We start from the raw sequence: 113,425 nt of genomic DNA, 5'->3' as shown, positions 1-113,425 counted from the left end.
CCAGCAGAGAGGGAGTGCCTCTGGGGCAGTGGTCGGTCGCTGCCGTAGAGCATTACCCTGGTGTTCATATGCCAGCCCCCATCAGCATGAAACCTCCATCCACCCACAGCACCTGGCCGGTGACGTAGTCCGACGCCGACGACGCCAGATATACCACCGCTCCGGCCAGATCCTCAGGCACCCCCGCCCTCCCCAGAGGTATGCGGGACACTATCCTCTGGGCCCGCTCGGGGTCAGAGTAGAGGGCATCCGTAAGTTCCGTGTGGAAAGTACCAGGACCTATGGCGTTCACGCATATACGGTATTTAGCCCACTCCAAAGCGAAAGCCTTGGTCATCTGCAGTATGCCCCCCTTGGTGGTTGCGTACACACTCACATCAGGCCAGGCACCCACGGAGGTCAGGGAAGCTATATTGATGATCTTGCCCCTGGAGGCACCCGCGGGCACATCCTCGCGCGCGATCATGTGCTGGGCTGCCCGCTGGCAGGTAAAGTACACCGAGCGAAGGTTGACGGCCACCAAACTATCCCACTCCTCGGGAGTGACCTCGAGCGCGGGCTTCCGGAGCTGGGTGGCAGCCGAGGTCACCAGCACATCGATCCGCCCGAAGTGATCAACCACCTCGTCCACCACCTGCCTAGCGGCGTCGACGTCAGCCAGATCCGCCGGCAGCACCAATGCCTCTCTGCCCATAGCTTGGATCTCGTCCGCCACGGCGCACAGCCTCTCTCGACTGCGGGCACAGAGCGCTACGTCCGCCCCGGCCTCCGCCAGCGCCACCGCCATGGCCCTGCCCAGCCCCTGGCTGCCGCCAGTTACGAGCGCCACCTTGCCATGCAGCTGTAACTTATCGGTTACCATATATTCCCCCCCTCAAACTACTCTGTACAGTGGCTCCTCGCCCCTCAGGGCTCGAAGACAGTTCTCGACAGTCATCTCCCCCATCCTGAGCATGCCTTCCTTGGTCTGTCCCGCTATATGAGGCGTCAGGACGACGTTAGGCAGCTTCAACAGAGGCCCTCTGGGGGGCTCCTCCTCGAACACATCCAGTCCCGCTCCGGCCAGCTTGCCGCCGTCCAGCGCCTCGTAGAGCGCTCCCTCATCCACTAACTTACCACGAGAGGTGTTGATAAATATAGCCCCAGGCTTCATAAGCCCTATCTCCCTTCTGCCCAGCAGCCTGCCATCGGCATCGGCGGAAGCGTGCAGGGTGACCACATCCGAGGTAGCCAGCAGTTCCTCCAGCCCCACGAACCTAACTCCATGAGCGTGCGCGAACTCCTCGTCCGGATAGAGGTCATAAGCCACCACCCTCATCCCGAACGGCAGCGCGCGCAGGCACACCCCCTTGCCTATCCTCCCCAGGCCTATGATCCCCAGCGTCTTCCCGCGCAGCTCCATGCCCAGGAAGTTGCGCCACTCCCCCGCCACCGTCGAGTTATGGGCGGGCACGATCTGCCTGGCCACGGCGATGATGAGCCCTATGGTTAGGTCGGCCACGGAGTCGTGGATGGCCCCAGGTGTGGCGGTCACCACTACCCCCCTCCGCCTGGCGGCTTCCAGGTCTATGTTATCCAGGCCCACGCCGTGCTTGGCGATCGTCTTCAGGCTCTGCGCCGCCTCTATCACCCGGGCGGTGAGCTCATCCGTACCGGTAATGATCGCGTCCATCCCAGGTAGGATCTCCAGCAGCTCCTCCTCCCTGTAGGCTCGTCCCACGGAGTTCGGCACCACCTCGCAGCCCGCCTCCTCTAGTAGCTTGATGTGCGAAGGATCGGCCTTGCCAAAGGACCTAGAGCCTATCAACACCTTCCACCTGTGCTTAGCCGACATACCCTGCCTCCCCTGCCAAGATTCGGCGAATCGCTTGTACCTCGGCACCCATGTCGGGCACCCTGTAGATGCCCCCTCCTAACGCCAGAGACGACGCCCCAGCCACCACCAGATCGCGCACATGCTCCCTGCGCACCCCACCAGCGACCTGTAGGTCCACGTCCGCCTGATCCAGCATCTCTCGCACCCGCCTCACCCTAGGGATCACCAGCGGGTTGAAGCTAGCCCCCCTGGCCCCCTCACCAGTCACCCTGGCAAGCAGGAGCACGGCATCCAGCATGGGCAGCACAGGCTCTAGAGCGCCGACGGGAGTGCCCATGCCGAGCACCAAGCCCACACGCATGCCAGCCTCCTTTACCGCGAACACCGCCTCGTACACGAGCCTAACGCTCTCCACGTGCACGAGCAGCAGGTCCACCCCCGCCTCCGCCAGCGCAGGCACGAACCGGAGTGGCTCCTCAGCGGCCAGATGGACCTCGAAGGGCAAGTGCGTCAGGGGCCTCAGGTGCTCGATGGTCCTCGGGGGGAAGCCCAGGTCGGGCACGAAGTGCCCATCGAACACGTCCAGGTGCACGAAATCCAGGCCAGCGGCCTCCACCCTCGCTAGCTCCTCTCTCAGCCGGCTGTGGTCGGCGTTGAAGAGCGCAGCACCCAACCTAATCCCAGAACTCATCCTCTGCCTCCGGCTCTATAGCTATAGCCCTCACCGGCGAGGCATCCAGGCCCACCACCGGCAGGGGTAGAGCTATCAGGAACACCCGTTGCCTACGCAGCTCCACCAGGTTAGTCAGGCACTCTATCACCGGTATCCCTGCCTCGTTGAACAAGCGGTGGTTTGGGTAGTGGTCCACGCCACGCACCTCGTAGCCCGAGCTATCAGTTCCCAGGCAGTTGATCCGTCGGTCTTGGACCAGCCACCTAGCTGCCTCCTCCGAGAGGTAAGGCCTGTCGTGCGACTGGGGAGTACGGTACTGACCATGCCTACCAGTCATGATGAGCACCCTATCGCCCTCTCGCACCTCTCCCGCTGCCTTGATCTCCTCCAGCGTGATGGGCTCGTTGACCTGTTTGTGCCTGAAATCAAGCACTATGGCAGGACCCATCAGCCTCTCGATAGGTATGCTGGCGGTATCGCCACCGTCCGACAGGAAGTGCAGCGGGGCTTCCACATGAGTGCCCACGTGAGACCACATGTACACCACGCTCATTATGTCGCCTTCCCTGCCATGACGCTCGCCGCGGCGCGCCACCTCCAGGGTGTACTGCTCCTTGCCCGGCAGCAGTACGTGCGTAAGATCAACTACTCTACCCCTAGGAATCAGCATGCTACAAAGTCTCCTTCTCCAATTCGTCCCAAATATGTGCAGGCTCCGGTCGCGCCCCCTCCACGCCTACCCTGAGTACCATAGGGCGCCCACCGGCCCGCTCCAGCCCCCGCACCACCGCTTCCACGCGCTCCCTGGGAGCTAGAGCTATCATGATGCCACCCCCTCCCGAGCCAGAGAGCTTGGCTCCCCAGGCCCCCGCAGCTATGGCGGCATCCACCAACCGCTCCAGTTCCTGACAAGAAACCCCCAGCTCCCTTAGCAAAAGATGGTTCATATGCATCAGGCGTCCCAAAGTATCTATCTCTCTCCTCTCCAGCGCGGGCACTGCTCGCTCGACGAGCAGGCCTATCTCCTCAAACAGGATCCGCATATAGGGCCGGGCAGCTAGCATCTCCCTAACCCTAGTGTTCACCTCGCCCGTGCTAGCCCGGACCCCTGTATCACCAACCACGATAGGCAGCTCGAGCACACCCCCAAGCGTCCTTGGTGGTGACGACTCGGAGACCAACACGCACCCACCGAGAGCACAGGCACTGCTATCCAGCGCGGAGGCCACGCCTCCGTGCGCCAGCACGTCTCCCTGCCATGCAAGCGTCGCCACCTCCGCAGGGGGCAGCTCCTGCCCAAGAGCCTTCGCCAACGCCACCACCATGGCTGCGTTGGCCGCCGCTCCTGACCCCAAGCCCGAACCCATAGGGATGAACGAACGCCACTCCACCCTGCAGTCGCATTCATGGCCCAAACGCTCTAAAAGAATCGAGAGCACGTACTTGGCAGGCGCAAAGAAGTCTTCACGTACCAAGTCCCTTATGCTGTAGAGGTCGTTGCTCCCCCTGAGGGCATCCACTCGCACGCGAAAAGCTCGGAGCCCTCTGCGGACAAGCGTTCCACTTGACCACAGGACACAAGCTCCACGCATCTTCCTCCCAAGGTAACCAGGGCATAAGACCGCCTATCGACCGCAGCGGACACCGCCGGCTGCCGCCGGTTCACGGCGTGCTCCCCAAACAGGATTATCTTACCCGGAGCGGAAGCCAAAGCCCTCATGCGCTATATCCTATTCCTTCAGTGCCCCACCGGTCAGACCTGCTACCAGGTACCTCTGAAAGGCCAGGAAGACCAAGATTATCGGCAGTATGGACAGCAGTATCCCCGCGTTCAGGTCCGTGATCTGTGAGGAATACTGGCCTTGGAAGTTGAGCAACCCCAAGGGTACAGTTCTCACGCTCTCGGAATTGAGAAGGACCAAGGCTATCAACAGCTCGTTCCAAGTGAGAGCCTTGCCCGAGGCATCCAGCCAAGTCATGAGCCTCAGGTGCACTACCTGGCCAGTGTTGGACCCCCCACTTGTAGACCCAGAGGTTGGAGATGGGCTTGGAAAGGTTGAAGCCTGAGAAGGCGATGGTGAGGGCGAGCTGCCACCAGTAGTGGTGGGCGTCTGCTGAGCCCCACAAGCGGAGACTAACAGCATTATTAAAAGGATGACTATGTGCCTTAGTAGTTTCATATCGCATCTCTCCTCCTTTAGAAGAACTCCTGCACCTAGATCCACCCCAAAAGAGATCGCCACACTACCCCTATAGCATCACCTCCTATCCTTCACTTCTAGCAAACCACACCCAGTCGTGCGGACGGTCTGCTGACCCTGGTTGAGGGGGCAGCCACCCACCGCCGGGGGAGATCTCCGCCTCCACCGTCTTGCCGGTACGAGGATCAAACCACTTGGGATTTCCCCTGGGTTCCACACAAAGCCGGAACTCCCCACCCCTTGGAAGGTACACAGCTATCGTGCCGTGGTCCTGGGATGCTAACGCCAGGGGCTTGCCCCCGTAGCCCAAATCCCCCGCAACGACCAGATACTCAGCCGGCCTAAGCGCGTGGAAAGGTACCAACTCCGTGAAAAACCTTCGCAAATGCAGCAGGTAATCAAGCCCTGGCTGATCTTCCTCTAGCACCATGAAGGGCCCCCAGGAGTTCTCAAACCCATGTATAACCCCAAGCCCACAGAACGCCCCCCTCCAGGCGCCCCGGCGGGTGTGCTCGGGATCACAGAACTCGTGACCGGGTATATTTAAAGGAAGATCAGGGTTGCGCTCATAGCCGTACTCAGCAAAGATCGCCGTGCCGTACCAACCGTCGAAAGAGTAAGCTATCCTATCTTCTATGCCGGCCGCCAGCCAGGAGTCGTCCCGACCGGTAGTACCCCAGAACTGAAACATGATGGTATCTATTGCCTTAGGGTCCGACTTGAACCTGCGCGCGAACGGAGGATCAGATGGACCGTTGTGCAAGGCTATGATGTGCCCATGGGGGGCGTTGGCACGTAGCCACCTAGCTATCCTGATAGCCCACCTGTCTGCAGTGGGCTTGTAGTGCCAGTCACCGTTGGGGTAAAATTCGTACTCGTTCATGGGCGTCCAGAAGTAGACGCAGTTGTAGGCATCGTACCTGGCCACCAGGTACTTCATCCACAGCTCCTCCCACTCCGGCACGAAGATGTGCCGGCTGTTGAACGGGAACTCAAATCCCCAAGCCTCCATTATGACCTCGAGCCCCAAGCCCAGCTCCTCAACCTTGCGAATTACCCTATCGACGGTGGAGAAGTACTCAAGGTTGAACTGATCGAAGGCCGGCGCCTGCTCGCTGCCGCCCCAGGGCCAAGTGCGCCGGGTTTGCCAGTCGCTGTACCCTTTTGGCGGATGAAAAGGGCTGACGGGCACGCGCACCCGTAGAAGGTTGAACCCCTGTGACGCCCTCCTCTCGAGGAAAGCATCCACGTCCGCTCCACAATGCGCCATGCCGAAGAGGTTGTAGACCGTATCCCCCAGGATGAACACCGGCTCTCCCGACTCGTACACGAAGCCCCAAGCCTCTGCGGGAACGGACCTAAGGAACCCTCGGGCATCGCTGGGCAGGACCTCGAACTCGCCTTCCGCTCTAAGCTCATGGTCCTCAGGATAGGACTCTATCCTGTAGGTCCATCTACCTTCCTCGCCTGGATTGAACCTCACCCTCCAGGTGCCATCACCGTCGTAGAAGCCGTGGACCCGCAGCTCGCGCCCAGATGGGGAGATAAAGACACCGGTGACCTCAACATCCACAAAGGGGTTCTCATACTCTTGAGAGCTTTTGACCTCCCATTCCCCCACCGTCCTGCGGGGCAAACTACCTATACTCACAGCCTGATTACCTCCTCCCTCCTTGCTGATTCGTAAGCGGTAAACACCAACCTGACCGTCTTGATGTTATCCTCGGCATCGGTCTCCGCCCTGCGCTCACCCCTCAGGGCGGCTAGTATATCGCGGTTACAGTCCACGATGCTCGAGTGAACAAGCGCGTAGGCAGGATCCACCCAGGGATACACCCTGGGTGGACACCTCCTAGAGTGAGTGCCCTCCTCGGTCGTGGCCCTCACCCAGTAATCAGGACCCAGCTCCAAGGATCCTCCTTCAGCCTCCACCCTGATGTAGGTCTCGGGGAACCTCTCGTGCTCAAGCCTGCTGGCATAGCTCAGCTCACAGATGCACGTGAGGTCCCCACTCCCAAGGAAGATAGTAGCGACATCCTCCCCCTTGATGTCCCCATGCACGCGCTGGGTCCTGCAGTAGATGGAGTCGAACTCACCGAAGAGAAAGCGTGCCACGTCCAATACGTGACTACCAACATCCGTGATGATGAACTTGTCCAACTCCCGAAGGAACGGTTGGTTGTCAAATACCGGGAAGGAACAGTTGAACTCCAGCCTGCCCCTGAAGGGGGCACCCACGACCCCAGAGGAGAGCAGCTCCTTCAACACCCTGATAGGCCTCTGCCAACGCCAGTTCTCGTGCACCATGAATGGCACTCCAGCCGACCTAGCTCTCTCCACCATCCGCTCGGCGGACTCCAGCGACGTCGACATCGGCTTCTGGCACACCACCGGTACGCCACAGGCCACGGCGAGCTCCACCAGCTCCTCGTGAGTATCCGGGCTGGTGATTATGTCGAGCACATCTGGTTGGGCCTCCAGCAGCATCCTCTCGGGATCTTCGTACACCGCCGGTATGCCGAAGCGTGAGGCCAGCAACTCAGCTTTCGCGCGGGTGCGATTATATATGGCGCATATCTCCACACCCTCAAGCTCCAGCCAACCAGATATCTGGTAGGGCGCCCAGAAGCCCGCACCGGCAACGGCGATCCTGATGTTGCTGGAGTTACTCCGCTGCCTCACCGGCCATAGCCTCCCGCATGGTGGATTCAGCCTCGTCCATGTGCCTGTCCATGGCCCTTCTGGCACCCTCACGGTCGCCCCTTAGGACGTTCTCGTATATGTCGCGGTGGTAAGAGAGCGCCCTCGCAGGCGTGCCGGGTACACGCAGGCCCAACAACCTCACCTGCACCATCACGCCGGCGATGGACTCGAGCAGCACAAGGAACAGCTCGTTGTGCGTAGCCTGCGCCAGGGCAGAGTGGAACCTCACGTCGAGCTCCACGAAAGCATCTGGGTCATCCAGATGCTCCTCGGCCTGCGCTAATATCTGCTCGAGATTATGCAGGTCTTCTTCGGTACGGCGCTCGGCGGCGAGACCCGCTATCTCGACCTCCAGAAGCCTCCTCACCTCTACCACCTTTCGGTAATCGAACTTGCCCGATCGCATCGAGAGGTACAGCTCGAGATAGTCCGACAGGAAGCTGGTGGAGGGAGCACGCACTATCGTGCCGCTGCCGGCGCGCACCTCCAGTATCCCCTTGGCCATGAGGGAGCGCACGGCCTCCCTGATCACGGTGCGGCTCACGCCGAAGCGCTCGGCCAGGTCGCGCTCAGATGGCAGGCGATCGCCGGGCTTGAGGCGGTTCTGGACTATGACCTGCTGGATCTGCTGACCAACCCTCTGCGCGAGGGTCGATTCCCGCTCCACCGCCTCAAACAGATCGACTGGCTTCACACTACTCTCAGATTGACTCATGATGATCTCTCACCTCCCTAGAGGCATGTGGCATACCACATACCTGGAGCTATTATAATTCTAGTATACCAGAGAGTCAATAGGCTGAGGGTCTCGAAGGATAGAAGCTGCAGCCTTATGGCTGCCGGCCGCCGTCAACCATGTATAGCACCTGCAGCTCCTCGCAGTCATCGGCGATGTAGTCTTTGCTGTCCCAGATGTAGACGGTGTCATAGCCCGGGCCGCAATATACGTAGTCCTTCGAGGCATCCCTGTGGAGGAAAATGAGATCATTGTTGTCCTGTCCGTATACCCTGTCGGCTCCGGAACCAGGTAGCACGACATCTTGTCCATCCCCAGCGGTGATGATGTCTCCACCGGGACCGCCTATGAGCACATCATAACCGCTGCCCCCCGCCAAGACGTCGGCACCAGGGCCACCGTAAATGTAGTCGGTGCCCCTATCACCATAGGCTAGATCATTGCCATAGCTGCCATATAGGATGTCGGCACCGACCCCACCCTGCAGCACATCTCTTCCCGATCCACCGTTGAGCAGGTTATTCCCAGGACCGCCCACCAGGTAGTCGTTGCCCATTCCACCGTAGATCTTGTCTCTCCCAGCCCCTCCATATAACCTATCATTCCCAGCATAGCCAAACAATTCATCCTGCCTTGTCGTGCCCCGAAGCACGTCTCCCCTCGACCTTGTGGACCTATCCCCTGGGCCAACTACACCCTCATGGGCGCGCACTCCCGAAGCACTGCTGATGAGCAACAACACCACCACAAACAGCAGTCTTTTTGCATTAAATTTATATATACGGTCCATATGTAACACAAATGTGAGAATGTATACTCTAGTATACATATAGAAAGTATTTAAGTACATACATTTTTTAAAATAATTAATGGGGTGAAATCAATAGCTTAATAGAATTTGTTTGTATATATGTGTGTATAGGTCGGAGACTGTAATGCGCCTGGTGATAAGGAAATTTGATATAATCAACCGAGGTGGGCTGTAAAGATCATGGATTACCACGATTGCAAGAGCGATTTGTAGTGCTACCCACAAAGCTGCAGGGAGATGCGTTGCTGCTGGAGCCCCTGGATAGCCATCACGGCCTCGATCTGCTCGAGCACTGCGACCTGGTATCCCTAGCCTACATGCGCAACAAGCCACAGGAACTCACACTGGAGTCAATGGAGCGTTATATATCGCACTTAAGGAACACGCCGGCGATGGTGCCCTTCGCGATCGTTCTGCTCGCGACCGGGCAGGCCGTGGGAGTGACCACCTACATGAACATCAGGCCGGAGGATCGTGGGCTCGAGATAGGATCAACTTGGATATCCCCTCAGTACTGGGGCACACGCATCAATCCCGAGAGCAAGTACCTGCTGCTGCAGCATGCCTTTGAGATCCTAGGGGCCATCAGGGTGGAGCTGCGCACGGACTCCCGCAATATCCGCAGCCAGCGGGCGATCGAGAAGCTGGGAGCTGTCCGCGAGGGCGTGCTGCGGCGGCACATGATCATGCCCGATGGCTACGTGCGCGACACCGTCGTGTACGCCATCACAGACCAGGACTGGCCACAAATCAAAGCCCTACTAAAGGAGAGGCTTCAGATACCATGACCCGGTATTGCCTGTCCTCTCGATGGATGCTACAACTTACTTTAGGGAGGATGCAGGTATATGGCCATGGTGGGGCAGCTAACATCTCCAAGGGCCGACAAGAACCTGGCCCTGCTGCCAGGGGTCAGGATCAAGGCTTCTGTGGCCGATCCATGTGGCGGTGGCGCGCGTGATCCTAAGGTGCTGCTCAACGACAGCGCCCACCGCCTGCACGGTAAGCCCCTCTCAGAGTTCAGTGGTGCCAACACCTTTGATACGTTCGATGGCTGGAACGAATCCCAAGGTCCTGACTGGTACTGCATCACCTTCCCCCACCCGGTGATTTGTAACTGTATAGAGATGACCATGGGCTTTCCTTACCGCGACGGGGGATGGTGGACCTCGCTGAGAGTCGAGGTGCGCACGGATCAAAGGTCACACTGGACCCAAGCGAACAACCTGAATATCACCCCAAACTACGACTTCAGGGACCGGCGGGGCGAGAGGCGCCCCTTCGAGACCTATGCCCTCACCTTCGATCCAGTGCGGGTCCACTCCGTACGCGTTATTGGAAATCCCGGAGGGATCGCCCAGTTCACCTCGCTTGCGAGGCTGGCGGTGTATGAACGCAATCTCTCCAGGTGGAATCCCATGCAGCTATCAGGAACCCCCATCCCCGACATATTCGAGCTCATAGATTCGGCGATGGTGTGGGACATATCGGAGAGCATGAAGAAGCTCTGCGGGCTGGAAGTCTCCCTGCCTCTGATGGAGTACTACCTGGACGAGCCTCGCTTCTCCCAATTCTGGGAGCGCATCAGGCACAACTACGAGGGAGAGCCCGAGCTGTGGTTCCTGGTGGGGAACGTGCTGGGGTGGAGGACCTGGAACAGGAGGACGCCAGCCGTCGCGCCCATCAGCAGCCCGGACCACACCGAGCCTTACATCCACAAGACCTTCCACAACACTCTTGGGCAGGCCAGAGCGCCCGTAGTAGTGGATGGGCACCCGGTGGGTGAGGTGATGACCCAGTACGTGATCCTTGAGGACATCTTCGACCTGGATTGGCACAAGCGATGGGCAGCCAAGCACGACATACCTTGGGAGGAATACCAGGCAGCCATAGATAGGTCCCCCCACAAGACCACATCCCAGATGGAGGGAGCCGCGGCGCTGCTCGGCACGATAGCCAACACCATCGCCAACCTCGCGCGCCACCTCAACAGGGCCAAGGCCTGCAGGGACGACCGCGAGGGCTGGAGGCGGGATCTCGTGCATCGTGCCATCGAGATCATGGAGGACCGCCTGGAGAAGAACGTCACGGTCTCCGGCGTGGCCCAGGAGATAGGTCTCAGTATGCCTTATTTCTGCCACGTGTTCGCCCAGCAGACCGGCATGACCCCCAGCGAATACCTCATAAACCTGCGGATATCCAGGGCGCAGGAGTACCTGCGTTACACCGACCTCACGGTGAGCGAGGTAGCTCACCTATTGGGCTACGACACCAGCTACTTCTCGCGCCTCTTCAAGCGGCGCACTGGACACGCTCCCGGCGACTACGCCCGACTGCATCGCAGGCAGCACTAGCTTATTTCATCATCTGTTAAAAAAAGTCAAACGTTTGTTACACAAAGCCCATTGTCACCTCCGGCGGATGGGGCTAGCTTATTAAGCCAAGACGTGAACACTTGTAGCGTTAAGGTGCGGAGGAGATCATGAACATTACCACCGATAGGCCCGATCGGCTGGAGGCGCTGGGCGTTGGTGCGCCTGCCGAGAGCGGGGCGATGGCTGGCAAGACCACCTGGCAGGCTATTCGCAGGAGCTGGCCCCTGTATACTATGCTCCTACCTGCTTTACTCGCCGTGCTCATATTCAGCTACGGGCCTATGTTCGGCATAGTTGTGGCCTTTCAGGACTACGATCCCTTTCTGGGGTTCCTGCGCAGCCCTTGGGTGGGCTTGGCTAACTTCGAGAGGGTCTTCAGCGACCCGTTCTTCATGGCAGCGCTCCGTAACTCGGTGACCATCAGCTTTCTCAAGCTGTTGTTTGGCTTTCCCTCGGCGGTGATACTTGCTTTGTTGCTCAACGAGCTACATTACCGATGGTTCAAGCGAATCATACAGACCTCCACACTCCTGCCGTACTTCGTGTCCTGGGTGGTGGTAGCAGCTATATTCGCCGAGCTCCTGTCCCCGGACGGACCAGTGAACGGCATCTTGCACAAACTCCTTGACATCAAGCCCTTGCTCTTCCTCACGGACCCGATCCTCTTCCTATGGACGATGATCTTTCAGGATGTGTGGAAGGGCGTAGGGTTTGGGGCACTACTTTACTTAGCGGCCATAGCTGCTATAGATCCCACACTATACGAAGCAGCCGTCGTAGACGGCGCCAACCGTTGGCAGCAGATGTGGTACGTCACCCTGCCCGGAATAGCACAGACAATGGTGGTGCTCTTCGTGCTGGCTTGTGGCAGCCTGATCAACGCCGGCTTCGAGCAGATAATCGTGCAGTACAGCCCCTCGGTGTACTCCACAGCCGACATACTGGAGACTTTGACCTACCGACTAGGCCTTGGGCAGGCGGAGTTCGGCTTAGCCGCCGCGGTTGGGCTATTTCAAGCAGTAGTAGGATTTTCCCTGCTAATAGCTTCCAACCTGTTAGTTAGAAAGCTCTCCAATCGGAGCCTCTTCTAGTCAACCGGAGGTCACATTCATGCTCAAGATTCGAAGAAGAATTGGTCTGGACCAAATCCTGATAGTACTAGTGCTGCTGGTATTGCTAGTAGTGACTGCTTACCCGTTCCTGTACATCCTCTTCATCTCGGTAATGCCCTATGCCAACTACATGAGCCAGCCATTCCACCTGCTTCCATCAGGCTTCACGCTAGATTACTACCGTATCATCCTAGCTACACCAGCACTGCTGCATGGCTTCCAGATATCGGTGCTCAAGACGGTCATAGGCACCCTGCTGAACGTCCTGGTGACCATGATGGCAGCCTGGACACTCTCCAGAGCTCACCTACCTTTTCGCAGGTCCCTGATCATATTCTTTGCGATCCCACTGTTCTTCGGCGGAGGGATCATACCTTTCTTCCTGGTGGTACACGCATTGGGGCTCCTTGATACGTTCTGGGCGCTCATCCTGCCGGGGCTGGTCTCACCCTTCCTGGTGTTTCTCGCCATGGCCTACCTTAGGGAGTACCCTCACGAGGTGGTAGAGGCAGCGCTAGTGGACGGCGCGGGACAGTTCACGGTGTTTTGGAGGATAGTGATGCCCACCTCACAGCCCATCATAGCTACGCTCGCCATGCTGTACGGGTTGGGACACTGGAACGACTACTTCTGGCCAAGCGTCTTGGTGCAGGACAACCTCTACCCCGCTACGGTGATACTGCGCAACGGGATCTCAGGGCAGCTGCAGCTGCAGCAGCTAGGAGTGAACGTATCTCTTGTACCACAATCGGTCTTCTCGGCAATGGCCGTGTTGCTGATAGTACCACCGTTGCTCTTCTACCCGTTCCTTCAGAGATACGTGGTCAGAGGCATTCTAATAGGTTCAATCAAAGGTTAAGGAGGAGGAAGCCATGACAGAAAACAACGGATACAGGATGACCAGGCGACAAGTATTGAAGATGGGCGCGGCGGCGGGGCTTGCCCTGACGCTAGGGGGGACCTACGGCTGCGCCAGGAACGCCAGCAGCAGCGGCGTCACCATCTGGACGCCCCTTACTGTGGTCGGAGACAACGACCCTATCCTGCAGGCCATAGAGAAGGCGACAGGAGTGCAGATCAAGCTCCAGCAGATCGACGGCTCGGTGTACGGCCAGCGGCTCAACGCCAGCATAGCCACTGGCAGGATCCCAGACATCATGGCCCTCCAGCCGGCCGCGCCCGATCTCCTGGAGAAGTGGGCCAACGAGGGCGTGATCGCGGCCTTCGAGGGCAAGGTCGCGGACGCGGCCCCAAACGTCATAAAAGAGTACAACGAGCAGCCCGCGCTGGCGGAGCTGAAGATCAACGGCAAGATCTACCAACAGCCCATATTCTGGGGCAAGGGCACTTACCCCAACTTTGGGTTGATCCACGTGCGCAAGGACCTGTTGGATAAATATGGCATGGCCCCGCCAGACACATTTGACGAGCTCTTCCAGTTCCTCAAGACGGCGATCGATCGCGGCGAGAAGGGAGTGCTATTCAACGGCTCGGGCGGAGTTAACGGCCTGCTGAGCGCCTTTGCCGGCGCTTACGGTATACCCTATACTGGGTGGGTTAAGGTGGACGATCATTGGGAGTACGCAGCCATACAGCCGCAGATGAAGGAGGCGCTGCTGCTCTTCCGCAAGATGGTCGCTATGGGATTGGTGAATCCCGTGTCCTGGTCCACCGGCAGCGGAGCGACCACGGCGCGCGACCTGTACGTATCCGGCCAAGGAGCCGCCCTGATATTCAATGGTGGTGGCCACGTGGGACGCATCCAGAACGACATGGACCTGGGTGGCAAGGGATACAAGGAGTGGCTGTTGCCAGCTCCCACCAACAACGCCGGGCACCGCGGCTACACCAGCGAGCCTCAGTACGCCGGGACCACGATCCTGGGTAACCTGAGGGGCAATAACCCCGTGGGTGCAGCCAAGGTGATAAACTACCTGCTGAGCGAGGAGGGTATAAAGCTCACGGTGCTGGGCATCCCTGGCAGGGACTACAAGGAGGAGAACGGCAAGATAACCTTCCTGCCACAACGTACCAAGGATGGGTTCCCCAAGAACCTAGGGGACACCGGTGCACACCCACTGGCATCCGGTATCGTTACATGGGTGCCACAGGAATGGCAGGACTTCCAGCTGCTCTACGGCAAGAGCGAGGCCTTCAAGCAGTGGTACAGGCAGATGTGGCAGAACCAGGGCAAGTACCAGATACCCAGCTACGGCCAGAGCGTTACGACTCCCAAATGGGGTAAGTTCGTCAACACCGGCAACGACCTACAGACCAGAGCCTTCCTCAAGATAGTGCGAGATAGCTCGGAGAAATCGGCGGCAGCAGCGTTCGACGACTTCGTCAAGAAGTGGAAGGCGGCCGGAGGAGAGGCAGCTTCAGCAGAGATGAGCGACAAACTCTCAAGCATATACAAGTAAGATCCCCAGGAGAGGATATGGCCTCCACAGATACCTTTGAAGCCATCAAAGAACATCCGGATTGGATCCTTCCCAGATCCGACGTCAGGGTGTTCCTCGGGGAGCCCGGCGCGCCCGAGGCCACCAAGACGGTGGTGGAGCCAGGCAACAGCTTCTCGCCCGGCATGTACACCTTTGGGGTCACCTGGTGGCTGAGGGTGCACGGGAGCGAGACCAGATTCTTCGCCCCCGAGACTGCTCCCTTGGAGGTGCTGCGCTGGAGCTGGGAAGAGGGCTACCTGCCCTTACTGCACTGTGACGTGGAGTGCGATGGCGTCCGTGTCCGCCATTCCCTCCTGCAGGAATCCGGGGAGGAATCGCAGGTGGTGCACGGCACCATCCAGATGACCAACGTCGGCGGGGGGGCAGTGCAGCTGGAGCTGTTTGTGGCCCTGCGCTCCCTGGGGCCCGCTGGCAGCCCGCTCACTTGCCTCGCCCTTGACTTGAAACAGGCAGCCTGCTTAGACCAAGAAGGCAGAGCGCTGCTGGTGTTGTCTCCAACACCAGATGCCGCCGGATGCGGCGTCGGGGACCCCTCTCCCCTGGCCATGAGGGGAGAGGTACCGCTCGCCACCGAGGCGACCGACGCGGACGGATGGTGCTACGCGCTTGCTAGGTACAACCTACGTCTCGGACCGGGCGATACCTGGAGGCTTCACCTGCAGTGCCCCCTACACCCTAGGAGCGCTCTGAGGGGGGAGCTGCCGGTCGATACCCAAATACGTTCTAAGGATTGGGAGGATATACGTAGGAGTCACCTGGAGCGGTGGAGAGAACGGCTGGAGGGAATACAGATAGATGTGCCCGATGCCCGCTTCAGGGAGGCCTTCCGTGCCGGACTCGTGCACATGCTCACTGCTATGGTGGGCGACCAGGTACGCATCTCGCCCCTGTTCTATCCGCTGCCGTGGCTCAGAGATGGTGTGTTCATCATGCGCTGCCTGGACCTGGCAGGCATGCACGACCTCGCGCGAAAAGCCACCGAGTTCTGCGCAAGACGCGATTTCTTCGGGGGCTTTGGGGCCGAAGGCGATGCTCCTGGACAGGGCATATGGGCCCTGGTCCAGCACTACAGGACCACGCGCGACCTAGAATGGCTACGCGAGCAGTATCCTGCTATCAAGAGAAAGGTCGACTGGATACTTCGGATGCGCAGGGCCAAGACACCTATCAGGGTGACCACGGATACACCAGTGCTTGCCAAGATGCAGGCGGAGGTGCACCTAGGGGTGGTCTGCCTGCCCAGCGCCTATGGTCTGATCATGGGCAACATGGATCACGCTGTGTCCTACTCCATAGGTTGGGTCAATCACTGGGCTATCTGTGGACTTAGGGAGGCCTCGTTCGCGGCATCAGCACTTGGCTTCAGCAAAGACGCAGAGACGTACCTCCAAGAAGCCCGATCTCTAACGGAGGCCTTGTTGGTCTATGCCGAGTCCCACCCCGAGCTCCTCATGCAGGAGCGCACGGTCAACAGCATGCTCTGGCCCTGCCGGGTGTGGACCAGCCCCAAAGCCAGGGTTATCGCCAGCAGGGCATTGGATGAATGGTGGGAGAGGCACCGCAAGAGCGAGGATGGGAGTTACCTGCCCGAACCCTACTGGCTGTACTTCGAGCTGGCACAGGCCCACAACGCCCTGCTGCTGGGGCAGCGGGAGCGCGCCTGGCAGGTGCTGGACTACAGGCTCAATCACCAGGACCTGCCTGGGCTGTACGGCTGGAGGGAGGGTGGAGGAGGCATTGGGACCGAGAACGCCACGGACGGCGTCACGCTCATCCCACATCTCCGTGGTTGCCATCGAGTGGACAGCATAGCCCCACACGGGTGGTCACAGGCAGAGCTATGGCTGCTGCAGAGGGCAGTGCTCCTGGAGGATACGGAGGATGAGCTCCTGCTGTTCGCGGGCGTGCCTGAGAGCTGGGTTACACCAGGTGCCAGATTGGCTTTCCATGAGCTGCCCTCCTGGCACGGGTGCGTGAGCGCGGAGCTACACGTCCATCCCGACGGCAAGTCGGCAAGCCTCAAGGCATGGGGGGCGGACGCCGGCACCAAGCTGAGGCTATGCCTACCCGGATCTGAGCTAGAGCTAACGAGCGGGAGCCCAAGTAAGGTTCTAGAGTCTATCATCAACATAACTGCACGATCTTGAAGAGAGGTGACCTATGCTGCCAACTAGTGTGATAGCCGAGCGTGTGCGGCAAGCTATAGAAGCACGTGCACTGCAGGGCTTCGTGGTCGATGGATTGATGGAACGGTGGGAGGCGGCCAGATCCAATCCAGAGGAGCTGATGCGACTGCATGAGTACTTGGGAAGCCTCCCCATGCAGGCTGAGTGGCCCTACCAAGAACCCTCGGATCTAGAGGGAATAAGGGCAGCGAGGGAGCCCACACCTCAACCTAGCATGTACTTATCTGAGGAGGAGATCGAGGACAGGATATACGGTGGCTGGCTGGGGCGCGTGGTGGGCTGCATCCTGGGCAAACCCCTAGAGGTGGGGTACGGGCAGGACGAGATCCGGGACTACCTGGAGGGCGCGGACGCCTACCCGCTGGACGACTACGTGCCCTCCACGTCGCGCACCGGTAGGATACTGAGGCGGGACTGTGTGCCCAGCATGCGCGGCTTCGTGCGTTACGCCCAGGAGGACGACGACCTCAACTACATGTGCCTGGCAATCAAGCTCCTTGAGAGGCACGGCCTAAGATTTACTACCCTGGACGTGGGGCTCAACTGGCTGGAGTCCATCCCGTTCATGTGGACCTGGGGGCCCGAGCACTCGGTCTACCTGAACTTGGCCACGGCAGTGGGGGAGCACTACCCGGAGGAGATCGATCTGGAACAGGTCACGAGCTACCTCAATCCCGGAGAAGAGCTGATAGGAGCTCAGATCCGAACAGACGTGTACGGCTACATCTGCCCAGGAAATCCCGAGCTAGCTGCAACCCTGGCATGGAAGGATGCCTATCTCACCCACCGCAAGAACGGCATCTATGGAGCGATGTGGGTAGCCGCGATGATCGCCGGCGCCTTCGCCTGCCAGGATATCGAGCAGGCCATCCGCGTGGGCCTCTCCCAGATCCCCAGGCGCTCCAGGCTTCGCGAGGCTATAGAGCAGACCATCGACTGGGTGAAGTCGGGCACCAGCTGGCAAGACATGGGCAGGCTCATACAAGAGCGCTTCGGCAAGTACGGCTTTGCAGGGGCGATCAACAATGCCTGCATAGTCGCTGCGTCCCTCATGTACGGCTGGGGAAACGGCGCGGACCCTGCCTCAATCATCTTCGAGAGGGCCATCACTATAGCAGTGCAGCTGGGGCAGGACACGGACTCCAACGGCGCGACGGCGGGCTCGGTGATCGGCACGATGCTGGGCGCCCACCAGCTGCCCGAGAAGTGGACGGCCCCTATTCACGACACCCTGCACACCTGCGTGGTGGGCTTCGGCAAAGAGAGCATACGCTCCCTAGCCCATCGCACCTACGAGCTCAGCAGGCTGACCAGGTGGCAGGGCAGTAGCGCCCAGGCATAGGGCGGATATCCCTGGGAGAGGCCGCCCCTATCTCCCCTAACGGGAACCGCCTTGGTAGTCCTCGTCCGAGACGGGGTCCAGCCAGGTGACGCTACCGAAGGTGATCGCCAGGTGGCGCATCCTGTGCTCCTCCTCCGGGTGCGCTCCGTGCCAATGCTCGACCCCCGCGGGGATGCGCACGACGTCTCCCTCAGAGGCATCCACGGGCTCTTCGCCGCGCACCTGCACCCGGCCGCGGCCCTCGAGGAAGTACAGCACCTGCTCGCCGCTGTGCACGTGCCAGAAGGTGCGCGCTCCCCTCTCGAAGGTCACCCTGGCCACGCCTACCGATTCCTGCTGTCCTGAGGCTAGAAATTGGACCCGGGTCTGGCCGGTGAAGCTAGTGGGTTCGCCCGTCCGTCCGGGCAGGTTTTCTATGTTGTCGTGCTGTAGGGTCATGACTTATCTCCTTGGAGAATCCTATTGCTGCCTAATGACCTCTATGATGGCCGCAAAGTCCTTATCGCCCAGGCCTCTCGCGAGAGCCATCCTATACATCTCGCGCGCCACGGCCACTAACGGTAAGGGAGCAACCCGCCCCACGGCCTCATCGAGGGCGTAGGTGAGGTCCTTGTGCATCCAGCGCAGGGCGAACTGCGTGTCGTAGTCGCGGGAGAGCATCTTGGGGCCCTTCATCCTCATCACGCCGCTCCCGACAGCCCCAGCGCTCAATACGTCCAGCACCTGCGAGCTGTCTAGTCCGGCGCTCTCCGCCAGGTGCAGGGCCTCTGCGAGAGCAGCGGCCTGCACGCCCACCAGCAGGTTGTTGACCAGCTTCATCGTCGCCCCGCTGCCTGTCGGCCCCAGATGATGGATGGTCTGCCCCATGGACTTGAGCACCGGCAGGACCCTGTCCAGGACAAGCGCATCTCCGCCCACCAGGAAGGTTAGCTCTCCGGCCTCGGCCTGCGGCTTGCTCCCGGTAACCGGGCATCGAGGAACTGGCAGCCCTTGGCCCGCGCGATCTCCGCCAGCTCCGCCACCCAAGCGGTCGAGAGGGTGCTGCACTCGATCAGCACCGCGCCGGCACCAACGGCAGCCATGGCGCCGTCCTCGCCCAGCCAGACCGCACGGGAGGCCGCATCATCGGCGACCATGCTGATGACGACGTCAGCTCCCTCGGATGCTTCCCGGGGAGTGCTGGCCGCCTTGGCTCCCGCCTCCTCGAGCGGCCTAGCCCTTTCACGAGTGCGGTTGTACACGGTCAGAGGGTAGCCGGCCCTCAGCAGGTTGCGGGCCATACCGCTACCCATCACTCCCAATCCCAATAAAGCTACACGCTGCATACCTTCGACCTCCTTCCTCAGCCTCGACCAGAGTGGACGGCCCTCTAGAAGGGCGCCTGAGAGGCCGCGTAGAACTCGTCCTGCAGGCGCTTGGCCTCGTCGTCGGCCTTGATGGCGCGCACCGCCCTGGCCACCGCCTCGGCACGGGCCTGCAACAGGCGGTCGCCGGCGTCCGCCGTGGCCAAGCGGGCATCGCCCTGGTAGTGCGTGGGGTGGTCGGCGTACCACCACACACCGGTCGTCACGCCAGCCTCGCGCAACGACCGCAGCCTCCCTAGAGCTCTGCCCTCATCATCGCTTGGGATCTGGTCCATGTGCACCAGGTCGGGACGTATGGCCAGGACCATACTAGTTTCCCCGGGCCCTGCATGCCCATCTGCCGAAGGCTCCCACGGCACCTCTACCTTAGGTATAGATGGACCCAGGGTCTGCACGATGTAGATCACGTAGTCCCTTGGGCTGTAAAGGGGCAGCATGTTGAACAGAGCCAGCAAGCCGAAGTTGCCCCCATGGGCGTTCACGAGCACGATCTTCTGCAGGCCGTTACGGGCCACCTCCCGGCAGACGTTGTCCAGCAGCTTGACCATCAGGTCTGGATCTATGCTGATGGTGCCCGCTCGGTGGCGCGCTTCGGGAATCTGCGTGAAGATGTAGTCAGGGAACACGATGGCGGGCTCGATCGCCGCGGCCCGGTTGACTATCTCGCGGCCTATGTACATATCGGTCCCCAACGGTAGGTGGTGCCCATGGCGCTCTATCACCGAGAGGGGTATAAGGCACACGCCCGCGCACTCCTTGACGGCCTCGGGGAAGCGATCCCCAGTCAGTTCCTCCCAGCGCATACTCAAATCCTCCGATAACATGATTAGCTAGTAATATACCACCGGTGCTACACGCACTTGGCAATTACTTCCTCCGCCAGCCTATCCACTATGCCCTCGGGGTAGGGATAGGTCAGCATGAGGACTATATGCGTCACCCCGGCCTCGATCAGCGGACGCACGGCATCTGCGGTGCCTGGTAGATCCTCGTAGTTGACCCTAAGCTGCGCCGAGAGCTCGATCTCGCTTGGGTCCCTCCCCACCGCCCTGCAGTGTTCCCTAAGCACCTGGACCTTGTGACGGAAAGCTTGTACATCGGCACCAGTCCAGTTCCAGATGTCGGCGTAGCGCGCCGCTACCCGCAGCGTGAGCTGCTCGCCGCCACCACCTATCACGAACGGGGGATGGGGCTTTTGGAGGGGCTTGGGCTCGCAGCGCGCCTGCTTGAGCTGGTAGTAGCGGCCGTCGAAGTCCGTCAGGTGCTGGGTGAAAAGTCTTTTGATGATCTCGCAAGCCTCTCCAAGGCGCCTGATGCGCTCGCCCGGCTTGTAGAGCGGGATGCCCATGCTCTCGTGCTCATACTCGTTCCAGCCCGCACCTATGCCAAAATCCAAGCGCCCGCCAGAGATCACGTCCACGGTCGCCGCCATGTGGGCGAGCACCGCGGGGTGGCGGTAGGTGTTGCCCGTGACCATTATCCCCAAGCGCAGGCGCGACGTCTGCGCCGCCAGGGCCGAGAGCAGCGTCCAGCCCTCGTAGCAGGGACCATCGAGATCTCCCTGGATCGGCGCGAAGTGGTCGAACAGCCAGGCGTGCTCGAAAGCAGGGTGCTCATCTGCCTCTCGCCAGACCCTGAGCATGGCCTCGTAGGTGGTATGTTGCGGTGCGGTCTTGATCCCCCATCTCAAAGTTGGCATAGCTGGATCTCCCTCCTATATAGTTGCAAGTAGCCACACCGACTACTAGACCAGTGTGGCTATAGGTTCGCAGATTTTGGCGTTTGTGTGCAAGCCCAGCCACGCACCTAGCCCTGGAAGGCTCCGTACTCCTCATCTGTGACGTGCTCCCCCCAGTCCGCGCTCTTGCCCTCGTCATCCACCTCAACCATCGCTATATGCGCCATGAAGCGGTTGGGGGCAGCACCGTGCCAATGCTCCTCGCCTGGCTCGAAGAAGACACTATCCCCGGGGCGTATGACCTCTATGGGCCCTCCGCGGCGCTGGCATAGCCCAAGGCCCTCGATGACGTATATCGTCTGGCCCTTGGGATGAGTGTGCCAGGCAGTGCGCGCTCCAGGAGCGAAGTGCACGACGCTCGCCGACAAGCGAGATTCCCCAGAAGGGATGGCTATAGAGTCTATGTACACATTGCCGGTGAATGTCTCGCTTGGGCCCAATCTAGTGCTGCTATCGGGAGTGTTCCTACGTACCTGCATCATCGACCCCCTGTATCTTGCTAGCTCTCGGTGCTCGGCACCAGCCTGAGGGTCGTCGCCCTAACCTCAGGAGCCACCATGGCCTCTACGTAGCTGGCGCCATGCCCACGGTATTTGCTGCGGTAGGCTGCGTCGATCTGGACGTTGATCGCTGGGTCAGCCTCTTCCACAAAGGCCACGTCCTGCTCGATCCCACCCGCCAACACGCGGCCTTGATGGGTGGCCTGCACGGCGCGGTACCAAGCAGCCCTGTTGCCCAGATATGACCTGACGTACAGGTCATCCCCGACGCGCACGACCCACACGATCACTGGTCTCCGCAAGCTACCATCCCGCCTCTTGACCACCAGCTGGATCTCGTCCGCAGCTGCTATAGCCTCCAATACATCCTTCGACCATTCGCTCATGCTCACGCTCCCCAAAGTTTAGTTCGATGGCATTATCGGGCCAACCACGGGATGAGGCACGTAGGGCTCCTCCAGGTAAGCTACATCCTCGGGGCTGAGCTTCACCGAGAGGGCTCCGACGGCCTCCTCCAGGTGCTCGGCCTTCGTCGCGCCGATTATGGGCGCCACCACCGGCTTTTTCTGCAACAGCCAGGCCAGCGCTATCTGAGCACGCGACACCCCGTACCTCTGGGCGACCTCGGCAACGCGCTCTATGATCTGTCGATCAGCATTGGCCATCGCATCGTACTTGCCCTTAGCTATCTCGTCGGTCTGCGCCCGCAGGGAGCTATCTGGGGTCCAGTCACGAGTCAGCCTACCGGCCGCAAGCGGGCTGTAGGGTATAACTCCGATCCCCTCCTCCCGGCAGAGGGGCAGCATCTCCCGCTCCTCCTCACGGTATATAAGGTTCATGTGGTTCTGCATGGATACAAAGCGCGTCCAGCCGTGCCTCTCGGCCACGAAGAGGGCCTTCTGGAACTGCCAGGCAAACATAGCCGAAGCACCTATGTAGCGCACCTTGCCCGCCTTCACGAGGTCGTGCAGCGCCTCCATCGTCTCCTCTATGGGCGTGTCGTAGTCCCAGCGGTGGATCTGGTAGAGATCGACGTAGTCGACTCCCAGGCGCCTGAGGCTGTTGTCGATCTCGGTCATGATAGCCTTGCGCGACAGCCCCGCGCCGTTGGGCCCTTGGCGCATCCTGCCGTGGACCTTGGTGGCAATGACGACCTCGTCCCTGTGGGCGAAGTCACGCAGGGCCCTACCCAGGATCTCCTCGCTCACGCCCAACGAGTAGACGTTGGCGGTATCGAAGAAGTTTATGCCCAGATCCAGGGCCTTCTTGATCACCTGGCGGCTATCGTCCTCGCGTAGCACCCATTTGTGCACCCAGCGATCGGGATCCCCGAACCCCATGCAGCCCAAGCAGATCCTAGATACCTCCAATCCCGTGTTTCCTAACCTTGTGTACTCCATTTGATATAACCTCCTAGGATGTGTTTCGTCAGCTAACGCTCGATAACCGGCAACACCAACTTCGAAGGGTGTGCCGAATCATGCCACACACGATTTACTGCTGGCCTGTACTCGTTTGCCGGCTCGTTGGTGATGTCTCCCCCCGTGTTGCTATTACGATTGAACCTTGGGAAATTGCTGCTGGATACCTCTAGCCGTATACGGTGACCGGGGAGAAACACGTTGGCCGTGGCCCACAAGTCTATACGCAGCTCGTAGATCCTATCCGGCTCAAGGAGCTCGGTGACCTCCAAGGAATTGCGGTAACGCGCCCGCAGGATACCCTCGGTCAGGATGATCGCACGGCCGTCGGGGAACACATCCACTAGTTTAGCGGTGAGGTCGGCGACCAGCACGCTCGCGCCCTCACGCGCGAAGGCCAAGGCGGTGGCACGACCGATGCCTCCGCCAGCGCCGGTAACGAACGCCGACTTTCCTTCGAATCGCCTATGTCCAAGGTCCATAAATTTTCCTCCTGTTGATCACTTCCATGCACCAGGGCAAGCCCCTTCACCAGCATATCCCAACGCCTAGTCCTCGATCCTCCTGGGGAACATCTTGGTGTCCACGAGGTCAGGGTCAGGACCTCCGCGCACCCCTGTATCGAGCGCATCTATCGCGTCGAGCTCTTCCGGAGCCAGCTCGAAGTCCCAGATCTCGAAGTTCTCCTGTATGCGTGCGGGCCTCACGGACTTGGGAATGACCGATCGGCCACGCTGCAAGTGCCAGCGGAGGATGACCTGCGCCGGAGTCTTGCCGTACTTACCGGCTAGTTGAACTATAGTGGGATCTTCCAGAGGGTTCCTCGCGTTGGCCATGTATACGTAGACACCCCCCAAAGGGGACCAAGCCTGCGTAAGGATGCCATGAGCCGCATCCGCGTCGCACACCGCCCTCTGAGTAAAGTAGGGATGCAGCTCCACCTGGTTGACAGCCGGTACTACGCCAGAGGCTGCCATCAACCGCTCCAGGTGCCCAGGATTGAAGTTGCACACACCTATAGCGCGCACCAGACCATCAGTAAGCAGCTTCTCCATAGCCCTGTACGCCCCCAACGTGTTCTCGAAGTCCGAGGGCATCGGCCAGTGCAGCAGGTACAGGTCTATGTAATCCAGACCGAGGTTGCGAAGGCTGCGATCAAAGGCCCTCAGGGCGGAGTCGTAGCCGTAGTCGCTGATCCACAGCTTGGTCTGCACGCACAGCTCGGCGCGATCCACGCCACTACGCCTGATCGCCTCGCCAACCTGCCGCTCGTTCCGGTAGGATGCAGCGGTGTCGATCAACCTGTACCCCACCCGGATCGCGGTCTCGACGGCATCGGTGGTTTGATCCGGGGGGATCTGAAACACCCCGAAGCCCAAAGCGGGTATCCGGATCCCGTTGTTCAGCGTGATATACAGTTGCTCTGTGCTCATGATGTCTCTCCAAACTCAACCATGATCGGTAGGGAGTTACGGCCCCAGTCGTCGAGCTCGTTGCCCCGCCGGTACTTCTCAACAAGCAGCCTACGAGCAAGCTGGTCCTCGGGCTCATCTGGCTGGAGGATGCGTGCCACGCCTGGGTGCACCTGACCTCCCAGCTCCACCGTCACGTGAGGGTTAGCCCGGAGGTTGCGCACCCAATCGGACCTATCTCGGCCGCCCGAAAGCATGTACATCCGCCCATCGTGTACAGCAAACCAGATCTCTATGCGATGCGGCTTACCGCTCTTCCGCCCGATGGTGGTCAGGTAGGCATAAGGCCTACCGGCATGTTCCTCCAGCCAGCGCCGTACACCATCCGTATCTGCGGTCATCCTCACATCTCCCGACTTATTTGACATACCATCTTCCCGCATATCTAGAGCAAAGCTAAGGCCTCAGCAGCACCTTAATCGCACGGCGTTCATCCATCGCCCTGTAGCCCTCAGCCACCTCCGAGAGCGGTAGCTCCAGATCGAACACCCTGCCGGGTTTGATCTTGCGCTGCCATATGAGGTCGATCAACTCAGGCAGGAAGCGGCGCACGGGCGCAGGACCCCCGTGCAGGTGCACGTGCGAGAAGAAGTACTCGTTGCCCGGGATCTGCACGTCGTGCAGCACGCCCACAAACCCCACGTGCCCGCCAGGCCTGGTGGAGCGGATGGCCTGCATCATCGACTCCTGAGTGCCGACCGCCTCGATGGTGGAGTGCGCGCCCAGCCCATTGGTCATATCCCTGACCCGAGCCACGGCCTCGTCCCCACGCTCCTCGATGATGTCGGTGGCCCCAAACTCCCTGGCCAGCGCCTGCCGAGCAGGGTTGCGGCTGCCCGTCAATATGATGCGCTCGGCACCAAGTTGCTTGGCGGAGAGCACCGCCAACAGGCCGACAGCCCCATCGCCTACGACGGCCACCGTCTTGCCCGGCCCCACTTCGGCAGCCACTGCAGCGAACCAACCCGTGCCCAGCACGTCAGAGGCTGCCAGAAGGTCGGGGATCATGTCCTCGGGGGGAGTATCCGGCGTGGGCACCAGGGTACCATCGGCCAGGGGCACACGCACGTACTCCGCCTGTGCACCTGTGGGGGCCCCTGGCTGCCTGTTGACGCAAGACGTTTGATAGCCAGAGCGACAGATCTCGCACGTGTTGTCCGAGGCAAAGAATGTCCCCACCACGAACTGGCCCGGCTTGATCTGCTTGACCTCGCTACCCACTTCCTCAACGAAGCCCGCGTACTCGTGCCCCATCGGCACGGGCTGCGTGACGTGATCTATGCCCCTGTAGGGCCAGAGGTCGGAGCCACAGATGCACGTTGCCGGCAGCCTGAGGATGGCGTCCGTCGGCTCCACTATCTTTGGATCAGGAAGCTCCTCAGAGCGCACATCCCTAGGCCCATATAGCACTGTCCCTCGCATAGATTACACCTCCCAACAACTACAGTTTGATTACAGGATCCATAAACTCAATCAGCTCGACCCACCAAATTCATCTTTGACCATAGGCTTAGTGCCTATATCACTCCGAAGGTTCATCAACCAACTCGATCCTCGCTGTGAAGTTACCTTTCTGACTTCTGATAGCCTCCATGTCTCCATCGAAACGCCCTAGCCTGACTGTACCGGTGAAGTACCCAACATCGTCGTAGTAGAAGACCAGAACGCCAGATGGCTCGTAGTATCCTATATCTCCAGGAACGGGATCATCACCCGGAGGCACTAGCTTCCTTGGAAGACTAGCTATCTTTTCCACCCCGTTGAAGTCGCGAAAGGTTAGCGTCAACGGCAGCTGCGCGATCAGATCCCGGGAGGTGGGATTGTCCCACAAACGCCCAGTCAGGACTGTGTCTCCTATGGTCACCATTATTGATATCTCGTTAGTCATAGGCTCTTGCTTAGGCACAACCGTTTCCCTTTAGCCGCGCTACGTCTCTGGGAGAAGGCCACGCCCAGAGCTCCCAGCACCATGAACGCAACAGTCACCAGCACTGCGTTGTTCCAACCTGCGATCACGCCAGCTGCGCCCAGCACTCCCCCGCGGTTGATGAGCATGACGACTATGGTTATGCCCACTGCGGATCCCAGGTAGCGAGCCGCGTTGTTGGCTCCGCTGCCCATAGCCGTACGGCTTGGCGGCACGCTGGCCACAGCTTGACCCCCCAGGGCTGAGTTGAGCAGCCCGTTGGCCAAGCCCACGAACACCAGCCCAGGCAACAAGCGCATGGTAGACACCTCTGAGGATGGTAACAACAGGGTTAGCTCTCCGACCGCACAGCCCAACAGACCAACAACCAGCAGCGCCCGCGAAGAGATCCAGCCTGGTAGCCATCTAGCGGCAAACCCAGCTACCGAGCTAGCACCAGACCAGGCAAACAGGACCAGGGTAGCAGCTAGGGTGCCATGGCCTAGGCCTCGCTCCACCACTACGGGTATCACCGTAGAGAGCGAGAGTATGCCCATCCCAGCTGCGAACGCTGCCAGCGTTGCGCCCACGAAGTCGGCTCGCCTCAACAGCGAGAGATCGAACATCGGATGCTCGATCCGGCTCTCTACCCATACGAATCCAGCAAGCAGCAGCACGCCTAGCGCCAGCAGGGCCAACACCGAGAGCGACAACCCAGCGCGTCCAGCCACCAGCCCTATCATCAACAACGACACTCCCAGGCCCAGCAACACCGCCCCGGCCAGGTCCACAGGGCGCGGCTGCGCAGATCTTGACTCGGGTAGGACGGCAATGCCAGCGGCTGCCAATCCGAGCCCTGCCAGTCCCGTAGCCATGTACGGCAGCCTCCAGCCGCCAACCGCCAAGAGCCCCGTAGCCACGAACGGGCCGATGGATACCCCAGCACCCAGTGCACCGGCCCATACACTTGTAGCCCTAGCCCGTGCTGGCCCCTCTGGGAAGAAGTGCCCGATGATGCCGAGGCCACAAGCCACTATCGCGGCCGCACCCACTCCCTGTATGCCCCGAGCTAGGATCAAGAGCACAGGGTTCGGCGCAAGCGCGCCGAGGAAAGAGAAGACGGCCAAGAGCATGGCACCCGCTATAAATATCCGGCGGCGTCCGTAATCATCGCCCACCGCTCCGCTGACCAGCAGCGCAGTGGCCATTCCCAGGGGCATGGCGCTAAGTATCCACGCCTGCGCACCCACTCCTGCCCGCAGGTCGGCAGCTGTGCTGGTAAGCGTCGTCAGCGGGATGGTGGACACGAGCAGCACGAGCAAAGTGCCCGCTGAGGTCACGGCGAGGATGCTCCCGCGCCGAGGTTGACTCACCGCGACACCCCTAACATATCGAGATCTCTCTTCGAGACTTGCCCGCTCCTGTAGCATAGGTCGCACATCCTATTTCCCTAATGCAGGCTACCAAGCGTAGGCCATTGGCGCCTCGCCACCGGGACCTGGCCAGATCTCGTCCAGCCGCTGCAGCACCTCATCCGAGAGCGAGACGTCCAGAGCGCGCAGGGTGCCATCGAGCTGTTCGACCGTGCGTGGACCTATGATGGGAGCAGTAACTGCTGGGTTGTGGAGCAGCCAGGCCAAAGCAACGTTGGCGGGCTCCTCTCCGATCTCTCGGCACAGCGCCTCGTAGGCTTCAAGCTGCGACCTGTGGCGCTCTATCTGCTGCTGCAGCCGCTCGCTGGCGCGCCGCCCCTCTGTGACCTGCTGGAGAGCCCCTCCTAGCAGGCCACCGCCCAGGGGGCTGTAGGGAATCAACCCCAAACCGTAGTGGCGGCAGGCGGGGATGACCTCGAGCTCGATCATGCGGTTGCTGAGATTGTAGACGCTCTGCTCCGACACCAACCCCATGAAATGGCGCTCCTTGGCGGCGGCTTGGGCGGTAGCTATGTCCCAGCCGGCGAAGTTGCTGCTGCCGACGTAGATCACCTTCCCCTGCTGCACCAGGGTCTCCATCGCCTGCCAGATCTCCTCCCAGGGCGTGCTGCGCTCTATGTGGTGCATCTGGTACAGATCGATGCGATCGGTCTGCAGCCGACGCAGGCTATCCTCGCAGGCGCGTATTATATGGTAGGCCGATAGGCCCCTTTGGTTGGGCCACTCACCCATGGTCGCGTACACCTTGGTGGCGAGCACCACCTTATCTCTGCGGCCCCCACCCTGGGCGAACCAGCGTCCGATGATCTCCTCCGTGACGCCAGCCCCGAGATGGAAACCGTAGACGTTGGCGGTGTCGAAGAAGTTGATCCCGTGCTCCAGAGCCCGGTCCATGATCACAAAGCTATCCGCCTCGCTGGTCTGCGGCCCGAAGTTCATGGTACCCAAGCACAGGCGACTAACCTGCAAACCGGTGCGCCCCAAGTGTGTGTACTGCATATCTCTCCTCCAGCTATTGGTCTCATACAGAGTCAGCTACGTATATGGCTGCTTTGTACCCTGCATCGATTATGCGCCAGGCAGCACACAGAGTGTTATAATGATCCTCGACGATTCTTGTACGATCCTGCAGAGACAGAGCAAGATATGACAACCTACGCCGATACAGCTACCGAGATCAGACCATACAGCCTGGGGAAAGACAGGCTGAGATCGCTGAGGGAGGAGCTGGCAGCAAGGATAGCCAGCGCCCTGCCTCACGACGGTGGGATAGAGCCGTTGGACGGCGTGGTCCTGCGGCGCGAGTCCGCCCCCACTCCCCCCAGCTACGGGACTTCGCACGCTTCCGTGTGCATCGTTGCCCAGGGCAGCAAGGAGCTAATACTTGGCAAACAGGCTTTCCACTACGATCCCGCCCACTACCTAATAACTACGGCCTCCCTGCCCATCATCAGCAGGGTCGTGGAGGCTTCCCCCGAGATCCCCTACCTAGCCATAGTCCTCAGATTGGACCCCGTCATGGTGGGTTCGGTGCTGATGGATGCTGGCTACCTGCCGACCAGGAAGAGCAAGAGCGTGAGGGCCGTCAACGTGAGCAAGCTAGACGAGAATCTACTGGACGCAGCGGTCAGGATGATCAGGCTGCTGGATCGTCCCGAGGACGTCGATTTCCTCCTGCCGCTGATCAAGCGCGAGATCATCTACAGGCTGCTGCAGGGGGAACAAGGCGATCGCCTTCTACAGATATCGGTCATGCGCGGCCACACCCACGAGATCTCCAGAGCCATCGACAAGATCCGCAGCAACTTCCATCGCCCCCTCAAGATAGAGGAGCTGGCGAGGGAGCTGGGGATGAGCGTCTCCGGCTTCCACCACCAGTTCAAAGCCGTCACCGGCATGAGCCCCCTGCAGTTCCAAAAGCAGCTCAGGCTACAGGAGGCAAGACGCCTCATGCTCGTCGAGGGGCTGGACGCCGCGAGCGCAGGCTACAGGGTAGGCTACAATGACCCCTCACACTTCAACCGCGACTATCGGAAGCTCTTCGGCGCTCCACCCATGCGCGACATAGAGCGCTTCCGGGAGGTCAGCACCTACGCCTCAGCCGTCTAGCGCACTTCCCATCACGACATAGAAGCCGGGATTACCTGTGCAGCAGGACGTGCAGCGCCGCTCTGTACCAGGCAAGGCCCGACTCCTCCCCAGCCTGCGCCCTATCCGCATCCTCCACTCCCATACCAAGGACGTAGTGCGGGAAGTCCCAGTCGTACACGGGCACGCCGTCGGGATTCATAGGCATGTACTCCCTGGGCTCAATGCGCGGTCCAGAGGGCACCGAGGGACTGCTCGGTTCCACCCGTCTGGAAACCGATCTACGCCTCCTACTACCCGCCGCACGCGACAGCTGCGTGGTGAGCCTAGCATCCTTCCAAAACTGTTTGAGAAGGGTCAGGGGCGGGGGTTCGGCCGCACCCAGCCGATAGCGGGCATAGATGAGCCAGAGCAGAACAGGGCGCCTAAGAATCACCCCCATAGGGCGTTGTCTGGTTGGCATAGCAGACCTCCTCGCTCGACGGCCCTCAACAAAGGCTAGTGTATATTAACGACCTTTTAGAGATTTATGTCAATCGTTCGAAGGGCGAACGGAGAGATAGGCCGCCGTTCTGCCGGCCGTGCAAGTCGTTGCACAGCTGCAGAGGAGTTAGAGGGAACAGGCAGAAGCATCAGTAAACTGAGCCCCGTCGAGGCTCAGAAGAGCTCCTCGGCCAGCGCCACTATGATGCCCCCGGGACCTCGCACGTAGCAGAGCCGGTACATATCTTCATACTGAGCGACCTCACCTATGAGCTCACCACCGACCTCCCCTAAGCGAGCGATGGCTGCACGGAGATCATCGACCGTGAACATTATGCTCCGAAGCCCCAGGGCGTTCGGTGGAGCAGGTGTTGGGCTGACATCCACCAGCTCTGGGCTACGAAACCGGGTCAGCTCAAGCCTGCCATGACCATCTGGGGTCCGCATCATCACTATGTCCACCTGGACGCCCTCAAGCCCGTTGACGCGGTCCACCCACTCGCCTTGCACGTACGCCTGGCCCTCCAACGTCATCCCCAGAGCTGTGAAAAAAGATATCGCCGCCGCAAGATCGTCAACCACTACACTAACGTGATCCAGCCTCTTGATCGTCATGGACTTAGTATAACAGGTACTGCAGAGCGACAAGCCATAACTTGGGCAGACGGAGCGGGGAGCAAGCCCCGGGTAGCTCAAGCTACCAGCACTTGACAGCCCCTCTGGTTTCTGCAAGAATGCGACCTGTCGTCAACATATATAACATCTAATATACACGAGGGGATGAAGATGGGTGCCCAAGTCAGCAGAAGGGATTTTCTAAGGCTTATGAGTTGGGGGGCTGGGCTCGCCCTGCTCGCGACCACTAGTAAAGCTAGCGCATCCGGCGGCAAAGGCCCAAGAGGTAACGCTTGCCCCGACCCAGCAGGCGTCATGCCCAAGCGGCAGTTCCGAGGCGTGTGGATCGCCACCGTGAACAACCTGGATTGGCCCTCGCGCCCAGGCCTCCCCATAGAGGCACAGGTAGCGGAGCTGCGGGCCTTGCTGGATGCAGCCAAAGATATGGGAATGAACGCCGTCGTGTTCCAGGTCAGGCCAGCAACAGATGCCCTCTACCCATCCAGGTACGCGCCATGGTCACAGTACCTCACCGGTGTACAGGGGCAGGATCCTGGATACGACCCGTTAGCGCTCGCGATCGAGGAGGCCCACGGCCGTAACCTCGAGCTCCACGCATGGTTCAACCCCTACAGGGTGAGCACGCAGAGCGATATCACCAAGCTAGCCCCCAACAACCCAGCCCGCCAGCACCCCGAATGGGTGCGCACCTACGGTGGACAGCTTTGGTTTGACCCAGGGCTACCGCAGGTGCGACAGCTGATCGAGGCATCTATCCTCGAGGTCGTCGAGCAATACGACATCGACGCCGTGCACTTCGACGACTACTTCTATCCCTATCCTTCCGGCAACGAAGAGTTTCCCGACGAAGCCACCTACCAGCAGTACGGTCAAGGCTTCACCACCAAGGCCGACTGGCGCAGGCATAACGTGAACCTGCTGGTGCAGGAGCTACATGGGCTGATAAAGCGGACGAAGCCCTGGGTGAAGTTCGGCATCAGCCCCTTCGGCATATGGCGCAACAGGTCAACCGATCCCTTGGGCTCGAACACCTCCGGCTTCCAGAGCTACGACGGCACCTACGCCGACACCCGGCTGTGGGTCAAGAGCAACTGGCTGGACTACATCGCCCCCCAGATCTACTGGAGCTTCCACTTCGCGCCAGCAGCATACGAGGCGCTTGTGCCCTGGTGGGCCCAGGTAGTGGAAGGGACGAACGTCCACCTGTACATAGGACAGGCAGCTTACAAGATAGGCACCAGCACGCAATCCCCAGAGTGGAGTGATCCCAACGAGATGCCCAATCACCTGTGGTTCAACCTGCAATACCCACAGGTCAAGGGCGACATATACTTCAGGATCTCCAGCCTGCTGGCCAACCCCCTGGGGTTCAGAGATCGCCTGGAGCAGGAGCTGTACCTTCACTCCGCGCTCGTGCCGATCATGCCTTGGCTGGGAGGAAGCGCTCCTCATCCCGTAGCACTCACGCATGCACGACGCTATCCACAAGGGGTCGAGCTGGAATGGCAAGCGATCCCGCACGACAACAACGCCGCCTACTACGCGATCTATCGATTTGATAGCAAGGTGCACTCCCACGACGCCTGCGCCTTCAATGACCCCAGGCAACTCATCGCTACCGTGCGCCGTGTCTTGGGATCAAAATCACAGACCTACCTAGACGCCTCCGCCGATCAAGGGCAGGATTACGCCTACTACGTGACCGCATTGGACCGCCTGCACCACGAGAGCCCGCCGAGCAATCGACGCTCTCCCTGAATCTCAATAAGAGCATTAAGAGGATAGCGAGGACCATCACGCAAAGTTTATCTTCTTTTAAGTCGAGCTTAACCTCTCCGCGCTACAATGTTATTGGAGAAAAGCGACGGAGAGTGTCAAACGAATGTCATGTCAGACCCAGGGCCGCACGGTAGCCATCGCCCACAGGGGAGCACACAATGCCTGGATCCCCGAGAACTCCCTGCGAGCCGTGCAAGAGGCCCTGGCCCTCGGAGCCGACTGGGTGGAGTTCGACGTCTGGAACGACGCCCAGGGCAAGCTGGTGGTGACGCACGATCTCTATCCCAACGGCAAGGAACCACCCAGACCCTACCCACCGGTTGAGCCCTTCCTCGAGCTAGTAGCATCTTCGGACATGGGGCTGAACTTCGACTGGAAGGGCTTTGGAGCCGAAAGGCACGTCGCAAGGCTGCTCCGGAGCTTCGATCTAACCCAACGCACAGTCGTCAGTTCCGGCTCGCCGGAGGTGCTGCTGAGACTCAAGCACCATGACCCCGAGATCATCACAGGGTTATCCATCGCGGCCTTGCCCTCGAGGCTCCGAAGGCTGCTCTCGGAGGCTCGAGGGCTGCGGCGGGTGCCCCTATGGTACCTGTTGGCGGGCACCTCTCCGTTGAGGTCCTGGCTTGTGGACCAGCTGGACCTGCTGCTTGATGTCTCGCAGGCGGATGCCATCATGCTCCACTACCCGCTCGCCTCCGCTACCGTGATGCAGGCCATCCGCGACAGGAGCAAGAGGGTGTACCTATGGACCGCCCGCGACGTGGAGACCTTCCACAGCCTGCTGTCCCTAGAGCCCGACGGCATAGCCATGGACGACATGTGGTCGCTACTAGGCGCTCAGCCAGCACAGGAGATATCTTCCAACCCGCTGGGCCTGGCTATAGAGCCTCACCCCTGATCTCAACTAGCAAGCAAAATCGTATATCTTTTCGCCCAATATTACCTTTTGGCTATTGAATGATGCAGTCTACAGTGCAATAATGTACGCAAACTCACCTGTACAGAAAGGAACCCTTGTATGCAGGCAGATGTTCTCTCCGACTCACGCTACGTGCTAGTAACCGCCATGGGCACCGGCAAATACAGCGAAGTCAGGTACGAGCTAGGCGACAAGGTATCCAGCCCCAATAAGTTCTCGTCGATCGCCCTGGGAGAGATCCTTAGCCCAAATGGGGAACCCCTGCATGTGATAACGCTGTGGACCCCGGGCGCGCGCCACAATTCCCAAAACACGTACTACGCCGACTACGCACACGAGGTGCAGGCACACGGCTGGACCTACGAACCCGTCGATATACCCGAAGGTATGAAAGAGGCCGAGCTGTGGGAGATATTCGAGAAGATAGGACAGGTCCTGCAAGCAAACGATAGTGTGATAGCGGACATCACTCACGGCTTCAGGTCCATTCCGGTGGTAATGGTCACCGCCCTGCAGTACTACAGGCTCAACAAGCCGCTGTCATCTTTAAATGTGTATTACTCTGCCTTTCTGCCTAGCAGGCCTCCTGAGGAGACCACACCCATCATATCGCTCGACATGATCCTGGCGTTGGCCGACTGGACCTACGGCGCCAAGCTGTTCGAGGAGCGCTTGGTAGCTGCCCCCCTCGCAGAGCAGATAGAGCAGACCCAGAAGCGGTCGCACGTCGACCCACAATGGCCGAGGCAGCGGCTCACGCGCATAAAAAAAGTCTCCACGGCCCTCAAGGAGCTGGACAAACTCCTACACAACAACCTCCCCATAGAGGCGGGGATAAAGGCCAGCGAGCTGCTCCAGAGGGCTGAGGAGGCCCGCGGAGAGTTCCCCAGCTTCCCACCTATTCAAGATTTCTGGGAGAAGATCGAGAGGCAAGCCAGGAAAATATACGTGGACATGGATCCCAAGGAGAAGCCCAATTACCCCCTCACTCCCGGGGAGCTAGAGCGCCAGCGCAAGCTCATAGAGAGCTACAAGCACATGGGCAACATCCTGAGCGGTGTCACCCTGATGAGGGAATGGATAGTGTCGGCTTACCTGTACGCCCTGGGGAGGCGAGACTCCTGGCTGGACTACGACAGGACGCGTCGGGACGCCGAAGCCGACCTGAACACCTTCTCCCGCTGTCGCAGGAACCACGTGCCGCTGTACTTTAGAGAGCATCAAGAGCTGATGAACGAGATCATCAGTGCCTGGGATGCCACGGTGAAGATACGTAACGAGCTAGCACATTGTGGCATGAAGCCCGAGGCCGTATCCAGCCCCGACCTCGACACGAGTCGGCTTGATGAGATCTTAGCACTCCTCAGGCAAGTAGACGCAGCGCGGCCGGAGGATGAGGGGAGGTAGGCCGATGAAGGCCGCCACGGAAGTCAAGACCAAGCTAATAACTGGGTTGGGGACAAAAAAAGTACGATCCTTGTAGTTATTATATCGAGGGGTGTCGCGAGCGGAAGTCCAGCGTAACTAGGTTTGCTGCTATAGGGTTAGCCGAGCTGGTAGACCATGAGCAGCCAATGGAAATAGTAGTCCTGGTGACTCAAGCAGTTAAGCAGTCGGGTAACGATAAGCTCTTACAGGATGAAATCAATAGGAGGCTGGAAGGCAACCACTGTAAGCGGTGGCAGCTTCGCTCGCAGGAGATTCCGGAAGGCAAGCACGAGGAGGAGATGTGGCAGATCTTCGAGGTAATCGGCCAGCATATCGAGCAGGGAGACCAAGTAATCATAGATATCACCAACGGCTACAGGTCCCTGCCGATCATCATGATCTCCGCCGCACAGTACTATCTGCACCTGAAGAAGGCAGCTGGTCTGAAGGTATACTACGGAGCATTCGATGCTGGAACACTGGTCAAGGACGAGCAGGGTCGAGAGTTAAATATGGCCCCGATAATCGATATCACACTCATCACATCCATCTCCGACTGGACCTACGGCCTGAGGCTCTTCGACGAGCACCTGATCGCCTCCCCGCTGGCCGAGCAGCTGGAGAGACTAGATAAAAGCAAAGGCTCGCAGCAGATCGTAAAAAACCTGAAGAGTCTGGACTTCTATCTACGACAAGCACTACCCCTAGAGATAGGAATCACCGCGCGACAACTACGATCCAGTATCAATAGGTTCAAAGAACAACAGATACAACCTAAGAGAAGGGCAGTTGAAGAGCAATTCTTCACAAGCCTGCAAGCGCTCCTAGAGGAGATAGATGTTGATTGCTCTAAGAAGGAGGAGGCCACACTCGACCTCAAAGAGCTCCTAAGGCAGGCCAATATCATAGAGAGATATCTCAATAAGAACATATTCGGCAACGGTGTGGTCCTCATGCGTGAGTGGCTTGTGTCCACCTATATCTGGTATTCCCAGGAGGATGTTTCCAAATGGCTAGATAACAGTACACGCAAAAAATATGAGGAGGATCTCAGCAAGATATCCAAAGCAGGTCCCAATCGCACCAACGACAAGTTGCTTAGCAAGCTACGTGAATCGTGGAAGGTAGTAAGAGATAATCGAAATACATTTGCACACGCGGGCATGAACCCCAAGCCGTACCCACCGGATGATATAACTAATATCAAGACGAAACTGAGGGAACTATATTGTCTACTCAGGGAGAAGACTCATGAAAGAGCTAGAGCTTAGAATGATGGTCGTGACCCCCTTGTTCATGGGCGGAGCCGATAACAAGAAGGCCGAGCTGCGCCCCTCATCCATCAAGGGGCTGCTGCGCTTCTGGTGGAGGGCCCTGCATCCTTATACAGACCCCAAGAAGCTGCTCGAAGAGGAGAACAAGATATTCGGAGGCGCTGGCTCTGGGCAAGGCCGATCTAAAGTAATAATAAAAATCACCCCAAGTCCTAACCCCAAAACTGAAGATATTAAATCATACAAAAACAATCCAGGAATCAACTACCTAGGGTACGGTGTCGTGGGCTCAGGACGCAAAGCCATCCCTCCTGGATATGAGTTCGAGCTACAGATCAAGATTGATGGCCTTAGCCCAGAAGAGGAGCAAAAGATAGAAGACGCCCTGTGGTGCATGTTGCATCTCGGAGGGTTGGGCTCCAGATCGCGCCGTGGTTTCGGATCGGTAGTCGATACTAGATACATTTACAGGTCAAAGGATGAGCTGGTGCGGGCCATAAGAAGCAAGCTGGAAAAGATCCAACAAAGTTCCCCGAATCAAGGTGAGCCACCAGACCACACGGCCATAACCAAGCACACAAAGGTATATATACTCCCGCCTGAAAACAGCTGGGAAAAGGCGCTCAACAAGGTGGGCACTCTCCTGTCTCAATACAGGCTAGGGACACGCGATAAACCTGCACAGATACAGAGACCAGAATCCTTCGTTACGGAGACGCAAGAGGTAAAGGCTTTTGCCGGTAGCGGCAAGTGTCCGCAGAACTCGCCGCCGAGAGTGCTGTTCGGTCTGCCGCACAACTACTTTTTCAAAGACACAGGGCAAAAAGTATCAACTGAGGCCAAGCTACACGGCACGGCGATAACCCGCAGGGCAAGCCCTCTGTTTATCCACATCCATCAGCTAGAAAACAACCGGTATGTACCCGTTATTTCTTTTATACCCGCGAAATTCCTCCCCGAGGGAAGTCAACTGGTTCTAAAGGCTGATAGCCGGGAGTGCAAGGTGTCACTACCCCCAAGATATAGTCCAGTATTGGACTTCTTGAGGAACATACCCAACTCCGAGGTGGTGCCATGACCTACACACTGCAGTTCTCTTTCTCGCCCGTGCAGGAGTTCGTGGCGGAGGCTCGCAAGACGGTCGACCTGCGCACAGGCTCCTTCCTGATAAGCTACCTCTCCGTCTGCGCTGCCCGCGCGGTGATCGAGCAGGCCCGTGAAGACGGAGACACCGACGCAGCAATTCGCCTGTTCCCGGATATAACCCAAGACCCCATATATCTTCGGCTAACCGGCCAAAGCCAGGCCAACCCAGATACAGGTTCCTTCCCCAACCAGTTCTCGCTGAGCGTACCCAATGAGCAGACAGGCCAAAAATGGGCAAAAGCTGCCCAAGATGAGCTTCAAGAAGCATGGGAGAAGATAGCATCTCGTGCCTGGCAGCAGCTCGAGAGCTGGTATCACCGGCAGATGGACAACGAGGTGAAGAAGCTCTGGGATCAGCAGATAAAGAGCACCTGGAGCATCTTTTGGGTGGTATCCGAGGGGGGCATATCCGGCCAGATGAACAGCCGCAAACACTTACGTGCCTTCATGGGCACACAAGACAGCGGCGACAACTGCACTGTCTGCGGCCACAGGGGCGAGATAAGCGGCAATCAGAATAGGAAAGCTCGTAACCAATTCTGGCAAACACTGAGAAATGGGCCTCTAGGTAACAGGGGCTTCCTCGATGAGAAAGAGCGATTGTGCGCGGTCTGCATGACAAAGCGCCTGCTTGCCGATAGAACTATATCCAAAGATGCTATTGGTTGGCCTCTCGAGAGGGAGTTCCCATCGACTCCCAGGGTAGCTGCCGAACCTTGGCGACAGCGCGTGCTAGCCGACCAAGGCACAAGGGAAAAGGTTGATGATTACAGCTGTGAGGTGATCGGCAAGAACTTCGACAAGCTCGGCCCCGGCAGCGACTTCGACTACTTCTACGAGAGCTATCTGGAAGAGCTCCCGCGCACCGCCAAGGATCCGGAGAGTGCTCGTCAGAAGCTCCGTAGCCTATACGAGGCTGTGGGCATGCCCGGTAACACCGTGGCGGTGCTCGCGATGGACGGCGATCGCCTTGGAGAGAGGCTGAGCAAGATCGGAGACAACAAAGCACTCCTCGATCAACTCTCAAGAGCTATCCTTGAATTCAGTCAAGAAGTGCGTAATATAATCAACGGCGTGGAGGGTGCCGCCCTGGTGTACGCCGGTGGCGAGGATGTGCTTGTCCTGCTGCCCATCAACAAGGCGCTGGAGACCGTGCAGGAGATACGCAAAGCCTACAAAGACAAGACCAAGGAGATCTCAGAGCTCACCAATTCAGAATTCACCATCTCCGGTGGCCTGCTGTTCGCTCCCATGAACCTCCCACTGCGCACGATGATCCGCACGGCCCACATGCTGGAGGACGTGGCCAAGGATGAGGCCGGCAGGAACGCCCTGGCCATCAGCGTCTGGCGCGGAGGCGGTGAGATCCTAAGGCTGGCGCGCAAGTGGTCGGATGACAAAGGCTCCGCCACAATGGACAAGCTCCTTGGGTTGATGGATATGATCGACGACTACCCCAGCAGGTTCCTCTATCAGGCCTTTGAACTGCTCAACACGATGCAATCCGAGAACTCGTCGCCGGATCGGAAGGTGATCAGGAAGCTGCTGGCCGTAGAGCTGTGGGGCAGCAGGGAGAAGCGATTCAAGATCGACAGCGTGCAGGATGCCGAAAATAAGCTTGCCCCTCTCCTGGAGGCAGCAGTACATAACGGTAAGCTGGATCCCAACGTATTTCGCCTGCTGCGCTTCTTCCAAGAAGAGCTCATAGGGAGTCCTGTACGCGAGGGGGTAAATGTAAATGGCTGATACCTGGCTCAAGCTAACACCCAATGACATATTGTTCTTCAGGGGCACAGAACCCTTCAACGCCGGCGAGACCGGCTACATACGCAGCCAGTTCCCCCCATCACCTAGCGTGATCCAGGGGGCTGTGCGCACAGGTCTGCTCGAGGCCAACGGCGTGGACCTAAGGGATTACACTAGTAACTACTCGGGCATACTGTCCTCCAAGTCGGCGCTCATGGAGCTGGTGGGGCCACCGAAACATGGCTTCGAAGTCGCAGGCGCAATGCAGCTGGACCTCTTGGGCCCGTTCGTCGTGGTTGACCGAGAGGTGTTGCTGCCGGTACCCTTCGACCTGGTCAAGAGGAAGGTACAAGACGGGGATAACTTGCTGTACCTCTCCCCGATGGACAATCCGCTGAAGTGCGACCTCGGGAATCTGAGGACACCCTCCGCCAAGGAGGCCACCGCGGTCGAGACATTAAAAGGCTCTTGGCTGCGGACAAAAGATGACATACTAAGAAGCTACCTCACGGGCAAGCCTCTGAGCATCTCCGAAGCCACAGTCAAGCTCCTGGAGAGCGAGATCGCCGAGCAACACAGCAACGGCTTCTCGAGCACCATTAACAGCAGGGTGCACAGCGAGCACAAGGTGGGCCTGGCCCTACAGGAGAGGACCAAGACCGCCCAAGAGGGCATGCTCTACTACATCAGCCCCCTACGCTTCGGTGAGGATGTTCACCTAGTTGTGGGTCTCCGCAACGACCTACAGAACCTGCGGCTGCCGGACATCCTGCACCTAGGCGGCGAGGGCAGGTTTGTGGTGGTAGAAAAGACCTCACCCATCAACCTTCCCTTCCCTAACGAGGTAGTGGATAAGATCAACAGCAGCACTCCCCATAGGTTCAAGCTCGTGCTGCTGCAGCCCACTATATTCCTCCAGGACGACTCAGAAAAGGAGAGCTCTTGGCTACCAAACGGGTTCTCCAAGAGCACCCACGATGGCTACGACTGCTGGGAGGGCGAGCTAGGAGGCTTAAGATGCAGGCTCATCAGCGCCTGTGTGCCTGGATATCACAAGATAGGTGGCTGGGATATAGCCCGCAATGCGCCGTCGGGTACCTACCGGGCCGTGCCCGCGGGCAGCGTCTACTTCTTCGAGACTGAGGCCAGCGGGGAGGACGTTGTGCGGGCACTACACGACCAGAAGATAGGCAGCTTCTCAAAACTAGGATTCGGACACTGCATCATAGGAGGGTGGTAACAGATGGAGAAGGCGATAGTCACATTCTATTCAGTCACCGCGATGCACGCGGGCTCAGGCTCCACCATAGGTGCCATCGACCTGCCCATCCAGCGGGAGGTACATACCAACTTCCCCGTAGTACCAGGATCTAGCCTCAAAGGCGCTCTAAGACAAGCCGCTACGGATAAGTGGGGCAAGAACGGCAAGCTCATGACTGTGTTCGGCCCCGAAACTGGCAACGCCCAAGATCACGCCGGCTCGATCCTAGTGGGCGAGGCCAAGCTATTGGCGCTGCCGGTGAGGTCCATCCAATCGGTCTTCTTTTGGGTGACCTGCCCGATGATCCTCCAACGCCTGGTGCGCGACCTCAAGCAGATAGATAACAACGTGCAGATGCCCGCCCTTGAGGTTGACGGCAACACAGCACTCCTGCCGGAAGCCCTTGATTCGGAACAAAGTCGTATAGTGCTAGAGGAGCTGGACTTCGAGGTCAAGGTAAAAGGAGATCTCAAGAGTTTCATCCAAAAGCACATCGTCCCATTGATATCCGATGAGGTCGGCAGCCACTTCAAGTCCAAGCTCGAAAAACACCTTGTGGTGGTGAGCGACGAGAACATGGCCTACCTCTCGCTCAACGGCACCCAGGTGGCCTCACGCATCGTGCTGGACGACACCACCAAGACCAGCAATAACCTCTGGCAGGAAGAGACGCTACCCTCAGAGACGATCATGTGGAGCCTGCTCATCGCGCGAACACCTAGAGGCAACGCCCTCAAGGAAGCCAAAGATGTGATGGACGCGATAGGCGATGTGCTGGGCAACGGCGAGCCCATACAGATCGGGGGCAACGAGACTGTGGGCAACGGCTGGTGCTTCACCAAGATCTACAGGGGGAAGTAACATATGAACAGGACACTGTCTCAGCAGAGAGCTAAGTTCGCCCTGGACAAGGTGATGTCTATATATAACAAAAAAGATCCTAAATTAAATGAAGACTACTCCAACCTCTGCCTCCGGCTACCCGGCATGATCCTGAACAACGGTCTTGGTCAGACGCTGGCGTTCCTACTGGCCGATGCACAAGGAGATAGAGATAGGGCCAGCTTCAAGCTCTACGAGCAGCTGTCGGAGTGGGTCATCGCCAATAGGGGGATATACCACCAGAACAGTTACGGCAAAGACGGGCTCATGAGGGCACTCATGGAGGGAGATAGGGGCGCTTATATACGCGCACAAACTGAGGTTTTGGAGTTGCTAGGATGGATGAGACGCTTTTCTGATGCTTACATAGGTAGATCGGAGAGCCAACCATGAGCAGGGGGAGAGACAAAAAGCACAACCAACGTAGGGGCAACGAACAACGGCAAGACACCAGAAAACATCGACCCTCAGCTGAGTCTAACAATGAGCAAAACTATAGGTATAAATTGCCCCTATACAAATCGATCCAAGAAGTGTTCAAGAGAGTCGATCCCATCAAGAAACACAAGGGCAATCCATCTCTCCTGTACGATAAGTTCATTGACGCCTGGAACTGGCAGCAAGACGATCCTCTGAACGGGATCAAAAAAGAGGTCGATGTTAATAAAGACAGCAAAAAAGATTCCGTGATCAAGATCTTCCTACAGGGCTTTATAAGCCTGAGCGAATGGAAGGATCTGCAGCCAGAGCTGGAAGACTACCTGCAGCGGCGCAGGGAGCTGGTGCAGAAGCTAGGGGGAAGGACCATCCGTCTGCGGACCGACTGGCGCTTCATGTCCGGCACGGGCGCTCACCACCCGCTGGAGAGCGGCTTCGTGTGGCACCACACGCTGGGTGTGCCCTACCTGCCGGCCTCCGGCGTCAAGGGGGTGATCCGAGCCTATAAGACGCCACAAATCCTAGGAGAAGATTCTAACCCCGCGGAGATCCAGGCCTACTTTGAGCAGGTCCTAGAGGTAGATGAGCTGTTCGGCTATGAGAGCATCAATAACGAAAACAAGCTGCTGTCTAAGCTAGATACTGAGACGCGCCGGAAGTACGAGCGCAAACCTAAGCAGGGCTCGCTCATAGTGTTTGATGCCATCCCCACCAGAGTGCCCAATCTCGAGCTGGACATCCTCAACGTGCACTACCCAGACTACTACCAGCAAGGCAAGGCTCCTGGAGACTGGCAGTCGCCCAATCCCGTCTACTTCCTCACGGTGGCTCCTGACTCCGAGTTCGAGTTTGCACTGGTCCCCATCGCCCGCGATGGAGATGGGCGCAGAGATAAGGACAAAGGGCAGAGGCTGCTTGAGAAGGGCGCGCAGATCCTGATAGAAGCGTTGAACAGCCTTGGTGCGGGCTCCAAGACCGCCATTGGCTACGGCAGGTTCAGGCCCTCTGGCCAGGGGAACACACAGGGGGACAAGGCCATAGCTAGCTCCGCCACAACCTCCCCACAGGGTACAGGTACGGACACCAACACAGCCGGTACCAAGGAGCGCACACCCCGAGCTAGCACGGTGGACCCCAAAGTGCAAACCCTACAGATGATGATCGATAGTCTAAGGCCCAGAGATATGGGCAGAGGACCGAACATCGTGGACAACATAGCCTCTGCCTCTAGCGATCCCAACGTTCGCAAGGAGTTAGCGAACAGGCTCTATAGGAAGCTCTTCCCGAGTCCTGATGAAGCTAAGAGGTACCAGGAGAGACCTTGGTACAAGAAGCTGCAGAGCCTAATCGAGAAGGGGGAGGTGGAGTAAGCCTCCCCCTTCAGCAACAGCACCTACATATCATCATCGTCGCGCTGGTTGGGATCTGTCATCTCCATGCCCATCATGCCGCTGTCCATGTCGCCCATGGCGGCAAGCGCGTACTCCCGCTGCTGCCTGCGCTCCTCGGGAGAGAGCAGCGCCGCACAGGGAGTGCCGAAGCGGGGCTTCGCGAACGGCAAGTGAGTGTCCCCCCGCGCCAGGATGTGCGAGCCGTTGGTCATCTTGGTGACGGGGTCAACCGCGATGGCAGCGTGGGGGTTATCGGGCTCGGTGTCCGCGCCCCACTGGGTGAAGGACCGCGCGTTGCAGTAGTGACCGACGAAAGCTCGGCGGAACCTGTCGGTCGTGAAGTTGCGCTTGCTGCGGTGCAGGATGTGCCCGCCAAAGAACACCACGTCCCCGGGCTTGGCGGCCACGAGCACCTGAGGGTACTTGTCAGCTATGGGCGTGAGATCGTTCTCCTCGTCGTTGGGGTTGCTCACACCTCCCACCCTCTGGATGTCAGCTATCTGGGTGTCTCCGTAGCCGTAGCCCTTCTTCGGCGGGTACACCGGCTCGTGCTGGCTGCCGATGGCAAACCATAGGGCACCGTTGAGCTCGTCGCACTCATCTATGGCGATCCACGCACCACAGAGGCTATCCGGATGCGTGGGGATGTAGTAGGAATCCTGGTGCCACCCCTGGCCAGGCTTCCCTGGGGGTTTGAGGAACAGCATGGTCTGCAGCGCCAGCACGTCTGGACCAATGAGCACCTCCAACACGTCCAGCACCCTGGGGTGCAGCAAGAAGCGCTCGTGCAGCTCCAGCTTGCGGTGCAGCATGTGGATGCGCAGGAAGTACTGGGCCTTCTCCTGGGGCGACAGGTGCTCGGGGGGCGCAGCCAGGGGCTGGACGCTCACGCCCGAAGAGTCAGAACGGTATCTATCATCCAACTTGGCCGCCCTCTGCTCGGGCAACTTGCCCTGCATCAGGTCCTCGGTGTGCTGCCTCAGCAGCTCTATGTCCTCCTGAGGCACGAGTCCACGCACCACCAAGAAGCCCTGCCTCTTGAAGGTTATGTACTCCTCAACGGATACTCTGTACTTGTCGGTCCTCTCAGTGTAGCTAGATATCTCTAACACTGTAGCCATCTGCTTCCTCCTCGCGATAGATCTGTTGACCAGATTATGATCCCGAGGACATGAGAAGACCATACCGCACAATAACCTAAACATACATGAGATTGACCAGATCAGAGCATCTCAGGGAGGATGGGAGCGAACTGTACCTGCCCTAACTGGGCCTCTCTACGCAGCTGGGAGGGGGATCTGCCATACAGCTCCTTGAACCGCTGCGAGAAGTGGAAGGGGCTGGAGAAGCCGTAGATCCTGGATATCTGGGTAATGGTGTAGTTGGAGCGCAACAACAGCATGGCCGCGCGATCCAGTCGGCATATGCGCACGGTCCCCAGCGGAGACAGTCCCGTGTGGGAGCGAAACAGCCTGCATAGGTACTCTGGGGAGACGCCAGCACTCGCCGCTATATCCTCAAGGGAGATCTCTGCCGAGGGGTCTTCATCCAGCCTACGGGCTATATATCTGCGAGCTAGATCTACTGGCTCTGGGAGGTTAGGGCTGCTGGACCATAGGATGCCCGTCTCCCCTCCCACATAGGCCTCCAGCATCAAGTTTATGGCCAGCTCGGCCTGCTGCTCGTTGCCCTGCTCCATGCACGTCAACACATGCCCGAATAGTGGCACTAATACTCCTGCTGATTGGGCATCGTACACCCATGGCCAAAACTCCACCGGAGGCCAGTAGTGTGGGAGCTGTCTGATGTCGAAATGGAAGTAGGCATGTCTAGTCCTGACTTTGTGATCGAACCGGAACATATCCATCACACCCCGCCGGCATAGGGCCACGGAGCCCTCAGCCAGGTACACAACACCCACGTCCAAGCACTCGTACTCGGCACTACCGTTCATGATCCACACAAACTCATAATCCATCAGCCTCCTGGGGCCAAAAGTGGCTCCAGGAGGATAGCTGGCAACCCCATAGGCTGTGGGCAGCGTCACCTTCAGAGACAACTTGTGACTCCTAGACCGCCACCTCTGCTATGAGTTCCACCTCCACAGGTGCGCCATTGGGCAGCTCAGACACCCCAACGGCCGCGCGAGCATGCCTGCCACTCTCCCCGAACACCTCTTGCATGAGTTCAGAGGCACCGTTGATCACCTTGGGCTGGTCGACGAATCCTGGCGCCGAGGCCACATAGCCGGTGAGCTTGACGATCCTCCGCACGAGGTCCAACGAGCCCAGCTCAGCCCTCAGGGCAGCCAACGCGTTGATAGCGGCCACCCGCGCCGCCTCCTGTCCCTGCTCGAGCGTCACGCCCTCACCCAATTTGCCCTTGGCAACCAGCTCGCCGTCGCGGGTGGGCAGCTGCCCCGACACGAACACCAAGTTACCTGTGCGCACGGTCGGCACGTAGGCCGCAAGCGGCTTAGCGGGCTCGGGGATCTCCATCCCCAGCTCCCTGATTCTGGCTTCGAACGACACCCTCAACCTCCTCATATCGTGTGTAGGATCCTCAAGAACGATCTCATATTAATCCAAAACACACCTTGCCGCTAGGCCTTATACTGAATTGAAGGTGAACATGTCCTCACAGACCTGGAAGCACTACGCACAAGCATCATGCACGCTGGCGATCCTAGGAGGCTTCCTGCCAGGAGCACTCCTCTTCCTGCTGGCTTCCCAAGGAGCAGGGCCTGCGTGGGTGGCAACCGCCCAGGCGCATGGTCATACACAGCTCTTTGGCTGGGTGGGGCTGATGGTGCTGGGTGTAGGGTTTCACTTCCTGCCCCGGCTGCGCAGCGCTCGCCAGCTCGACCCTCCCCTGACCAGCTGGGTGCTGTGGCTGCTGCTAGGGGGGCTCGCGAGCAGGCTGCTGGCGCAACCCGTAGCGGCGGGCGCTCAATCCAGCTGGGTGAGGTTGGCCACGGCCTGGGTAGTTGTTCTCGGCGCATGGCTCGAGCTGGCGGGCTACACGCTCACGCTGGTTATCTACTGGCGCACGCTCAGGGATGGGCCACCGCTTGGTCAGATGAGGGCGATGCTGCAGGTCCTACCATTCTTCCTAGTTGGTTTTTTGTCGCTGTGGGCAGCTTCGGCGATCAACCTTCTAGGCGCGATACAGGAAAGTGTAACCCGGTATGGAATATATCCTGAGGGCTCCCTGGACTTGGTCATCACCTTCATGCTGCAGGGATTCATCGTGCCGGTATCGGTCGGCATGTCGGCACGCAACTTCCCGATCCTCTTCCGTACCAAGATGCCCCAGATGCCCCTGCTCTGGGTAGGTTTGGCTGTTCAGTCGGCAGCGGTGCTCTCGTCGCTGCTGGGTACAGACGGCCGGGGTCTCTACCTGATCGCAGCCGGGCTCTTCATAGCTGGCCTACGGCTGCTTGAGCCGCGCAGGCCACGCCCCCGGGACACAGTGCCCTTATGGAGGGATCCCACCCAGCTGCTGGCGCTTTCGGCCTACCTATGGCTGCTCGTGGGAGTGCTACTAGAGATAGTAGGCAAGCAGGATGCCTATAGGCACGCCCTGGGAGCAGGCTTTGCGACACTCCTCATCTTCGGCGTGGGGTCTCACTTATTGCCAGGGTTCGGAAAGCTCCATGCCAGGAACAACATGTTGAGATGGGGGCTGCTGATCGCTGGCAACCTCACCGTCCTAGCCAGAGCGCTGCCCTCTGCATTCCCATGGCTACCCGGACACGGCCACCTGGAGGCAGTCGCGGGCCTAATGGGTGCCTGCTGCGTAGCAGCCTTCGCATGGCATACCCAGTTGTTCTCAGCTGAACCCAACCCTTAGGAAAGGTCGAGTGCGAGCGCTATCGAGGCCGAGTAGGATCGCCCGACGCTTGCGGGCACGAGCAGCAACTGGTCTCCCCCTTGCCTGTAGATGAGATCTTGGGAGTTCCTAGTGTCCCTGGGGCCCTTGGAAGCATAGGGCTGAGTGGAGTGGACACGATCCGTGATGTCCTCGTCAAAGAACAGCTGGGATGTGAAATCGTACGTCTGGGACCCGCTTCGTGGATAGCGGATCTTGAAGTGAATATGCACTGCCCTGCCGCTGTACCATCCAGGGTAGATGGTCGTGAATCGAGCGACCCCTCTGTCATCGGTTATTTGGTAGCCGCGCAAGAACTTCTTCCCAGTGGTATCGAAGTTGGGGTCAGATACGTCGGAGTATATACCCAGAGCATCGCATTGCCAGATATCCAAGCGCGCGCCCGGCAGGGGTTCGCAGGCCTCGCCCATCCGCATCACACGAAAGGTCAGGGCTAGCGTCACTCCCTCCTTCCTCGTGCCGTCAACTGGGTCCGTGCGCACATCCGACCTATGCAGATCCTCGTCGACGAAGTATGGGCCCTCAGTGAGCTCGGGACGCACCACGCAGGCGGTAGTGCTGGGCGTAGCTGTGGGGGTGGGCAAGTGGCTGTCAACATCATTAGGGAAAGTGCATCCCAACAGGAAGGACATGCTCGCCATACCAAAGAGCTCGAGTACCTCTCTTCTAGTGAGTAACCTACCGATAGGTCCATCATCTTGCAGCAAGGCTAAGTCCTCCTAACTGTAGATCGCCTGGAGACCTCTTGTTGCATGGTAGACACGGTGAGCACGTAGTTGTACCAGCTCTGGACCCTGCTTGGACCCAGCAGCCACAGCACTATAAAGGCTAGCTCAATATAGACCGAGACGATGGGCTTAGGATCTGGTGAGAGCCAAACGTCGAAGCCCTGCAGATGCAAGACCCTATCTAGGAGATATACCGCCAGCAAGGCCCCACATGTCAGCACGCCAAGCACCCAGCCCCAACCCCACTTGTCCTTGGAAACGCCGAACACAGCTACCAGCGCCAACATGGCACCCAAAGAGAATACAGCTGAGGACCAATACAGTCCCTGCTGAAGGTGGGCAGGCACCTCCGAGAGGTGCAGGCCAGCGACTGCGCTCAACATGAGCCCAGCCACTAGCTTTACGCCCCTCGGCACATGCAACTTAGCAATCACCATAGCTTTCATACACCAACCTCACATGGGATCCCAGGGGAAGGATCCCCTGGGATCTATGATAGCTGTTGTGGGCACCTATTGGGAGTTAGAGGTCACCCCAGTGATGTTCTCTGCACCATCATCATCTGGCCAACCTCTGTGGTGCCGTACGAAGTCCCCTTCCCCTATCAGCACAGCCTTTGCCTCGACGACACCCTGGGAGTTCTCTTGGCCCATCACCCGCACGAACTCGCCCACCTTGATGTCGCTCTTGGTGGCTTCTTGACCATCCTTGCGGATCACGGTATCGGCAGAGATCTGCACGGTCTTGCTTTTGCCATCATCGGTCTTCACCGTGACGGTGTTACCGCTGACCTTGGATACCGTGCCCACCACAACTGGGAAGAATGGGCCGTGCATATGGTGGCCGAAGAACGGGAACGGCCTCCCAGTCTCCTGTATGCGGGACTTGATCTCCTGAGCCTGCTCTTTGGTCAACTTGCCGTCCTTCACGGCTTGGTCGATCACGTCCTCGCTGGCCTGAGTCATGGCGGACTGCACTTCCTGGGGCTTCTTACCGAGGATCTGCGCCACCTTGTTGATGAACTGCTGGTAGTAGTTATCGCTGCTTGTGGAGCTAGTCTGTGCGTTGACGGCGTTGGCGCTAAAGAAGACCAACGTCAGCAACACGAGCCCCACAGATGCGATAAACCCCAGCCTTCGTAATTGTCTCAAGTAGTCACACCTCCTTTCCACTAAGGGTCTGCTTTAGCCTATGCCACGGATATGGGGTATCCTAGTCCTTGTAGGTCGTCGTGCCTTGGTTCGCATCCCCCCTTTCTTCTTATAAAGTCAACGCTGGCCAAGCGTTTGATTATGAGTTTAGGATGCGAACTTCAAGGGAAGATATCACGAACGTAAGAGGACGATAAGAAAATCACGATAGGGGGTGGGGACGCCACCCCCTATACAGAACGCAAGGGGACACGAGAGGTTACATCTATACGGATTCTGTGGACACTAGTTGCCCTTCAGCCACCACTCTGCTATACCAGATGCCGCTGTCCTTGAGGGTGCGCTCCTGCGTCTCGTAGTCCACGTAGTATAGCCCGAATCGCTTGCTGTAGCCGAAGGCCCACTCGAAGTTGTCCATGAGGGACCACGCAAAGTACCCACGCAGGGGCACCCCATCGCGGATAGCGCGCTGGGCGGCGTCCAGGTGCGAGGCGTAGTACTCCACGCGCTTAGGATCGTGCACCCGACCCTCGACAGGCGGCTCGTCCGGATAGGCCGCACCGTTCTCGGTGATCACTATGGCCGTGGGTGAGTAGTCCCTGTGCAACCGCGTCAGGAGGTCGTACAGTCCCTGGGGGTACACCAGCCAGCCCATATCGGTGTACTCGCCATCCACGCGCACCTGATCCACGTGCAGCGGCGGGTTACCCTCGGAGTGCCTCACGAACGAAGGGCTGTAGTAGTTCACCCCCAGGAAATCGAGGGGCGCACCTATCACCTCTAGGTCCGACTCGTCAAAGGAGGGTACCCACGACCCGAACACGTCGACCATATCGCGGGGATACCCCTTGGTGAACAGTGGATCGAGGAACCAGCGGTTCATGAAGCCATCCATGCGCCTGGCGGCGGCCTCGTCCTCGGCGCTATCGCCGGCCGGGTAGGCATGTGTCAGGTTGAGCGTGATCCCGACCTGGGAGTCGCGGGAATTATCCCTGATGACCGGCACGGCGAGACCATGGGCCAGCAGCAGGTTGTGTACCACCGGCAGGTATACCTCGGGCTCCTTCCGACCGGGGGCGTGTTCGCCGGTGAAGTAGCCCAGGAAGGCCACCACCCAGGGCTCGTTGAGGGTGATCCAGTGCTTGACCCTATCGCCCAGCCGCCGGGTGACCACATCCGCGTACTCGGCGAAGGCCTTAGCGGTATCGGGGTTGGGCCAACCGCCACGATCCTCCAGGGCCTGCGGCAGGTCCCAGTGGTACAGCGTCACCCAGGGGGTGATACCTGCGGCTAAGAGAGCATCCACCAGGCGGTCGTAGAAGTCCAGCCCCGGCGGATTGACCCTGCCCCACCCTTCGGGCAGGATGCGGGGCCAGGCGATCGAGAACCTGTAAGCGTTGACGTTCAGGCGGCGCATCAGCTCTATATCACCCTGCCAACGGTGGTAGTGGTCGCAGGCCACGTCGCCGGTGTCGCCGTTGTAGGTCTTGCCAGGGGTGTGGCTGAAGCGGTCCCAGATGGACTCCCCCCTACCATCCTCGCGCACCGCCCCCTCTATCTGGTAGGCGGCAGTGGCGGTGCCCCATGTGAAGCCCTCGGGGAATCTTCCGGAAGCAAGCTCATTGCTGGTCTGCGACATGTGCTCACCTCCTTAGGAACCCAGTGATGCTGATATCAGCCTACGCAGGTTCTCCAGGCTGCGCTTGATGTCCTGGTAAACGTCGGAAGGACTATCCTCCTGCTCGACTATGAGCCACTGCGTGCCCGAGGCGTTGGCCGCCGCCAGGAGCTGAGGCCACGGCGTGATGCCATCGCCCACTGTGGTATCGGACCTGTCGGGCTTGTTGGACATCTCCTTGGCATGCAGGGTGGGCACGCGCCCGGAGTGCCGTCGAATAAGCTCGATGGGGTCCCGTCCGGCGTACATCACCCAGTAGATGTCGATCTGCAGGTCGACGAACGCCGGATCGGTGTTGGCCGCCAGCAGGTCGTACATCGTCTCCTCACCCAGAGGTTCGAACTCGAACGCGTGGTTATGGTATCCAAAGCGCAGCCCCTCGGTCGCGCAGCGCTCCCCCCAGCGGTTGAACGTCTCGGCAAGCCTCTTGACGGCCTCCGGGCTGTTGCGCAGCTCCTCTGTGGTGTAGGGCACGACCGCATACTCGCAGCCGAGCGCATGCAGCTCCTCAATGACCTTATCGAACTCCTGCTCGAAGCGCTGGTAGGGCACGTGCGCGCTGATCGCCTTTATCCCCAGATCATCCAGCAAAGCCCTTAGCTCCTGGGGGGTGTGCTGACCGTAGCCCGCAAACTCTACCGCCCTATAACCCGCTTCGGCCACGGCGCTGAGGGCCCCTGGGAAGTCCTCCCGCGCCTGCTCCCTCAGCGTGTACAGCTCGAGTGCCACGTTATCCGGCCCCATAAATACCTCCTATATACGTATCGTAAGGTGAATTGTCCAATCATCAGAAGCTGGTGTCAAGGTCCAGCGCCCTGCCTTGCCTGATGGAATCGCCGATCTTGTTCATGATCTCCAGCACGTGCGTGGCGTGCTCCGCGGTGAGGATCGGCTCCTCCTTGCCTGCCAGGCAACGCACGAAGTGTGCCGGGCCATAACCTATCAGGCCGAAAGTTGGGCCTTCCTCGAGCAAGGGGGGATAGAGGTTGTCGATCCAGCCCTCCAGACCCACCTCGGAGCCATCCTCAAGATACACATCGATCGAGCCGTAACCCTGATACCATCTAGTTATATCAAGGCTAAGGGTACCACCGGTACAGTGGAGCTCTATCGCCGGCGCCTTGCTGTTGGGCACCGCGAAGCTGGCGAGCACCTGCGCGAAACGATTGTGTCCGAAATCTAGCTGGATCAGCACGTGGTCGTTGGCCTCCACCTGGATCTTCTTGCCGGCGTGGGGGCCCGCAAGCACGGTCCTCTCGGGGATGGCTATACCTCCCATCGCCTGCACCCGCCTGGCGGGACCCAAGAGCCCCGTGACCGCGTGCAGCGCGTACACCCCGATGTCCACCACCGGCCCCACGGCCGCCGAGTAGAAGACCGTGGGATCACCGGTGTACTCCCTCCAGCTAGCAGGACCCATGGTCGCCATCTGGGCCACCGCCAAAGTCGGAGTACCTATACGTCCCGAGGCCAGCAGTTGCTTGACCCACTTGAAGCGTGGGGTGGCCATGACCGCCGGCGCCGCAAGCAGCAGCAGCCCCTGCTCCTTGGCGAGCCCTATGAGAGCCTGCGCTTCCTCGACCTTGCCCGCTATCGGCTTCTCGGAGAGCACGTGCTTACCAGCCCTCAGAGCCGCCTCGGTGACCTGAGCATGCAGCGGGGCGGGAGTGAGGTTGATCACGGCCTCAAGCCCAGGATGCGCCAGGAACTCCTCGTACGAGGTGTAGGCCTTGGCTCCCTGGAAGCCGGCCGCCGCCCTCTGCGCCCTCTCAGCCACGGTATCGAAGCAGGCCACCACCTCGGCCTCCTCCAGCTGAGCTAGCACCGGGAAATAAGAGCGAAACGCCACGTCTCCACAACCAATGATCCCTAACTTTATCATGCTTTTCCCCCAGTAGGATTTTGTCCACCAGGTACTACGATACCAGAAAACCTGTGGGGGCACACGACTCCCAGGTAGGATTAGCCTAAATTGGCTATGGATTAAACTTGACGCAATTTTTATGCTATATACGTCGCTTATAGACAACAAAGGGGTCACCCCTATGAGAAGGCTAGCGATCTGCGGCTGCATGCTCGCCCTGCTGGGCATCTACCGGCCCGCGGCCGCCGAGGGACCTGGATCGGGCACCAACCTCACGGAATTCTCCCTGCAAGAAGGTGGCAACACGGTGATGTACTCCATGGCGGATCAACCAGAGGAGCTGCAATGGGGACCCACAGCGCTCACGGTCGCCTCTGATGGCACCTTCTGGATCTCTAACTCCTACGTCGACAAGCTCACGCACGTCTCGGCCGAGGGGAAAGTGCTGGGCACCATAGACCTCAAGCCCTACGGCGCGGTGGGCATAACCGACCTCAAGGCCACGCCGTACGGGTTGGTGGCGCTGGACGGTGGCTCGCCTGCCATCCGCATCCTCAAGCTAGGTTACGACGGCAAGCTCATCCAGAGGTACGCTATACCCTCCTCCCTGGAGAGATCCATCACCGGGCTGATCGTGGGACAGGACGGCGAGCTCTACCTGGAGGCAAGGGGCATCGTCAAGTACAGGCTGCTGTCTCCGGATGGCACCCTCTCCCGAGCCTGGGTGAGAGGAGCTACCATCAACGGCAAGACCATAACCATCACCCCTGCTACAAGGGAGAGGCCGCGCGCCGGCAGCGTTCAGGTGGGCGATGTGGTGCGCAACGTCTGGACCAACAACTATCTGGGGGGGCTGCGGCTGCTGGGGATCAACCCGGCTTCTAAATATTCAGGCGGTAGCTTCTACGTCACCGTAGTGGATCTAGCACCTAACTCCAGCGGCTTCTTCAGGTTCGACTACACGGTGCGTCACTACGGCGCCGATGGCAAGCTGCTGGGGGTAGCGCGGTTCCCGATCAACCAGCAGTACGTTAACGTGGCGCATCCGCTGGCGATCGCTCCCGACGGCAGCGTGTACGGCCTAGTGACGCGAGAGGACAGCGCCAAGGTGATCAAGCTGGCATTCAGCTCCAGCCTCCAACCTTTATTCCCCAAGGGCACTGTGACCACCTCCAGCCCCACCAAGACCCTTGGCACCTACACATCTCGAAGTGCCATAGCCCAGAGGGCCTGGGAGTACGTCAACGACTCCCGCTACTACACGAGCACGAACATATCCGGCTCCTGTAGTGGTAGGGACGCCCCTCGCTACCTGCTCTCACCTGGAACCTACACGGGCGTGGCCTATGACTGGGGCGGGTGGGACACCGTCGGCACCTACAACTACTACCTGGATAGAGGCTACCAGGCTGGGGACATAGCCGAGACGAACGTGGGCGTGGAGAGCTGCTCGCGCGGGGTGGACTGCTCGGGGTTCGTCACGAGGGCCTGGGGCAGGTCGGATCAGAAGTACTACACGGCCACCCTGCCGAACATCTCCTATGTGCTGCCCGGGCCATGGTCGCTGGAGGCGGGCGATATCATGAACCAGCCCAACTCCCACGTGCGCCTGGTCAGCTCGGTGGACGGCAACGGCGCGTTCGTGTGGGAGTCCACTGCCTACGCCGGCATGGACAGGGTGGTCTACAGATACGTCCCCTGGACGAGCTTCCTGCAGTATCAGCCACGCAGGTACAGCTACCTCTCGAACCCCTAGTACCCGGTGCTACTCAGCAGCATTAGCCTCGTAGGGCACCTGCTCAGCGACCGCTTGCCTGAAGCTATCCACGGCCCGATCGCGAGCCGCGGCATCGTCCGCCGCCACGGCACCCATCGGCAGTACGTGGTACCACCCGCGGTCAGCGTCATAGGAGGTCGCTAGCACGTAGGTCCCGCCAGGCTCGAGTAGCTCCTGCCCGTCGAAGACCACCTTCACCAGCTTACCGTTCAGGTCTCTGGTGTAGCCACCGTACTGGTCGACGATGATGCTGCTGGGCAGCGATACCTGCCTCGAGGGCTCGGAGTCTGGCTTGGAGGGATCCAGCCGGCGGGTAGACTTGATCACCTCTAGCACCTGCACACGGAAGCGCGTGCTCGGCCATCTGAGGTCCGCGACCTCTTCGGTCCGCTCGATCACCCTCCCCACAAACACTGCATCTGCATAACCCACAAGCTTCCTGCGATCGCTGAAATCGGTGACCCAGCTGCCCTCGACCTGCCTCGTAGCAGGGATGCTGATCCATACTACGTAGGCGGCCACCAGCAGTGCACACACCAGCACCCACACCCGACGCGAGAGAGCTCTGTTCCCAGCCATGGTTCTCCTCCTAGCAGATCGCTACTGCCATCTATCGTAATAGTCTTTCTTATCGTGGCTCTGAGGGGAAATAAAACACCCCACAACCCTATACATCAGAGCCACACAGTTATACTCTTCATCATGATCACCAATACCCAGAGCATGCCCAAACTCATGAGCCACACAGGATTTTCTGTTCCAATCATTGTAGTTGGCAAAGTAGTACACATTGAGCTTTATCTCGCCAAGGGCATACTTACCACATAGCCCATCATTCTGGTTGTATTCATTGATTGTTAGATTCCAATTGCTGGAGTTAGAGGGCTTTGGATATATATTTACTTTCCCTAATGAGGACCAAGTGCTGTCCGCATGGCTTACGGCGCCCCCGTACCGAGTATAGTTGAGGTATATCATCTTGCCCCCAGCAACAGCATCATCCCACCAAAGCTGCTGATGGACTGTAGAGGCTTGTACAGCGAGCATGGGAGATAAAGCAGTTAAGTAAGCTAGGGAGATGACGAGCAGCAAGAGGCGAGAGCTAGACCTGTAGAGAGATGGCATCCCAGAAGTCAGGATTTTTTTTAATCATATTGTCAACCCCATAGGCATTTGATTTGATTGTACAACTAGATGATAATCTAGTCAACATAGACATAAGAGGTCTAACTGCGATATAGATAAAGGCTGCGGGGCCGCAAGGCTATAGTGGATTCGGTAGCAACCACATATATCCGATTTCTCAGGAGGACCTACCCTGAGGCCTCCTGTGAAGGATAAAAGTTGCGTAGCCTAATGCGCCCACGCACGCTGTCCCCAGGCCAATCAAGCACACGCCCAGCCAGCCGGCAGCGTTCCACGCGGCCACCCCCAAGTAGGAGCCCAGCGCTCCCCCGGCGAAGTACGTCACCATGTAGGCGGTGTTCAGCCTGTTGCGCGCCTCCCCCGATAGCCCCAGCACCCGCGTCTGGTTGGAGATGTGCACCGACTGCGTGCCGGCATCCAGCAGCACGGCTCCCAGGGCCAGCAGCGGGAGCAGCGCCCCTCCCAATAGGCAGAGGTAGGCCAGGAGCAGCAGGAACAGCCCAGCGGCGATCGTCCGCAAGGGCCCCCGCGCATCGGCCACCCTGCCCACGACCATCGAGGTGAGCGCCCCGGACAGCCCCGTCAGCCCGAAGAGGCCCGTGACGGCGCTGCCGTAGCCGTGCGATGGCCCCTCCAGGTAGAAGGCCAGCGTCGCCCACAGGACGCTGTAGCAGGCGAAGGTGGTCGCCCCAAGAAAGCACGACTGCCGCAGCACGGGCTCATCCCGCAGCAGCTGCCACAGGGAGCGCAGCAGGCGTCCGTAGGAGTGCCCCACCCCGGAGACGCTGCGGGGCAGGCGCCTGAGGAGCGGCAGCAGGGCCGCCGTGGCGACCGCCGCGAGCACGTACACCAGGCGCCAACCCAGCAGCTGCCCCAGGAAGCCGCTGGCCACGCGCGCGACCACTATCCCCACGAAGAGGCCGCTCATCACCGTCCCGATGACCCTACCCCTGCCCTCGGCATCCGCCAGGCCCGCAGCGTAGGGAACGATGACCTGTGGAGTGACCGTCACGAAGCCCAGCAGCAGCGAGAGGGGCAGCAAGATGACCGCCGAGGGCGCCAGGGCAAACAGCAGCAGCACCGGCACGGAGGCCGAGGCCGTAAGGAATATCAGCCGGCTGCGGTCCACCCTGTCCCCTAGGGGCACGAGCAACAGCAGGCCCAGAGCGTACCCCAGCTGCGAGAGCGACACCACCCAGCCTATGCGGGCGTCAGATACTCCCAGGTCGCCGGCCATCTGCGGCAGGAGGGGTTGGCTGTAGTATAGGTTGCCCACCGTGATGCCGCAAGCCACGGCCAGCAGCAACAGGAGCTTTCCAGATATACGCTCTTTCTCCGTAAGATCACCTATCACGATCACCATGATAGCAAGAGACGAGCCCTGAGAGTGCTCGACTCCCAGCCGGCGCGTCCGGCGATAGCAAGCCCCCCAGAGAAGCCTATAGGGTCTCTTCTTCAATTATAAATATTGGGAAATGTTCAAAGGCGAACAGATCAGGGCTGCAGCTAGTGCCGCAGCTTAGTGCCCACCAGGCCGATCATCAGCAGCACCAGGTAGGTGACCACACCGGGCAGGGCCGAGCCACGCTGGGAGCTCATCACGGCCACCCCCTCCCGCCCACTAGGTTGCGACCCCGAAGCGGAATGCTCACTATCTCCCGGCACCTTCTCCCCTTCCTGCTTGCCACCTGGGGCATGGGACTCGATCACCTGGTTGATCTCCGTCCCCAGCAGCAGGATGTACGCGGAATAATACATATAGAGCATGAGCACGATCACGCCCGCTAGAGTACCATAAGTCTTGTTGTAGGAGCCGAAGTTGTTGACGTACAGCGAGAAGAGCAGCGAGAACACCAGCCAGAGCGTTACCCCCATGACCGAGCCCGGCGTAATGAAACGGAAGCGCTGCTTGACGTCGGGCGCGAAGTAGTAGATCAGCGCAAACGCGAGCAGGACGAAGCCCACCAGCACAGGCCACTGCAGGATGATCCAGGTCCATCTGAATACCGGTCCCAGGTCGGCAGAAGCCCTGGCTATGGCAGTGGCTATGTCGGCGCCGAACACCACCAGCACGAGCGCGGAGATGATCAGCATCGCCGCCCCGAGCGAGAGCAAGATGGATATCAGGTACCGCTTCCACATGGGTCTGCTCTCTTTGACCTCGTACATCACGTTCATCGCCTCCATCACCGAGCGGAACGCTCCAGAGACTCCCCACAAGGCCAGCAGGATGGACACCAGCGCGCTGAGCCCGAACGCTCCAGTGGCCTTGCTCTGGGCTATCTGCCTGATGGGACCACCTATCAGGTCCACAGCCTCCCGGGGCATCGCTGCCGAGGCACGGTCGAGCAGCTCGTTCACCAGCTCCGTGGCCTGAAACACCCCGAGCAGCGAGATGAGGAACACCATGAAGGGGAAGATCGCAAACAGCCCGCTGTAGGTAAGGTGACCGGCGAACACCGATAGATGGTCCTCCTGCGCCTCCCTCAGTACCTGCTTGAAGAAGTCCACGAGCCCTAGCTGGCGAGTCATCGGTACCTCGACCTCGTTACCCTTCCTCTCCGCCCTCCTGATTAATTCGATACCCGGAACGCGCATGCTTTACCTCCTGCTGAGTACGCGAGCATTACCTGGACGCAAAGAGCGTGCCATAAGCTATGCCCCTTCCACACGCCTCACATGCATCGACGAACTCAGCAAGAGCACTCATATTATGTAAATAAATGTTGCTTGGAGGAGCAGCGCGTTCATCCTGAGCGTGAAGATAGGGGTCCCTTGCACCAGGGACCTAAGGAGATCCCCGGCAGGCAGCTGAACTGGTGAGCTGTAGCCCGGCTCAGAGCACTGACCTCGCCCGGTGGTAGCCGTGTAGACTAGCAGGAGAGGAGTTTGCACTCCTCCCAGGCCCAAGAGGTGCCCCATAGCCTTTGGCGATCACATGCCGCAAATAGATGTACTAAAATCCTAAAGAGCTGTTGAAAGGGCTTTACAGTCGATTTATAATTAGAATGGCTCTATAGTTAGGGTTAAATCAAGATGGGGTAAGCAAGAGATCTTTGGTATACCTGATCGTCATTGGCTGCTTGTTCGGTCTTCCCCCTCCTGACCATGTCCAGAGCGCTCTCTCGGCCGTGCCCCCCAACAACTTCGCCGTGACGTTTCACAAGGCCAGAACCTACGACGGTGTGTCCTCCTGGTTGAGCTTCGATGCCGATCCTCTCGCCAGTGGCTGGCAGGCAGCCCCAGTCGGAGTCACCAACTGGAACTTCAACGGCTATATAGAGACTGGTCCTACCAAGGACTGCAGGTGGAGCTGCACCAAGGTCTATCCCTACGCTTCCTGGGAGAACGTCAACGGCTTGAAAAACCGCGAGATCGACCCGTCCATCGTGTTGTCCGAGAATACGCGCTACCGATACACCAGCGGTTGGACGTTGAACGGCTCCATCTGGAAGGGATATATCTGCTTCAGCGGGAGCGGCTGCGTTGAGCTGGCGTCCCAAGATCTGGGCACGGTGTCGCTGGAAAGGGTGGCAGTGGGCATCGAGAGCTCGCCCGCCGTAGGCCTGCCGCCCAGGGCCAGCACGGACACCAACCGTTTCAAGGACGGCGTGTGGTATAGCTACTGCTACGACTCGTACGAGGAGAACGTGTCATCGGCTTACAGCACGGCCTGCAGCACCTCCAACTACTCATGGACGACCCGGGGCAGGTAGCAGGCGCGCAGGAGGAGAACAGATGAAGACCTATTACAGATTCCTAGGAGTGCTGCTCATAGCTCTGCTCACCTTGGGGGCGGTGGCTGTGGGCGTGGCCACGCTCAGGAGCTCCAGGGGAGATGCCAAGGGAGCCAGCAGCGGGAGCTACGAGCAGGTGGCCAACAGCGGGACCCCGCTCGCGGACGACGTGCGCGCCGAGCTTGCTGAGCGGGCGCTTGACTACGCCCTCCAGTGGTACGCGGCGGACGGTACCAAGCCGGAGGTGGTGCTCGTGCGCGATCTCGTGCTGGACGACCTGCTGAGCATAGGTGTTTGTCCGAGCCCCAACTACGACCCGGCCGACCCGAGGTGGGCGATCGTCGTCCTGAGGGGAGATTTCGACCTACACAACATGACCGGCACCTCGCTGATCGCTCCCCAGAGCAACGCGGAGAGGTCCATGGCTAGGTACATGGCCTACATCATGGATGCCACCGGCCAGCACAGAGCGCCGGTGTCGGAGATCGCCTCCCCCAACGGCGGCTCTTTCCGACAGATCCTGGGCGATCCATCGCTGCCGGACGATGCCCCGGCCGGCGGCAAGCAGGTGGACACGGCCATCAGGTACCAGGACTGCACGCCGGTGGAGCGCGTCCGCACGCCGATCCCGCAGGACCAGGTGCTGCCCTAGCCCCAAGCGCACGTGTCCCATGGACTATGCTGCATTTTTATATATGATATATAATTGACGTGACCTATAATACTGAGAGGTGATCACGTTGACAGTGCGCGCAGCTATAGTTGGCACCGGCGGCATAGCCCACTCCCACATGAGGGCGCTGCATGCCCTGCGGGACAGGGTGGAGGTCGTCGCCCTGGTCGACACCGACCCCTCCCGCTTGGAGGCCTTTGGCAACGAGTTCGGCATAGCACGGCGCTACCCCAGCATCGAGCAGATGCTGGAGGCGGAATCGCCCGACCTGGTGCACATCTGCACCCCGCCTTGGACGCACACGGACCTAGTCCTCCGCAGCCTGGAAGCCGGCGCCTGGGTGCTCTGTGAGAAGCCGCTATGCGGGTCGCTGGCGGAGTTCGACCGTATAGCGGCGGCCGAGGAGCGCACGGGCAGGTACTGCAGCACCGTATTCCAGTGGCGGTTCGGCACCGCCGGTCAGCGCGTGCAGCAGGCCATACGCTCAGGAGAGCTCGGCAGGCCGCTCGTGGCCGTATGCAACACCACCTGGTACCGCGACCAGGCATATTACTCCATCCCCTGGCGAGGCAAATGGGCCACGGAGCTTGGTGGAGTCACTGTCGGCCACGGCATACACCTGATGGACCTGCTGCTCTGGCTGATGGGAGAGTGGCGGGAGGTGACCGCCGTGGCAGACACGCTGGACCGCCAGATCGAGGTGGACGACGTCTCGATGGCGATCGTGCGCTTCGAGGGCGGCGCGCTGGCCAGCATCGTCAACAGCGTGCTCTCCCCAAGGCAGGAGAGCTACCTCCGGCTGGACCTGCAGGGGGCGACGCTCGAGGTACGTGCACTCTACGGGTACTCCCGCGACAATTGGAGCTTCACCCCAGCCCCAGAGCGCGACTTGCCCAACCCCCTGGACTACCCAGCCGACATAGATGTACCATCTTCCCATGAGGCCCAGATCTCTGCCCTGCTGGACAGCATGGAGCGGGGGGAGCGTCCCCTTGTCAGCGGGCAGGAAGCCAGGAGGATAATAGAGTTCATGAGTGCTCTGTACAAGTCCGCGGCTACCCGGCAGCCTGTGGCCCGAGGGTCCATAGTCGAGGGCGATCCTTTCTACCACCACCTGGCGGGGAAGGTCGGATGAAGGTGCCCACGATCAGCCGTGTGGAGGTGTATCCTGTAGAGCTACCGATCATCGGGACCTTTACATTCTCCTCGGGCTCGGCGGGCAAGGTCGGCGAGACAGCTAAGTTCGTCTTCGTGCGAGTGCTAGATGATGCTGGCAACTACGGCTGGGGCGAGTGTCGTCCCATGCCAGGATGGTCCTACGAGACGCTGGAGACGGTGGTGACCACGCTCAGGCGACACCTCATCCCTGCGGTCGTGGGTACGCCGGCCAGCGACCTTGTGGGCCTGCAAGCTCGCATGGACGCGGCTATAGGTCGAGGCCCCAGCACGGGCCAACCCATCGCCAGGGCGGCGCTCGACATGGCGGTGCACGACCTGCTGGCGCGCGCTCTGGGGATGCCGTTGCGGGCACTGTTAGGCGGTAGCCCAGAGCCCCGAGCCGTGGCGCTCAGCTACACCGTGACGGCGCACGATCCTGAGGCCGCCTCCGAGGAGGTGGCGGCCGCCAAGGCAAATGGGTTCCGCCACTTCAACTTCAAGGTGGGGGTGCGGCCGGAGACCGACGTGCAGGTGGCGCGCGCCATCCGCGAGGCGGCGGGGGAGGAGGCATTCGTGTGGGCCGATGCCAACCAGGGTCTGGCCGTGGAGCGAGCCGTGCGGGTAGCCGAGGGCTTAGCGGAGGCGGGCGTGGACGTGCTCGAGCAGCCGTTTGCCGCTGACAAGCCCCACCTCATGAGAGCATTTAGGCCCAGGTGCCCGCTGCCGCTGGCGGTGGATGAGGCCTCGGTAAGCCCCTCCGACTTCCTGCTCTACGCCTCCGAGGGGCTGGTGGACTACCTAGTGGTGAAGGTGACCCGCAGCGGAGGGCTGTGGCCCAGCGTCGAGCAGGTACACTTAGCCCGAGCCCTCGGCCTGCCACTGCTCATCAGTGGGCTCACCGACTCGATGCTCACCAAGCTCGCCGCCTGCCAGCTGGGGGCAGCGTTTGGCTTTGGGGGGCCAGCAGCGCTCAACGGCAGCCAATTCCTCGACGACTCCGCACTCTACCCCACCAAGGAGGAAGTGGAGCACGATGGGCAGGTATGGCTGCCGGAGGTAGCGGGCATAGGTATAGAACCCGACGTCAGCGCCTTGGAAGTGCTGCGCATTCAGGAGGAATAAGGACATGCAGATCAGGTTGGAAGACTCACAAGGCTACATGGCAGTAGAACACGAAGGGCGGTACCTATGCAGGTATGTCTATCGGCCCGACACTCCTAGGTACGAATCTCCGCGCCCCTACTTCCACCCGGTACGCACCCTGGGGGGAGTGCTCCTCACCGACTACCGTCCCGCGGACCACCCCTGGCACGTAGGGATCTCGATGACCGTCACCAACCTCTCGGGGCACAACTTCTGGGGAGGGCCCTCCTTCGTGCGCGACCAAGGGTACGTGCGCATCGAGAACCAGGGGGTAGAGCAGCACGAGGGCTGGCAGCACAAGGGCGAACACGAGTTGGCAGAGGCCATAGGATGGATAGGACACGATGGCAGCCGCCTGCTGGAGGAAACGCGCACCATAGTGCCGCACGTGTGGGAGGCAGGGTTGTGGGGACTTACCCTAAGATTCGACCTGCACAACGTTGCTGGCAGGGAGCTCGTCTTTCGGTCGCCCACGACGGACGGCCGCCCCATGGCCGGCTACGGTGGGCTCTTCTGGCGAGGGCCCGCACCCTTCATCGGAGGACGCATCCTGGCGGCGGATGGCGATGGGCCCGAGATGATGGGGCGTCGGTCTCCTTGGCTGGCCTACATCGGCCGGGACGAGGCAGGCAGGCCTGCCGCCATTGCATTCATCGACCACCCCCATAATCCTCGTTTCCCCACCCAGTGGTTCGTGCGGCAGGAGCCCTACGCCTGCGCCTCGGCGGCCTTCATGTTCGACGAGCCCCTTAGCCTGCCTGCGGGTGGGAGGCTGGCGCTGCGCTACAGGCTGCTCTTTGCCGACGGAGAGCTGAGCAGGGCGCAGGTGGACGGGGCGGCCGAGGCCTTCTGGCAAGGGGAGTAGGTCCCGACCCCGTAGGGTCGGGACGTAGCGCAGGGGGTTACATGTGCTCCTGGGGATTGTCCCAGTAGTAAGCCTCGGGATCGTACACCGCCGGCGTGGGGTGAATCCAGGTGTTGACGAAGCCGTGCAGCGCCAGGTCCTCCCTCTTGGGCACGTTCATGAGCCCCTCTTTATATAGGACTATCCTTGGGTAGTTGGCCACGCAGCCCATGAAGAACGGGCCGTCCTCGACGTGGATCTTGACGATGTCCCACACGAGCTTGTGCTGCTTGATGGGGTCGGTCTCCCTGCGGGCCTTGTCGTACGCCTTGTACAGCCGATCTATAGGATCACCGGGCTCCGGCAGCACGTGCGGGGGCTGCCTCTTCCAGGGATCGAGGTTCTTCTGCTGCTGGATCTTCTTGGGATCGGTGGACTTCAGGATGTAGCCCTGGCCATGGAGCGGCGCCCAGCGGGAGGTCTCCAGCGGGATGAGCCAGGTGGGGTTGACGAGGGAGTTGGGCCCATCGCTCACCTCCCAGGCGGTCTTGGAGAGGATCTTGCCGGCGTTCCAGCGGTCGTCATAGCCCGTAGGTGGCTGAGGGTTAGCTCTGGCGTTGAGCCCTATGGCCTGCCAGTCCTTGGCCAGCAGCTCGTTCTTGCGGACGTGCTCGCTGCTCTGGGGCTCAGATGCGGGGTAGTCGAGGGTGATGAGGAGCTTGCCGCCGTTGGGCAGCTCGCGCCAGCCATCGCCGTTCTTATCCACCACTCCCAGCTCATCGAGCATCTGCTTGGCCTTCTCCGGGTCGTAGGTGGCGTAGGAATCCCGCCACTGCTTGTAGACGTTGCGTCCCTCGTCGTTGAACACGAACTCTATGGACTTGGGGCTGGTGGTACCGGTAGTGATCTCGCCGGTCTGCAGGTACACCAGCTTCTGTACGTTCTGCCTGTTGTAGGCGTAGGAGAGGGCCTGGCGGAACTTGGGATTGCGGATGAGCTTCCTCATCTCGGGATCGATGTAGTCGTAGTTGAAGAAGAACACGGAGGCCGTGCCCGAGCCGGAGTCCCACAGCTCGATCTGCAGCTTGCTGCGCGGCTGCGCCTGCTTGAAGGTAGCTATGTCCTCCACGTTGATGGGGACGAAGCCACCGTGCACGTAGTCCACCGCTCCCTGGGTGAACTTGAGCTTGAGCACCTCAGCGTCCTGCACGTTGTTGTGCTGGATGGTATCGATGTACGGCAGCTGGTTGCCCCACCTATCGACGCACCAGTAGTAAGGGTTGCGCTCCCATATGGTGTACTGGCCGCGCTTGTACTCCTTGAGGCGCCAGCCGGTCATCGTGGGGCACTCAGGGTTGGTGGCGAAGTCCGCCTTGGCGTTGAAGGTGTCCACCCAATCTTTCCCCACCTTGGGGTTGTACTTGGGGTGGAACTGCTTGAGGTAGTGCTTGGGGTCCATCCAGCGGGGGCCGATCCCACGCTTGACCCAGCAGGCCATCAGCCCCGGCAGGAGTGGGGCAGGAGCATCGAAAGTGATCTGCAGCGTGACGTCGTCTATGGCCTTCAGCTTGGCGGGGTTGCCGTTGGCCGACACCAGCTCAAAGGGCACCGCCTCTGGGTGCTCGGGGTTGAGCACCTCATCCTCCCACCAGAAGAGAATGTCCGCGGTGGTGTAGGGCTCGCCGTCCGACCATCGCAGTCCCTCGCGCAGGTGGAAGGTCCACACGGTCTGGTCCTCGTTGGATTCCCAGGATTCCACCAGCCCAGGGCCTATCTGCAGGCCATCGCGCAGCCACCGCAGCGGCGAGTGACCATACATGGACTCCTGGATCAGGTGGCCCGTAGCCCAGTCGCCTTGATCGGTGCAGGCCATGAGTAGCTTGCCGCCGTACTTGCCCTGCTGGACCCACTTGTGGGGCACGACGTAGGGATGCTTGGGCAGGCGCTGCTCCACGGGCGGCAGCTTGCCGGCCTTCACCATCTCGGCAAGCATCGGCGCCTCGTTGTACTTGCCGGTGTAGGATTCGGGCGTGGCCTGGCCTATGTTCTGCACAGGCGTGGCCACTGCCTGGGGAGTTACGTCGGCGGCAGCTGTGGCCACAGGACTTGGAGAGGTCGAAGGTGACCCCGAAGGAGAGCCCGATGGTGACGCCGATGGGGAGCTCGTAGGCCCACTGGTGGGCGTGGAGGCCGGGCTGCCCCCACAGGCGGCAAGCAGCAGCGAGCCTGCCGAGAGAGCCGACAACCTGAGAAAACTTCTTCTATCCAGCTTGGTCATGTAACCCTCCTACAGACATCTTAGGGAAATTCCCAACTCTATAATATACGTTTACTATAATCTACTCAATAGATTTTTTAATTATTAGTAATGTTTAGCATACGAAGACACAGATGAGTCATCGCCCATGGGCAGAGCGGTGCCTCCATGTGGCGACCCAGCGCCGCACCCTAGCTAATCCCTCCGGCGACATAGGGTCCTCCCGCCCGGGCCTGGGCCCCCTATCGCGCAGCATGAGCTCGCCGGCCCAAGCTAGAAACGGAGCCATGTGCTTTGGCTTCCCGCGCGCAGATGCGTATCCCCACCTCCAGCCCAGCTCGAACAAGCGGAGCATCACCAGCTCGAGCGGCCTCAGCCCCTCGGTCTCCAGCCTCAAGATCGACAGCGTGCGAGCGTAGTCGGCCCTGGGATCTCCCAGGCGTGCGTTCGCCCAGTCCAGCAGGCAGGTGACCCGCCTGCCGTCGGTCATGACGTTGAGGGGATGTATATCTAGGTGCATGAGGGCTTGGGGCCCGTCGGAGAGCGCCCCAAGTCGGGTCCTGAGCTCCGCGTCCAGCCAGGGTTCCTCGAGCCAGAAGGGCACCTCCGCCAGGAGCTCGGGGGGCACTGGTACGCTGTGCAGCCTGGCCTGCACCCTGCCCATCATCGACCCCAGCTTGCATACCAGCCAAGGGCGACGCCTCAGCTCATCGAGGAGCGTGCGGCCAGAGCACCAATCCATAAGGATGGCCGACCTTCCCTGGAGCGACAGCACGGCATACGGTTGGGGCACCGGCACTGTGGACCCTTGCAGGCCCCGCATGATGAGCCATTCCCTACGCGCCAAGCCATCCTGACCCGGAGGGAACACCCGCAGGCAGTAGTTACCGGGCTCGCATTCGAGCTTCAGCAGCAAGGTGTGCCTGCCCCCGCTCACGCGCGACACCCGCCGGAGGGGGCCACATCCCAGACGGCGCAGCTCCTCCCTCAACGACTCCATACCAGGGGCTTTCTCCAAAGGCTCCATAGCTCACGTCCCTGCTGGATAGTTTATGGGCATCAGTCGAAGTCTGGGTAGTGAGCTGGGTCAAACGGCAGAGATACGGGCCTACCACTTCTATAGGAGGCTATGGCTCCCCAGGCCATCTCGACGGCGTATCGGCCGTCCTCGCCCGTTACCGGGGGATCCCTATCCTCGAGCACGCACTGGAGGTAGTCCCTGAGCATGGGCCCTGCCCCTCCTGTGGTATCGGCCTCCCCTGGGATTATGGTCTCCAGGCTGCCAGCTGAGAGCCTGGTGCGCGACACCGTTACCCTGCCGCCCTCCTCCAGCCACACGGCGCCCTCGGTGCCCGTGACCTCGATAGCCCAGGATGGAGCTCCAAGGGCCCGCGAGCCCGCGCCCTCCAGGACGCCGATCGCGCCGTTCTGGAACCTGTAGAGCACTGCTATCTGGTCGTCAGGCAGCGGGGTGGGCTTGTCCTGGGTGTAGAACGATCCCGCCTCGGCGTACGCCCTGCTCACAGGTCCCAGTATCCAGTGCATGAGGTCCATGTGGTGCACTAGCGTCTCAACCGTGACCCCGCCGCTTTGGCGCAGGTCGTAGTACCAGCCCTGAGGCTTCTCTAGCCATCCCAGATAGAGGAAACTGCGGGTGTACATGCGCGTCGGCTCGCCGATATCTCCCCTGCGCACTACCTCGTAGATGGTCCTAGATGTCGGCTCGTAGCGCGTGGGCTGGCCGGCGAACAGCTTCACACCCGCCTGCCTGGCGGCCTGTATGATCTCGTCTGCGTCCCTCAGCATCACCGTGAAGGGCTTGATGATGCAGATATGCTTGCCCGCCTGGGCCGCCGCCACGGCGATCTCCCTGTGGAGGGCCGGCTGTGTGAGGATCTCCACGAACTGGATGTCTTCCCTCGCCAGCAGGTCATGGTAGTCCTGATAGTATTCAGCGCCACCTGCCTGCTGGGCAGCCCTCCTGCCCCGCTCCTCGCTGATGTCCGAGACAGCTACTATCCGCGCGAGGTCGCTGCACTGGGTAGTGAGCCCCCGAATGTGCACGCCGGAAATACCACCCGTACCTATGATCCCAACACCTATCTTCTCGCCCATGTGCGCCTCCTCTATCCTCGAGATGAGCACAGTGTAGCACAAGGGATCCAGGCCGGGATAGCTCATCGACCAGAGGCCACGCTGTTGACAGCACCGAACGATTGATGTTACCTTGACTTGCGGACACCCCTATTAGGAGACGAGCTTTGAGATTCAGTGCAAACATCTCCACCCTATGGAGGGAAGTACCCTTTCTTGAGCGCCCGGAGAAGGCGCGCCAGGCAGGCTTCGAGGCGATCGAGTTCTGGTGGCCCTCAGGAGAGGACCTACAGCTGCTAGAGGCACAAGTGCGCGAGCTGGGCCTACGGGTAGTGCTGTTCAACTTCGACGCGGGCGACATGCCCTCCGGCGATAGGGGACTGCTATCGGACCCTGCAAGAGAGCATATGTTCCGAGAGAACGTGCCTGTGGCGCTCGAGCTAGCGCGTGCTCTGGGCTGCAAGCGGCTCAACGCGCTCGTGGGGCTGCGGATCGAGACCATGCCCCTGGAGGAGCAGCTAGAGCTAGCACGTCGAAACATCGCGTGGGCGGCAGAACAGGCGGCCCCCCACGACATCGACGTGCTGGTAGAGCCAGTTAACACCCATGAGAACGGGCCCTACCTACTGCCAACCGTGGAGGAGGCCGTGGCGTTCATCCGCTCCGTGGGCAGGGACAACGTCAGGCTGCAGTACGACCTCTACCACGCTCAGGTGATGCTGGGCGAGCGCCCTAGGGAGACGGAGCTCCTGGAGCTCTTCGGCGCCTACCGGGAGATGATCTCCCACGTGCAAATAGCCGACTGGCCAGGCAGGGGGCAACCAGGAAGCGGGTCTCTGGACTTCCAGCGCATCTTTGAAGCCCTGGAAGATCAGGGCTATGCGGGCTACGTGGGGCTAGAGTACATCCCCCGAGGGGTAGATACGGACGAGAGCCTGCGCTGGCTGCCCCGCGAGGCGCGGGCGGGAGAGGCCCAGCCAGCACAACTACTGCTAACGGAGGGAAGATGATGGAGAGGATAGGCTTTATAGGCTTGGGGATCATGGGCAAGCCCATGGCCAGGAACCTGATGAGGGCGGGCTACCAGCTAGTGGTGCACAACCGCAGCCGCGGGCCCGTGGAGGAGCTGCAGCAGGAAGGTGCCCAGCCAGCGAACAGCCCTGCTGAGGTGGCCGAGCGCTCCGACGTGATCATCACCATGCTGCCGGACACTCCCGACGTGCGTCAGGTGGTGGAGGGGGAACAAGGGGTGCTGGAGGGCATAAGAGAGGGCTGCCTGCTCATCGACATGAGCACCATCTCGCCCATAGCCACTCGCGAGCTCGCACGAAAGGTCGAGGAGAGGGGAGCCCACATGCTAGATGCCCCGGTGAGCGGAGGAGACGTGGGGGCACAACAAGGCACGCTCTCCATAATGGTCGGCGGCAGGGAGGAAGATTTCCAGCGCGCCCTGCCTATCTTCCAGGCACTGGGGAAGACCATCACCTATCTAGGCCCCAGTGGATCGGGACAGGTGGTGAAGGCCTGCAACCAGATAGTCGTGGCGCTCACGATAGAAGCCATCAGCGAGGCGCTGGTGCTGGGGGCAAAGGCTGGCGTGGACCCTGCCAAGATAGTGCAGGTGCTCATGGGGGGGCTGGCCGGCAGCAGGGTGCTGGAGATGCGTAAAGATAACTTCTTAGGACATACCTTCAAGCCCGGGTTCAAAGTTGCCCTGCACCACAAGGATCTAGGGATAGCGCTGCAGACGGGGAGGGAGCTGGGCGTGCCCCTGCCAGCCACGGCAGTGGTGGACCAGGCGTTCGCCGCGCTCGAGGCCAAGGGCAGGTCCCAGGAGGACCACACGGCCCTCATCACGCTCGTCGAGGAGCTGGCCAACTACTCTCCCCAGCATGAATAACTCTTCATCTGGAGTCGCGATGAGCGCTGCCACTATTTAATGAAAATGGGTTACAATGGGCACACGAAGATCTGTGGAAGGAAGGCCGTGCTATGAGAGCGATCTCGCTGCTACTGGGTCGACTGGCCTGCCACCTGGCGCTCTCCGCCTGGGTGATAATGCTGGCGAGGCTGTCGCAGGAGCTGCCCGCATGGGGGCTGGTGGAACCGATGAACGCCCGCACGAAGATCGAGCTGCTGACCGAGGAGGACGAGCTCAGCGAGCTGTAGTCTGTGCCCGCTTGCGCGAACGGTAGTTCCTGGCTTTGTTGCGGCTGCCGCACACCTGCATCGTGCACCACGTGCCCGACCTGTTCTTAGAGAGGTCGTAGAAGGCCAAGCGGCATCGCTCTTCCCGGCAGACCTTTAGGCGCTGCCATGTGCCCTCGAGCATCGCGGCATGGATAATCGCCAGCATGTGACCCAGAGCCTCGTACACACCCGAAGAACAGGGCAATAGGGCCAGCCCGCCGTCGGCGTCGAACCGAAAGGCCATCCGGATAGCGCCCATCAGCTGGTTGAGCCCCTCCACCGTGCGGGGATCCAGCGGCTGGCAGTTGTTGGCCGCCAGCAGGTCGCGCACGCACTCTCGAAAGGCCAGAGCGATACGTAGGTCGTCCTCGCCCAGCTCCCGATCGCCGCACAGCAGGCCGTGCTCCCTCAGCCACCTCCCCAGGCTGGAGGGGTCATGCAGCTCGTCGTGGCCCTGGGCGGGATCCAAAGTGTTGACAAAAGCCCTGACTATCTCCAGCTCGCCCGGAGCACTGTGACCATACATCTCCTTCTCCTAGGGATCGTCCTGACAAATTTAGCACTTACTTAGGCGACGCCACAAGCTCGATGGCCAGCCGCGGCGCGTGCGTTAGGGTAGCACCGCGGGCACGATTGTTGCTCTGTAGACAGCGATCGCTCTAGAGGAAAGGAGTCAACATGCCCTCACAAAACTCCCAACTGGAGGAGCTGTTAGATAGGTTTGGTCACTCAGAGTTCAGGGACGGCCAGAGGGAGGCAGTCGCAGGCCTGTTGGCAGGGCGAGACGTGATGGTGCTGCTGCCTACCGGAGCAGGCAAATCCTTGATCTACCAGGTGGCCTCCCAGCTGCTCCCAGGAGTAACTCTAGTGGTCACGCCACTACTGGCGCTGATGAGCGACCAGATCGCAGCTATGGACGAGGTGGGCGTGAAAGCCGTGGGTTTCAGCAGCCTGCATCCAGAGACCCGCGAGGCTCTAGAAGGCATACAGCAGGGAGAGATCAAGCTGGTGTACGTCACCCCAGAGGGAGCAGTGAGCGGCGATCTAATGGCTGAGCTGGGCGACAGACAGGTGTCGCTCTTCGTGGTAGATGAGGCCCACTGCATCTCCGAGTGGGGACACGACTTCCGGCCTTCCTACCTGCAGTTAGGGCGGGTAATCGAGGATGTGGGGCGTCCTCCAGTGCTGGCGCTCACAGCCACCGCCACACCATGGGTAAGGCAGGATATAGCCCGAGTGCTGGGGATGCGAGACCCTTTGGTGGTGGCCCAAGGCTTCGACCGCCCCAACCTGTTCTTTGAGGTGCGCCGGCTGGAACCCCATGATGACACGAGGGAGGTGCTGAAGCAGCTGCTACGTGGCGAGGTCGAAGCCTATCCAGAGATGGTGAGCCAACAGATCAGGAAGGCACTTGCAGGCAATGGGCTGATCTACACCAACACCACCAAGGCCGCAGAGGAGGTAGCTAGCTGGCTCAACGAGATGGGCATCTCCGCCGGCTACTACCACGGCAAGCGCCGGAAGAGCGAGCGGGATCAGGTGCAACAGGACTTCCTAGAGGGAAAGCTAAGGATAGTGGTAGCAACCAACGCCTTCGGCATGGGCGTAGACAAGCCCGACGTGCGCTTCGTGCTACACATCGATCCACCCACCAGTCTAGAGGCCTACTACCAGGAAGCGGGCAGGGCCGGCCGAGATGGGGAGTTTGCGTTCTGCTGCCTGCTGCATAGGCACGAAGGTCTGGAGAAGGCTGCGTTTATGGCCAGTGCAAGCGACCTAACCCCAGACGAGGTGAGGCAGGTATTCCAGGCGCTGCGCAAGAGCCAGCGTCGCGAGCTGGATGACCTACGAGAAGAGACCGGCCTAGGTAGAAGCCTGATCGTGAGGGCGCTGATCGCCCTGGAACGCAGCGGCTTCATCCAACAACAGGGAGACCATATACTCCTGCGCAAGAGGCGATTCGACCCCGAGAGCCTGTCGCTGGAGGAGGACCGGGCACGCAAGGAATACGAGCGCAGCCGGCTGGAGATGATGCGAGCGTACATGACGACTCAAGGATGCAGGCGGGAGTTCATCCTCAACTACTTTGGGGAGCAGATGCGGGCTGAACGCTGCGACATGTGCGACAACGACCTGTTGGGCCGCACACCCAAGCCCGCTAGCGCCCATGCCCCGTTTGAGCCCGGGGAGCGCGTCCATCACCCCAAGCTCGGGGAGGGCACGGTGCACAGGATCGAAGGGGATAAGGTCACCGTGCTGTTCGAGCGCATGGGCTACCGCGAGCTCTCCCTAGAGCACGTGTTAAGAGAGGATCTGCTGGAGCCCCTAGGCCAAGATGATGGTCAGCCCCGCGGCCTCGAAGGGAGCTAGCTCCTCTCGAGGCACTGAGGACTCGGTGACCACATGCGTCAGGTCAGCCAGCGGCGCCACTATGTAGGGCTGAGCGGCCATGATCTTCTCGGCAGAGGCCAGGGCCACCACCTCGGCGGCGCTGGCGACCATGGCCCTCTTGACGTGAGCCTCCTCGAGGTTATCGGTGGTGAGGCCAAGCTCGGGGTGCAGTCCTCCTACGCCGAGCATGCAGAGGTCGGCTCGGATCATCTGGATCTCCTGGAGGGTGGCCGCACCCACGGTGGACATGCCGTGCTTGTACAGCCTGCCGCCCAGCACGACCACCTCCACGTAAGGATGCTCGCCCAGGGCCACGGCAATTGGGGGGCTGTTGGTGACGACCGTGGCGTGCAGATCCTTGGGAAGGTGCTGCGCCACCTGCAGGGTGGTGGTACCGCCGTCCAGGATGATGACCTGGCCGTTCTCCACCAGCTTGGCAGCGGCCTCGGCGATCGCCGCCTTCACCACCGGCTCCTGTTGCTGGCGGGCCGAATAGGGCGCCGTGATGGACTGCGACCTCGGCAGCGCGCCGCCGTGCACCCGCACCAGCAGCCCCTCGCGGGCCAGGTCCCTCAGGTCCCTGCGTATGGTGTCATCGGAGACTCCAAGCTTCTTGCTGAGGTCGTGCGCTAGCACCTTGCCCTCACGCGCCAGCGTCTCTAAAATAAAACGCTTCCTCTCTTCAGTGAGCATCTACACCCCTTCTTCCCAGATTTGCCAATTTTTGCATGAATTTACGGATTTTTGCATGAATCCCCTTGATTTTGCGGAATCATGCTGTATACTTAATCTCGGAAACGGTAATCATGCAGAAAAACGCATGAACCGTGCAAGATCAAGAGAATTTTAACATAAGTATAGTCAAAGTTGGGAATTGGAAACCCAACTCGAGGAGCGGGGTAAAGGAATTAATAGGCTGGCGCCGCAACCGAGGGCAGCGAAGCGGCCTAAGGGAGGGCAGAGAGATGAGAAACGACGTAACAGTAGTTGAAGTAGTGAACAATCCAGAACTGCAGAAGCGAATCGGGTATGGCGTCCTCGACGTGCGCTCGGAGAGCGGCGTCGGCTTCGAGGATGTCTATAGGTACTCCTACGCTTCTCGCCCGGAGCTACACCCGAAGGCCACGGCCCACAGGCTGCAGAGGGTGCTGGGCAGGGCCATGACCGAGGCCGAGGCGAGGGCGGCGATGGAGGAGATCGAGAGCTACAAGCGCGCCCGAGAGCAGCAGCTCGGCAGGGAGATGGCCTTCGAGGAGGCGGCCCGCGAGTGGGACGAGCGCCATGGTGCCGAGTTCCGCAAGCGCTGGTTCCTCTCGCAGCCGGAGCTGAGCTACCGCAGGATCATGCCCGGCGCTCACGAGCAGGGGCCGGGGGCGCTGGCTAAGACCACCAAGGTGGTCGTGCCGGAGCTGGAGCCGCTGCTGGAGTCGGGCTACGGTGTAGGCGACGTCCTGCTGGCGGCGGCAAGGCACCCTCTCAGGGCGATGAGATACGTGCTGAGGGTAGTGCCAAAGGAAGAGAAACCGAAGTATTACGTGAAGTTGATAGCTAGACTAACTGGCTGGGAGCTGACTGAAGAGGAGGCCCAGCAGGCCTGGCAGGAGATCCTGCAGCACAGGCAGCGCCTGCAAGAGCAGGGTTTCGAGGACGTGTCCCTGGAGAGGGCGGCCGTGGACTACTTCAAGAGGCTGCGGCTGGCGGGGCTTGAGAGAGAAGCCATCTGGGGCACATCCAAGGGCAAGCTAAGGGCCTTAGCTGAGGAACGAGAAGAAGCAACAGAAAAGGCTGCCCCCTAGGGACAGCCTCGAACGAGAAGAAAGATCGATTGGCATCTCAAAGGAGGTACCAACTATGAAGATTATAGCACGAATACTAAAGATCATGAGAAGCAGGCATCATGCTTGCGAGCATATAGGCTGCACCGCGCGCGAGGTCCCCGAGTGGGGCACCATCGAGCTCCCAGAGCTCAAGCGCGAGATGTTGGCCAGCGGCCCCATCGTAGGGGTCGTTCCCAGCCAGTAAGGCTGACAACCTAACTTAGACTACTACCTTCCTGCCACACTACTCCTCCTGCACCTGGGGGCCGGTGATCCCGGCCCCCAACCTCTTTAACTCACCTAGTCCCACCTGGGGGTGACCCAAGCCTTGCGTGCCGAGCCCTCGTACATGGCATCCATCACGGCGACCACTCTGGCGGCCTCTCTGGGCGTCACCAAGGGCACTTCCTGACCCTCTAGGGCATCGAGGAACAGCTCGAAGGCGTGCGGCAGCGGCTCAGGGAGGTCGGCCCAAGGCGTGCGGCCGTCGGCGCCAGCTATCTCCTCGCACTTGTAGTACAGCTCGCCGTTGACGACCACCGCGTGGGCTTTGGTACCGCTTATAACCAGCTGGGCGGGGTTATCTAGGTCCACCCAGCTGGCGGCCACGGTGCCAGCGGCCCCGCTGCTGAACTCCAGCAGGCCCTCACCGAACTCATCGGTCTCGCCGTACCTGCCGATGGCGTTGCCTATATAAGCTGTGGCGGAGCGAACGAAGTCTCCCTCCAGCAGCCACAGCATCAAGTCCAGCGCGTGGCTCCCGAGATCCCCGAAGCCTCCCACTCCAGCCTCGTTGAGATCAGCCATCCACCTCCACTCGGTGTCGAACCAGCCAAGCAGGGCGCCCGCATGGCCGTTGGAGGTCCTCACGCGGGTGATGCGCCCGAAGCGTCCCTGGGCGATCTCCTGCTTGAGGAAACGGTTGATCGGGTGGCTACGCATGAAGTAGCCGGTCTGGAACTTGACTCCGGCCCTCTCGATCGCCTCCGCGAGCTCGAAGGCCTCCTCGGTCCTTGCCGCCAGCGGCTTCTCCACGAATAGGTGCTTGCGAGCCCCCAAGGCCTCCAACACGAGCTCCGCGTGACGGCTGGTCTCCGAGCAGATCACTACCGCCTCCACCTCAGGGTTGGTCAGCACCTGGTAGGGCGTGCTGGCCAGCTGTGCGCCGAACATGGTAGCGTAGCGCTGCGCCCGCTCGCTGTCGTGGTCCCACACGGCCGCCACCCGCACGGAATCGCGGTTGCGCAGCCTCTGCGCGAAGTTGGGCGTGTGGATATGTGCAGCTCCCAGTATACCTATACCTACCATGAAACCCTCCCTATCTTGGATTACAAGTGCCAGTGTACCCCATCGGCCCTGGTAGGGTATAGCCATCGCCCGGGTCGATCAAGGTATCATGTAGTAAGCACACGAGGAGGCTAGAGATGGTCCACAGCAAGAGAATCAACCGACCTGTCAAGCGATCGGGCGCCGAGAGGTACCTGATGGTGACGCTGGTGGCCTTCGCGGGCTCGGTGCTCCTCACCCGCCTGTTCCTGTGGCTGACGGGCTACCCGCAGCTGGGCGGCAACGGCCTGCACATCGCTCACGTGCTGTGGGGAGGGTTGTTGCTGTTCTTGGCATCAGTCCTGCCGCTAGTGCTCGCCAACCGCTGGGCTTACTCCTTAGGAGCGCTGCTGTCGGGCATCGGCGTGGGGCTGTTCATCGACGAGGTCGGCAAGTTCATCACCCAGAACAACGACTACTTCTACCCACCGGCCGCGCCCATCATCTACGCCTTCTTCCTGCTGACGGTGCTGGTGTACCTGCGGGTCAGGCGGCCCGAGCCCAGCGACGTGCGGTCGGAATTGTATCGTGCGCTAGACATGATCGAGGAAGTCCTGGACCACGACCTCGACCCACACGAGAGGCACCAGCTGCGTAGGCTGCTAAGGGACGTCCGTCGGCGTGCCGGCAGCGACAACCTCGGCAGGCTGGCAGACGCGCTGCTGGAGTTCGTCAACTCCAAGGACCTGGTGATAGTTATGCCCTACACAAGCCCTTGGGCGAGGCTCAACAAGCTCATCTGGCGGATGGAGGCCTGGCTGACCGAACGCCGCCTGCGCCTGGGGCTGATCGCCGTCTCCGGTGCCGTGGGGGCAGCGATGCTGCTAGATCTGCTGACGAACCTAGGGATCTACCTTCTGCCCAACGTGGACGCTACCGGCGGCTTTTGGGTGACGCTGGCGCAGTACTCGCACATCGAGCTGAAGCCCGGAGTGACCTACGGGTTGCTAGCCCTGAGGGTGTTGTTGCAGGGCGTGATCGGGGGCTGCTTCGTGGCCACGGCCGTGCTCCTGCTAGTGGGGAGGCCTAGGAGGGCGATAGCCCTGGGCACGATGACGCTTCTGGTGGCGCTGACGGTGTTTGACCTGCTCTTGTTCTACTTCAACCAGTTCCTGGCGGTGACCAGCGCCATCGACCACTTCGTGTTGCTCCAGGGGCTGAACCTCTATGAGCGGCTGTACATCCCCGAGGGCGGGGAGTCCTCAGAGAGCAAGTCCGTTGACTCGCGTGGTGCCAGGGCCTAGCCTCGCTATCAGCACAGGGCGATGCCCACGTTGCGGAACACGCCGTAGGTTAGCCCGCGCCTGTGGCAGAACGCCTCGAACACGTTCTGGAGCGACAGCGGCACGATGACGTCGTGCGACGACAGCACTCCCCCTGGCCGGATGTGTCCAAAGGCCGTCTCGTACTCCCAAGACATGTGCTGAGCTGTGTGCAGGCTGTCGTGGTGAAAATGATCGATCTGCCCTAGCGAGTCCAGGAGCTTGGGTAGTTCATCTCGGCTATCACCTAGGATGAGGTGCCAATCACCCTGCAGCTCGGGAGGCACGAGGAAGTCCTGCCCGAGCGCCGGCAATGCCCGCGCCTTGGGAAGATCTATGCTGTAGAGCTTGCCGAAGCCGTTCTCGCGCATCGCCGCCAGGATGTGCGCACTAGATCCCCCGTAGTTTACTCCGGTCTCGACGACCACCTTGGGTTCTAGCGCTCGCACCAGCATGTACAGCGTCACAAGATCGAAGCGGGATGAGGTCTCCTTGTCTTCGACCAGCCCCTGCAGCTCCTCATACCTCCGTCCGTACCAGCGCGCGAAGGGTGATGCCCAGTACTCATCGTGCAGCACAGCCGCATCCACGCCGAAGTGCTCCCGAAGAAACCTTATCGACCTCTCACGCTCCCGCTCAAGGTCGAGGGAGGACTTCTTATGCTCGATGAGCGGGCTGGTGACCTTGCGCAACAATATCCCGGGATCCCTTACGACCTTCACCAGCTTGTGCCTGATCATAGCGCTATCTCCAAACATCGGACTACGAAATGTACTTATATATAGATAAGCATTTTAAATACTCTTGTTGTGTGTGCTTTGGGTGGGGAAAGGGTTGAGAACACATTGAGGTAGATGGTAAATCTATAGCAGCTGCTACCTGCCGTCATGGCTCGAGGATCAGGGCTGCCAACACGGTCCTTCCCACGACCCCAAGGCTCCGGGGGCTGCACGCCGAGGGATCGTCCCGCAGGGTGTGCCACTGTGGATAGTCAAAGTCTATAACGTCCACCACAGGTATGCCTTCGCGCAAGAGTGGCAGATGGTCATCCAGGATGCTGGGGCCCAGCTCGTCGACGAAGACATCGTCGTGGCCCACGCGCCTGGCGGCCTCCCACACCCTATCGTTGACCTCCTTGGCGTGCTGCTCAGAGAAGCCCTCCCGGGGGATGCGCAGGCTCTTATCCCCCACCATGTCGAGCAATACGCCCCATCTGGGCCTGCCCTGTGGCAGGGTAGTTGAGTAGTGCTTGGACCCTAAGTACATGCTCTCTTCGTCGCCCCCCCAGTCCTCACCGTCGAAGAGGGCGAAGCTCACCCTGATGGGTGGCCTGAGGATCGTCAGCGCGCGGGCCATCTCGAGCAGGACGGCCACCCCGCTTGCGCCATCGTTGGCGCCCGGGATGGGAAGCCGCCTGCGATCGGGATCGCGCTCGTTATCGGCCCTGGGCCTGGTGTCCCAGTGGGCGCACAGCAGGACGTGCTCTCGTCCTCCACCGCGGTACTCGGACAGGATGTTGTACATGGCGATGCCATGGAAGCTGAAGGTCTGCAGGGAAGCACTCCCCAACACCGCGCGTAGCTCATGCAGGAGGAAGTCGCGGCACCTCTGGTGAGCGGTTGTGCCAGGCACCCTGGGGCCGAAGCCCACCTGCCGCAGCAGGTAGCCCCAGGCCCTGTCGGCTTCAAAGGGCAGAGGACTCACCGTGGGAGCGGCTGCTTCCGGTGATCCACAGCCCAAGAGCCCTAGCACCCCCAGGAGGAAGGTCCTTCTATCCAAGCGCCTCATGGGATATTGGAGCACAGCGGCGAACGGCCGTCAAATCAGGGCATCCCGCGCCATGAGCTCTCCCCCAGCTGGTGCGCCCGCCAGAGAACTCCCGCGTAGTACACTGCGAAGTAGGTGGCCACGAGCGAGAACACCGCAATAGTGAAAGGATCTCCCTTGGGTCTGATGGCCTGCAGGGCATCACCGAGCGACACTCTGTGCGTGCCAGCCGGCATGGCTCCCACTTCCCAGGACCTATCACGGTAGAAAGAGTACAGCCTCCAAGCCTTCAGGGCCAGCTGCACCAGCAGCAGCGTGAACACGGCCATGCCGATGCCCCGCGGGGGCACGAAGTAGGCCCCATCCGATAAGAGCTCCACCACCGACTCGCGGAGCGCGAAGGTCGCCAGCACCAAACCCAAGGCGGTACCGATCGCCGCCCCCGCCAGCGCTGTGAGGTCCCCTGCCTGCGTCGCGAGGGCTGACGCGAGCACCAGCCCCACGCCGGTGGCCCCGCAGACGATCACCGTGGGCAGCAGCTCCCACCTGTCGACGCGCCGGCGCAAGACCGTCCGCTGCCATCGCTTGGCGATGGCAAGCACGACTATCGCCAGCAGGCCCGCGATCGCCACCCCGTAGCTCACTCCTCACCCCCTTCCCGGCCGCGCATGAGGCCGCCTGGGAAGTACAGCAGCCGCACCAGCAGCACGCGCAGGAGCTCCCTCTCCTTCGCACTCAGCGGCCCTAGCCATTCGTCCTCAGAGCGCGTGATCACCTCCAGCGCTTCCGAGAGCTTCTCCCGCCCGCGCTCAGTTATGACTAGCTCGTACATCCGGCGGTCCTGGGCATTGCGCCTGCGCTCTACCAGTCCCCAGCGCTCCAGGTCATCCACCACCGCCACCATGGTGGACTTGTCCATCCAAGCCTCGCCGGCCACCTCACCCTGGGGGGCGGAGCCATAAGTGGCCAGCGCGAGCAGCACCCCGAAGTGGCGGGCCCTCAGGCCCAGGGGAGCTATCGCCCGCTCGAACCTCTCGCGGGCGATCCTGCCTGCAGTGGAGAGCAGGAACCCTGTGCTGTATAGCACGTACTCACCCTTGAAGGATCTAACTGCAGCTTCTATATCGTTTGTCATACAAACTATTGTATATGTAATCGGTTTAAATTTCAAACTATATGCCGGGCTATGCTCCTGGGGGCAAATTGGGCCATAATCTTATCTAGCACAGCTAGGAGCGTAGAGATGGCAAGATACAGCGTAAGTCAATGGATCTACGGCAGGGAACCCTTGGAGCAGAGCCTAGACAGGCTGGCACGTTACGGGTATCAGGGTGTGGAGCTGGCGGGCGAGCCAAGCCAGCTGGATGCCTCCAGGGTGCGCAAACTGCTGGCCGACAGGGGGCTGGTGGCATCCTCGATCTGTGGGCTCTACCCTCCCAAGCGGGACCTCTCCAACCCGGACGGGGAGCTGAGGCGACGGGCCGTGCATTACGTCAAGTCGTGCTGTGAGCTGGCTGCCGAGGTGGGCGCGCCCACGGTGATCGTGGTACCATCACCCGTGGGGCGCACCGCGCCCATAGCGGATGTGCAGACGGAGCTACGCCTGGCCGAGGAGAGCCTGCGCGAGGCCGGAGAGCACGCCGCGGGGCTGGGCGTCACGCTCGTCATAGAGGCGCTCAACCGCTTCGAGACCTACCTGATCAACAAGCTTGAGCAGGCGGTCGAGCTCGCCCGCCGTGTGGGGCTGCCCAACGTCGCCATCATGGCCGACACGTTCCACATGAACATCGAGGAGCCCTCCATCCCGGGATCGATCCGGCAGGCGGGAGGACTCATCCGCCACGTGCACATCGCCGACAGCAACAGGGAATCGGTGGGCAGAGGGCACATCGACTTCGCGGAGGTGCTGCGGGCCCTCAGGGATGTGGGCTACGACGGCTGGCTCACGATGGAGTTCCTGCCGCCCGTCTCCAACCCTTACCTGGCGGCCGACAGGCAGGACCGCGAGGGGGTGATAGAGCTGTACACGCGGGAGTGCATCGAGCGACTCATGCAGATAGAGACAAATCTTTAAAAGGGGTTAACCTCCGGAGGGCAACTGTTATAAGATGTTGCGACAGGAGGTGAGACTTCAGATGCGTACAAGCGTTATCAGCGACGAGATATCCCAGAACATGGAAGAGGTGTTGGAGGTCTGCCGCCTGAAGGGGCTGCGCACCATCGAGCTGCGGGCCGTGGACGGCAGGAGCATCCTGGAGCACAGCGATCCCTACGTGCGCCAGCTGAGGGACTTGCTGGATGCTGAAGGGATAGAGGTGTGCGCCATAGCCTCGCCCTTCCTCAAGTGCCACCTACGCGGCGAGGGCGCGCCGCAGGGCGCCACCCACTTCGCCTCCCCCACCAGCAGGGACGAGCAATGGCAGGTGCTGGAGCGGTCGATCGAGGTGGCTCACATGCTCGGCGCGCCGATCGTGAGGGCGTTCTCCTTCTGGAGGCTGCCGGATCCCGCCTCTGCCCGAGAGGAGATCCTGGAGGTGCTGGCGGAGGCCGTGGAGCGCACTCGCCCCTCGGGGCTGAAGCTGGGGTTGGAGAACGAGCACGCCTGCAACATCGCCACCGGCGAGGAGGCTCGCTGGTACCTCGAGCGGCTGCCGTCGCCCACCCTGGGATTGATCTGGGACCCTGGCAACGAGGCGGCCGCGGGCTCCAATCCCTACCCCGATGGCTACCGGTACATCCGAGATCGGGTGATCCACGTGCACGTAAAGGACCTGGACTCCTCCGGCAGGTGGACCGTTATCGGCCAGGGCAGCATCGACTACGTGGGCCAGCTGCAAGCGCTGGCGGAGGACGGTTACGATGGCCCTCTCTCGATAGAGACGCACATGCGCATTCCCGAGGGGCCGAAGGAAGCTACGATGAGGTGCATAGATGGCCTGCGGGAGGTAGCATCCCGGGCGGGCGTAAATCTGGAGTAACATGGGAGAGGAGAAGATGGAGACTTTCGGCGTTGGCATAGTCGGAGCAGGCACGATAGGCAAGGTGCACGCGGCGGTGCTCAGCCGCCTGGAGGGCGTGCGGTTGCTGGCGGTAGCCGAGCCCCGGGAGGAGGTGGGCAGGCAGCTGGCCGAGCAGGCCGGCATCGACTGGTACCCCAGCATAGAGGACCTGCTGGCCCGCCAGGACATCGACTTGGTGACGCTGGCGACCCCCTCTGGCATGCATCCTGATCAGGCGGTGATGGCCGCTAGGGCCGGCAAGCACGTGGTGACCGAGAAGCCCATGGCCATCACCCTCGAGGGCGCCGACAGGATGATCCAAGCCGCGAGGGAGGCCGGAGTGACCCTCTCAGTGATCTTCCAGAACCGCTTCCACCGCGACACCCTCAAGCTGAAGAGGGCGGTAGAAGCAGGTCTCTTCGGCAAACTCGTGTACGGCAATGCCTTCCTGCACTGGTACCGTTCCCAGGAGTACTACGAAGAGAGCGGCGGCTGGCGGGGCACTTGGAAGTACGACGGTGGAGGGGCGCTGATGAACCAGAGCATTCACTACATCGACCTGCTGCAGTGGATGATGGGCGATGCCGAGAGCGTGGAGGGATACACAGCCACCCTGGCACACGACATCGAGACCGAGGACGTCGCCAGTGCCGCTATACGCTTCCGCAGCGGGGCACTTGGGACGATCCAGGGCACCACCGCAGCCTACACCAGTCGCCAGCCTCAGATAGAGATCATAGGCACCGAGGGAGGGGCCACCCTCACGGGCTCCTCCCTCACGCTCTGGGAGCCCAGGGAGGATCGCGAGCTGCTCTCTCCAGAGGACCTCGAGCGCACGCGTGTACCAGGGGAGGGTGAGGAGTGGTGGCTCACCCACGCCGTGCAGTTCCGTGAGATCTTCCGCTGCCTGCGCGAGGGACTCACGCCCCCAGTGAGCGGAGAGGAGGCCCGCAAATCGCTGGAGATAATCCTGGCGATCTACCGTTCACAGCAGACCGGCTGTGCTGTAGGTCTGCCGCTTGCTTCAGGGGAGAGGTAGCCGTGGCAAGCAGTCTAGGACTAGCATCCAACGGCAGACACCTTGTGACCGAGGCCGGCGCCCCATTCTTCTGGCTGGCAGATACCTCCTGGAGTGGGCCGCTGCTCTCGAGCGAGGAGGATTGGAACGAGTACCTAGCTGATCGCCGCAGCAAGGGCTTTAGCGTCATCCAATGCGTCACCACCCAGTGGAGGGCGACGCCGGCCAATGCCGAGGGCGAGGTGGCCTACGAGGGCAATGGCCCTATCAGGATCAACCATGGCTTCTTCGACCGCATCGAGAAGCGAGTGAGGGCTATCAACGAGCACGGCATGATCGCAGCGTGCGTCCTGCTGTGGGACTACGGCCCTCCGGATAGGACCCCGGGCGAGCTGCCGGAACGCTATGCGGTGGAGCTTGCAAGCTACATCATCGAGCGACTAGATGGGCTGGACGTCGTGTGGATACTTGCCGGCGATGGCGACTACACCGGCGAGAGGGCAGAGCGGTGGCAGCGCATCGGCCGGCAGGTGTTTGAGGGACGCGAGGGCCTGGTCGCCATGCACTCCAACAGCATGTCCTGGCCCTACGACGCCTTCGAGCACGAGTCCTGGTTGCACGTGTGGGGCTACCAGAGCGGTCACGGCGACGACGAGCGCACCCTCCGGTGGATCTACTCGGGGCCTCCCGCAGAGAGGTGGCAGGAGCTAAAGCCTCATCCGATCATCAACATGGAGCCACCGTACGAGGGCATACGGGCGTACCAATCGGGACGCCCGCACACGGACTACAACGTACGGAGGGCGGTATGGTGGTCGCTTCTCTCTCTGCCGCCGGCGGGCGTAGGTTACGGCGCTCACGGACTATGGAGCTGGGAGGCGGAGCCCCGGGTGCCCATAGAGCACCATAATTCAGGTGTGGCGCCCACCTGGCGGGAGGCGATGGCGCTGCCGGGCAGCCAGCAGGTGGCGTATGCAGGGGCGCTGATGAGGCAGCTGCCTTGGTGGGAGCTGCGGCCCGCGCAGGAGCTCCTTGGCCACCAGTCGGAGCTCCCAGAAGGGCACATCGCGGTCGCCTCGGCACGCGAAAGGCAATTGGTCCTGGCCTACACACCTCTCGGGGAGAGGATCTTGCTGAGGCATAGGCCGGCCGCGGCCCTGTGGTTCGACCCACGGCACGGCACAAGCCTGCCGGCGGAGGCCGGGCCAGACGGCGCGTACGCTCCTCCGAGCGGGGAGGACTGGGTGCTCTTGGGAGGCGAAGAGAGCGTGCTACAGACCCTACAACTATCTGTGGACGAAAGGAGCTAACATGGCGAGGATACACATCTGGGGAGGAGGACCCTACCACCCATACAGGGAGCAAGGAGGCTGGATGATCCAGCAGCTCTCGCCCTGGGGGCACGAGGTAGTCTACGGCGAGGACCGCTCGATGTTCGATCCAGAAGCCCTCTCCAGGGCCGACCTGCTGATCATCATGGGGCTGGAATGGTCGGGCATGGTGGAGCTGGATGCCAACCTGTGGGAGGACCCTGCCAGCAAGCCGGAGCGGTACGTGCCGTTCTCAGACGAGCACATGGCGGCGGTGCAGCGCTTCCTCTCCGAAGGCAAGCCACTGCTGTGCCTGCACGCGGGGCTGGCCAGCTTCGACGACAGGCCCGAGTTCGAGGAGATCTTCGATGGCCGGTTCGTCTGGGGGCGGTCCACACATCCTCCCTACGCTGAGTTCGAGGTGCGGGTGGTGCACCCCGAGCATCCCATCCTGGCGGGCGTGGGCGACTTCGTCACCCCCGACGAGCTGTACTACAACCTGCGGGAGCCCAAGCGCTCGGTGGTGCTGCTGGAGGCGGAGTACGAGGGCCGGCGCTGGCCGCTAGCCTGGGCGGGCAGCTACGGGGAGGCCCGCACGGCCTACATTGCACTGGGGCACGACATGCGATCGTTCTCCACGCCCAGCTTCCAGAGCGTGGTATTCAACACCGTGACATGGCTACTTGATAAACAGAATCGATAGGAGGCAAGGATGTACAGGGTAGGTATCATAGGTGTTGGCAGAGGCGGAGAGGGCATCGGCGCGCACAGCATAGGCTACGCGCACGCCATGGCTTACTCCAACGATCCCAGGTGCCAGATCGTGGCCGCCACGGATATCTCTATAGAGAACCTCAACAGGTTCACCGAGCAGTTTGGAGTCACCTCCAGCTTCACCGACTACAGGGAGATGCTGCTGGAGGCGCACCCCGACATCGTGAGCATCTCCACCTACGTAGTGTTTCACCGCGAGATGGTGGAGGCGTGCGCCGAGGCGGGCGTGCGGGGCGTGTGGTGCGAGAAGCCTTTCGCACTCACCATGGAGGACGCCAGGGCTATGGTCGAGGCGTGCGAGCGCGCTGGCACCAAGCTCGTCGTCAACCACCAGCGCAGGTACTTGGACACCTTCCAAACGGCCAAGACCTTGCTACGCTCTGGGAGGGTGGGGCAGCCGGTGATGTTCATAGCCTCCCTGCCCGGAGCCGACCTGATAGAATGGGGCACCCACTGGTTGGACATGTTCAGGTTCTTCGCCGACGACCAACCCGCTAGGTGGGTGATGGGACAGGTAAGGTGCACCGGGGAGAAGAGGGCCTACGGCCACCTGCTGGCGGAGAACGCCCTGGCCTATGTATGCTTCGAGGACGGCACACGCGCGCTGCTGGAGGACGGCGAGATGCTCAACGGCGGCTTCACGATGCGCCTGTTGGGCACCGAAGGCTGGATAGACATCCTGGGCGAGGGTCAGATCCAGGTGCTGGACGGCAACGGCGTGGAGACTATAGAGACCAACTCCAACGTGCACTCGCCCAAGCCGGGCCATGAGATGGACGAGCCCTTTGGGAAGGTGCTGGACGCGCTCATCACCTGGATCGAGGGCGGGCCAGAGCCGCTGGTCTCCGGCAGGCAGGGGATGCTCTCTACCGAGCTGTACCTGGCGGCGTACGAGTCGGCCTGGAGGCGGGATAAGGTGGAGCTGCCCCTGCGCGACCAGCGCGCCTTCCCACTGGACCTTATAGCCGGCGAGGGCCGATAATAGGAGGCGTACAAAGAGCGTGCTAGAAAGGAGAAGCGTCTTGCGCCCAAAGAACATGTCTGGCAGGGAGAGGCTGGGGAGGTACCTAGCGGCCTACCTGCTGCTGGCATCCATCATAGTTGTGGGGTTCGTAGTGCTGGTGATCATCTGGCCTCAGGCTATACTCAACATCATCGCGATGCTGTTCGACGTCACTGACGTGGATGTCCGATACGCCGGCACTTTCGTCTACCTGATAGCGGGCATCCTGCTGCTGATCATGCTGTTCGTGACGATCATGGCCGGAGAGCCCTACCTGCGCAGGGGCGCCGAGCGAGGGGATCTGCGTCGCCGCTACCTGCGGATCATCATCCCCCTGATAGCCTTCGGGCTGCTGGGGCTGGTGTTCTGGATATTACCATTGCTATAACACATACACTTGGAGGTGGAGGATGTCTGACAACTCACAGCACACTGGGGGAGATACCAGCTGGTTCGTGCACGATCGCTTTGGCCTGTTCATCCACTGGGGGATCTACTCCCTTGCGGCGCGCCACGAGTGGGTCAAGCACCGCGAGAGGATGACCGACGAGGAGTACCAAAAGTACTTCGACCACTTCTACCCCGACCTGTACGACCCCAGGGTGTGGGCCCAGGAGGCCAAGAACGCCGGCATGAAGTACTTCGTGGTCACCACCAAGCACCACGACGGCTTCTGCCTGTGGGACTCCGCCCTCACGGACTACAAGGCCACGAACACCCCCTGGGGGAAGGACGTGCTGCGTCCCATGGTGGAGGCGTTCAGGGCCGAGGGCTTCAAGGTGGGCTTCTACCACTCCCTCATCGACTGGCACCATCCGGAGTTCCCGGTGGACGGGCTGCACCCACGACGCGATGACGTGGCCTTCAGGGAATCCCAGAAGCACCGCGACATGCGCAAGTACGTCGAGTACCTCCACGGCCAGGTCAGGGAGCTGCTCACCCAGTTCGGCAAGATCGACATCATGTGGTTCGACTTCTCCTACTCCCACATGGACTGGGGATGGTCCAAGGGCAAGGGGAAGGACGACTGGCAATCCGAGAAGCTCATGCAGATGGTACGTGAGCTCCAGCCCGGTATCATCGTCAACGACCGTCTGGAGATAGGCGGCGATATCAAGACGCCCGAGCAGTACCAGCCAGCAGAGTGGCTGAAAGTGAACGGCCGACCCGTGGTATGGGAGGCCTGCCAGACCCTAAACGGCAGCTGGGGCTACGACCGCGACAACAAGGACTTCAAACCGGTCGACATGTTGGTGCGGATGCTCGTGGACTCCGTCTCCAAGGGAGGCAACATGCTCCTCAACGTCGGCCCCAACGCCAGGGGAGAGTTCCAGCCGGAGGCCATCGAGACACTGCGGGGCATAGGCGAGTGGATGCGCCTGCATAGCAGGGCCATATACGGCTGCACCGCCAGCGAATTCACCCCGCCGCCCGACTGCCGCTACACGCAGCGGGGCAACAGACTGTACCTGCATGTGTTCGCCTGGCCCTTCGGGCACCTGCACCTGCCGGGACTGGCGGGCAGGGTGGAGTACGCCCAGCTGCTCAACGACGCCTCCGAGATCCGCATGAGCGTGATAGACCCCGAGCAGCAGGCACAGAACACCACGATGGGAGGCATCGGGCCCGACACGCTGACGCTCCACCTGCCGGTGCAGAAGCCCCCTGTAGCAGTGCCGGTGATCGAGCTCTTCCTGAAAGGCTAAACCCAAGGGCACACGCACAACACGCAGGGGCCATGTGGCCCCTGCCCCCACCTTCCAGCACCACATCACCAATTTATGTAAATCGTCCCTGTGAGCTCCCCGCGCCCTGAGAGCAACCAGGCAATCCCGGCCCTGCTGGGAAGATGGTCGCTCTCATGCTCAGCGCCAGGTCAGTGGGGGTTCTAGATGCTTCTTACCTCCAGAACTCTGCACCGGTGATACCTTAGGTAGTTCTGGGCCAGTGGCTCGGGATCGCGATGTAGAGGGCGAGATCGCCGAGAGCTGTTCGCACCTGCATCTTGCGATTATCTACTGGGCTCACTTTCCAAGGTCACGAGCATAACCTCACAAAATCTGCTTGCCTCGACCGTGCTGGAGCTTCTCCCACTCTTTATCTATATCTTCAATACCCCGCAGCACCTTGAAAGCATCTTGGTATGCCTGCAGGGGCAGGCCGGCATGCTGAATGGTCATGCACTATTAACTGATCAAAGCATTGGCATAGGTCTGACTCACACCCATGGGTATCTTTTGACCCTAAGTTAGCCTACCAATGGCATCAAGTACTATTGACATTGTCCCCACACGCGTGGGGGTGAACCGAGCTGGCTGTTGTCTGGCGCGGTTGATGCGGTGACCGGGCCATGGGGCAGAGTGTGGTCGTATTCCTCCTGTCAGTGGCGGATTGAGCTCGCTAGGATGGATTCCTGGGGCCGTTGCTATGTTGATACATACGCTCAGGCTTGGGGGCTGTCAACGCACCATCCGCAGCAGCGCTATTCTTCCAGAACAGCTGTTGACCAAGACGTACTCAATAGAGCATTGATTAAGATGCGGCCCTGCCCCAGGTACGAACACCTTAGTAATCAGGGGCTTACACCTCTTGGTTGTCGGGTAGATGATTGGTCTCTTCGTGCGTATCCGACAGTACGGTCTCAGCGTAGGCCTTGCCTGCCACCTGACGCAATCGCAGTTGTAGGTCAAGCGCCCAACCTATGAACTCTGGGCCATTACCCAGCTTTTGTCTGGCTTCCTCGATTAAAGCGTCCGCTTTGCGCATCATCTGCTTGCGTCCGTCTGAGGGCCACATTTCCTTGCCTCCTTACTACAAGACGATCGTAGCAGCTGTTGGTTCAGGTTGCCATCTGGGGCAGGATTGCTTTCTCCGGATGCTCGGACGGGCCTTTAGATGCGCAGTGATCAGCGAGGCTAGCGCATGGCAAGCTGATTCTCTGCCCTATGCGCCATACTCCGAACAGGTGGATTTGGCTCTTGGGAAATTACGTCTAAGAATCTTATTAGGCTCTGAGGGGTTCCCGCTGCTATGCTGGAGTGCCTGTTACGCAGCTGGACTAGAAGCTTGCTCTTGAAATCTGCACTCGATCTAGAGATGAACTTATCAGGCGTTCGTTGTGGATTGATAGGTGTGCTACCGTGGATCAGGCAAGTCAGCGTTCAGGTCAATCTACAGCGGCACTACTCCAGTACCACCACAGTCGGGGCACTCCATCTGCAGCAGGCCAACTACGCTCGTCCCTTTGCCCTGACAGTTGGGGCATGTTGTCCATCCAGCAGGCTGCCCCTGCAGATGTCCCTTACCCTCACACTCCGGACAGGTGATGTTATCTATGAGCCCACTACCCCAACAGAAGGGGCAGGCATACAGCATTCCTTCGCCAACTTCGCACGTGTAGCCTTCCACCGACTTTCTCCGAGCCTCTTCTATTCATGTTTTGCAATGCAGTAACAAGTATTAACTATAATTTACATCTTTGCAGTTGATTGTGCAACTGTTTTGAATAGTTACTGCACATATTGTGCCAAGGTCTACGCCCCCCTCCCAAGCGCGTAAGCGACATAGGCTACGTAAAACAGCAACAGTAGAGCGCCTTCCACGCGTCCCAAACGTTCTCGAAGTATCATGATCGTCACTGCTATCGAAAGCCCGAGCAGCAACCACATGTCTATGCCGATAGATGAGCCGCCTGCCCCTCCAAGGATAGATGATAATCCCAGCAGCAACGTCAAGACGAATATGTTGGAGCCAGTGGCATTAGCCAGTACCACTCCCGAGCTACCCTTCATGCCTCCCACCAGGCTTATAGCCTTATCTGGGAGCGTTGTGCCTATGGCGACGATGGTGGCGCCTATAGCGTATTCAGATATCCCCAGCCTTCGCGCGATCTCCGCAGATCCCCTTACTACCAGCTCTGCACCCAGAGCCAGTATCAGGAGCGAGACCAGGATCATCGCTAGCATAACAAAGGTGTTGCCTTCCTCTGACTCCTCCTCGGCTACCGGGGCGGGCAGCCAGCCCTTGGCGATCACAAGCAGCAGGGAGCTCCAGTACACCACAAAGGCTGCAACCAGTAGCCACCCTTCTCCCGTGTTCAACCCTCTCCAGAGGACCACAGTAGCCAGCGCAGTTACTATCAACATTACTACTGAGTAGATTCTTGCGGCTCTGTCGGGAACCAACCTCTTAGATCCCAGCATTCCCAACGGTAGTGAACCTGCAAGATTAGCTATACAGGAGCCGATGATATTGCCGATGCCTATTTCTATATGACCTGTCAGGGCTGCGACCACCACGACCACCAGCTCCTCCCACTCGCCTCCAACAGTGAGCAGTCCCACCACGGCTTCCGAAGTGCGCAACCTCATAGCCAATGCTTGCACAGCATCCGTCAACTTGTCGGCACCCGCTTCTAAGAGGACCATGCCGGCAATCACAGCCAGTACGGCTAGTAGAAGCTCCATTTACCCTCCAGACCTTGTGTTTCTCGTAATATTATGCCTGCCAGTGATCAAAACCTGACCTTTTGGTTAGGCTAAGACTGACCCTTTGGCCAGGGACTTATTCCCACCCCAGTGGTAGACTGGTTCAGGTGCAGACGGGGCCTTGGACTCCCCCACGCAAGGAGTATCAACCATGCAGGAAATGCACCCCTACGAGAGCAAACACTGGCTTGCAAAGCACATCAAGCGCTTTGCTGTCCTTGGCACCTGTCTGATGCCCCTACTCCTCCTGCTGGCGGGCTGCAACAAGATGGCACAGGGCGGCCCGCCTCTCACCCCTGCTTCCGCGGGTATCTCTGTAAGTGGAGCTTGGGTACGAGTTGTACCGGGAGGTACGGGCTCGGCTTACATGACGATCACCAACTCCAGTGGGAAGGAGGATGCCTTGATGGGGGTCTCTACGGATGCCGCCTCGAGTGCGATGATCCACCGCACTGAGGTCAAGGGAGGCGTAGCATCTATGAGCATGGTTGATCGTCTTCCGATTCCAGCTAATGGTAAGGTAGAGCTATCGCCCGGAGGGTATCACATCATGCTCGAGGGTCTAAGGCAGCAGCTCTCTCCTGGAGATGAAGTGGTATTGCGCCTGCGCTTTGAACGTGCGGGGGAAGTCACGGTGCGGGCCGAGGTACGCAAGCAGTAGCTATCTTCGAGCAAGCGGAGCATGTTTGTAAGTGGTATAGTTACAGGGAAGCCCCCTCAGATAGATCACAGGCTTCCCGCTACGTTCGTAGCTAAGCTAGTAAAGGAGTATGTTCTTGCGTGTTCCCAAGATCATGTGGGCAGGTATCGTGATAGTGGCCCTCATGTGGGCAGGGCTGATAGCGTTGCTGGTTACACAAAGGATGCAGGGCAGCACTGGCCCATCTGGCAGCCAGCTGGCTGATATCCGTGCCAGCACTATTGGCTCTAACGGTGAGGGGACCAAGATAGATCCTCCTGCGCCTCTGAAAGACTTTACGCTGCCGTCGAGCAATGGTGGAAAGCTTTCGCTGCATGATCTGCGTGGAAAGTACGTGCTCTTGTTCTTTGGTTATACCCACTGTCCGGATCTGTGTCCTACTACCTTGGCACAGTTTCGTCAGATCAAGCAGCAGCTGGGCAGTAAGGCAAAAGATGTGAGCTTTGTGTTCGTCAGCGTCGATCCTGACCGTGATACCCCTGCTGTGTTGCGTAAGTATGTGCGATCTTTTGATCCCTCGTTTATAGGGCTCTCTGGAGACCCCAAGGTGCTCGATGCCATCAAAAGCGACTATGGCCTCTACTACCAGCTCAATAAGGACGAGGGCACTAACTACACCGTCAGTCATAGCTCAAACATCTACCTAATAGATGCAGAGGGGCGCCTGACCATGGTCTACAGCTATGGTACAAACACCGAGGTGATAATTCATGATCTGGAAAACATGCTCAGCTAGAATGACTAGGATCATCTCTCTGGGGGTACTCTCCTTGCTGCTTGCTGCTTGTGGTGGCGGAGGTGTGGCTACACTAGCGCCCTCCCCCTCTCCCACTCCACAGGCATCTGCTGGACAGGCAAATCCTACGCCTGTTCCTACCGTATCTGCATCTTCTCCCACGCCGGTGGCATCCAGCGGACAGGCAAGCCCTACTCCAGCTTCCAGCGCGGCGCTCATCGCCGAGGGAGAGAAGCTGGCGCGTAGTGCTGGATGCCTTTCATGCCATACCACTAATGGCAGGCCTCTTACTGGCCCTACCTGGAAGGGGCTCTACGGAAAGACTGTGGAGCTGACGAACGGCCAGAAGGTGAAAGCCGACGACAACTACATACGCCAGTCCATCCTCGATCCACAGTCGCAGGTCGTCAAGGGCTACAACCCTATAATGCCCTCTTATCAAGGCAGGCTGAGCGATGATCAGATCAAGGCAATCATCGCCTATATCAAGAGCCTGAAGTAGCAGTATCACGAGCGATCTCAGCCAGCTTCGGGGCCTCTCTCAGCGGTTTATAGAGCAAGGCAGCTATTGCAACTCCTGCCTGGGGGATGGTGATTATCAGGATGGTTAGTGTGGGACCTAGAACTCCCAGCATCCACCCTGTTATCGCCACTGATATTGGCTGCGAGCCAATAGTCAGCATCCGCCATACAGAGTTCACCCGTCCACGGAAGGCATCAGGGACAACGGTCATCCTGTAGCTGCCCTCCGTGACGTACAGCAGAGGAACCAACACCCAGCCCACTATATTCACCACTCCCAGCACCCACAGGTTAGGGGCAAAGGCGTAAGGAGGCCACGTAAGCACCCATACCCAGATCACTCCCAGCAGCATGGTGCCAAAGCGCAGCCTGGCGTGTAGCCAGGGAGTAACGAGCGCACCCAATATTCCCCCTACACCTCCAGTTGCAAACAATATACCCATTTCGAAGGGGGTGGCACCCAGCTTTTGTGCAAGCACTACCATGATCAGGGTATAGCCATAGCTGCAAAGGTCGATCGTGCCTACCACTCCCAGCAGGAAGCGCAGCATTGGCTCCTTCCACAGCCAGTGGATGCCATCGCGTACGTCATGCCAGATCTTATTCCCCGAAGTAACATGTGAATGCCCCTGCAGATGCCTGCGTACACCCATCAGCATAGCTCCGGATACGACGTAGGAGACTGCATCTACCAGGAAGGGTAATCCCCTCCCGAGTGTGTACAACAAGCCTCCAATGAGAGGTCCTACCATCTGGGAGCCTTGATCGGTCGTTGAAGCAGCCGATAGCGCCTGTGAGAGCTGCCTGCGATCTACTAGGTGGGGCAGTGCAGAGCTGTGCGCCAAGCTGAAGAACGTTGAGAGCGTACCGTCGATCATGGCTACCACTGCCAGATGCTGCCAACTTAGGCTTCCAACAGTAAATGCCAATGGTATGCTCCCTAGAGCTGCCGCCCTTCCAAGATCGCACAAGAGCATGATCCTGCGTCTGTCCAACCGATCCACCAAAGCACCAGCTGGTAGTGTGACCAGTAGGTACGGCAGCGTACCTAAGGCACTCACCAGCCCCGCGCGTGCTGGCGAACCCGTAACCGCGAGCACTAGGAGGGGGAAGGCGAACTGCGAGATCCGTGAACCCAACATCGATACGCTCTGTCCGACCCAGAGCAGCAGGAAATCCCGATTACGCCATATGCTGCCAACCACAGTATTACTAGACATAGCCATGCAGAAAGATACCTCCATAAAACTTCTGATAAGGGAAGCCTTATAGCGCCCAGCCCTTTGCGGCACTCGCTTGCCTGCGGGCCGAAGCCATACGGAGGTCATTAGTAGGTATTCCAAAGATAGGGGCATTAGAAGCACCACAAAGTACGCCCGGATAAGTGCTGGCGTCTTTCGAAGGTGCGCCTTTGACCACCGCCGCGCAGGCCTAGGCGCCGAACCTACACGGCAGAGTCAGCAGCTTGGATGAAGATAGGTCTAAGCTCGCAGAGATTCATGCGCTCATTATAATGTAGTCCCTATTCCCAAAGCAAACCAGCTTCCTATAGCTATACATGACTTTTGTCCTATTGCCTGTGCGTAAACGCTACATTACCCTGTAATGTGTAACATTTACGTATTTTTTACACTTTTGGGCCTACACATGCCTGAAGGCTAGTTGTTGTCTGGATTGGAGGGATGTCTGCTTATGGTGAGGGACAAATACTTGTCGTGCAGGAGAGCGCTTAGAGGTGTTTATCACCACAACCACCTCACGCGCATGTATCTGCTGTGGTTGTCGGCACTGCTATTGGCTGCGCTCCTTGTATTTGGACTGTACTCATCAGCCAATGCAGCGGGCGACTCACAGTCTCAGGCTGCAGCCACCGCTCAGAGCCTGATATCAAAGATCTCTGACAAGGTTGGTGGGGCATCCGTCGGCACTCCGCAGTTGGTTTACAATCCAGATGGCCGAACACCTGCCTACTACGTGGTTCCTATAGTTCGCGGTGGGGATGTAGTGGGTCTAGTAGGTGTCTCGCCTGACGGTGGCAAGTGGCAGTGGTATACCACCACTTACACTCCTACGAGCTTCCCGCAGACCAGCAGATCGCGCGCAGCATCCATGCTAGGCACCTCCTCAGCTTCATTGAGGCTTGTAGCTGGTAAGGACAACCGACTCTACTGGCAGTCTCCTGACGGAAGAGCTCTTGATGTTGACAGACCATCCAGACAGGGTACATCCGTAACACTGCAGGCACAGGGAGCTGGAGCGACCTATGATGCCAGGCCTGGTAAGTACTCTGAATTGGAAGTGCAGAAGGCCAAGCGCAGGGCTACGCTCTCCCCACAGAGCACCGAGGCCGACACAGGTAGCGGTACCCTTCCCATAAGGTATAACCTGGACGTTCCACATTACTACCAGAAGACCAACTACTATTGTGGCCCAGCATCCCTCGAGATGATCTTTGACCTGTACGGACCTGATATCAGCCAGGACGATATCGCTGCCGCCATGCCTGCCAAGAACTGGGGGAGCTGGAGCGGAGCTTACTCTGATGATCTGGTTAGGGCTGCCCGTTTCAGCTACATCAGCAAAGCGGTGCTGGATCCCAACCTGCAGGGGTACAAGCAGCGCCGGCTGGGATACGCCGCCGTACAATACTTCTGGTCTTACTATGGCACCAGCGATCCTGACTACCCCAACCGCTACCGTGACCTCAAGAGACTGATAGTAGCAGGCTACCCAGTCGTGGTCCTCACCTGGTATGATAGTCGGCACATCACCGGTCACTTCAGAGTGGTCAAAGGCTACGACGACTCGACCGATGAGTTCATAGTGCATGACCCCTGGTACACAGCCCCATACTATGGCCCGGACGTGCACTTCAACCAGGAGTTCTTTGTAGATAACCTCTGGACCAAGTTCAAGAGGTGGGCAGCCCTTATCACCCCATGGCAGGTGAGCGTCTCAGCTCCACGGACTGTGCAGGGTGGCAGCACTTTCAAGGTAACCGCCACAATAACCTACCCAGCCATAACACCGCTTACTGGCTGGGCACAGGTGAGCAACAGCGTTGCGACTATCCTGCTCCCCAGCGGATTCACTACTGATGATGTTACCCAGGGCTTGCCACAGGTAACCTACAGTGGTACCTCGCAAACTGTTACCTGGACCGTCACCGCTCCGGAAGATTTTGAAGGCCAGGCCAACATCCGGGTAACCGCAAAGGGCCTCATATCAAGCTCCAGCACGTCTTATCCCTCGTACAGTGACTGGATAGGTGGCATGGGCAGTGACACCATATATGTGAACCAGCCACCTGCGAGTGTATCTGTATCGCCTTCCAGTCTCAGATCCGGTCCAAACCAGTATCAGACGATACAAGCCACTTACTCGGATCCAGGCGGAGCTAGCACCATATCGCGTGCCATGATCCGCGTCAGTGACCCTGATAACCCATCCAACGACCTTCTGGCGGCATATGACACTGCCACTGGAAGGATCTCCTTGCTATCAACAGATGGCTCGTCGACCTTGTCGACGGCATCTGTTGGCTCCAACTATACGCTGCAGAGTTCTTATGGTTCGGTGGATCCCAGTAAAACTACGGTTAGCACATCAGGCAACCAGATGGTCATAACATGGACGGTCTCAAGACCAACTTCAGCTAGCGGGTCCACAAATGTTATCTACCTGCAGGCAAATGATAAGTATGGAGCCTCCAGTGGGTGGCAAAAGGAGGGTAGCTGGGTGCTCAACAGTCCAGCTACCGCAGTCTCGGTGGCCGAGTCAGGAGCGATCGTATCCCCAGGCAGGACGGTACAGATTCATACCACTTACAGCGACCCCGACGGTGCCAGCAACATACGTACTGCACAGCTACTCATAAATACTCAGCTTGCGGGTAGCGGCAGTGTGTGGGTAAGGTACGACACCGCCCAGAACGCGATGTACATTCGTAGCGGGGATAATACCTCCTGGGCTGGGCCCGTCACACCTGGTAGCAGTCAATCCAAGAGCAATGGTCGAGCAACGCTCCTGGGGGCAAGCAGTACTGTTTCAAGAAGTGGCAATACGCTATCTATCACCTGGGGTCTCAGCTTCGACCAGAGCTTCAGTGGCAAGCAATACGGCATCTACAGCGTTGCGGCTGATAATTACACCCCAGATAGTGCCCTTCCATGGCTAAGATTCGGCACCTATACGGTGGATGCCTCTCCGGCAGTAGGGAACATTAACCCTGGGAACGGTATCTCCAGCCCTGGTAGTAAGGTTTATTACACCGCCACCTACAGCGACCCCGATGGGGCCAGCAACATAGCCGATGCCAGGCTACTCATAGGCACGAGCACGAGTGATACGCGCGCAGTACAGCTTAGATACGATGCTAACAGCAACAAGCTGTACCTGAAGGACGACAACTCCTCTGCATGGTTTGGCGGTGTAGCTCCCGGCTCCTCCTCATCCGTGTCCAACAGCTTTGCAACGCTGCTCCCCAATCTGACGACCGTCTCCCGCAGCGGCAATACTCTGACCATCAAGTGGGCAATCAGCTACGGTACGGCGCTTAGTGGTAAACAATACAACACATACCTAATGGTACAGGATAACCTTGGACTTGGAGCATCTTGGCAGCGCGAGGGAACGTGGGTCGTCGATAGAGCACCCTATGTCGGCACTACATCACCTAGGGACTCAGGCACCAGCAGCAGGTCCTGGGTAACATTCAAGACTACCTGGTATGACCCCGATGGAGCGAGCAACATTCGGCGTGTCACGTTCTACATCAACTCCAGCCCATCGGGATACAAGGGACTAATGGCCAAGTATGAAGCCAACTCTAACAAGCTATGGCTCAAGAGCGCGGACGACTCCACATGGCTTGGGGGTGTGGCTCCTGGAGCTCCCGACCGCATACGCAATGGATACGTAAGCATAGATCCACCTCGAATCAAAGTTTCCAGCAGCGGGACACAGATGACGATCACATGGTACGTTTTCTTCACGCGCCAGATAGCTGGCAGGAACATGAATATCTACATGTCGATCGTTGACGATTTTGGGCGTGCCCAGTCGCCGGTAAAGATAGGCACCTGGTATGTAAGATAGCAAACAGCCTAGGACTGCCTGGGAGAGCGCTGAGTTCGCGCCCGCTCAGGCAGTCCACCTACCACCGGCCTAAGTTCTTCATGGATGGTGTGCCACCCAGAGGTGGGTAAGGGTATTTATGTCCATGGTCTCACACCCACAGAGCCATGCCTTGGTGCCATCCAGAGAGCGGGGGAACATATGGGCGCTCCAAGGCGTCCCCGAGCATCCTTCTGACTCCCTGCCACCACCGGAGAAGTGCACGCTGGGTTATGCTATAGGAGAGGGACATATGTTGGACCTTTGGGACTTTGAGGGCAGTAGGTGAGAGCATGTGGTGGTAAGAAGTGACGATATGACCTGGAACATGTGCCTAAGAGAGGGAGGGCAGGAGATGCAGGACTATGCCTGTGGACGGTTCTGCTCATCTTCCCGATTTCCCGGTCCCTTAACAATCGGGAAATCGGGAAAAACTCCTGCTTTAGGCAAGCGATCTCGCCACTCCCCTGGGACAGCGCCTCCCTGCAGCAAAGACGTAGCGCTCTCCCCGGAGGAAGCCATCAGCAGCCATCTGCTGACCTGGAAGCTGTCCCGGCCAGTCACTCCCAAATCCCGACCCGAGAGATTTCTATCAGAAGCGCTGCTGGAGTCATGGAGGCAGACGCTTCCTTCCCCTCTGGCTGCGGCAGAGAGTAGAGGGTAGAGCTTACCTTCTCGAGGGGACTGAGCAGAGTGCTCCTTGGGATGAAATTCTTGACGATATGAGAGGAGGGATGTAGGATAGGGTGGCGCGATACCAAACGGGGTATTTAAAATTAAACCCTAGGTAGAATGCGGAGTTAGCAAGTATCGTCCCCACACGCGTGGGGGTGAACCGTCCAGTGCGTCAGCTATCGCGTCCTGCGGCTTATCGTCCCCACACGCGTGGGGGTGAACCGTATGATCCCAAGTCCAGTGAGCCCATAGAGGTATCGTCCCCACACGCGTGGGGGTGAACCGACCCTGCACAGCGTCTGTAAATATTCTGCGAGATCGTCCCCACACGCGTGGGGGTGAACCGCGTGTCCTACACGCAGAGCGCGGAGATGGGGCATCGTCCCCACACGCGTGGGGGTGAACCGTACTACAAGCTTAGGGGGTGTCGCTATGAAGTATCGTCCCCACACGCGTGGGGGTGAACCGAAAACGAGTGGCATGAGCAGCTTCCCGCTGAGATCGTCCCCACACGCGTGGGGGTGAACCGTTCGCGGAGGTGCAGGTCGAGGGCTAGCCCTCATCGTCCCCACACGCGTGGGGGTGAACCGGGATCGGGAATTGGGGAAGATGCGCCGGGCAATATCTCAGGGCCCAGCGAGCCTCTGAAACGGGCTGCCCGGGATGCTTCCTCTATAAGGAACCGAAGGGTCATCTTGAAGCGTGCGTGTGGGGTACGTTCGTGGCCGCACGTGAGGGGGAACAACGAGCTATTGTGCTATAGTGGTCCCATGTGCGAGTGTGAAGATGAAGCCTTGGAGATCACGGTGGTACCCAGGAACAGGGGGCACTTTGAGCGCTTGATGGCAATGACCGCCGAGGTGCTCGAGGTGTGCCACACCCTGGGTGTGCGCCCTCTGCTGACAGGCAGCCTGGCGGTGATAGCCCATACGGGCGAGAGCTCCATTGAGGTGCACGATGTGGACCTTGCCTGCCACAAGGTGGATTTCCCGCGGCTGCGGGCGGCGCTGGAAGCAAGGGGAATGGCCTGCTCCGTGACCGACTGGCACGTGCTGCAGGTCCGCAGGGATGGCCTCAAGGTGGAGTTCGATGACGCGGAGTTCTGGCTGGCGGGCATCCCTGAGGATCGCGTGGTGGTACGCATCGCAGGGCATGAGGTGCCTGCCGTGGGGCTAGAGGCCCTGAAGGAGCTCTACAGGCGGGGACTGGTGGCCACGGCAGGAGTGGCAGCGGCCGCCGACAAGCACAGGGCGATACGCGAGAAGCTCAGGCTACTCCGGAGTTGTACTGATGGCGGAGAACCTCTCGGGGTCGCCTCGCCACACTAGGTAGGAGTAGAGCGTCAGCCAGATGATATCTGCCAACAGCAGTAGAATCGCCCCAAGCACTAGCCAGCCGTAGGGAGCTACCACACCCGCAATGGCTATCAGGAGGCCCAGCGGGGTCATCGTGAGCCCGGCCATCCTGTGCGTCTTCACCCAGGATCGCTTGCTGGCGAGCGTCCAGGGTGTGCGTACTCCTACGAACCAGTTGGGGCGGATCTTTCCCATCAGGTTGCCCAGCAAGGCGAACGTCAGCCCGAGGGTGATCGCCATCACCCGCACCATGTTGACCTCCACCCCCAGCGCCCACATCAGGACGACACAGTGGACTACCGCCATCATGAGGAGTATCGCTAGTCGGATGACGTAGTACGGCGTGGTGAACTGCCGGTAGTTGGCCCTGCCAGGGTCTATGTTTGGCAGCAGCGTCATCAATAGGTAGATCCCCAGTGCCACCGCTGGCAGGAGGAAAAGCCCCGGCAGCTTACCTGCGTACCCGTCCGGCCTGTCCGATATGTCCCAGTGGATGGGCACCCTCTGCGGGGCGAAGGGCCATGCGATGAGAGAGCCCACGAGCATGAGCGCTATGATCATCAGATGTGGCCAATCTCTCCTAACGGACACTACCATCTTTTGTCTCCTCCAACCTCTCGCCGACGTGCAGCAGGCGCATCACCGCTGCCAGAAGCTCCTCGTGCGCTGCAGTGTTCAGGCTGTAGACTATGCTCGTGCCGTTGCGCTCGGTAACCACCAACCCGGCATCCCTCAGCACGCCCAGGTGCTCGGAGATCGTGGAGGCCGGGCGGTCAAACGCCGCGACGATCTCCCCGGCGGTCATGTCCCGCTTCCCAAGCAGCCTGAGGATCTCCCTGCGCGTGGGGTCGGCCAGCGCCTTGAAGACTGTATCCATCGGCATATGGCAGATCCCTATTTTGTTGCATTATTTCGGCAATCTCCGAAATATCCGAGGTGATTATATACCCTCCGGTAGCGGGCTGCAAGCTAGCGCACGAAGATGCTGCCACCGAAGGCCACAGCGTCGCGGATGCGCTCGATGTGCGTCTGCGCGATGTTCTCCGGCAGATGCTCTAGGTCGAAGTAGGCGATCTCCAGCACCTCGGGGCCAGGCTTGAGCTGGCCGTACATGGGCTCGCAGAGGAAGCCGATGCTGACGACGTGGTACTTCCTGGCGCCGTTGTCGTAGGAGATGATGACGTTGGGATCGGAGTAGATGCCGAAGAGGTTGACGGGGCGCACGTGGACGCCTATCTCCTCCTCTAGCTCGCGCACCACGGCCTCCACCACGCGCTCGCCGGGCTCCACTCCACCACCTGGGAGAGCCCACCAGCCGTTGTCGGCCCTGCGGATGAGGAGGATGCGGCCCTGGGAGTCGAACAGCACGCCGGACACGGTCAGCCGGATGCTTGCTGTTCTGCCGATGCGTTCGCCGAAGATGAGTTCTGTGGTCATGTCTGCCTGGTCTCCGAAGATGATGTTAGGGTCTCGCTGCCGTACAGCTCTTGGTACTTCTCGCGCACGAGGCGCTCAGCGGTTTGCCGGTCGTCTGGGGCTAGCTCGCCCTCGATCACTAGGTCCAGCAGGTAGTTCTTTAGTGGCTTGATCCATGGACCGGGGCCACGGCCGAAGATGCGCATGAGGTCGTTGCCGTCCAGGGGTGGCCGCAGCTCGCGGATGGCGGCCTCCTCTTCAAGGCGCTGGATGCGCTCCCGCAGCTCCCGCACGCGCTGGACTCCTGCCTCCACCTTCTGGCGCCTGTAGGAGGTGATGTCGGCCTGGGAGAGCGCCAACAGCGGCTCCAGCTCGTCACCCGCCTCGCGCACGAGCCGGCGCACGGCCCCATCGGTCCACACCTCAGGGTCATAGCTGTTGGCTTGGGTGTGCATCCTGACCACCTTGGCGACGGCCTCGATCGTCTGCCTGTCGTAGTGCAGGCGCGAGAGGATCTCCTCGGCCATCTTTGCCCCAATCGTCTCGTGGTGGTCGAAGTGCACCTTGCCGTCGCGGATGCCGAAGGTGCGGGGCTTGGCGATGTCGTGCAGCAGCGCTGCCCAGCGGGTGACCAGGTCTGGCGGGGTGTTTCTGACCACCTTGAGGGTATGCAGGAAGATGTCCTTGTGCTTGCCGCCACCGGTGGATACCTGCTTGAGCTCTACGACCTCCGGGACTATGTACCGCATGAGGCCCAGGTCGACGAGCGCGGCTATGGCCACATCGGGTGCGGGGCCGGTGAGCATGCGGGTGAGCTCGTCGCGCACCCTCTCCACGCTGATCTTGCAGATCTGTGCGGCGTGCTTGCGGATGGCCTCGGCGGTGCGGGGCTCTATCTTGAAGCCCAGGTTGGCCGCAAACCGCACGGCCCGCATCAGCCGCAAGGGGTCATCCCGGAAGCGGGCGTCGGGATCGCCCACGGCGCGGATCACCCTGGCGTGCAGGTCCTCTACGCCGCCGAAGGGATCGATCAACCTCCCGCTGGGGATGTCCATGGCGATGGCGTTGACGGTGAAGTCCCTGCGCGACAGGTCCTCCTCCAGCGAGATACCGAAGGTCACCTCGGGCTTGCGGGAGTCGGGCGAGTACCACTCTCCCCTGTAGGTGGTGATCTCCACCCTGTAGGGACCGAACATGGCGCCGATCGTGCCGAAGCGCTCTCCCACGGTGTAGATGCTGTCCGGGCGGAGGGGCGCAAGCAGGCGCTTTATCTCCTCGGGATGCGCGGAAGTGGCGAAGTCCAGCTCCTGGACGTCCTTCCCCAGGAGGGAGTCGCGCACGTACCCGCCAACGGCGTACAGCTCATGTCCCGCATCGGTAAACTGCTTGTGTAGTCGGTAGACGAACTCTGGAAACTGCATATCAAGTAAAGGTAGCATTCAGGAACTTGGCAGGTCAAGCTTGTGCCACAAGGCAATTATACCCTCCTTGTGGGACTCTCGCCTGTGGGTGCTCCGGGGATCCGGCAGCTTGCCATCCAGGGGACGGGCTCGAGGTAGATATGAAGCCGGCCGATGGAGAAGTCAGCTTCTGGCGCCTACAGGACAAGTGCAAGCTCTGCTCGGGTAGCTGTATGTCCTCTTGGCTTTGGAGAGGGCTCTCGCCCGTGGTGTTGAGCAGGGTTAGCCTGGGATCGCTGGTGCCGTGGCGACCCTATGCCTCGGGCCGAAGGACTCGCAGTCTGAGCTCATACCCGAGGCGCTGGCACTTCCGTTACGGCTCTCTGCTTGGGCTGGAAGTTGCTAGCGCATAGGTCGTCAGCGGGAGGGAGTGCTCTCCAGCGCGTATGCCACCACTTCTCCCAAGGTCAGTTCCTGCCCCATCGTACACTCCAACAGGGCTCGAGTCTCCCCTAGCGCATTGGAGATCTCCAGGAGAGTGCTGTCGCGCATGGTGTGTTCCACGGGCGGCAAGGGCGCACCGATGGACTCGCGCATGGCCGAGGCAGCCCCGAGCAGCCGGGCTGCTCTGGTGGTCTCTTGTCGACGAGCCTCCGCAGCCGCCATCACCTCGAGGCACTCCGCGATATCGTGCAGATCGCCCATCTCCTGGAGCAGCCGCAGGCTGTCGCGGCACAGCTGTATGGCTCTGTCGCTGGCATTTTGGGTGACCGCCAGGCGCCCAAGGTTGTTGAGCACCACCGCTATCCCTGAGGCGTTGCCCAGCTGCTGGTAGAGGGTCAGCGCTTGCCCCAGCAGCTGGGCGGCGCGCTCGTGTGCCCCTGCGTGCAGCGCGACCAGCCCCAGGTTGTTCATCGTCACGGCCATCCCCTCCACGCTGCCGTGAGCCCGACGCAGCCGAAGGCACTCTGTCAGGTAGCCCTCCGCCTGGTGGTAATCCCCCTGATACAGCGCCACCAGCCCTAGCCTATTGAGGGAGATCGAGGTGCCTCGAGGGTCATCTGCCTCCCGCCAGCTTGCGAGCCCCTCCAGAAGCGCTGCCCTGGCATGATCGTAGCGTCCCTGGTCGAGAGCGATGAGTCCCAAATTGTTGAGCGCCAGCGCCACTCCGAGAGCATCGCCCATGGCCCGAGAGAGTCTTAGCTCCTGCTCGAAGTGGTCCCTGGCGACTGCGTACTCCCCCCGACTGCGGGAGATCATACCAGCGCCTGCAAGCAGGCGTGCCCGCAACTGGGGCGGCAGATCGCTGATCGCCAGGGCGGCACTCAGCCACTTCTGTGCCTCCTGCAGGCGTCCGCGGGTATCCCAGAACGGCCAGAGAAGGCTCACAAGCGCCGCCCCTAGGGAGGCATCCTCAGGGTCTGAGGCATCCAGTGCCCAGGACAGCACCGCCTGCAGGTTGGCGTACTCCCTGTCCAGCTCCGCCAGAGCTCTTACCTGGCGTTGCCCCCCAAGCTCTCCGCAGGACCTCTCGGCAAGCGAGATGTAGTACTGTGCGTGGCTTCGGCGCACCGGCTCTGCCTCGTCCACAGCCTGCAACAGGTGCAGGGCGTACCGACGTACCGGCTCGATCAGCCTGTAGCGTGTCCCCGGGGCTGCAGGCTCGGCGACCACCATCGATTTGTCGACCAACGAGGCGAACAGGGAGAGGGCTACCGGCAGGGGCAGGCCCGACACGGAGCTGATGGCCTGCAGGGTGCCACCGCCGACGAAGATGGCCATCGTCCGGAAGAGAGCGCGCTCAGCACCATCCAGGCGCTCGTAGCTCCAGTCCAGCGCGGCTCTCATCGTCTCATGGCGGGGCATCCTGCTCCCGCCCGGGAGCGTTCCCAGCGCTTCGTCCAGGTGCTCAGCAAGCTGCTCCACCGAGAGGAAGCTCACCTGCGCCGCGGCGATCTCCAGTGCCAGGGGCAGCCCTTCCAGGCGTTGGCAGATCTCGAGCACCTTGGCAGCGTTGGCCTCCGTCAACTCGAAGGTGGGAGCCCTCATACGCGCCCTCTGCACGAACAGCTGCACTGCCTCCGACGCGAGCAGATCTTCGGGCGGAGGTGCTTTCTCCTCTGAGAACAAGGACAACGCTGGCACCCTCCACACAACCTCTCCCTCCACCCTCAATGCCTGTCGGCTGGTGGCCAACACCCTGACGCCGCCGCACGCCACCAGCAGCTCCCTCACCAGTTCTGCGCAGGCTTCCACAAGGTGCTCGCAATTATCCAGCACGAGCAGCAGGACACGCGATCGCAGGGCTTCGACCAGGGCCTCCATCGGCGTCGTGTGCAGCTCCCTCACACCAAGTACGGAAGCCACGGCGTTGGGCACAAGCTCGGGAGAAGAGATCCCTGCCAGCTCCACCAGCCACACGCCATCGGGATAGGTCCCCACAAGCCTCCTGGCGACCTCCAATGCCAGCCGGGTTTTGCCACTACCGCCCACGCCCGTCAGCGTCAGCAGGCGAGCGCTGGCAAGCAGGCTCTCCAGCTCCTCGATCTCGCGCGTCCTGCCGACGAAGCTGGCAAGCTGCGAGGGCAGGTTGTGCGCTGGCGCCGACACCACGGGTGGCAACTCCCTTCCCAGGCGCCCTTGGAGGATCTCCTCTCGAAGGCGGATCGTGGAGTCCTGTGGAGATGCATCCAGCTCGCGGGCGAGGGCATCCCGTAGCACCTCGTACTGCCGCAGTGCCTCCTGCTGGCGTCCCAGCAGAGCGAGCAGCCGCATGCTCGCCGCGTGCGCAGCCTCCAGTGTGGGCTCTATCCTCACTGCCTGCCTCAGCACGTCCAGCGCATGGGCGTACTCCCCGCGGGACTCGTACAACCCAGCAAGCTCCATGTGCAGCTGCAGGTACATCTCCCGCAGCGCCCACCGGCGCTCCTCTACCCAGTCCTCATAACGGTCCTCCGGCAGGAGCTCGCCTGTGTATAGCGCCGTCGCCGAGAAGTAGCCGGCGGGATCACGCCCGCTGTGAGCAAGCCTTGCCGCATGCTCGAACTCCTCCACGTCTACCCTCACCGGAGCCAGCGGCGACAGCAGCAGCCATTCGCCATCGAAGCGCAGGAAGTGGAACTCCCTGGCACCAGGCTCCAGCACCCGCCGCGCCTTCCCAAGCACGTAATGCAGATTATTTATCCCTGCCTCAAGGCCCAGGTCAGGCCACAGCAGGTCCACCACCTGCTCGCGGTGCAGGCGATGCCCCCGGGCGAGCGCCAGCAGCTTGATGAGCATCGAGCTCTTCCGCAGCCTCCACGCCGAGCGGTCGACCACCCTCGAGCCCACCGACACTCGGAACCCTCCGAGCAGCTGGATGTACAGAGCCTGCGCCACCTCCGTCCCTGCTAATGTCCCGCTGCCTGCATCCTCCATCGGTCTCCCCTGATATCATTATATGCGTTTTTGCACCAGCCGGTTACGGCATCGCAACACCCGGGCTTTATCCAGCCGAGTCCCACAAACTACACCCCCTGCCTCACACCGGGAACACCCCGATTGCGATTGGTGGTCCTGAGGGGCCAGCGATCGCAAGGCGTACAAGCGCGGCCTGCTGAGCATGCGGTCGGGCTGAGACAAGGAATATGACCAATTGTTCAAAAATGTATTGCAAAAGGCTTGTTGGTGGGATATAGTTGAACTATCGTCGGGGCACAAAGCGCTAACGGCGACAAGGGGGCAAAGTGGGGATCCTAAGGGCATACAGGCGGCAGCGCATCCCGTGTTACAGGTCAGCCTTCAGACGCGACCGAAATGGCTAGCCTGATGGATTTACGGGTGGAGGATCCCCTAACCATGTGGGCGGAGCAGGGGCGCTTGGGCGGCCAACGACGCATCTCCTGCCTGAACAGGGCAAGCCAACGCGCATCCTCGCGGGAACGCCGCACAAGGCCATGGTCTCGCTGCGCCAAGCTTGTACCGACATCGGTACTGTCTTTATGGGCACGCGCTCCCTCTTGGGCACGGCAAGATGAGGTCTGTGCGGGCGGATGGCGAGAATCCAATCATGGTTAGATCTTAGTCCAATCGGGAGAAGGAATTCGCAACTATGGGACTTTTGACTTTTGGCATCAATATCACCCTCGACGGTTGCGTCGACCACCGGGAGGGGATCGCAGACGAGGAGACACATACCTTCTTCACCCACCTGATGGACGAGGCTGGGGCGATGCTGTGGGGCCGCGTCACCTACGAGATGATGGAGAGCTACTGGCCGGTAGTCGCCCGTGGTGACGTGGATGCACCGCCAGCGATCCGCGAATGGGCGGTCAAGCTGGAGGCTAAGCCGAAGTACGTGGTGTCGTCTCTGCGAAAGGACTTTCGTTGGAACAATACCCCTCACATCACTGGTGACCTTCGCACGGAGGTGCAGAAACTGAAGGATGCGACTCCGGCCGGTGTGCTCCTCGGTAGTGGCAAACTCGCCACCGAGCTAGACCGGCTGGATCTGATCGACGAGTATGTGTTCCTCATCCATCCCAGGATCGCTGGCCACGGCCCGACTCTATACCAGAGTGGGCTGCCTAGCACACGACGACTCGAACTGGTCTCCGTAAAACCGCTCCGTAACGGCACGGTTGCCATGCACTACCGGCGTGAGCGCAGCTAAAATTCACCCAAGTCGACACCGCTTCACGGCGCATTCGCTTGTTGAAAAGGAGAATCATGGTTAAGGCAGGTGACATTCTGGACCTTAGTCCGATAAGGCAAGATCGTCGAGCACTGGGGAGTGCCGGATCGCTTTCACCAACTGGCACAACTTGGCCTGTTACCCAGGCCGCCGCAGTAGGTCAGAAGCCTCATCACGCAAGGAGAAGTCATGACAGTCAAACGTATGGACAACGTCGGCATCGTGGTGGAAGACCTCGACACCGCCATTGAGTTCTTCACCAAACTCGGCCTGACCCTAGAAGGCCGCATGCTCATCACGGATGAATGGGCCGGCCGTGTCACCGGAGTGCGCGACCAGCGTGTCGAGATCGCCATGATGCGCACCCCCGACGGCCACGGGCGGATCGAGCTCTCGCGGTTCGAAGCCCCCGCCATCGCGTCCGATCACCGCACAGCCCCCGTGAACTCGTTGGGTTACCTACGCGTTATGTTCACTGTCGAGGACCTCGACGACACCCTCTCCCGGCTCAGCAAGCTCGGCGCGATGGTGGTCGATGAAGTCGTTAACTACGAAGACGTCTACCGGCTCTGCTACATCCGGGGGCCCGAAGGAATCCTCATTGGGCTGGCTGAGCAACTCACGTAGATGGCAAGGGAGCGCCCCCCATAGCACAGTTTCTGCTTCTCACACAGTAAGGGGATTACAATGTCAAAGTTGATCGCAATCATGTCTATGTCGCTTGATGGCTACGTCGCCGACAGCAACGGCGGCTTGGCAGAGGTGATGGGCTGGTACATGGCCTCGGGGGACACCGAAGTGCAGACCGGGGGTTCGGATCCCATGAGGCTCAAGATGTCTGAAGCGAGCGCCAGGCAGTACCTTGATCTCACATCGGAGCTTGGTGCTGTGCTCACAGGGCGGCGTACGTTCGAGACTGCTGATGGCTGGGGCGGGAATCACGCCTGGGGACCAGCGTTCGTCCTGACCCACCACATCCCCGCCGGATGGCCGCGCCCCAACTCCACGGTGCACTTCGTGACCGACGGCATCGAGAGCGCCGTGAGGCAAGCCAAGGCGGCTGCTGCCGGTAAGTCCGTGGGGGTGCACGGTGCTGAAGTTATCCAACAGTTGTTGAACGCTGGCTTGCTCGACGAGCTCCACATCGATCTTGTGGCGGTGCTGCTTGGCGGCGGAGTAAGGCTCTTCGACCACCTCGCCAACACTCCAATCCATCTGGGCGACCCGATAGTGACGCCAGGCAACGGAGTCACACACCTGCACTATACAGTGGGCAAGAAGAGGTGAAGGGTACTAGAGCGGTGAGCAAGCTGTGCCCCAAGACCTCAGGTAGCTGCCTGTGCACGGCTCTACGCTGTCACACCCTCTGGCTTACCCATGAAGAACCGGAGGATGTCCTAGGATGCAGAAGTCTTATAAGTTGGAGTTTTGAAGATGTCTACGGATTCAAACGACCCTATGTTGAGAGTGCTGTGGTCTCCTGAGCCTAACGCCGAGCACAGGGAGAAGCTGATGCAGTTTGCTCCTCTGATCGGCAGCTGGGACCTCGATGTGATCTACTACGATGAGTTGGGGCAGGTCAAGCGCCGAACTCCAGGGGAATGGCATTTTGGCTGGGTGCTCGAGGGACGCGCCGTCGAGGATGTGTGGATCGTACCCCCACGCTCACAGAGGCCCTCCGAGGGTCCGGCAGTTGGAGAGTACGGCGTCACCTTGAGGTTCTACGATCCCAGGATCGATGCCTGGCGCTCTACCTGGCACGGTCCCGTGAACGGTATTGTTTGGTCCTTCCTTGCGCGCCAGGTCGGTGATGAGCTCGTCCTGGAGCGCACCCAGGAAGACGGTAGCCTTACCCGCTGGATATTCAGCGAGATAGAGCAGGAGTCCTTCCACTGGCGTGCAGTGGTATCGACCGATCAGGGGTGTACCTGGCGCTTGGAGCAGGAAATGTTTGCCAAGCGCAGGACCCAAGAAGGAGGTGAGTAGCCGTGTCGCAGCAGGATCCGGGCACCACACATACCCCAGCGTTGTTCGTCATGGCGGGGCAGGACCGCTTTGGCGAGCATAGAGGGCTCGGCATCAGCAGGATTGATTTCAAAGTGGTTCCTCAGGATAGTGAGGGAGTGTTAGTGTTGGAGAACATCTTTCATGCTCCTGGCGGCCCAGCTCGCCATCTGCATTATGAGCAGGACGAGTGGTTCTACGCGCTCGAGGGTGAGTTTCTCTTCGAGGTGGGTCCGGAGCGTCTCACACTTCAACCAGGCGATTCGCTCCTGGCGCCCCGTGGCGTGCCACACGTCTGGGCACATGTTGGTGCGGTCACGGGCCGGATCCTGGTGGCGTTCATGCCTGCAGGCAGCATGGAAGCCTTCTTCCGCGAGGTCACCCGCGAGAACGCTATGCCGCCGCAGGACCCGGAGCTATGGCGACGGCATGGTATGGAGCTCGTTGGGCCACCTCTTAGGATCTGATTAGCTGCAGGCAGGCAAGGGTTAGAAGCGACCCTTCAGCCCGGGTAGGATGTCATATGGCATCCATCTTGCCACTAGGAAGGAGTACGCTACTACAGGAGGAAGTCGATGAGAGACGATACATCCAGCGGGTTGGGCGAAGCCGGCAGGGGCAGCAGTCCGGGCACAGGGCCACACTCCGGCCAGATCGCAGGCTACGGCCAAGGCAGCGACGCCGACGTAGGTCGCAGAGGGGAATCCCCAGGGGATGCCACCTCCAGCCCTGGTGACGACCCTGGCACCGGCATGGGGGACGACCAAGGGATGAATCCCCACCAGCCGCCTGAGGACCCCAACCGTGGGGTGGTCGACCGAGCCGCCGAGGAGAAGGAGATCCGGAAGGATCAGGAGGAAGCCCTCGAGCAGGTGCCCAACGATCGCGAAGGCACCACCCCGGGCTACACACCATAGCACCCTCGCAAGTGCCTCACTCCCTTTTTCCCGATTTCCCGGTCCCTTAAGAATCGGGAAATCGGGAAAAACTTCCCGGGAGTGCCCCCAGCCCCATGGGAGGGGTGGGGGCGGGGCATGGGCTCGTCAGGCGAATATGAGGAGGTCTGGTGGGGCGTGCATCCGGATGCCTCCGGGCACGGGGGCGTACCCAAAGACCTGGCGCATCGTCATCAGGGGTGTGTCGAAGTGCCCCTCGGTGGTGGATGGTCCCTCGGGGAACAGCTTGATGCCCCTGTAGCGGATGAATGGGTAGCGCGAGCTGTCGGTGAAGATGTTGTACTTGAAGGTCTTGATGTAGGGCGCGCCTAGCCCGTCGGCGTCGATGATGAGGTCCACCTCGGGGTACAGCTTTATGGCGTCCTTGTTCTGGATCATCGACTCTAGGAACTGGTGCACGATCAGCACCTTCTTGTGTGGCAGGCCCTCGCGCCGGACGTAGTCGTTGAGCATCTGCTGGACGGCGTTGACCTGGGCCCCGTCGATCGATCCTACGGGGATGCCCGGACGGTCGTGTCCGGGTACCACGTGGAACTCGGGGTCCAGCGCTACCTGGACGTTGTCGTACTTGAGGTAGCCCTTATCGATCATGCGCTGCACCTGCTCGACGGGGTTGGAGCTGCCCAGCTGCGTATCAAGCACCACCAGCCAGCCACGCTCCTGGGCGGGCTTGATGTACGTGTTGACGATGTCCACGCCCGTGTCGTCCAGGTACGACAGGCAGTCGCCGTCGCCCCAGCAGGGCACGGCCATCGCGTAGATAAGGTGTATCTCGGGACGCACTCGCTTGTCGCCTATGTAGGGCCGCATCTGCGACTCGAAGCGCTGGACGTCGCGCGCCATGTCGTCCATGCTGCGGTAGAGGCCGACGCGCCCCAGGATGGGCGCCACCCCAAATGACCGGCCATACATTCCCAGCAGGATGGTATTCTCCATCCAGGATGCAGCCCTTCCCTTGGGCGCCTGTATGGTGGGCGCGGGCTTGGGAGGCTGTGGCTCCTCATCGGTGAGCAGGCTGGCGTAGGCATACCCTATGTGTCCCTCATAGTTCACCTTGTACCAGGATTCTCCGTCGACCGAGACCTGGCAGATGGCACGCACCTGCGCCCCTGGCGGCATCGTAAGCAGGATGTCGGCCTCGGTGCTTGGCCCCGACCTCAGGTTGAGGCCGCCGTCGGCGGTGACGAATAGCGCCCGGCCTTTGGCCGGCTGGCACCCTGACTGCTTGCCACCGGTGGATCTGGTGGGCGTTGGAGTAGGGGCCTGGGTAGGCACTGGAGTTGGGCTGGGTGCAGCGGTCGCAGTGGGCGATGGCGCTGGGCTATCGCTGGATGCTGCCGTGGGCGAGGGTGAGGGGGCCATCGGCTCTGTGGGCGTCGGCGAGGGCTGCCCTACCGAAGCCTCGGGCGTGGGCTGCCCCGCTGGAGAGCCCTGGGGGCTACTCGTGAGGGTAGGGTCGGGCGAGCTGCCGACCTTCTGGGTAGGTGATCCTCCACTGCCGCCACAGGCTACCAGCAGCAGGCACAACAACACGAGCACGGAAAGTCTACGGGACATATTCACTCCTCATTGCGACTACTAGCCGGCAGGCAGGACCCACCGGCGCTAACATATATAACGCTCTCGTGGTGGACAAAGTTACAGGACTCTCTACACACGCCTTCTCTGGCCGATCCACTCGATGAGGAAAGCCAGGATGATCGCGCCCACCAGCGCCGGGATGACGCTGATCCCACCTATCTCCGGTCCCAAGTTCCCCAGCAGCAGACCACCGATGAGGCTGCCAAGCAGTCCCGCGGCGATGGCGCCCAGCCAACCGTAGGGCAGCTCTCCGGGGACTATCAAGTCGGCGATCCAGCCCACGATGCCTGCAACGATCAGGGTGAAGATCAGGCCGATCAGGCTGCTGGCGATGAGGATGATCACCGCGAACACGATCAGCGCTATGATGAGCAAGACTACCAGTGGCATATACCTCTCCTTATACCCTTGATGCGTTCCAAAACCATCTTTGCAAGAAGGGTACCAAAATCTTGGTCAGCTATCTACGTCCCTGGGCGCCTGCAGGTGCAGCCACCACAACCATGCTCCCCATGCCCTCCAGGGACTCCACGCCGCGGAGATCTCCCTCACCTCTGCCTCCGTAGCCACCCTGCCACCTAGATAGTGCTGGCCGATAATGGCCCGCAGCCCCAGGTCCGCCGCAGGGAGCACATCAGCCTTTCCCAGGCCGCGCATGAGGACGTACTCCGCAGTCCACCTGCCGACGCCCAGGAATCGCACGAGCTCCCCGATCGCCTCCTCCACGGGCAGCGCGCCGAGCGCCCGCAGGTCCAGCTCCCCCAGGGACACCGCCCTTGCCAGCCCCAGTATGTAGCGGGCCTTCTGCCGGCTGAATTGGTTGTCCTTCAGCAGGCACTCCGACAGCTCGGCGATCCTCCACGCCGGCGGGAAGACCCAGTACTGCTCTCCATCTACCTCCAGGATGTCCCCACACAGCTCCACCAGACGGGCCTTCAGCTTGCGTGCGAACGCCACATTCACCTGTTGGCCGATGATCGCCCAAATCAGCGCCTCCAGAGGGTCAGCAATGAGCACCGGCCGCGCCCAGAGGTATTCTGCCATCACCCTCCCTAGCACCTGATCCCTAAGTGGTACGTCCCGGTAGAAGGGCGCAGGATCCTCTTCCAGCACGAAGATGCGCCTTACCTCGGCCTCGGCAGCCGCCACGGTCGCATCGTCCAGAGCATCTCCCCAGAGGGTCGCCCGCACGCACTGGCCTTCCTGCCGCACCTGCAGCAGCACCACATTTTCATTAATATAGAGGGCTCGCCTGCAGGCGTCCTGCGTCACCTTCTCCAGCACCGCCGAGGGCGAAGTGCGCAGGTACAGCAACGAGTGGGCCAGCCGCAGGGGCCCGCGGGGGACAATCTGCCTCTCGACCCGCATCTCACCTCCAGGGAACTCAATATCTGTGCCGCCTCCTATTATGCCGGATACCCACCTTACCGCACACCCCCCGACCATGTCCTTCCCCAGGATCCTCTGTACCTAAGCCCAGGGAGCCCCCTCAGATGTGCGCCTGCTACCTCCTCTGCCCTGTGAAGTGAGGGTCATGAGATCTTCCCGATTTCCCGATTCTTAAGGGACCGGGAAATCGGGAAAACTTTGGGAAGTTACAAAAGAAGGATAGTGGCACTCGAATCAAACTCAGGACCAAAGCCGGGCATTTGGCAAGTATTGCTCCCACATGTGGTGGAGCTGCATCTATTTGTGTATACTTCTATAGACTTATAATATATTACGGTATAGACCCGGAGGCTGTTGAGCGGCGATCCTTATGGGACCATCGCCAAGGCAATAAGGGACTTAGGATCTGAGTCGTCCCGATTATAGGGTCAATCAAACCGTAAAGGGAGGAAAGATGTCAACGCTTAGAATCATGTGTCTACCCCTAGTGATCTTGCTCCTCGTGGCCTGCGGAGGAGAGACTTCTACTCCCACGCCGGTCCAGCAGGCCGCAGCCAGCCCCACGCCCACCGTGGCCCCTACCCCAACGCCCACCATGGCCCCTACCCCAACGCCCACCCAGCCACCTAGGCCGACGCCCACCCAGCCACCTAGGCCGACGCCCACGCCGACGAAGAGGCCCGAACCAAAGCCC

The 113,425-nt window shown here is 60.2% G+C and carries 116 protein-coding genes, 4 pseudogenes and 1 CRISPR repeat array (1 of these 121 cut by a window edge); of the genes and pseudogenes, 54 read left to right on the top strand and 66 right to left on the bottom strand.

The window, feature by feature from the left end; all coding sequences use genetic code 11:
- The 12 genes and pseudogenes from N2245_RS04620 to N2245_RS04565 form a co-directional block, all read right to left on the bottom strand.
- Positions 1-68, bottom strand: partial view of a D-apionate lactonase family protein gene (locus N2245_RS04620; RefSeq protein ID WP_494535558.1) — the start only. It extends 1,864 nt beyond the left edge of the window; 68 of the gene's 1,932 nt are visible here — the first part of the coding sequence; it begins with the start codon at positions 66-68; its stop codon lies off the left edge, out of view.
- Entirely contained in the window at positions 65-862 is a 798-nt protein-coding gene (locus N2245_RS04615; protein ID WP_494535557.1) for an SDR family NAD(P)-dependent oxidoreductase, read from the bottom strand. Before N2245_RS04615 ends, N2245_RS04620 begins: the two co-directional genes overlap by 4 nt.
- A gap of 12 nt (positions 863-874) precedes the next feature.
- On the bottom strand, positions 875-1,834 hold the full coding sequence (locus N2245_RS04610; RefSeq protein WP_494535556.1) for a phosphoglycerate dehydrogenase: 960 nt from the start codon (positions 1,832-1,834) through the stop codon (positions 875-877).
- Positions 1,824-2,507 carry a ribulose-phosphate 3-epimerase gene (locus tag N2245_RS04605; protein WP_494535555.1) on the bottom strand — a complete coding sequence of 228 codons (684 nt, stop codon included), beginning with the start codon at positions 2,505-2,507 and terminating at the stop codon, positions 1,824-1,826. The genes N2245_RS04610 and N2245_RS04605 overlap by 11 nt, the downstream gene beginning before the upstream one ends.
- Positions 2,491-3,159, bottom strand: a complete 669-nt coding sequence (locus N2245_RS04600; protein ID WP_494535554.1) for a cyclase family protein — start codon at positions 3,157-3,159, stop codon at positions 2,491-2,493. Before N2245_RS04600 ends, N2245_RS04605 begins: the two co-directional genes overlap by 17 nt.
- A gap of 1 nt (position 3,160) precedes the next feature.
- Positions 3,161-4,081 carry a mevalonate kinase family protein gene (locus N2245_RS04595; protein ID WP_494535553.1) on the bottom strand — a complete coding sequence of 307 codons (921 nt, stop codon included), beginning with the start codon at positions 4,079-4,081 and terminating at the stop codon, positions 3,161-3,163.
- 23 nt (positions 4,082-4,104) lie between these two features.
- Positions 4,105-4,209, bottom strand: a pseudogene (locus tag N2245_RS04590) (mevalonate kinase); the annotation flags it as partial.
- A 10-nt stretch (positions 4,210-4,219) separates the two neighbouring features.
- Positions 4,220-4,669 (bottom strand): hypothetical protein, encoded by a 450-nt coding sequence (locus N2245_RS04585; RefSeq protein WP_494535552.1) that lies wholly within the window; start codon positions 4,667-4,669, stop codon positions 4,220-4,222.
- A gap of 85 nt (positions 4,670-4,754) precedes the next feature.
- Positions 4,755-6,341 carry a glycoside hydrolase family 140 protein gene (locus N2245_RS04580; protein ID WP_494535551.1) on the bottom strand — a complete coding sequence of 529 codons (1,587 nt, stop codon included), beginning with the start codon at positions 6,339-6,341 and terminating at the stop codon, positions 4,755-4,757.
- Positions 6,338-7,372, bottom strand: a complete 1,035-nt coding sequence (locus N2245_RS04575; protein WP_494535550.1) for a Gfo/Idh/MocA family protein — start codon at positions 7,370-7,372, stop codon at positions 6,338-6,340. Before N2245_RS04575 ends, N2245_RS04580 begins: the two co-directional genes overlap by 4 nt.
- Positions 7,356-8,108, bottom strand: coding sequence for a FadR/GntR family transcriptional regulator (locus N2245_RS04570; protein WP_494535549.1), 753 nt, complete (start codon positions 8,106-8,108; stop codon positions 7,356-7,358). The genes N2245_RS04575 and N2245_RS04570 overlap by 17 nt, the downstream gene beginning before the upstream one ends.
- 115 nt (positions 8,109-8,223) lie before the next feature.
- A complete protein-coding gene (locus N2245_RS04565) occupies positions 8,224-8,919 on the bottom strand; it encodes a calcium-binding protein (RefSeq protein WP_494535548.1) in 696 nt (231 codons plus the stop codon).
- Positions 8,920-9,152: 233 nt separating this feature from the next.
- On the opposite strand from N2245_RS04565, the gene N2245_RS04560 reads away from it, so the two are divergent.
- The 7 genes from N2245_RS04560 (at position 9,153) to N2245_RS04530 (ending at position 18,417) form a co-directional block, all read left to right on the top strand.
- Positions 9,153-9,728, top strand: a complete 576-nt coding sequence (locus N2245_RS04560) for a GNAT family N-acetyltransferase (RefSeq protein ID WP_494535547.1) — start codon at positions 9,153-9,155, stop codon at positions 9,726-9,728.
- A 60-nt stretch (positions 9,729-9,788) separates the two neighbouring features.
- On the top strand, positions 9,789-11,294 hold the full coding sequence (locus N2245_RS04555) for a helix-turn-helix domain-containing protein (protein WP_494535546.1): 1,506 nt from the start codon (positions 9,789-9,791) through the stop codon (positions 11,292-11,294).
- A gap of 128 nt (positions 11,295-11,422) precedes the next feature.
- Entirely contained in the window at positions 11,423-12,406 is a 984-nt protein-coding gene (locus tag N2245_RS04550) for an ABC transporter permease (protein ID WP_494535545.1), read from the top strand.
- A 19-nt stretch (positions 12,407-12,425) separates the two neighbouring features.
- Entirely contained in the window at positions 12,426-13,286 is an 861-nt protein-coding gene (locus N2245_RS04545) for a carbohydrate ABC transporter permease (RefSeq protein ID WP_494535544.1), read from the top strand.
- Between the two features lie 13 nt (positions 13,287-13,299).
- Positions 13,300-14,847 (top strand): substrate-binding domain-containing protein, encoded by a 1,548-nt coding sequence (locus N2245_RS04540; protein ID WP_494535543.1) that lies wholly within the window; start codon positions 13,300-13,302, stop codon positions 14,845-14,847.
- Between the two features lie 17 nt (positions 14,848-14,864).
- Positions 14,865-17,036 (top strand): hypothetical protein, encoded by a 2,172-nt coding sequence (locus N2245_RS04535; protein ID WP_494535542.1) that lies wholly within the window; start codon positions 14,865-14,867, stop codon positions 17,034-17,036.
- Between the two features lie 13 nt (positions 17,037-17,049).
- The gene (locus tag N2245_RS04530) at positions 17,050-18,417 is read left to right on the top strand and encodes an ADP-ribosylglycohydrolase family protein (RefSeq protein WP_494535541.1); all 1,368 of its coding nucleotides are present in this window, start codon (positions 17,050-17,052) and stop codon (positions 18,415-18,417) included.
- Between the two features lie 36 nt (positions 18,418-18,453).
- Here the strand turns inward: N2245_RS04530 and N2245_RS04525 are convergent, their stop codons facing one another.
- From N2245_RS04525 to N2245_RS04460, 14 genes and pseudogenes are all read right to left on the bottom strand, one after another.
- Positions 18,454-18,855: a cupin domain-containing protein gene (locus N2245_RS04525; RefSeq protein ID WP_494535540.1), complete on the bottom strand. Its 402-nt coding sequence runs from the start codon at positions 18,853-18,855 to the stop codon at positions 18,454-18,456.
- A gap of 21 nt (positions 18,856-18,876) precedes the next feature.
- Positions 18,877-19,691: pseudogene (locus N2245_RS04520) on the bottom strand (NAD(P)-dependent oxidoreductase); the annotation flags it as partial.
- A 95-nt stretch (positions 19,692-19,786) separates the two neighbouring features.
- Positions 19,787-20,584 carry a creatininase family protein gene (locus N2245_RS04515; RefSeq protein ID WP_494535539.1) on the bottom strand — a complete coding sequence of 266 codons (798 nt, stop codon included), beginning with the start codon at positions 20,582-20,584 and terminating at the stop codon, positions 19,787-19,789.
- Between the two features lie 47 nt (positions 20,585-20,631).
- The gene (locus N2245_RS04510) at positions 20,632-21,471 is read right to left on the bottom strand and encodes an LLM class F420-dependent oxidoreductase (RefSeq protein WP_494535579.1); all 840 of its coding nucleotides are present in this window, start codon (positions 21,469-21,471) and stop codon (positions 20,632-20,634) included.
- A 116-nt stretch (positions 21,472-21,587) separates the two neighbouring features.
- Positions 21,588-21,998 carry a (R)-mandelonitrile lyase gene (locus N2245_RS04505; RefSeq protein ID WP_494535538.1) on the bottom strand — a complete coding sequence of 137 codons (411 nt, stop codon included), beginning with the start codon at positions 21,996-21,998 and terminating at the stop codon, positions 21,588-21,590.
- A gap of 20 nt (positions 21,999-22,018) precedes the next feature.
- Entirely contained in the window at positions 22,019-22,405 is a 387-nt protein-coding gene (locus N2245_RS04500; protein ID WP_494535537.1) for a DUF2255 family protein, read from the bottom strand.
- A gap of 18 nt (positions 22,406-22,423) precedes the next feature.
- Entirely contained in the window at positions 22,424-23,419 is a 996-nt protein-coding gene (locus N2245_RS04495) for an aldo/keto reductase (protein ID WP_494535536.1), read from the bottom strand.
- Between the two features lie 32 nt (positions 23,420-23,451).
- Positions 23,452-23,922 carry a CocE/NonD family hydrolase gene (locus tag N2245_RS04490; RefSeq protein ID WP_494535535.1) on the bottom strand — a complete coding sequence of 157 codons (471 nt, stop codon included), beginning with the start codon at positions 23,920-23,922 and terminating at the stop codon, positions 23,452-23,454.
- 66 nt (positions 23,923-23,988) lie between these two features.
- Complete coding sequence (locus N2245_RS04485; protein WP_494535534.1) at positions 23,989-24,873, bottom strand: aldo/keto reductase; 885 nt, start codon at positions 24,871-24,873, stop codon at positions 23,989-23,991.
- Positions 24,870-25,253 carry a nitroreductase family deazaflavin-dependent oxidoreductase gene (locus tag N2245_RS04480; protein WP_494535533.1) on the bottom strand — a complete coding sequence of 128 codons (384 nt, stop codon included), beginning with the start codon at positions 25,251-25,253 and terminating at the stop codon, positions 24,870-24,872. The genes N2245_RS04485 and N2245_RS04480 overlap by 4 nt, the downstream gene beginning before the upstream one ends.
- A 55-nt stretch (positions 25,254-25,308) precedes the next feature.
- Positions 25,309-26,334, bottom strand: coding sequence for a zinc-dependent alcohol dehydrogenase family protein (locus tag N2245_RS04475; RefSeq protein ID WP_494535532.1), 1,026 nt, complete (start codon positions 26,332-26,334; stop codon positions 25,309-25,311).
- Between the two features lie 100 nt (positions 26,335-26,434).
- Positions 26,435-26,800 (bottom strand): cyclophilin-like fold protein, encoded by a 366-nt coding sequence (locus N2245_RS04470; RefSeq protein ID WP_494535531.1) that lies wholly within the window; start codon positions 26,798-26,800, stop codon positions 26,435-26,437.
- The gene (locus tag N2245_RS04465) at positions 26,797-28,191 is read right to left on the bottom strand and encodes an MFS transporter (RefSeq protein WP_494535530.1); all 1,395 of its coding nucleotides are present in this window, start codon (positions 28,189-28,191) and stop codon (positions 26,797-26,799) included. Before N2245_RS04465 ends, N2245_RS04470 begins: the two co-directional genes overlap by 4 nt.
- 87 nt (positions 28,192-28,278) lie before the next feature.
- Positions 28,279-29,250, bottom strand: a complete 972-nt coding sequence (locus tag N2245_RS04460) for an aldo/keto reductase (protein ID WP_494535529.1) — start codon at positions 29,248-29,250, stop codon at positions 28,279-28,281.
- A 147-nt stretch (positions 29,251-29,397) separates the two neighbouring features.
- Between N2245_RS04460 and N2245_RS04455 the strand changes: the two genes are divergently transcribed.
- Complete coding sequence (locus N2245_RS04455; RefSeq protein ID WP_494535528.1) at positions 29,398-30,360, top strand: AraC family transcriptional regulator; 963 nt, start codon at positions 29,398-29,400, stop codon at positions 30,358-30,360.
- A 31-nt stretch (positions 30,361-30,391) separates the two neighbouring features.
- Here the strand turns inward: N2245_RS04455 and N2245_RS04450 are convergent, their stop codons facing one another.
- Positions 30,392-30,802: a hypothetical protein gene (locus N2245_RS04450; RefSeq protein WP_494535527.1), complete on the bottom strand. Its 411-nt coding sequence runs from the start codon at positions 30,800-30,802 to the stop codon at positions 30,392-30,394.
- A gap of 194 nt (positions 30,803-30,996) precedes the next feature.
- Positions 30,997-31,437, bottom strand: coding sequence for a VOC family protein (locus N2245_RS04445; RefSeq protein ID WP_494535526.1), 441 nt, complete (start codon positions 31,435-31,437; stop codon positions 30,997-30,999).
- Between the two features lie 171 nt (positions 31,438-31,608).
- On the opposite strand from N2245_RS04445, the gene N2245_RS04440 reads away from it, so the two are divergent.
- The 10 genes from N2245_RS04440 (at position 31,609) to cmr6 (ending at position 43,704) form a co-directional block, all read left to right on the top strand.
- On the top strand, positions 31,609-33,216 hold the full coding sequence (locus N2245_RS04440) for a glycoside hydrolase family 10-like protein (protein WP_494535525.1): 1,608 nt from the start codon (positions 31,609-31,611) through the stop codon (positions 33,214-33,216).
- A 124-nt stretch (positions 33,217-33,340) separates the two neighbouring features.
- Complete coding sequence (locus N2245_RS04435) at positions 33,341-34,138, top strand: glycerophosphodiester phosphodiesterase (RefSeq protein ID WP_494535524.1); 798 nt, start codon at positions 33,341-33,343, stop codon at positions 34,136-34,138.
- A 120-nt stretch (positions 34,139-34,258) separates the two neighbouring features.
- Positions 34,259-35,566, top strand: a complete 1,308-nt coding sequence (locus tag N2245_RS04430; protein ID WP_494535523.1) for a TM1812 family CRISPR-associated protein — start codon at positions 34,259-34,261, stop codon at positions 35,564-35,566.
- Positions 35,567-35,607: 41 nt separating this feature from the next.
- Entirely contained in the window at positions 35,608-36,858 is a 1,251-nt protein-coding gene (gene csx2 / locus N2245_RS04425; protein ID WP_494535578.1) for a TIGR02221 family CRISPR-associated protein, read from the top strand.
- Positions 36,839-37,939: a type III-B CRISPR module RAMP protein Cmr1 gene (gene cmr1, locus N2245_RS04420; protein ID WP_494535522.1), complete on the top strand. Its 1,101-nt coding sequence runs from the start codon at positions 36,839-36,841 to the stop codon at positions 37,937-37,939. Before csx2 ends, cmr1 begins: the two co-directional genes overlap by 20 nt.
- On the top strand, positions 37,936-39,753 hold the full coding sequence (cas10, locus tag N2245_RS04415) for a type III-B CRISPR-associated protein Cas10/Cmr2 (protein WP_494535521.1): 1,818 nt from the start codon (positions 37,936-37,938) through the stop codon (positions 39,751-39,753). The genes cmr1 and cas10 overlap by 4 nt, the downstream gene beginning before the upstream one ends.
- On the top strand, positions 39,746-40,993 hold the full coding sequence (gene cmr3 / locus N2245_RS04410; RefSeq protein ID WP_494535520.1) for a type III-B CRISPR module-associated protein Cmr3: 1,248 nt from the start codon (positions 39,746-39,748) through the stop codon (positions 40,991-40,993). The genes cas10 and cmr3 overlap by 8 nt, the downstream gene beginning before the upstream one ends.
- A gap of 3 nt (positions 40,994-40,996) precedes the next feature.
- On the top strand, positions 40,997-41,875 hold the full coding sequence (gene cmr4 / locus N2245_RS04405) for a type III-B CRISPR module RAMP protein Cmr4 (protein ID WP_494535519.1): 879 nt from the start codon (positions 40,997-40,999) through the stop codon (positions 41,873-41,875).
- A gap of 3 nt (positions 41,876-41,878) precedes the next feature.
- Positions 41,879-42,289 (top strand): type III-B CRISPR module-associated protein Cmr5, encoded by a 411-nt coding sequence (gene cmr5 / locus N2245_RS04400; protein ID WP_494535518.1) that lies wholly within the window; start codon positions 41,879-41,881, stop codon positions 42,287-42,289.
- Positions 42,286-43,704, top strand: coding sequence for a type III-B CRISPR module RAMP protein Cmr6 (gene cmr6, locus N2245_RS04395; protein ID WP_494535517.1), 1,419 nt, complete (start codon positions 42,286-42,288; stop codon positions 43,702-43,704). Before cmr5 ends, cmr6 begins: the two co-directional genes overlap by 4 nt.
- Before the next feature lie 23 nt (positions 43,705-43,727).
- Here the strand turns inward: cmr6 and N2245_RS04390 are convergent, their stop codons facing one another.
- From N2245_RS04390 to N2245_RS04380, 3 genes are all read right to left on the bottom strand, one after another.
- The gene (locus tag N2245_RS04390; protein ID WP_494535516.1) at positions 43,728-44,846 is read right to left on the bottom strand and encodes a phytanoyl-CoA dioxygenase family protein; all 1,119 of its coding nucleotides are present in this window, start codon (positions 44,844-44,846) and stop codon (positions 43,728-43,730) included.
- Between the two features lie 101 nt (positions 44,847-44,947).
- A complete protein-coding gene (locus N2245_RS04385) occupies positions 44,948-45,784 on the bottom strand; it encodes a helix-turn-helix transcriptional regulator (protein ID WP_494535515.1) in 837 nt (278 codons plus the stop codon).
- Positions 45,785-45,794: 10 nt separating this feature from the next.
- Entirely contained in the window at positions 45,795-46,256 is a 462-nt protein-coding gene (locus N2245_RS04380; RefSeq protein ID WP_494535514.1) for a RidA family protein, read from the bottom strand.
- Between the two features lie 100 nt (positions 46,257-46,356).
- Between N2245_RS04380 and N2245_RS04375 the strand changes: the two genes are divergently transcribed.
- Entirely contained in the window at positions 46,357-47,577 is a 1,221-nt protein-coding gene (locus N2245_RS04375; RefSeq protein ID WP_494535513.1) for a hypothetical protein, read from the top strand.
- Here the strand turns inward: N2245_RS04375 and N2245_RS04370 are convergent.
- The 6 genes from N2245_RS04370 to N2245_RS04345 all read right to left on the bottom strand — a co-directional run bounded on the left by N2245_RS04370 (position 47,574) and on the right by N2245_RS04345 (position 53,055).
- Positions 47,574-48,323 (bottom strand): intradiol ring-cleavage dioxygenase, encoded by a 750-nt coding sequence (locus N2245_RS04370; RefSeq protein WP_494535512.1) that lies wholly within the window; start codon positions 48,321-48,323, stop codon positions 47,574-47,576. The genes N2245_RS04375 and N2245_RS04370 overlap by 4 nt on opposite strands.
- A gap of 2 nt (positions 48,324-48,325) precedes the next feature.
- Entirely contained in the window at positions 48,326-48,790 is a 465-nt protein-coding gene (locus N2245_RS04365) for a hypothetical protein (RefSeq protein ID WP_494535511.1), read from the bottom strand.
- Positions 48,791-48,856: 66 nt separating this feature from the next.
- Positions 48,857-49,495 carry a DUF5666 domain-containing protein gene (locus N2245_RS04360; RefSeq protein ID WP_494535510.1) on the bottom strand — a complete coding sequence of 213 codons (639 nt, stop codon included), beginning with the start codon at positions 49,493-49,495 and terminating at the stop codon, positions 48,857-48,859.
- Between the two features lie 265 nt (positions 49,496-49,760).
- Positions 49,761-51,134 (bottom strand): GH1 family beta-glucosidase, encoded by a 1,374-nt coding sequence (locus N2245_RS04355; protein ID WP_494535509.1) that lies wholly within the window; start codon positions 51,132-51,134, stop codon positions 49,761-49,763.
- Positions 51,135-51,146: 12 nt separating this feature from the next.
- Positions 51,147-51,917, bottom strand: a complete 771-nt coding sequence (locus tag N2245_RS04350; protein WP_494535508.1) for a sugar phosphate isomerase/epimerase family protein — start codon at positions 51,915-51,917, stop codon at positions 51,147-51,149.
- Between the two features lie 43 nt (positions 51,918-51,960).
- On the bottom strand, positions 51,961-53,055 hold the full coding sequence (locus N2245_RS04345; protein ID WP_494535507.1) for a Gfo/Idh/MocA family protein: 1,095 nt from the start codon (positions 53,053-53,055) through the stop codon (positions 51,961-51,963).
- Between the two features lie 163 nt (positions 53,056-53,218).
- Here N2245_RS04345 and N2245_RS04340 point away from each other — a divergent pair, with 163 nt between their 5' ends.
- Positions 53,219-54,793 carry an NHL repeat-containing protein gene (locus N2245_RS04340; RefSeq protein WP_494535506.1) on the top strand — a complete coding sequence of 525 codons (1,575 nt, stop codon included), beginning with the start codon at positions 53,219-53,221 and terminating at the stop codon, positions 54,791-54,793.
- A 9-nt stretch (positions 54,794-54,802) separates the two neighbouring features.
- On the opposite strand, the gene N2245_RS04335 is transcribed toward N2245_RS04340, so the two are convergent.
- The 4 genes from N2245_RS04335 to N2245_RS04320 all read right to left on the bottom strand — a co-directional run bounded on the left by N2245_RS04335 (position 54,803) and on the right by N2245_RS04320 (position 58,558).
- Complete coding sequence (locus N2245_RS04335; protein ID WP_494535505.1) at positions 54,803-55,393, bottom strand: hypothetical protein; 591 nt, start codon at positions 55,391-55,393, stop codon at positions 54,803-54,805.
- 21 nt (positions 55,394-55,414) lie between these two features.
- Complete coding sequence (locus N2245_RS04330) at positions 55,415-55,939, bottom strand: hypothetical protein (protein ID WP_494535504.1); 525 nt, start codon at positions 55,937-55,939, stop codon at positions 55,415-55,417.
- A 178-nt stretch (positions 55,940-56,117) separates the two neighbouring features.
- Positions 56,118-57,419, bottom strand: a complete 1,302-nt coding sequence (locus tag N2245_RS04325; RefSeq protein WP_494535503.1) for an MFS transporter — start codon at positions 57,417-57,419, stop codon at positions 56,118-56,120.
- 47 nt (positions 57,420-57,466) lie between these two features.
- Positions 57,467-58,558 (bottom strand): YihY/virulence factor BrkB family protein, encoded by a 1,092-nt coding sequence (locus tag N2245_RS04320; protein ID WP_494535502.1) that lies wholly within the window; start codon positions 58,556-58,558, stop codon positions 57,467-57,469.
- Positions 58,559-59,112: 554 nt separating this feature from the next.
- On the opposite strand from N2245_RS04320, the gene N2245_RS04315 reads away from it, so the two are divergent.
- Positions 59,113-59,676 carry a hypothetical protein gene (locus tag N2245_RS04315; RefSeq protein ID WP_494535501.1) on the top strand — a complete coding sequence of 188 codons (564 nt, stop codon included), beginning with the start codon at positions 59,113-59,115 and terminating at the stop codon, positions 59,674-59,676.
- 22 nt (positions 59,677-59,698) lie between these two features.
- On the top strand, positions 59,699-60,349 hold the full coding sequence (locus N2245_RS04310) for a hypothetical protein (RefSeq protein WP_494535500.1): 651 nt from the start codon (positions 59,699-59,701) through the stop codon (positions 60,347-60,349).
- Positions 60,350-60,373: 24 nt separating this feature from the next.
- On the opposite strand, the gene N2245_RS04305 is transcribed toward N2245_RS04310, so the two are convergent.
- The gene (locus N2245_RS04305; protein ID WP_494535581.1) at positions 60,374-60,544 is read right to left on the bottom strand and encodes a hypothetical protein; all 171 of its coding nucleotides are present in this window, start codon (positions 60,542-60,544) and stop codon (positions 60,374-60,376) included.
- On the opposite strand from N2245_RS04305, the gene N2245_RS04300 reads away from it, so the two are divergent.
- Genes N2245_RS04300 through N2245_RS04290 form a run of 3 tightly spaced genes read left to right on the top strand, consistent with a single transcriptional unit; the run spans position 60,489 to position 63,536 of the window.
- A complete protein-coding gene (locus N2245_RS04300; protein WP_494535577.1) occupies positions 60,489-61,505 on the top strand; it encodes a Gfo/Idh/MocA family protein in 1,017 nt (338 codons plus the stop codon). The two genes, N2245_RS04305 and N2245_RS04300, sit on opposite strands and share 56 nt — an antisense overlap.
- Positions 61,502-62,650, top strand: a complete 1,149-nt coding sequence (locus N2245_RS04295; protein ID WP_494535499.1) for a mandelate racemase/muconate lactonizing enzyme family protein — start codon at positions 61,502-61,504, stop codon at positions 62,648-62,650. The genes N2245_RS04300 and N2245_RS04295 overlap by 4 nt, the downstream gene beginning before the upstream one ends.
- Before the next feature lie 4 nt (positions 62,651-62,654).
- On the top strand, positions 62,655-63,536 hold the full coding sequence (locus tag N2245_RS04290) for a DUF6807 domain-containing protein (protein ID WP_494535498.1): 882 nt from the start codon (positions 62,655-62,657) through the stop codon (positions 63,534-63,536).
- A 37-nt stretch (positions 63,537-63,573) separates the two neighbouring features.
- Here N2245_RS04290 and N2245_RS04285 read toward each other — a convergent pair whose 3' ends face one another.
- The 3 genes from N2245_RS04285 to N2245_RS04275 form a co-directional block, all read right to left on the bottom strand.
- Positions 63,574-65,793 (bottom strand): ABC transporter substrate-binding protein, encoded by a 2,220-nt coding sequence (locus tag N2245_RS04285; RefSeq protein ID WP_494535497.1) that lies wholly within the window; start codon positions 65,791-65,793, stop codon positions 63,574-63,576.
- Between the two features lie 118 nt (positions 65,794-65,911).
- The gene (locus N2245_RS04280; protein WP_494535496.1) at positions 65,912-66,772 is read right to left on the bottom strand and encodes a phosphotransferase family protein; all 861 of its coding nucleotides are present in this window, start codon (positions 66,770-66,772) and stop codon (positions 65,912-65,914) included.
- A 59-nt stretch (positions 66,773-66,831) separates the two neighbouring features.
- A complete protein-coding gene (locus N2245_RS04275; RefSeq protein ID WP_494535495.1) occupies positions 66,832-67,887 on the bottom strand; it encodes a Gfo/Idh/MocA family protein in 1,056 nt (351 codons plus the stop codon).
- Between the two features lie 146 nt (positions 67,888-68,033).
- On the opposite strand from N2245_RS04275, the gene N2245_RS04270 reads away from it, so the two are divergent.
- The 3 genes from N2245_RS04270 to N2245_RS04260 all read left to right on the top strand — a co-directional run bounded on the left by N2245_RS04270 (position 68,034) and on the right by N2245_RS04260 (position 70,035).
- Positions 68,034-68,876: a hydroxypyruvate isomerase family protein gene (locus N2245_RS04270; RefSeq protein WP_494535494.1), complete on the top strand. Its 843-nt coding sequence runs from the start codon at positions 68,034-68,036 to the stop codon at positions 68,874-68,876.
- Complete coding sequence (locus N2245_RS04265) at positions 68,876-69,766, top strand: 2-hydroxy-3-oxopropionate reductase (RefSeq protein ID WP_494535576.1); 891 nt, start codon at positions 68,876-68,878, stop codon at positions 69,764-69,766. Before N2245_RS04270 ends, N2245_RS04265 begins: the two co-directional genes overlap by 1 nt.
- A gap of 92 nt (positions 69,767-69,858) precedes the next feature.
- Entirely contained in the window at positions 69,859-70,035 is a 177-nt protein-coding gene (locus tag N2245_RS04260) for a hypothetical protein (RefSeq protein ID WP_494535493.1), read from the top strand.
- Here N2245_RS04260 and N2245_RS04255 read toward each other — a convergent pair.
- Entirely contained in the window at positions 70,022-70,582 is a 561-nt protein-coding gene (locus N2245_RS04255; protein WP_494535492.1) for a CGNR zinc finger domain-containing protein, read from the bottom strand. The two genes, N2245_RS04260 and N2245_RS04255, sit on opposite strands and share 14 nt — an antisense overlap.
- Positions 70,583-70,734: 152 nt before the next feature.
- Between N2245_RS04255 and N2245_RS04250 the strand changes: the two genes are divergently transcribed.
- Positions 70,735-72,426: a RecQ family ATP-dependent DNA helicase gene (locus N2245_RS04250; protein ID WP_494535491.1), complete on the top strand. Its 1,692-nt coding sequence runs from the start codon at positions 70,735-70,737 to the stop codon at positions 72,424-72,426.
- Here the strand turns inward: N2245_RS04250 and N2245_RS04245 are convergent.
- Entirely contained in the window at positions 72,382-73,140 is a 759-nt protein-coding gene (locus tag N2245_RS04245; protein ID WP_494535490.1) for a DeoR/GlpR family DNA-binding transcription regulator, read from the bottom strand. The two genes, N2245_RS04250 and N2245_RS04245, sit on opposite strands and share 45 nt — an antisense overlap.
- Before the next feature lie 272 nt (positions 73,141-73,412).
- On the opposite strand from N2245_RS04245, the gene N2245_RS04240 reads away from it, so the two are divergent.
- Both N2245_RS04240 and N2245_RS04235 read left to right on the top strand, forming a co-directional pair.
- On the top strand, positions 73,413-74,243 hold the full coding sequence (locus N2245_RS04240; RefSeq protein ID WP_494535489.1) for a hypothetical protein: 831 nt from the start codon (positions 73,413-73,415) through the stop codon (positions 74,241-74,243).
- Between the two features lie 55 nt (positions 74,244-74,298).
- Positions 74,299-74,469, top strand: coding sequence for a hypothetical protein (locus tag N2245_RS04235; RefSeq protein WP_494535488.1), 171 nt, complete (start codon positions 74,299-74,301; stop codon positions 74,467-74,469).
- Between the two features lie 95 nt (positions 74,470-74,564).
- On the opposite strand, the gene N2245_RS04230 is transcribed toward N2245_RS04235, so the two are convergent.
- Entirely contained in the window at positions 74,565-75,638 is a 1,074-nt protein-coding gene (locus tag N2245_RS04230; protein WP_494535487.1) for a Gfo/Idh/MocA family protein, read from the bottom strand.
- 50 nt (positions 75,639-75,688) lie between these two features.
- On the opposite strand from N2245_RS04230, the gene N2245_RS04225 reads away from it, so the two are divergent.
- The gene (locus tag N2245_RS04225; RefSeq protein ID WP_494535486.1) at positions 75,689-76,834 is read left to right on the top strand and encodes a hypothetical protein; all 1,146 of its coding nucleotides are present in this window, start codon (positions 75,689-75,691) and stop codon (positions 76,832-76,834) included.
- Positions 76,835-76,842: 8 nt separating this feature from the next.
- Here the strand turns inward: N2245_RS04225 and N2245_RS04220 are convergent, their stop codons facing one another.
- The 4 genes from N2245_RS04220 to N2245_RS04205 form a co-directional block, all read right to left on the bottom strand.
- Positions 76,843-77,592 carry a class I SAM-dependent methyltransferase gene (locus N2245_RS04220; protein WP_494535485.1) on the bottom strand — a complete coding sequence of 250 codons (750 nt, stop codon included), beginning with the start codon at positions 77,590-77,592 and terminating at the stop codon, positions 76,843-76,845.
- A 145-nt stretch (positions 77,593-77,737) separates the two neighbouring features.
- Positions 77,738-78,631: a M28 family peptidase gene (locus tag N2245_RS04215; RefSeq protein ID WP_494535484.1), complete on the bottom strand. Its 894-nt coding sequence runs from the start codon at positions 78,629-78,631 to the stop codon at positions 77,738-77,740.
- A gap of 44 nt (positions 78,632-78,675) precedes the next feature.
- Positions 78,676-79,251, bottom strand: coding sequence for a CcdC protein domain-containing protein (locus N2245_RS04210; protein ID WP_494535575.1), 576 nt, complete (start codon positions 79,249-79,251; stop codon positions 78,676-78,678).
- Between the two features lie 8 nt (positions 79,252-79,259).
- Complete coding sequence (locus tag N2245_RS04205) at positions 79,260-79,754, bottom strand: MarR family winged helix-turn-helix transcriptional regulator (RefSeq protein WP_494535483.1); 495 nt, start codon at positions 79,752-79,754, stop codon at positions 79,260-79,262.
- Between the two features lie 108 nt (positions 79,755-79,862).
- Between N2245_RS04205 and N2245_RS04200 the strand changes: the two genes are divergently transcribed.
- From N2245_RS04200 to N2245_RS04160, 9 genes and pseudogenes are all read left to right on the top strand, one after another.
- The gene (locus N2245_RS04200) at positions 79,863-80,693 is read left to right on the top strand and encodes a TIM barrel protein (protein WP_494535482.1); all 831 of its coding nucleotides are present in this window, start codon (positions 79,863-79,865) and stop codon (positions 80,691-80,693) included.
- A 61-nt stretch (positions 80,694-80,754) separates the two neighbouring features.
- Complete coding sequence (locus tag N2245_RS04195) at positions 80,755-81,597, top strand: sugar phosphate isomerase/epimerase family protein (RefSeq protein WP_494535481.1); 843 nt, start codon at positions 80,755-80,757, stop codon at positions 81,595-81,597.
- Between the two features lie 16 nt (positions 81,598-81,613).
- Positions 81,614-82,657, top strand: a complete 1,044-nt coding sequence (locus N2245_RS04190; protein WP_494535480.1) for a Gfo/Idh/MocA family protein — start codon at positions 81,614-81,616, stop codon at positions 82,655-82,657.
- A gap of 2 nt (positions 82,658-82,659) precedes the next feature.
- On the top strand, positions 82,660-83,946 hold the full coding sequence (locus N2245_RS04185) for a glycoside hydrolase family 140 protein (protein WP_494535479.1): 1,287 nt from the start codon (positions 82,660-82,662) through the stop codon (positions 83,944-83,946).
- Position 83,947: 1 nt separating this feature from the next.
- Entirely contained in the window at positions 83,948-84,649 is a 702-nt protein-coding gene (locus N2245_RS04180; RefSeq protein ID WP_494535478.1) for a ThuA domain-containing protein, read from the top strand.
- Between the two features lie 9 nt (positions 84,650-84,658).
- A pseudogene (locus N2245_RS04175) lies at positions 84,659-84,991 on the top strand (Gfo/Idh/MocA family protein); the annotation flags it as partial.
- Between the two features lie 72 nt (positions 84,992-85,063).
- The gene (locus tag N2245_RS04170) at positions 85,064-85,702 is read left to right on the top strand and encodes a Gfo/Idh/MocA family oxidoreductase (protein WP_494535574.1); all 639 of its coding nucleotides are present in this window, start codon (positions 85,064-85,066) and stop codon (positions 85,700-85,702) included.
- Positions 85,703-85,742: 40 nt separating this feature from the next.
- Positions 85,743-86,111, top strand: a complete 369-nt coding sequence (locus N2245_RS04165) for a hypothetical protein (protein WP_494535477.1) — start codon at positions 85,743-85,745, stop codon at positions 86,109-86,111.
- Positions 86,112-86,127: 16 nt separating this feature from the next.
- Positions 86,128-87,429 (top strand): annotated as a pseudogene (locus N2245_RS04160) (alpha-L-fucosidase); the annotation flags it as partial.
- Positions 87,430-87,774: 345 nt separating this feature from the next.
- On the opposite strand, the gene N2245_RS04155 reads toward N2245_RS04160, so the two are convergent.
- The 4 genes from N2245_RS04155 to N2245_RS04140 form a co-directional block, all read right to left on the bottom strand.
- Positions 87,775-87,903 (bottom strand): hypothetical protein, encoded by a 129-nt coding sequence (locus tag N2245_RS04155; protein ID WP_494535476.1) that lies wholly within the window; start codon positions 87,901-87,903, stop codon positions 87,775-87,777.
- Between the two features lie 400 nt (positions 87,904-88,303).
- The gene (locus N2245_RS04150) at positions 88,304-88,519 is read right to left on the bottom strand and encodes a hypothetical protein (protein WP_494535475.1); all 216 of its coding nucleotides are present in this window, start codon (positions 88,517-88,519) and stop codon (positions 88,304-88,306) included.
- A gap of 375 nt (positions 88,520-88,894) precedes the next feature.
- Positions 88,895-89,131, bottom strand: a complete 237-nt coding sequence (locus tag N2245_RS04145) for a hypothetical protein (protein ID WP_494535474.1) — start codon at positions 89,129-89,131, stop codon at positions 88,895-88,897.
- Positions 89,132-89,256: 125 nt separating this feature from the next.
- On the bottom strand, positions 89,257-90,189 hold the full coding sequence (locus N2245_RS04140) for a sodium:calcium antiporter (protein WP_494535473.1): 933 nt from the start codon (positions 90,187-90,189) through the stop codon (positions 89,257-89,259).
- Between the two features lie 172 nt (positions 90,190-90,361).
- On the opposite strand from N2245_RS04140, the gene N2245_RS04135 reads away from it, so the two are divergent.
- The 3 genes from N2245_RS04135 to N2245_RS04125 all read left to right on the top strand — a co-directional run bounded on the left by N2245_RS04135 (position 90,362) and on the right by N2245_RS04125 (position 92,148).
- Positions 90,362-90,871: a copper chaperone PCu(A)C gene (locus N2245_RS04135; RefSeq protein ID WP_494535472.1), complete on the top strand. Its 510-nt coding sequence runs from the start codon at positions 90,362-90,364 to the stop codon at positions 90,869-90,871.
- Between the two features lie 115 nt (positions 90,872-90,986).
- Complete coding sequence (locus tag N2245_RS04130; RefSeq protein WP_494535471.1) at positions 90,987-91,646, top strand: SCO family protein; 660 nt, start codon at positions 90,987-90,989, stop codon at positions 91,644-91,646.
- Positions 91,621-92,148, top strand: a complete 528-nt coding sequence (locus N2245_RS04125; RefSeq protein ID WP_494535470.1) for a c-type cytochrome — start codon at positions 91,621-91,623, stop codon at positions 92,146-92,148. The genes N2245_RS04130 and N2245_RS04125 overlap by 26 nt, the downstream gene beginning before the upstream one ends.
- On the opposite strand, the gene N2245_RS04120 is transcribed toward N2245_RS04125, so the two are convergent.
- The gene (locus tag N2245_RS04120; RefSeq protein ID WP_494535469.1) at positions 92,132-93,394 is read right to left on the bottom strand and encodes an MFS transporter; all 1,263 of its coding nucleotides are present in this window, start codon (positions 93,392-93,394) and stop codon (positions 92,132-92,134) included. The genes N2245_RS04125 and N2245_RS04120 overlap by 17 nt on opposite strands.
- 466 nt (positions 93,395-93,860) lie before the next feature.
- On the opposite strand from N2245_RS04120, the gene N2245_RS04115 reads away from it, so the two are divergent.
- The 3 genes from N2245_RS04115 (at position 93,861) to N2245_RS04105 (ending at position 99,286) form a co-directional block, all read left to right on the top strand.
- Complete coding sequence (locus N2245_RS04115) at positions 93,861-97,265, top strand: C39 family peptidase (protein ID WP_494535468.1); 3,405 nt, start codon at positions 93,861-93,863, stop codon at positions 97,263-97,265.
- Between the two features lie 118 nt (positions 97,266-97,383).
- A complete protein-coding gene (locus tag N2245_RS04110; RefSeq protein ID WP_494535467.1) occupies positions 97,384-97,572 on the top strand; it encodes a hypothetical protein in 189 nt (62 codons plus the stop codon).
- Positions 97,573-98,092: 520 nt separating this feature from the next.
- Positions 98,093-98,548: a CRISPR direct-repeat array (repeat unit 29 nt; unit sequence ATCGTCCCCACACGCGTGGGGGTGAACCG).
- A gap of 216 nt (positions 98,549-98,764) precedes the next feature.
- Positions 98,765-99,286 (top strand): nucleotidyltransferase domain-containing protein, encoded by a 522-nt coding sequence (locus tag N2245_RS04105; protein WP_494535466.1) that lies wholly within the window; start codon positions 98,765-98,767, stop codon positions 99,284-99,286.
- Here N2245_RS04105 and N2245_RS04100 read toward each other — a convergent pair.
- From N2245_RS04100 to N2245_RS04080, 5 genes are all read right to left on the bottom strand, one after another.
- Complete coding sequence (locus N2245_RS04100; protein ID WP_494535465.1) at positions 99,230-99,910, bottom strand: SdpI family protein; 681 nt, start codon at positions 99,908-99,910, stop codon at positions 99,230-99,232. The genes N2245_RS04105 and N2245_RS04100 overlap by 57 nt on opposite strands.
- On the bottom strand, positions 99,894-100,196 hold the full coding sequence (locus tag N2245_RS04095; RefSeq protein WP_494535464.1) for an autorepressor SdpR family transcription factor: 303 nt from the start codon (positions 100,194-100,196) through the stop codon (positions 99,894-99,896). Before N2245_RS04095 ends, N2245_RS04100 begins: the two co-directional genes overlap by 17 nt.
- Before the next feature lie 86 nt (positions 100,197-100,282).
- Positions 100,283-100,750 (bottom strand): NUDIX domain-containing protein, encoded by a 468-nt coding sequence (locus N2245_RS04090; protein ID WP_494535463.1) that lies wholly within the window; start codon positions 100,748-100,750, stop codon positions 100,283-100,285.
- Positions 100,747-102,168 (bottom strand): CCA tRNA nucleotidyltransferase, encoded by a 1,422-nt coding sequence (locus N2245_RS04085; protein WP_494535462.1) that lies wholly within the window; start codon positions 102,166-102,168, stop codon positions 100,747-100,749. Before N2245_RS04085 ends, N2245_RS04090 begins: the two co-directional genes overlap by 4 nt.
- 378 nt (positions 102,169-102,546) lie before the next feature.
- Positions 102,547-105,546 (bottom strand): ATP-binding protein, encoded by a 3,000-nt coding sequence (locus N2245_RS04080; protein ID WP_494535461.1) that lies wholly within the window; start codon positions 105,544-105,546, stop codon positions 102,547-102,549.
- A gap of 673 nt (positions 105,547-106,219) precedes the next feature.
- On the opposite strand from N2245_RS04080, the gene N2245_RS04075 reads away from it, so the two are divergent.
- The 6 genes from N2245_RS04075 (at position 106,220) to N2245_RS04050 (ending at position 109,722) form a co-directional block, all read left to right on the top strand.
- Positions 106,220-106,780 (top strand): dihydrofolate reductase family protein, encoded by a 561-nt coding sequence (locus tag N2245_RS04075; protein WP_494535460.1) that lies wholly within the window; start codon positions 106,220-106,222, stop codon positions 106,778-106,780.
- 210 nt (positions 106,781-106,990) lie between these two features.
- Positions 106,991-107,428 carry a VOC family protein gene (locus tag N2245_RS04070; RefSeq protein WP_494535459.1) on the top strand — a complete coding sequence of 146 codons (438 nt, stop codon included), beginning with the start codon at positions 106,991-106,993 and terminating at the stop codon, positions 107,426-107,428.
- A 60-nt stretch (positions 107,429-107,488) separates the two neighbouring features.
- Entirely contained in the window at positions 107,489-108,088 is a 600-nt protein-coding gene (locus N2245_RS04065; protein WP_494535458.1) for a dihydrofolate reductase family protein, read from the top strand.
- A 147-nt stretch (positions 108,089-108,235) separates the two neighbouring features.
- A complete protein-coding gene (locus tag N2245_RS04060; RefSeq protein WP_494535457.1) occupies positions 108,236-108,787 on the top strand; it encodes a hypothetical protein in 552 nt (183 codons plus the stop codon).
- 2 nt (positions 108,788-108,789) lie between these two features.
- The gene (locus N2245_RS04055) at positions 108,790-109,272 is read left to right on the top strand and encodes a cupin domain-containing protein (protein ID WP_494535456.1); all 483 of its coding nucleotides are present in this window, start codon (positions 108,790-108,792) and stop codon (positions 109,270-109,272) included.
- A gap of 108 nt (positions 109,273-109,380) precedes the next feature.
- On the top strand, positions 109,381-109,722 hold the full coding sequence (locus tag N2245_RS04050; RefSeq protein WP_494535455.1) for a hypothetical protein: 342 nt from the start codon (positions 109,381-109,383) through the stop codon (positions 109,720-109,722).
- A gap of 126 nt (positions 109,723-109,848) precedes the next feature.
- Here N2245_RS04050 and N2245_RS04045 read toward each other — a convergent pair whose 3' ends face one another.
- The gene (locus N2245_RS04045; RefSeq protein ID WP_494535454.1) at positions 109,849-110,880 is read right to left on the bottom strand and encodes an SH3 domain-containing protein; all 1,032 of its coding nucleotides are present in this window, start codon (positions 110,878-110,880) and stop codon (positions 109,849-109,851) included.
- On the opposite strand from N2245_RS04045, the gene N2245_RS04040 reads away from it, so the two are divergent.
- The gene (locus tag N2245_RS04040; protein WP_494535453.1) at positions 110,852-111,343 is read left to right on the top strand and encodes a hypothetical protein; all 492 of its coding nucleotides are present in this window, start codon (positions 110,852-110,854) and stop codon (positions 111,341-111,343) included. The two genes, N2245_RS04045 and N2245_RS04040, sit on opposite strands and share 29 nt — an antisense overlap.
- Before the next feature lie 68 nt (positions 111,344-111,411).
- Here the strand turns inward: N2245_RS04040 and N2245_RS04035 are convergent, their stop codons facing one another.
- From N2245_RS04035 to N2245_RS04025, 3 genes are all read right to left on the bottom strand, one after another.
- A complete protein-coding gene (locus N2245_RS04035) occupies positions 111,412-111,732 on the bottom strand; it encodes a GlsB/YeaQ/YmgE family stress response membrane protein (RefSeq protein ID WP_494535452.1) in 321 nt (106 codons plus the stop codon).
- 66 nt (positions 111,733-111,798) lie between these two features.
- On the bottom strand, positions 111,799-112,788 hold the full coding sequence (locus N2245_RS04030; protein ID WP_494535451.1) for a DNA-3-methyladenine glycosylase family protein: 990 nt from the start codon (positions 112,786-112,788) through the stop codon (positions 111,799-111,801).
- Positions 112,789-113,163: 375 nt separating this feature from the next.
- Positions 113,164-113,425: hypothetical protein (locus tag N2245_RS04025; RefSeq protein ID WP_494535450.1), on the bottom strand; the 262-nt coding region annotated here is incomplete at its 5' end.

The sequence above is a fragment of the Thermobaculum sp. T2p genome (genome assembly GCF_059335935.1).
This window is presented reverse-complemented; position numbering and strand designations above follow the sequence as displayed.

Excerpts from the sequence above, each read along its gene's own strand:
- N2245_RS04495 (WP_494535536.1), bottom strand. The coding sequence starts at position 23,419 with ATGGAGTACACAAGGTTAGGAAACACGGGATTGGAGGTATCTAGGATC.
- N2245_RS04540 (WP_494535543.1), top strand. The coding sequence starts at position 13,300 with ATGACAGAAAACAACGGATACAGGATGACCAGGCGACAAGTATTGAAG.
- N2245_RS04320 (WP_494535502.1), bottom strand. The coding sequence starts at position 58,558 with ATGCGCGTTCCGGGTATCGAATTAATCAGGAGGGCGGAGAGGAAGGGT.
- cmr6 (WP_494535517.1), top strand. The coding sequence starts at position 42,286 with ATGAGCAGGGGGAGAGACAAAAAGCACAACCAACGTAGGGGCAACGAA.
- N2245_RS04450 (WP_494535527.1), bottom strand. The coding sequence starts at position 30,802 with ATGCCAACCAGACAACGCCCTATGGGGGTGATTCTTAGGCGCCCTGTT.
- N2245_RS04365 (WP_494535511.1), bottom strand. The coding sequence starts at position 48,790 with ATGAAAGCTATGGTGATTGCTAAGTTGCATGTGCCGAGGGGCGTAAAG.
- N2245_RS04040 (WP_494535453.1), top strand. The coding sequence starts at position 110,852 with ATGGCACGCACCTGCGCCCCTGGCGGCATCGTAAGCAGGATGTCGGCC.
- N2245_RS04435 (WP_494535524.1), top strand. The coding sequence starts at position 33,341 with ATGTCATGTCAGACCCAGGGCCGCACGGTAGCCATCGCCCACAGGGGA.
- N2245_RS04545 (WP_494535544.1), top strand. The coding sequence starts at position 12,426 with ATGCTCAAGATTCGAAGAAGAATTGGTCTGGACCAAATCCTGATAGTA.
- N2245_RS04140 (WP_494535473.1), bottom strand. The coding sequence starts at position 90,189 with ATGGAGCTTCTACTAGCCGTACTGGCTGTGATTGCCGGCATGGTCCTC.
- N2245_RS04180 (WP_494535478.1), top strand. The coding sequence starts at position 83,948 with ATGGCGAGGATACACATCTGGGGAGGAGGACCCTACCACCCATACAGG.
- N2245_RS04500 (WP_494535537.1), bottom strand. The coding sequence starts at position 22,405 with ATGAGCGAATGGTCGAAGGATGTATTGGAGGCTATAGCAGCTGCGGAC.
- N2245_RS04205 (WP_494535483.1), bottom strand. The coding sequence starts at position 79,754 with ATGACAAACGATATAGAAGCTGCAGTTAGATCCTTCAAGGGTGAGTAC.
- N2245_RS04605 (WP_494535555.1), bottom strand. The coding sequence starts at position 2,507 with ATGAGTTCTGGGATTAGGTTGGGTGCTGCGCTCTTCAACGCCGACCAC.
- N2245_RS04080 (WP_494535461.1), bottom strand. The coding sequence starts at position 105,546 with ATGGAGGATGCAGGCAGCGGGACATTAGCAGGGACGGAGGTGGCGCAG.
- N2245_RS04200 (WP_494535482.1), top strand. The coding sequence starts at position 79,863 with ATGGCAAGATACAGCGTAAGTCAATGGATCTACGGCAGGGAACCCTTG.
- N2245_RS04490 (WP_494535535.1), bottom strand. The coding sequence starts at position 23,922 with ATGGACCTTGGACATAGGCGATTCGAAGGAAAGTCGGCGTTCGTTACC.
- N2245_RS04485 (WP_494535534.1), bottom strand. The coding sequence starts at position 24,873 with ATGAGCACAGAGCAACTGTATATCACGCTGAACAACGGGATCCGGATA.
- N2245_RS04085 (WP_494535462.1), bottom strand. The coding sequence starts at position 102,168 with ATGCTACCTTTACTTGATATGCAGTTTCCAGAGTTCGTCTACCGACTA.
- N2245_RS04455 (WP_494535528.1), top strand. The coding sequence starts at position 29,398 with ATGACAACCTACGCCGATACAGCTACCGAGATCAGACCATACAGCCTG.
- N2245_RS04260 (WP_494535493.1), top strand. The coding sequence starts at position 69,859 with ATGAGAGCGATCTCGCTGCTACTGGGTCGACTGGCCTGCCACCTGGCG.
- N2245_RS04245 (WP_494535490.1), bottom strand. The coding sequence starts at position 73,140 with ATGCTCACTGAAGAGAGGAAGCGTTTTATTTTAGAGACGCTGGCGCGT.
- N2245_RS04150 (WP_494535475.1), bottom strand. The coding sequence starts at position 88,519 with ATGTGGCCCTCAGACGGACGCAAGCAGATGATGCGCAAAGCGGACGCT.
- N2245_RS04120 (WP_494535469.1), bottom strand. The coding sequence starts at position 93,394 with ATGGCTATGTCTAGTAATACTGTGGTTGGCAGCATATGGCGTAATCGG.
- N2245_RS04155 (WP_494535476.1), bottom strand. The coding sequence starts at position 87,903 with ATGACCATTCAGCATGCCGGCCTGCCCCTGCAGGCATACCAAGATGCT.
- N2245_RS04240 (WP_494535489.1), top strand. The coding sequence starts at position 73,413 with ATGAGAAACGACGTAACAGTAGTTGAAGTAGTGAACAATCCAGAACTG.
- N2245_RS04075 (WP_494535460.1), top strand. The coding sequence starts at position 106,220 with ATGGGACTTTTGACTTTTGGCATCAATATCACCCTCGACGGTTGCGTC.
- cmr4 (WP_494535519.1), top strand. The coding sequence starts at position 40,997 with ATGGAGAAGGCGATAGTCACATTCTATTCAGTCACCGCGATGCACGCG.
- N2245_RS04600 (WP_494535554.1), bottom strand. The coding sequence starts at position 3,159 with ATGCTGATTCCTAGGGGTAGAGTAGTTGATCTTACGCACGTACTGCTG.
- N2245_RS04440 (WP_494535525.1), top strand. The coding sequence starts at position 31,609 with ATGGGTGCCCAAGTCAGCAGAAGGGATTTTCTAAGGCTTATGAGTTGG.
- N2245_RS04070 (WP_494535459.1), top strand. The coding sequence starts at position 106,991 with ATGACAGTCAAACGTATGGACAACGTCGGCATCGTGGTGGAAGACCTC.
- N2245_RS04330 (WP_494535504.1), bottom strand. The coding sequence starts at position 55,939 with ATGCCATCTCTCTACAGGTCTAGCTCTCGCCTCTTGCTGCTCGTCATC.
- cas10 (WP_494535521.1), top strand. The coding sequence starts at position 37,936 with ATGACCTACACACTGCAGTTCTCTTTCTCGCCCGTGCAGGAGTTCGTG.
- N2245_RS04110 (WP_494535467.1), top strand. The coding sequence starts at position 97,384 with ATGTCCATGGTCTCACACCCACAGAGCCATGCCTTGGTGCCATCCAGA.
- N2245_RS04050 (WP_494535455.1), top strand. The coding sequence starts at position 109,381 with ATGAGAGACGATACATCCAGCGGGTTGGGCGAAGCCGGCAGGGGCAGC.
- N2245_RS04255 (WP_494535492.1), bottom strand. The coding sequence starts at position 70,582 with ATGTATGGTCACAGTGCTCCGGGCGAGCTGGAGATAGTCAGGGCTTTT.
- N2245_RS04535 (WP_494535542.1), top strand. The coding sequence starts at position 14,865 with ATGGCCTCCACAGATACCTTTGAAGCCATCAAAGAACATCCGGATTGG.
- N2245_RS04390 (WP_494535516.1), bottom strand. The coding sequence starts at position 44,846 with ATGGCTACAGTGTTAGAGATATCTAGCTACACTGAGAGGACCGACAAG.
- N2245_RS04430 (WP_494535523.1), top strand. The coding sequence starts at position 34,259 with ATGCAGGCAGATGTTCTCTCCGACTCACGCTACGTGCTAGTAACCGCC.
- N2245_RS04355 (WP_494535509.1), bottom strand. The coding sequence starts at position 51,134 with ATGTCGCAGACCAGCAATGAGCTTGCTTCCGGAAGATTCCCCGAGGGC.
- N2245_RS04235 (WP_494535488.1), top strand. The coding sequence starts at position 74,299 with ATGAAGATTATAGCACGAATACTAAAGATCATGAGAAGCAGGCATCAT.
- cmr3 (WP_494535520.1), top strand. The coding sequence starts at position 39,746 with ATGGCTGATACCTGGCTCAAGCTAACACCCAATGACATATTGTTCTTC.
- N2245_RS04275 (WP_494535495.1), bottom strand. The coding sequence starts at position 67,887 with ATGGGCGAGAAGATAGGTGTTGGGATCATAGGTACGGGTGGTATTTCC.
- N2245_RS04065 (WP_494535458.1), top strand. The coding sequence starts at position 107,489 with ATGTCAAAGTTGATCGCAATCATGTCTATGTCGCTTGATGGCTACGTC.
- N2245_RS04125 (WP_494535470.1), top strand. The coding sequence starts at position 91,621 with ATGATCTGGAAAACATGCTCAGCTAGAATGACTAGGATCATCTCTCTG.
- N2245_RS04090 (WP_494535463.1), bottom strand. The coding sequence starts at position 100,750 with ATGACCACAGAACTCATCTTCGGCGAACGCATCGGCAGAACAGCAAGC.
- N2245_RS04135 (WP_494535472.1), top strand. The coding sequence starts at position 90,362 with ATGCAGGAAATGCACCCCTACGAGAGCAAACACTGGCTTGCAAAGCAC.
- cmr1 (WP_494535522.1), top strand. The coding sequence starts at position 36,839 with ATGAAAGAGCTAGAGCTTAGAATGATGGTCGTGACCCCCTTGTTCATG.
- N2245_RS04295 (WP_494535499.1), top strand. The coding sequence starts at position 61,502 with ATGAAGGTGCCCACGATCAGCCGTGTGGAGGTGTATCCTGTAGAGCTA.
- N2245_RS04550 (WP_494535545.1), top strand. The coding sequence starts at position 11,423 with ATGAACATTACCACCGATAGGCCCGATCGGCTGGAGGCGCTGGGCGTT.
- N2245_RS04340 (WP_494535506.1), top strand. The coding sequence starts at position 53,219 with ATGAGAAGGCTAGCGATCTGCGGCTGCATGCTCGCCCTGCTGGGCATC.
- N2245_RS04530 (WP_494535541.1), top strand. The coding sequence starts at position 17,050 with ATGCTGCCAACTAGTGTGATAGCCGAGCGTGTGCGGCAAGCTATAGAA.
- N2245_RS04225 (WP_494535486.1), top strand. The coding sequence starts at position 75,689 with ATGGTCCACAGCAAGAGAATCAACCGACCTGTCAAGCGATCGGGCGCC.
- N2245_RS04280 (WP_494535496.1), bottom strand. The coding sequence starts at position 66,772 with ATGGAGTCGTTGAGGGAGGAGCTGCGCCGTCTGGGATGTGGCCCCCTC.
- N2245_RS04350 (WP_494535508.1), bottom strand. The coding sequence starts at position 51,917 with ATGGGGCCGGATAACGTGGCACTCGAGCTGTACACGCTGAGGGAGCAG.
- N2245_RS04565 (WP_494535548.1), bottom strand. The coding sequence starts at position 8,919 with ATGGACCGTATATATAAATTTAATGCAAAAAGACTGCTGTTTGTGGTG.
- N2245_RS04505 (WP_494535538.1), bottom strand. The coding sequence starts at position 21,998 with ATGCAGGTACGTAGGAACACTCCCGATAGCAGCACTAGATTGGGCCCA.
- N2245_RS04595 (WP_494535553.1), bottom strand. The coding sequence starts at position 4,081 with ATGCGTGGAGCTTGTGTCCTGTGGTCAAGTGGAACGCTTGTCCGCAGA.
- N2245_RS04375 (WP_494535513.1), top strand. The coding sequence starts at position 46,357 with ATGTCCTCACAGACCTGGAAGCACTACGCACAAGCATCATGCACGCTG.
- N2245_RS04310 (WP_494535500.1), top strand. The coding sequence starts at position 59,699 with ATGAAGACCTATTACAGATTCCTAGGAGTGCTGCTCATAGCTCTGCTC.
- N2245_RS04100 (WP_494535465.1), bottom strand. The coding sequence starts at position 99,910 with ATGGTAGTGTCCGTTAGGAGAGATTGGCCACATCTGATGATCATAGCG.
- N2245_RS04095 (WP_494535464.1), bottom strand. The coding sequence starts at position 100,196 with ATGCCGATGGATACAGTCTTCAAGGCGCTGGCCGACCCCACGCGCAGG.
- N2245_RS04290 (WP_494535498.1), top strand. The coding sequence starts at position 62,655 with ATGCAGATCAGGTTGGAAGACTCACAAGGCTACATGGCAGTAGAACAC.
- N2245_RS04555 (WP_494535546.1), top strand. The coding sequence starts at position 9,789 with ATGGCCATGGTGGGGCAGCTAACATCTCCAAGGGCCGACAAGAACCTG.
- N2245_RS04345 (WP_494535507.1), bottom strand. The coding sequence starts at position 53,055 with ATGATAAAGTTAGGGATCATTGGTTGTGGAGACGTGGCGTTTCGCTCT.
- N2245_RS04220 (WP_494535485.1), bottom strand. The coding sequence starts at position 77,592 with ATGATCAGGCACAAGCTGGTGAAGGTCGTAAGGGATCCCGGGATATTG.
- N2245_RS04460 (WP_494535529.1), bottom strand. The coding sequence starts at position 29,250 with ATGCAGTACACACACTTGGGGCGCACCGGTTTGCAGGTTAGTCGCCTG.
- N2245_RS04525 (WP_494535540.1), bottom strand. The coding sequence starts at position 18,855 with ATGACCCTACAGCACGACAACATAGAAAACCTGCCCGGACGGACGGGC.
- N2245_RS04445 (WP_494535526.1), bottom strand. The coding sequence starts at position 31,437 with ATGACGATCAAGAGGCTGGATCACGTTAGTGTAGTGGTTGACGATCTT.
- N2245_RS04335 (WP_494535505.1), bottom strand. The coding sequence starts at position 55,393 with ATGGCTGGGAACAGAGCTCTCTCGCGTCGGGTGTGGGTGCTGGTGTGT.
- N2245_RS04285 (WP_494535497.1), bottom strand. The coding sequence starts at position 65,793 with ATGACCAAGCTGGATAGAAGAAGTTTTCTCAGGTTGTCGGCTCTCTCG.
- N2245_RS04265 (WP_494535576.1), top strand. The coding sequence starts at position 68,876 with ATGGAGAGGATAGGCTTTATAGGCTTGGGGATCATGGGCAAGCCCATG.
- N2245_RS04570 (WP_494535549.1), bottom strand. The coding sequence starts at position 8,108 with ATGAGTCAATCTGAGAGTAGTGTGAAGCCAGTCGATCTGTTTGAGGCG.
- N2245_RS04615 (WP_494535557.1), bottom strand. The coding sequence starts at position 862 with ATGGTAACCGATAAGTTACAGCTGCATGGCAAGGTGGCGCTCGTAACT.
- N2245_RS04250 (WP_494535491.1), top strand. The coding sequence starts at position 70,735 with ATGCCCTCACAAAACTCCCAACTGGAGGAGCTGTTAGATAGGTTTGGT.
- N2245_RS04190 (WP_494535480.1), top strand. The coding sequence starts at position 81,614 with ATGGAGACTTTCGGCGTTGGCATAGTCGGAGCAGGCACGATAGGCAAG.
- cmr5 (WP_494535518.1), top strand. The coding sequence starts at position 41,879 with ATGAACAGGACACTGTCTCAGCAGAGAGCTAAGTTCGCCCTGGACAAG.
- N2245_RS04515 (WP_494535539.1), bottom strand. The coding sequence starts at position 20,584 with ATGCGCTGGGAGGAACTGACTGGGGATCGCTTCCCCGAGGCCGTCAAG.
- N2245_RS04060 (WP_494535457.1), top strand. The coding sequence starts at position 108,236 with ATGTCTACGGATTCAAACGACCCTATGTTGAGAGTGCTGTGGTCTCCT.
- N2245_RS04195 (WP_494535481.1), top strand. The coding sequence starts at position 80,755 with ATGCGTACAAGCGTTATCAGCGACGAGATATCCCAGAACATGGAAGAG.
- N2245_RS04610 (WP_494535556.1), bottom strand. The coding sequence starts at position 1,834 with ATGTCGGCTAAGCACAGGTGGAAGGTGTTGATAGGCTCTAGGTCCTTT.
- N2245_RS04230 (WP_494535487.1), bottom strand. The coding sequence starts at position 75,638 with ATGGCTATACCCTACCAGGGCCGATGGGGTACACTGGCACTTGTAATC.
- N2245_RS04585 (WP_494535552.1), bottom strand. The coding sequence starts at position 4,669 with ATGAAACTACTAAGGCACATAGTCATCCTTTTAATAATGCTGTTAGTC.
- N2245_RS04115 (WP_494535468.1), top strand. The coding sequence starts at position 93,861 with ATGGTGAGGGACAAATACTTGTCGTGCAGGAGAGCGCTTAGAGGTGTT.
- N2245_RS04470 (WP_494535531.1), bottom strand. The coding sequence starts at position 26,800 with ATGACTAACGAGATATCAATAATGGTGACCATAGGAGACACAGTCCTG.
- N2245_RS04475 (WP_494535532.1), bottom strand. The coding sequence starts at position 26,334 with ATGCGAGGGACAGTGCTATATGGGCCTAGGGATGTGCGCTCTGAGGAG.
- N2245_RS04480 (WP_494535533.1), bottom strand. The coding sequence starts at position 25,253 with ATGACCGCAGATACGGATGGTGTACGGCGCTGGCTGGAGGAACATGCC.
- N2245_RS04030 (WP_494535451.1), bottom strand. The coding sequence starts at position 112,788 with ATGGTCGGGGGGTGTGCGGTAAGGTGGGTATCCGGCATAATAGGAGGC.
- N2245_RS04045 (WP_494535454.1), bottom strand. The coding sequence starts at position 110,880 with ATGCCGCCAGGGGCGCAGGTGCGTGCCATCTGCCAGGTCTCGGTCGAC.
- N2245_RS04035 (WP_494535452.1), bottom strand. The coding sequence starts at position 111,732 with ATGCCACTGGTAGTCTTGCTCATCATAGCGCTGATCGTGTTCGCGGTG.
- N2245_RS04300 (WP_494535577.1), top strand. The coding sequence starts at position 60,489 with ATGAGGGCGCTGCATGCCCTGCGGGACAGGGTGGAGGTCGTCGCCCTG.